The sequence below is a fragment of the Aggregatibacter segnis genome (assembly GCF_003130075.1).
Lineage (GTDB): Bacteria > Pseudomonadota > Gammaproteobacteria > Enterobacterales > Pasteurellaceae > Aggregatibacter > Aggregatibacter segnis_A.
Map to the genome: position 1 here is coordinate 1 of NZ_NRCW01000001.1, position 115,343 is coordinate 115,343.

Annotated in this window: 115 protein-coding genes, 2 tRNA genes, 2 pseudogenes and 1 riboswitch; of the genes and pseudogenes, 62 read left to right on the forward strand and 57 right to left on the reverse strand. The window is 42.4% G+C overall.

Annotation, left to right across the window (positions count from 1 at the left end; all coding sequences use genetic code 11):
- The 7 genes and pseudogenes from DK415_RS00005 to ilvC all read right to left on the reverse strand — a co-directional run.
- A pseudogene (locus DK415_RS00005) lies at window positions 1–78 on the reverse strand (GTP-binding protein); the annotation flags it as partial.
- Window positions 79–142: 64 nt separating this feature from the next.
- A complete protein-coding gene (gene fusA / locus DK415_RS00010) occupies window positions 143–2,245 on the reverse strand; it encodes an elongation factor G (RefSeq protein WP_109431898.1) in 2,103 nt (700 codons plus the stop codon).
- 115 nt (window positions 2,246–2,360) lie between these two features.
- Window positions 2,361–2,831 carry a 30S ribosomal protein S7 gene (gene rpsG, locus DK415_RS00015; protein WP_005555497.1) on the reverse strand — a complete coding sequence of 157 codons (471 nt, stop codon included), beginning with the start codon at window positions 2,829–2,831 and terminating at the stop codon, window positions 2,361–2,363.
- Window positions 2,832–2,984: 153 nt separating this feature from the next.
- Window positions 2,985–3,359 (reverse strand): 30S ribosomal protein S12, encoded by a 375-nt coding sequence (gene rpsL, locus DK415_RS00020; protein WP_005543325.1) that lies wholly within the window; start codon window positions 3,357–3,359, stop codon window positions 2,985–2,987.
- 446 nt (window positions 3,360–3,805) lie between these two features.
- The gene (locus tag DK415_RS09520) at window positions 3,806–5,275 is read right to left on the reverse strand and encodes an autotransporter outer membrane beta-barrel domain-containing protein (protein WP_239305449.1); all 1,470 of its coding nucleotides are present in this window, start codon (window positions 5,273–5,275) and stop codon (window positions 3,806–3,808) included.
- Window positions 5,276–5,384: 109 nt separating this feature from the next.
- Complete coding sequence (locus DK415_RS09525; protein ID WP_239305457.1) at window positions 5,385–6,317, reverse strand: hypothetical protein; 933 nt, start codon at window positions 6,315–6,317, stop codon at window positions 5,385–5,387.
- A gap of 67 nt (window positions 6,318–6,384) precedes the next feature.
- A complete protein-coding gene (gene ilvC / locus DK415_RS00035; RefSeq protein WP_109431899.1) occupies window positions 6,385–7,863 on the reverse strand; it encodes a ketol-acid reductoisomerase in 1,479 nt (492 codons plus the stop codon).
- Between the two features lie 168 nt (window positions 7,864–8,031).
- Here ilvC and ilvY point away from each other — a divergent pair, with 168 nt between their 5' ends.
- Both ilvY and rarD read left to right on the forward strand, forming a co-directional pair.
- Window positions 8,032–8,910, forward strand: coding sequence for an HTH-type transcriptional activator IlvY (ilvY, locus tag DK415_RS00040; protein WP_109431900.1), 879 nt, complete (start codon window positions 8,032–8,034; stop codon window positions 8,908–8,910).
- 27 nt (window positions 8,911–8,937) lie between these two features.
- Window positions 8,938–9,810, forward strand: a complete 873-nt coding sequence (rarD, locus tag DK415_RS00045) for an EamA family transporter RarD (protein ID WP_109431901.1) — start codon at window positions 8,938–8,940, stop codon at window positions 9,808–9,810.
- A gap of 2 nt (window positions 9,811–9,812) precedes the next feature.
- Here the strand turns inward: rarD and aroE are convergent, their stop codons facing one another.
- Genes aroE through DK415_RS00060 form a run of 3 tightly spaced genes read right to left on the reverse strand, consistent with a single transcriptional unit; the run spans window position 9,813 to window position 11,721 of the window.
- Window positions 9,813–10,613 (reverse strand): shikimate dehydrogenase, encoded by an 801-nt coding sequence (gene aroE, locus DK415_RS00050; RefSeq protein ID WP_109431902.1) that lies wholly within the window; start codon window positions 10,611–10,613, stop codon window positions 9,813–9,815.
- A 3-nt stretch (window positions 10,614–10,616) separates the two neighbouring features.
- Window positions 10,617–11,168 carry an L-threonylcarbamoyladenylate synthase type 1 TsaC gene (tsaC, locus tag DK415_RS00055; protein WP_109431903.1) on the reverse strand — a complete coding sequence of 184 codons (552 nt, stop codon included), beginning with the start codon at window positions 11,166–11,168 and terminating at the stop codon, window positions 10,617–10,619.
- Between the two features lie 4 nt (window positions 11,169–11,172).
- Window positions 11,173–11,721, reverse strand: a complete 549-nt coding sequence (locus DK415_RS00060; protein ID WP_109432212.1) for a DNA topoisomerase family protein — start codon at window positions 11,719–11,721, stop codon at window positions 11,173–11,175.
- 165 nt (window positions 11,722–11,886) lie between these two features.
- Between DK415_RS00060 and DK415_RS00065 the strand changes: the two genes are divergently transcribed.
- Complete coding sequence (locus DK415_RS00065; RefSeq protein ID WP_109431904.1) at window positions 11,887–13,494, forward strand: DNA recombination protein RmuC; 1,608 nt, start codon at window positions 11,887–11,889, stop codon at window positions 13,492–13,494.
- A gap of 73 nt (window positions 13,495–13,567) precedes the next feature.
- Here DK415_RS00065 and DK415_RS00070 read toward each other — a convergent pair whose 3' ends face one another.
- The 5 genes from DK415_RS00070 to serB all read right to left on the reverse strand — a co-directional run bounded on the left by DK415_RS00070 (window position 13,568) and on the right by serB (window position 18,818).
- Window positions 13,568–15,433 (reverse strand): acyltransferase family protein, encoded by a 1,866-nt coding sequence (locus DK415_RS00070; protein ID WP_109431905.1) that lies wholly within the window; start codon window positions 15,431–15,433, stop codon window positions 13,568–13,570.
- A 73-nt stretch (window positions 15,434–15,506) separates the two neighbouring features.
- Window positions 15,507–16,598 (reverse strand): redox-regulated ATPase YchF, encoded by a 1,092-nt coding sequence (gene ychF / locus DK415_RS00075; protein ID WP_109431906.1) that lies wholly within the window; start codon window positions 16,596–16,598, stop codon window positions 15,507–15,509.
- Between the two features lie 68 nt (window positions 16,599–16,666).
- Window positions 16,667–17,251 (reverse strand): aminoacyl-tRNA hydrolase, encoded by a 585-nt coding sequence (gene pth, locus DK415_RS00080; protein WP_109431907.1) that lies wholly within the window; start codon window positions 17,249–17,251, stop codon window positions 16,667–16,669.
- A 120-nt stretch (window positions 17,252–17,371) separates the two neighbouring features.
- On the reverse strand, window positions 17,372–17,863 hold the full coding sequence (locus DK415_RS00085) for a YajQ family cyclic di-GMP-binding protein (protein WP_005701698.1): 492 nt from the start codon (window positions 17,861–17,863) through the stop codon (window positions 17,372–17,374).
- A 10-nt stretch (window positions 17,864–17,873) separates the two neighbouring features.
- A complete protein-coding gene (gene serB, locus DK415_RS00090; protein ID WP_109431908.1) occupies window positions 17,874–18,818 on the reverse strand; it encodes a phosphoserine phosphatase in 945 nt (314 codons plus the stop codon).
- Between the two features lie 75 nt (window positions 18,819–18,893).
- Between serB and DK415_RS00095 the strand changes: the two genes are divergently transcribed.
- Complete coding sequence (locus DK415_RS00095; protein WP_109431909.1) at window positions 18,894–19,574, forward strand: YtjB family periplasmic protein; 681 nt, start codon at window positions 18,894–18,896, stop codon at window positions 19,572–19,574.
- 108 nt (window positions 19,575–19,682) lie between these two features.
- Here DK415_RS00095 and rpsT read toward each other — a convergent pair whose 3' ends face one another.
- Window positions 19,683–19,946 carry a 30S ribosomal protein S20 gene (gene rpsT, locus DK415_RS00100; protein ID WP_005548279.1) on the reverse strand — a complete coding sequence of 88 codons (264 nt, stop codon included), beginning with the start codon at window positions 19,944–19,946 and terminating at the stop codon, window positions 19,683–19,685.
- A 269-nt stretch (window positions 19,947–20,215) separates the two neighbouring features.
- Between rpsT and murJ the strand changes: the two genes are divergently transcribed.
- From murJ to ileS, 3 genes are all read left to right on the forward strand, one after another.
- On the forward strand, window positions 20,216–21,793 hold the full coding sequence (gene murJ, locus DK415_RS00110; RefSeq protein WP_109431910.1) for a murein biosynthesis integral membrane protein MurJ: 1,578 nt from the start codon (window positions 20,216–20,218) through the stop codon (window positions 21,791–21,793).
- A gap of 81 nt (window positions 21,794–21,874) precedes the next feature.
- Window positions 21,875–22,813 carry a bifunctional riboflavin kinase/FAD synthetase gene (gene ribF, locus DK415_RS00115; protein ID WP_109431911.1) on the forward strand — a complete coding sequence of 313 codons (939 nt, stop codon included), beginning with the start codon at window positions 21,875–21,877 and terminating at the stop codon, window positions 22,811–22,813.
- A gap of 39 nt (window positions 22,814–22,852) precedes the next feature.
- Window positions 22,853–25,675, forward strand: coding sequence for an isoleucine--tRNA ligase (ileS, locus tag DK415_RS00120; protein ID WP_109431912.1), 2,823 nt, complete (start codon window positions 22,853–22,855; stop codon window positions 25,673–25,675).
- 68 nt (window positions 25,676–25,743) lie between these two features.
- Here the strand turns inward: ileS and DK415_RS00125 are convergent, their stop codons facing one another.
- From DK415_RS00125 to DK415_RS00140, 4 genes are read right to left on the reverse strand one after another with little or no spacing between them, the layout of a single operon-like run.
- Complete coding sequence (locus DK415_RS00125; RefSeq protein ID WP_109431913.1) at window positions 25,744–26,691, reverse strand: ABC transporter substrate-binding protein; 948 nt, start codon at window positions 26,689–26,691, stop codon at window positions 25,744–25,746.
- A gap of 18 nt (window positions 26,692–26,709) precedes the next feature.
- A complete protein-coding gene (gene tenA, locus DK415_RS00130; protein WP_109431914.1) occupies window positions 26,710–27,357 on the reverse strand; it encodes a thiaminase II in 648 nt (215 codons plus the stop codon).
- Between the two features lie 8 nt (window positions 27,358–27,365).
- The gene (locus tag DK415_RS00135; RefSeq protein ID WP_109431915.1) at window positions 27,366–28,112 is read right to left on the reverse strand and encodes an ABC transporter permease; all 747 of its coding nucleotides are present in this window, start codon (window positions 28,110–28,112) and stop codon (window positions 27,366–27,368) included.
- Entirely contained in the window at window positions 28,109–28,831 is a 723-nt protein-coding gene (locus tag DK415_RS00140) for an ABC transporter ATP-binding protein (RefSeq protein WP_109431916.1), read from the reverse strand. The genes DK415_RS00135 and DK415_RS00140 overlap by 4 nt, the downstream gene beginning before the upstream one ends.
- Before the next feature lie 71 nt (window positions 28,832–28,902).
- Window positions 28,903–28,990, reverse strand: a riboswitch (TPP riboswitch).
- Between the two features lie 177 nt (window positions 28,991–29,167).
- Here DK415_RS00140 and lspA point away from each other — a divergent pair.
- The 10 genes from lspA to DK415_RS00190 all read left to right on the forward strand — a co-directional run bounded on the left by lspA (window position 29,168) and on the right by DK415_RS00190 (window position 37,931).
- Window positions 29,168–29,668, forward strand: coding sequence for a signal peptidase II (gene lspA, locus DK415_RS00145; RefSeq protein ID WP_109431917.1), 501 nt, complete (start codon window positions 29,168–29,170; stop codon window positions 29,666–29,668).
- The gene (gene ispH, locus DK415_RS00150) at window positions 29,665–30,609 is read left to right on the forward strand and encodes a 4-hydroxy-3-methylbut-2-enyl diphosphate reductase (RefSeq protein ID WP_109431918.1); all 945 of its coding nucleotides are present in this window, start codon (window positions 29,665–29,667) and stop codon (window positions 30,607–30,609) included. The genes lspA and ispH overlap by 4 nt, the downstream gene beginning before the upstream one ends.
- Before the next feature lie 22 nt (window positions 30,610–30,631).
- Window positions 30,632–31,150, forward strand: a complete 519-nt coding sequence (locus DK415_RS00155; protein ID WP_109431919.1) for a SprT family zinc-dependent metalloprotease — start codon at window positions 30,632–30,634, stop codon at window positions 31,148–31,150.
- Between the two features lie 238 nt (window positions 31,151–31,388).
- Window positions 31,389–32,543 (forward strand): dual-specificity RNA methyltransferase RlmN, encoded by a 1,155-nt coding sequence (gene rlmN / locus DK415_RS00160; protein WP_006719285.1) that lies wholly within the window; start codon window positions 31,389–31,391, stop codon window positions 32,541–32,543.
- A 24-nt stretch (window positions 32,544–32,567) separates the two neighbouring features.
- Window positions 32,568–33,119, forward strand: coding sequence for a type IV pilus biogenesis/stability protein PilW (gene pilW, locus DK415_RS00165; protein WP_109431920.1), 552 nt, complete (start codon window positions 32,568–32,570; stop codon window positions 33,117–33,119).
- Window positions 33,120–33,334: 215 nt separating this feature from the next.
- Window positions 33,335–34,381: a RodZ domain-containing protein gene (locus DK415_RS00170; protein ID WP_109431921.1), complete on the forward strand. Its 1,047-nt coding sequence runs from the start codon at window positions 33,335–33,337 to the stop codon at window positions 34,379–34,381.
- 10 nt (window positions 34,382–34,391) lie between these two features.
- Window positions 34,392–35,495: a flavodoxin-dependent (E)-4-hydroxy-3-methylbut-2-enyl-diphosphate synthase gene (gene ispG, locus DK415_RS00175; protein WP_109431922.1), complete on the forward strand. Its 1,104-nt coding sequence runs from the start codon at window positions 34,392–34,394 to the stop codon at window positions 35,493–35,495.
- A 25-nt stretch (window positions 35,496–35,520) separates the two neighbouring features.
- Window positions 35,521–36,798 carry a histidine--tRNA ligase gene (gene hisS, locus DK415_RS00180; RefSeq protein WP_109431923.1) on the forward strand — a complete coding sequence of 426 codons (1,278 nt, stop codon included), beginning with the start codon at window positions 35,521–35,523 and terminating at the stop codon, window positions 36,796–36,798.
- Window positions 36,799–36,807: 9 nt separating this feature from the next.
- Complete coding sequence (locus DK415_RS00185) at window positions 36,808–37,422, forward strand: YfgM family protein (protein WP_109431924.1); 615 nt, start codon at window positions 36,808–36,810, stop codon at window positions 37,420–37,422.
- A gap of 56 nt (window positions 37,423–37,478) precedes the next feature.
- Window positions 37,479–37,931, forward strand: a complete 453-nt coding sequence (locus DK415_RS00190; protein ID WP_109431925.1) for a methyltransferase family protein — start codon at window positions 37,479–37,481, stop codon at window positions 37,929–37,931.
- A gap of 6 nt (window positions 37,932–37,937) precedes the next feature.
- Here the strand turns inward: DK415_RS00190 and hda are convergent, their stop codons facing one another.
- From hda to DK415_RS00225, 6 genes are all read right to left on the reverse strand, one after another.
- Window positions 37,938–38,642, reverse strand: a complete 705-nt coding sequence (hda, locus tag DK415_RS00195; protein ID WP_109431926.1) for a DnaA inactivator Hda — start codon at window positions 38,640–38,642, stop codon at window positions 37,938–37,940.
- A 114-nt stretch (window positions 38,643–38,756) separates the two neighbouring features.
- Complete coding sequence (locus DK415_RS00205) at window positions 38,757–40,001, reverse strand: nucleobase:cation symporter-2 family protein (protein ID WP_109431927.1); 1,245 nt, start codon at window positions 39,999–40,001, stop codon at window positions 38,757–38,759.
- Between the two features lie 132 nt (window positions 40,002–40,133).
- Window positions 40,134–40,760, reverse strand: a complete 627-nt coding sequence (upp, locus tag DK415_RS00210; RefSeq protein WP_006719274.1) for a uracil phosphoribosyltransferase — start codon at window positions 40,758–40,760, stop codon at window positions 40,134–40,136.
- A 126-nt stretch (window positions 40,761–40,886) separates the two neighbouring features.
- Window positions 40,887–42,734: a peptidylprolyl isomerase gene (gene ppiD / locus DK415_RS00215; protein WP_109431928.1), complete on the reverse strand. Its 1,848-nt coding sequence runs from the start codon at window positions 42,732–42,734 to the stop codon at window positions 40,887–40,889.
- Window positions 42,735–42,860: 126 nt separating this feature from the next.
- Entirely contained in the window at window positions 42,861–45,278 is a 2,418-nt protein-coding gene (gene lon / locus DK415_RS00220; protein ID WP_109431929.1) for an endopeptidase La, read from the reverse strand.
- 193 nt (window positions 45,279–45,471) lie between these two features.
- A tRNA-Ser gene (locus DK415_RS00225) sits at window positions 45,472–45,561 on the reverse strand.
- Window positions 45,562–45,717: 156 nt separating this feature from the next.
- Here DK415_RS00225 and dauA point away from each other — a divergent pair.
- Window positions 45,718–47,466, forward strand: coding sequence for a C4-dicarboxylic acid transporter DauA (gene dauA, locus DK415_RS00230; RefSeq protein WP_109431930.1), 1,749 nt, complete (start codon window positions 45,718–45,720; stop codon window positions 47,464–47,466).
- A gap of 31 nt (window positions 47,467–47,497) precedes the next feature.
- Window positions 47,498–48,139 (forward strand): bifunctional 4-hydroxy-2-oxoglutarate aldolase/2-dehydro-3-deoxy-phosphogluconate aldolase, encoded by a 642-nt coding sequence (locus DK415_RS00235; RefSeq protein WP_109431931.1) that lies wholly within the window; start codon window positions 47,498–47,500, stop codon window positions 48,137–48,139.
- A 72-nt stretch (window positions 48,140–48,211) separates the two neighbouring features.
- Here the strand turns inward: DK415_RS00235 and serA are convergent, their stop codons facing one another.
- The 6 genes from serA to DK415_RS00265 form a co-directional block, all read right to left on the reverse strand.
- Entirely contained in the window at window positions 48,212–49,444 is a 1,233-nt protein-coding gene (serA, locus tag DK415_RS00240; RefSeq protein WP_109431932.1) for a phosphoglycerate dehydrogenase, read from the reverse strand.
- A gap of 18 nt (window positions 49,445–49,462) precedes the next feature.
- Window positions 49,463–50,119 (reverse strand): ribose-5-phosphate isomerase RpiA, encoded by a 657-nt coding sequence (gene rpiA, locus DK415_RS00245; RefSeq protein WP_109431933.1) that lies wholly within the window; start codon window positions 50,117–50,119, stop codon window positions 49,463–49,465.
- A gap of 95 nt (window positions 50,120–50,214) precedes the next feature.
- Window positions 50,215–51,384 carry a radical SAM family heme chaperone HemW gene (gene hemW, locus DK415_RS00250; RefSeq protein WP_109431934.1) on the reverse strand — a complete coding sequence of 390 codons (1,170 nt, stop codon included), beginning with the start codon at window positions 51,382–51,384 and terminating at the stop codon, window positions 50,215–50,217.
- Complete coding sequence (locus DK415_RS00255) at window positions 51,384–51,707, reverse strand: YbjQ family protein (protein ID WP_109431935.1); 324 nt, start codon at window positions 51,705–51,707, stop codon at window positions 51,384–51,386. Before DK415_RS00255 ends, hemW begins: the two co-directional genes overlap by 1 nt.
- Window positions 51,708–51,747: 40 nt before the next feature.
- Window positions 51,748–52,347, reverse strand: coding sequence for an RdgB/HAM1 family non-canonical purine NTP pyrophosphatase (gene rdgB, locus DK415_RS00260; RefSeq protein ID WP_109431936.1), 600 nt, complete (start codon window positions 52,345–52,347; stop codon window positions 51,748–51,750).
- Window positions 52,348–52,468: 121 nt separating this feature from the next.
- Complete coding sequence (locus DK415_RS00265; RefSeq protein WP_109431937.1) at window positions 52,469–52,798, reverse strand: ComEA family DNA-binding protein; 330 nt, start codon at window positions 52,796–52,798, stop codon at window positions 52,469–52,471.
- A 391-nt stretch (window positions 52,799–53,189) separates the two neighbouring features.
- On the opposite strand from DK415_RS00265, the gene glpE reads away from it, so the two are divergent.
- Window positions 53,190–53,516 (forward strand): thiosulfate sulfurtransferase GlpE, encoded by a 327-nt coding sequence (gene glpE / locus DK415_RS00270; RefSeq protein ID WP_109431938.1) that lies wholly within the window; start codon window positions 53,190–53,192, stop codon window positions 53,514–53,516.
- Here the strand turns inward: glpE and DK415_RS00275 are convergent.
- Complete coding sequence (locus DK415_RS00275; protein WP_109128229.1) at window positions 53,513–53,827, reverse strand: DUF5389 domain-containing protein; 315 nt, start codon at window positions 53,825–53,827, stop codon at window positions 53,513–53,515. The genes glpE and DK415_RS00275 overlap by 4 nt on opposite strands.
- A 41-nt stretch (window positions 53,828–53,868) precedes the next feature.
- On the opposite strand from DK415_RS00275, the gene DK415_RS00280 reads away from it, so the two are divergent.
- From DK415_RS00280 to DK415_RS00395, 24 genes and pseudogenes are all read left to right on the forward strand, one after another.
- Window positions 53,869–54,744 carry a rhomboid family intramembrane serine protease gene (locus tag DK415_RS00280; RefSeq protein WP_109431939.1) on the forward strand — a complete coding sequence of 292 codons (876 nt, stop codon included), beginning with the start codon at window positions 53,869–53,871 and terminating at the stop codon, window positions 54,742–54,744.
- A gap of 64 nt (window positions 54,745–54,808) precedes the next feature.
- Window positions 54,809–55,564, forward strand: coding sequence for a DeoR/GlpR family transcriptional regulator (locus DK415_RS00285; protein ID WP_109431940.1), 756 nt, complete (start codon window positions 54,809–54,811; stop codon window positions 55,562–55,564).
- A gap of 319 nt (window positions 55,565–55,883) precedes the next feature.
- Window positions 55,884–58,658: a TonB-dependent receptor domain-containing protein gene (locus DK415_RS00290; protein ID WP_109431941.1), complete on the forward strand. Its 2,775-nt coding sequence runs from the start codon at window positions 55,884–55,886 to the stop codon at window positions 58,656–58,658.
- 474 nt (window positions 58,659–59,132) lie between these two features.
- The gene (locus DK415_RS00295; RefSeq protein ID WP_109431942.1) at window positions 59,133–60,320 is read left to right on the forward strand and encodes a phage major capsid protein; all 1,188 of its coding nucleotides are present in this window, start codon (window positions 59,133–59,135) and stop codon (window positions 60,318–60,320) included.
- A 53-nt stretch (window positions 60,321–60,373) separates the two neighbouring features.
- The gene (locus tag DK415_RS00300; protein ID WP_109431943.1) at window positions 60,374–60,940 is read left to right on the forward strand and encodes an HK97 family phage prohead protease; all 567 of its coding nucleotides are present in this window, start codon (window positions 60,374–60,376) and stop codon (window positions 60,938–60,940) included.
- A 43-nt stretch (window positions 60,941–60,983) separates the two neighbouring features.
- A complete protein-coding gene (locus tag DK415_RS00305) occupies window positions 60,984–62,174 on the forward strand; it encodes a phage portal protein (protein ID WP_109431944.1) in 1,191 nt (396 codons plus the stop codon).
- Window positions 62,158–62,514: a phage head closure protein gene (locus DK415_RS00310; protein WP_109431945.1), complete on the forward strand. Its 357-nt coding sequence runs from the start codon at window positions 62,158–62,160 to the stop codon at window positions 62,512–62,514. Before DK415_RS00305 ends, DK415_RS00310 begins: the two co-directional genes overlap by 17 nt.
- Complete coding sequence (locus DK415_RS00315) at window positions 62,501–62,815, forward strand: head-tail connector protein (protein WP_109431946.1); 315 nt, start codon at window positions 62,501–62,503, stop codon at window positions 62,813–62,815. Before DK415_RS00310 ends, DK415_RS00315 begins: the two co-directional genes overlap by 14 nt.
- A 10-nt stretch (window positions 62,816–62,825) precedes the next feature.
- Window positions 62,826–63,182 (forward strand): HNH endonuclease signature motif containing protein, encoded by a 357-nt coding sequence (locus DK415_RS00320; protein ID WP_109431947.1) that lies wholly within the window; start codon window positions 62,826–62,828, stop codon window positions 63,180–63,182.
- A 212-nt stretch (window positions 63,183–63,394) separates the two neighbouring features.
- A complete protein-coding gene (locus DK415_RS00325) occupies window positions 63,395–63,763 on the forward strand; it encodes a phage terminase small subunit P27 family (protein WP_109431948.1) in 369 nt (122 codons plus the stop codon).
- 6 nt (window positions 63,764–63,769) lie between these two features.
- Window positions 63,770–65,437 carry a terminase large subunit gene (locus tag DK415_RS00330; protein WP_109431949.1) on the forward strand — a complete coding sequence of 556 codons (1,668 nt, stop codon included), beginning with the start codon at window positions 63,770–63,772 and terminating at the stop codon, window positions 65,435–65,437.
- Window positions 65,434–65,721: a hypothetical protein gene (locus DK415_RS00335; protein WP_109431950.1), complete on the forward strand. Its 288-nt coding sequence runs from the start codon at window positions 65,434–65,436 to the stop codon at window positions 65,719–65,721. The genes DK415_RS00330 and DK415_RS00335 overlap by 4 nt, the downstream gene beginning before the upstream one ends.
- A 90-nt stretch (window positions 65,722–65,811) precedes the next feature.
- The gene (locus DK415_RS00340; RefSeq protein WP_109431951.1) at window positions 65,812–66,183 is read left to right on the forward strand and encodes a hypothetical protein; all 372 of its coding nucleotides are present in this window, start codon (window positions 65,812–65,814) and stop codon (window positions 66,181–66,183) included.
- 1 nt (window position 66,184) lies between these two features.
- Window positions 66,185–66,370 (forward strand): hypothetical protein, encoded by a 186-nt coding sequence (locus tag DK415_RS00345; protein WP_109431952.1) that lies wholly within the window; start codon window positions 66,185–66,187, stop codon window positions 66,368–66,370.
- 95 nt (window positions 66,371–66,465) lie between these two features.
- Complete coding sequence (locus DK415_RS00350; protein WP_109431953.1) at window positions 66,466–67,278, forward strand: hypothetical protein; 813 nt, start codon at window positions 66,466–66,468, stop codon at window positions 67,276–67,278.
- A gap of 186 nt (window positions 67,279–67,464) precedes the next feature.
- Window positions 67,465–67,668, forward strand: a complete 204-nt coding sequence (locus tag DK415_RS00355) for a helix-turn-helix transcriptional regulator (protein WP_109431954.1) — start codon at window positions 67,465–67,467, stop codon at window positions 67,666–67,668.
- A gap of 11 nt (window positions 67,669–67,679) precedes the next feature.
- A complete protein-coding gene (locus DK415_RS00360; protein WP_109431955.1) occupies window positions 67,680–67,991 on the forward strand; it encodes a hypothetical protein in 312 nt (103 codons plus the stop codon).
- Between the two features lie 198 nt (window positions 67,992–68,189).
- The gene (locus tag DK415_RS00365; protein ID WP_109431956.1) at window positions 68,190–68,762 is read left to right on the forward strand and encodes a host cell division inhibitor Icd-like protein; all 573 of its coding nucleotides are present in this window, start codon (window positions 68,190–68,192) and stop codon (window positions 68,760–68,762) included.
- A gap of 3 nt (window positions 68,763–68,765) precedes the next feature.
- Entirely contained in the window at window positions 68,766–68,987 is a 222-nt protein-coding gene (locus DK415_RS00370; protein WP_109431957.1) for a hypothetical protein, read from the forward strand.
- Window positions 68,980–69,162 carry a hypothetical protein gene (locus DK415_RS00375; protein ID WP_109431958.1) on the forward strand — a complete coding sequence of 61 codons (183 nt, stop codon included), beginning with the start codon at window positions 68,980–68,982 and terminating at the stop codon, window positions 69,160–69,162. Before DK415_RS00370 ends, DK415_RS00375 begins: the two co-directional genes overlap by 8 nt.
- Window positions 69,163–69,172: 10 nt before the next feature.
- Window positions 69,173–69,538, forward strand: a pseudogene (locus DK415_RS00380) (hypothetical protein); the annotation flags it as partial.
- A complete protein-coding gene (locus DK415_RS00385; RefSeq protein WP_109431959.1) occupies window positions 69,531–69,755 on the forward strand; it encodes a hypothetical protein in 225 nt (74 codons plus the stop codon). The pseudogene DK415_RS00380 and the gene DK415_RS00385, both read left to right, overlap by 8 nt.
- Window positions 69,755–70,198: a hypothetical protein gene (locus DK415_RS00390; protein ID WP_109431960.1), complete on the forward strand. Its 444-nt coding sequence runs from the start codon at window positions 69,755–69,757 to the stop codon at window positions 70,196–70,198. The genes DK415_RS00385 and DK415_RS00390 overlap by 1 nt, the downstream gene beginning before the upstream one ends.
- Window positions 70,182–71,972 carry a DNA primase family protein gene (locus tag DK415_RS00395; protein ID WP_109431961.1) on the forward strand — a complete coding sequence of 597 codons (1,791 nt, stop codon included), beginning with the start codon at window positions 70,182–70,184 and terminating at the stop codon, window positions 71,970–71,972. The genes DK415_RS00390 and DK415_RS00395 overlap by 17 nt, the downstream gene beginning before the upstream one ends.
- A gap of 164 nt (window positions 71,973–72,136) precedes the next feature.
- Here DK415_RS00395 and DK415_RS00400 read toward each other — a convergent pair whose 3' ends face one another.
- From DK415_RS00400 to rpsU, 5 genes are all read right to left on the reverse strand, one after another.
- On the reverse strand, window positions 72,137–73,333 hold the full coding sequence (locus DK415_RS00400; protein ID WP_109059173.1) for a tyrosine-type recombinase/integrase: 1,197 nt from the start codon (window positions 73,331–73,333) through the stop codon (window positions 72,137–72,139).
- A 198-nt stretch (window positions 73,334–73,531) separates the two neighbouring features.
- Window positions 73,532–73,608, reverse strand: a tRNA-Ile gene (locus tag DK415_RS00405).
- A gap of 126 nt (window positions 73,609–73,734) precedes the next feature.
- Window positions 73,735–75,600, reverse strand: coding sequence for an RNA polymerase sigma factor RpoD (rpoD, locus tag DK415_RS00410; RefSeq protein WP_109431962.1), 1,866 nt, complete (start codon window positions 75,598–75,600; stop codon window positions 73,735–73,737).
- 75 nt (window positions 75,601–75,675) lie between these two features.
- Window positions 75,676–77,436, reverse strand: a complete 1,761-nt coding sequence (gene dnaG / locus DK415_RS00415) for a DNA primase (protein WP_109431963.1) — start codon at window positions 77,434–77,436, stop codon at window positions 75,676–75,678.
- 121 nt (window positions 77,437–77,557) lie between these two features.
- Window positions 77,558–77,773 carry a 30S ribosomal protein S21 gene (gene rpsU, locus DK415_RS00420; protein ID WP_005701713.1) on the reverse strand — a complete coding sequence of 72 codons (216 nt, stop codon included), beginning with the start codon at window positions 77,771–77,773 and terminating at the stop codon, window positions 77,558–77,560.
- 224 nt (window positions 77,774–77,997) lie between these two features.
- Between rpsU and tsaD the strand changes: the two genes are divergently transcribed.
- The 3 genes from tsaD (at window position 77,998) to DK415_RS00435 (ending at window position 79,909) form a co-directional block, all read left to right on the forward strand.
- The gene (tsaD, locus tag DK415_RS00425; RefSeq protein WP_109431964.1) at window positions 77,998–79,026 is read left to right on the forward strand and encodes a tRNA (adenosine(37)-N6)-threonylcarbamoyltransferase complex transferase subunit TsaD; all 1,029 of its coding nucleotides are present in this window, start codon (window positions 77,998–78,000) and stop codon (window positions 79,024–79,026) included.
- A gap of 71 nt (window positions 79,027–79,097) precedes the next feature.
- On the forward strand, window positions 79,098–79,331 hold the full coding sequence (locus DK415_RS00430; protein ID WP_006719229.1) for a hypothetical protein: 234 nt from the start codon (window positions 79,098–79,100) through the stop codon (window positions 79,329–79,331).
- Window positions 79,331–79,909, forward strand: coding sequence for a thymidine kinase (locus tag DK415_RS00435; RefSeq protein WP_109431965.1), 579 nt, complete (start codon window positions 79,331–79,333; stop codon window positions 79,907–79,909). The genes DK415_RS00430 and DK415_RS00435 overlap by 1 nt, the downstream gene beginning before the upstream one ends.
- 83 nt (window positions 79,910–79,992) lie before the next feature.
- On the opposite strand, the gene ligA is transcribed toward DK415_RS00435, so the two are convergent.
- Window positions 79,993–82,134: an NAD-dependent DNA ligase LigA gene (gene ligA / locus DK415_RS00440; protein WP_239305459.1), complete on the reverse strand. Its 2,142-nt coding sequence runs from the start codon at window positions 82,132–82,134 to the stop codon at window positions 79,993–79,995.
- Between the two features lie 104 nt (window positions 82,135–82,238).
- The gene (gene zipA / locus DK415_RS00445) at window positions 82,239–83,267 is read right to left on the reverse strand and encodes a cell division protein ZipA (protein WP_109431966.1); all 1,029 of its coding nucleotides are present in this window, start codon (window positions 83,265–83,267) and stop codon (window positions 82,239–82,241) included.
- 140 nt (window positions 83,268–83,407) lie between these two features.
- Here zipA and cysZ point away from each other — a divergent pair, with 140 nt between their 5' ends.
- The gene (gene cysZ / locus DK415_RS00450; RefSeq protein ID WP_109431967.1) at window positions 83,408–84,232 is read left to right on the forward strand and encodes a sulfate transporter CysZ; all 825 of its coding nucleotides are present in this window, start codon (window positions 83,408–83,410) and stop codon (window positions 84,230–84,232) included.
- 98 nt (window positions 84,233–84,330) lie between these two features.
- Window positions 84,331–85,278, forward strand: coding sequence for a cysteine synthase A (gene cysK, locus DK415_RS00455; protein WP_109431968.1), 948 nt, complete (start codon window positions 84,331–84,333; stop codon window positions 85,276–85,278).
- Between the two features lie 74 nt (window positions 85,279–85,352).
- Here cysK and DK415_RS00460 read toward each other — a convergent pair whose 3' ends face one another.
- The 4 genes from DK415_RS00460 to epmB form a co-directional block, all read right to left on the reverse strand.
- Complete coding sequence (locus DK415_RS00460; protein ID WP_162540445.1) at window positions 85,353–85,934, reverse strand: uracil-DNA glycosylase family protein; 582 nt, start codon at window positions 85,932–85,934, stop codon at window positions 85,353–85,355.
- Window positions 85,935–86,041: 107 nt separating this feature from the next.
- Window positions 86,042–86,419 (reverse strand): MliC family protein, encoded by a 378-nt coding sequence (locus tag DK415_RS00465; protein WP_109431970.1) that lies wholly within the window; start codon window positions 86,417–86,419, stop codon window positions 86,042–86,044.
- A gap of 61 nt (window positions 86,420–86,480) precedes the next feature.
- Window positions 86,481–87,695 carry an opacity-associated protein OapA gene (oapA, locus tag DK415_RS00470; protein ID WP_109431971.1) on the reverse strand — a complete coding sequence of 405 codons (1,215 nt, stop codon included), beginning with the start codon at window positions 87,693–87,695 and terminating at the stop codon, window positions 86,481–86,483.
- A 167-nt stretch (window positions 87,696–87,862) separates the two neighbouring features.
- Window positions 87,863–88,882: an EF-P beta-lysylation protein EpmB gene (gene epmB, locus DK415_RS00475; RefSeq protein ID WP_109431972.1), complete on the reverse strand. Its 1,020-nt coding sequence runs from the start codon at window positions 88,880–88,882 to the stop codon at window positions 87,863–87,865.
- Between the two features lie 34 nt (window positions 88,883–88,916).
- Here epmB and efp point away from each other — a divergent pair, with 34 nt between their 5' ends.
- Window positions 88,917–89,483 (forward strand): elongation factor P, encoded by a 567-nt coding sequence (gene efp, locus DK415_RS00480; RefSeq protein ID WP_005544066.1) that lies wholly within the window; start codon window positions 88,917–88,919, stop codon window positions 89,481–89,483.
- Window positions 89,484–89,541: 58 nt separating this feature from the next.
- On the opposite strand, the gene DK415_RS00485 is transcribed toward efp, so the two are convergent.
- Window positions 89,542–90,048, reverse strand: a complete 507-nt coding sequence (locus DK415_RS00485; protein WP_109431973.1) for a DUF2301 domain-containing membrane protein — start codon at window positions 90,046–90,048, stop codon at window positions 89,542–89,544.
- Complete coding sequence (lpxH, locus tag DK415_RS00490) at window positions 90,041–90,772, reverse strand: UDP-2,3-diacylglucosamine diphosphatase (protein WP_109431974.1); 732 nt, start codon at window positions 90,770–90,772, stop codon at window positions 90,041–90,043. Before lpxH ends, DK415_RS00485 begins: the two co-directional genes overlap by 8 nt.
- 108 nt (window positions 90,773–90,880) lie before the next feature.
- Between lpxH and DK415_RS00495 the strand changes: the two genes are divergently transcribed.
- Both DK415_RS00495 and DK415_RS00500 read left to right on the forward strand, forming a co-directional pair.
- Window positions 90,881–91,633: a 1-acylglycerol-3-phosphate O-acyltransferase gene (locus DK415_RS00495; RefSeq protein ID WP_109431975.1), complete on the forward strand. Its 753-nt coding sequence runs from the start codon at window positions 90,881–90,883 to the stop codon at window positions 91,631–91,633.
- Complete coding sequence (locus DK415_RS00500) at window positions 91,634–93,046, forward strand: multicopper oxidase domain-containing protein (protein ID WP_109431976.1); 1,413 nt, start codon at window positions 91,634–91,636, stop codon at window positions 93,044–93,046.
- Window positions 93,047–93,125: 79 nt separating this feature from the next.
- Here the strand turns inward: DK415_RS00500 and DK415_RS00505 are convergent, their stop codons facing one another.
- From DK415_RS00505 to focA, 4 genes are all read right to left on the reverse strand, one after another.
- Entirely contained in the window at window positions 93,126–93,989 is an 864-nt protein-coding gene (locus tag DK415_RS00505) for a DMT family transporter (protein ID WP_109431977.1), read from the reverse strand.
- A gap of 141 nt (window positions 93,990–94,130) precedes the next feature.
- Window positions 94,131–94,871 carry a pyruvate formate lyase 1-activating protein gene (gene pflA / locus DK415_RS00510; RefSeq protein ID WP_048749345.1) on the reverse strand — a complete coding sequence of 247 codons (741 nt, stop codon included), beginning with the start codon at window positions 94,869–94,871 and terminating at the stop codon, window positions 94,131–94,133.
- A 164-nt stretch (window positions 94,872–95,035) separates the two neighbouring features.
- Entirely contained in the window at window positions 95,036–97,348 is a 2,313-nt protein-coding gene (gene pflB / locus DK415_RS00515; protein ID WP_109431978.1) for a formate C-acetyltransferase, read from the reverse strand.
- Window positions 97,349–97,435: 87 nt separating this feature from the next.
- Entirely contained in the window at window positions 97,436–98,287 is an 852-nt protein-coding gene (gene focA, locus DK415_RS00520; protein WP_109431979.1) for a formate transporter FocA, read from the reverse strand.
- A gap of 307 nt (window positions 98,288–98,594) precedes the next feature.
- On the opposite strand from focA, the gene hinT reads away from it, so the two are divergent.
- From hinT to DK415_RS00545, 5 genes are all read left to right on the forward strand, one after another.
- Window positions 98,595–98,945 carry a purine nucleoside phosphoramidase gene (gene hinT / locus DK415_RS00525; protein WP_033002506.1) on the forward strand — a complete coding sequence of 117 codons (351 nt, stop codon included), beginning with the start codon at window positions 98,595–98,597 and terminating at the stop codon, window positions 98,943–98,945.
- Window positions 98,945–99,298 (forward strand): YcfL family putative periplasmic lipoprotein, encoded by a 354-nt coding sequence (locus DK415_RS00530; protein ID WP_109431980.1) that lies wholly within the window; start codon window positions 98,945–98,947, stop codon window positions 99,296–99,298. Before hinT ends, DK415_RS00530 begins: the two co-directional genes overlap by 1 nt.
- Before the next feature lies 1 nt (window position 99,299).
- Complete coding sequence (gene nagZ / locus DK415_RS00535) at window positions 99,300–100,346, forward strand: beta-N-acetylhexosaminidase (RefSeq protein ID WP_109431981.1); 1,047 nt, start codon at window positions 99,300–99,302, stop codon at window positions 100,344–100,346.
- 1 nt (window position 100,347) lies between these two features.
- Window positions 100,348–101,523 carry a 23S rRNA (uracil(747)-C(5))-methyltransferase RlmC gene (gene rlmC, locus DK415_RS00540; protein ID WP_109431982.1) on the forward strand — a complete coding sequence of 392 codons (1,176 nt, stop codon included), beginning with the start codon at window positions 100,348–100,350 and terminating at the stop codon, window positions 101,521–101,523.
- A 230-nt stretch (window positions 101,524–101,753) separates the two neighbouring features.
- Window positions 101,754–104,768: a TonB-dependent siderophore receptor gene (locus DK415_RS00545; protein WP_109431983.1), complete on the forward strand. Its 3,015-nt coding sequence runs from the start codon at window positions 101,754–101,756 to the stop codon at window positions 104,766–104,768.
- Between the two features lie 76 nt (window positions 104,769–104,844).
- Here the strand turns inward: DK415_RS00545 and pfkA are convergent, their stop codons facing one another.
- The 5 genes from pfkA to ung all read right to left on the reverse strand — a co-directional run bounded on the left by pfkA (window position 104,845) and on the right by ung (window position 108,835).
- Window positions 104,845–105,810, reverse strand: a complete 966-nt coding sequence (gene pfkA, locus DK415_RS00550) for a 6-phosphofructokinase (RefSeq protein ID WP_048749355.1) — start codon at window positions 105,808–105,810, stop codon at window positions 104,845–104,847.
- Between the two features lie 62 nt (window positions 105,811–105,872).
- Window positions 105,873–106,793: a cation diffusion facilitator family transporter gene (locus tag DK415_RS00555; RefSeq protein ID WP_109431984.1), complete on the reverse strand. Its 921-nt coding sequence runs from the start codon at window positions 106,791–106,793 to the stop codon at window positions 105,873–105,875.
- Complete coding sequence (locus tag DK415_RS00560) at window positions 106,793–107,353, reverse strand: hypothetical protein (protein ID WP_109432215.1); 561 nt, start codon at window positions 107,351–107,353, stop codon at window positions 106,793–106,795. Before DK415_RS00560 ends, DK415_RS00555 begins: the two co-directional genes overlap by 1 nt.
- A 5-nt stretch (window positions 107,354–107,358) precedes the next feature.
- Window positions 107,359–108,135 (reverse strand): peroxide stress protein YaaA, encoded by a 777-nt coding sequence (yaaA, locus tag DK415_RS00565; RefSeq protein ID WP_109431985.1) that lies wholly within the window; start codon window positions 108,133–108,135, stop codon window positions 107,359–107,361.
- A gap of 31 nt (window positions 108,136–108,166) precedes the next feature.
- Window positions 108,167–108,835 (reverse strand): uracil-DNA glycosylase, encoded by a 669-nt coding sequence (ung, locus tag DK415_RS00570; protein ID WP_109431986.1) that lies wholly within the window; start codon window positions 108,833–108,835, stop codon window positions 108,167–108,169.
- A 297-nt stretch (window positions 108,836–109,132) separates the two neighbouring features.
- Between ung and grcA the strand changes: the two genes are divergently transcribed.
- From grcA to era, 5 genes are all read left to right on the forward strand, one after another.
- On the forward strand, window positions 109,133–109,516 hold the full coding sequence (gene grcA, locus DK415_RS00575) for an autonomous glycyl radical cofactor GrcA (protein ID WP_048749362.1): 384 nt from the start codon (window positions 109,133–109,135) through the stop codon (window positions 109,514–109,516).
- Between the two features lie 171 nt (window positions 109,517–109,687).
- A complete protein-coding gene (lepA, locus tag DK415_RS00580) occupies window positions 109,688–111,484 on the forward strand; it encodes a translation elongation factor 4 (RefSeq protein ID WP_109431987.1) in 1,797 nt (598 codons plus the stop codon).
- A 10-nt stretch (window positions 111,485–111,494) separates the two neighbouring features.
- Window positions 111,495–112,517: a signal peptidase I gene (lepB, locus tag DK415_RS00585; protein ID WP_109431988.1), complete on the forward strand. Its 1,023-nt coding sequence runs from the start codon at window positions 111,495–111,497 to the stop codon at window positions 112,515–112,517.
- A gap of 1 nt (window position 112,518) precedes the next feature.
- Window positions 112,519–113,199 (forward strand): ribonuclease III, encoded by a 681-nt coding sequence (gene rnc / locus DK415_RS00590; protein WP_109432216.1) that lies wholly within the window; start codon window positions 112,519–112,521, stop codon window positions 113,197–113,199.
- On the forward strand, window positions 113,196–114,101 hold the full coding sequence (gene era / locus DK415_RS00595) for a GTPase Era (RefSeq protein WP_109431989.1): 906 nt from the start codon (window positions 113,196–113,198) through the stop codon (window positions 114,099–114,101). The genes rnc and era overlap by 4 nt, the downstream gene beginning before the upstream one ends.
- 84 nt (window positions 114,102–114,185) lie before the next feature.
- Here the strand turns inward: era and psiE are convergent, their stop codons facing one another.
- A complete protein-coding gene (gene psiE / locus DK415_RS00600) occupies window positions 114,186–114,605 on the reverse strand; it encodes a phosphate-starvation-inducible protein PsiE (protein ID WP_048749371.1) in 420 nt (139 codons plus the stop codon).
- Window positions 114,606–114,770: 165 nt separating this feature from the next.
- A complete protein-coding gene (sodC, locus tag DK415_RS00605) occupies window positions 114,771–115,340 on the reverse strand; it encodes a superoxide dismutase family protein (protein WP_048749375.1) in 570 nt (189 codons plus the stop codon).
- Window positions 115,341–115,343 lie beyond the last annotated feature (3 nt).

Here is a 115,343-nt window from a genome sequence, read left to right on the forward strand (position 1 = left end):
GGTTTTACCATGGTCAACGTGGCCGATTGTACCCACGTTAACGTGCGGTTTTGTACGTTCAAATTTTTCTTTAGACACGATTAAGTTTCCTCAATGTATAAGTCCACAAGCCGGAATGGCTTGTGGATTTAGTTAAACAAAATTATTTTTTACGAGCTTCAATAACTGCTTCAGCCACGTTTTTCGGAGCTTCAGCATATTTCAATGGTTCCATTGAGTAGGAAGCACGACCTTGAGTTTGGGAACGTAAGTCAGTTGCATAACCGAACATTTCAGAAAGCGGAACTTCAGCGTCGATTTTAACAACGAATTCATTTGCTTCTTGACCGTTTACCATCGCACGACGACGGCTCAAGTCACCGATTACGTCACCTACATACTCAGGTGGAGTTTCTACTTCAACTTTCATGATTGGTTCAAGTAAAACTGGGTTTGCTTTTGCGAATGCTGCTTTAAATGCTAAAGAGGCTGCAAGTTTAAACGCCAATTCGGAGGAGTCCACATCATGGTATGAACCGAAGTGTAAACGAACACCGATATCAACTACCGGATAACCTGCTAATGGACCGGATTTAAGTTGCTCTTGAATACCTTTGTCAACTGCAGGGATGTATTCACCAGGGATAACACCACCTTTGATTTCGTTAACAAATTCATAGCCTGGGCCTTCTGGCTCTAGTGGGTATAAGTCGATAACCACGTGACCATATTGACCACGACCACCAGATTGTTTTGCGTGTTTACCTTCCACATCGTTAACACGAGAGCGGATTGTTTCACGGTAAGATACTTGTGGTTTACCAATGTTAGCTTCCACTTTGAATTCACGTTTCATACGGTCAACGATGATATCCAGGTGTAACTCACCCATACCGGAAATAATGGTTTCGCCAGATTCTTCATCAGTATGAACACGGAATGAAGGGTCCTCTTGTGCAAGACGACCTAATGCAAGACCCATTTTTTCTTGGTCTGCTTTCGTTTTTGGTTCTACTGCAACAGAGATTACCGGCTCTGGGAATTCCATACGCTCAAGGATAATTGGCGCTTCAATAGCACATAATGTATCACCTGTCGTCACATCTTTTAAGCCGATCGCAGCAGCGATATCGCCTGCGCGAACTTCTTTGATTTCTTCACGTTTATTTGCGTGCATTTGAACGATACGACCGAAACGCTCACGTTTTTGACGTACAGAGTTCAACACGGTATCACCAGAGTTAATTACACCGGAATATACACGGAAGAAAGTCAAGTTACCTACGAATGGGTCAGTTGCAATTTTGAATGCTAATGAAGAGAATGGTTCTTCATCACTTGCATGACGTTCACCTTCTGTTTCATCTGGATTGATACCTTTAATTGCAGGAATATCAGTTGGAGCAGGTAAGTATTCAACAACAGCATCAAGCATTGCTTGAACACCTTTATTTTTGAATGCGGAACCACAAGTAACTAAGATGATTTCATTCGCTAATACGCGTTGACGAAGACCTGCTTTGATTTCTTCTTCAGTTAATTCTTCACCACCAAGGTATTTTTCCATTAGCTCTTCAGAAGCTTCTGCAGCTGCTTCAACAAGGTTTTGACGCCATTCTTCACAAGCTGCTTGCATATCTGCAGGAATGTCTTCATAAGTGAAGGTCATACCTTGGTCAGCTTCATTCCAGTTAATTGCTTTCATTTTGATTAAGTCAACAACACCGGTAAAGTTTTCTTCAGAACCAACAGGTAGTTGAAGAGGAACTGCGTTTGCACCTAAGCGGGTTTTTAATTGATCAACTACGCGTAGGAAGTTTGCACCGGTACGGTCCATTTTGTTAACAAATGCGATACGTGGAACTTCATATTTGTTCGCTTGACGCCATACAGTTTCAGATTGTGGTTGAACACCACCAACTGCACAGTAAACCATTACTGCACCATCAAGAACACGCATAGAACGTTCTACTTCAACAGTAAAGTCAACGTGTCCCGGGGTGTCGATAACGTTAATACGGTGTTGTGGGAATTGTTGTGACATACCGGACCAGAATGCGGTTGTTGCCGCAGAGGTAATGGTAATACCACGTTCTTGTTCCTGTTCCATCCAGTCCATGGTTGCTGCACCATCGTGTACTTCACCAATTTTGTGACTTACACCAGTGTAGAATAAGATACGTTCAGTGGTAGTAGTTTTACCAGCATCAATGTGCGCACTAATACCGATATTACGATATCTTTCAATAGGGGTTGTACGAGCCATTATTATTTCCTTGACGATTTCTTATTTAAAATTAAATACGAAATTTTATAAATGAATGAGGCTTCATCGCATAAAAAATGAGATGAAGCCTAAAAACGTAACTGCTAACCGAATATTACCAACGGTAGTGAGCAAACGCTTTGTTAGCTTCAGCCATACGGTGAACGTCTTCACGTTTCTTAACTGCTGCACCTTTGTTTTCAGATGCATCAGATAATTCGTTAGCTAAACGTAAAGCCATGGATTTATCACCGCGTTTACGAGCGGCTTCAACGATCCAACGCATACCTAATGCGTTACGACGCACAGGGCGAACTTCAACCGGCACTTGGTAAGTAGAACCACCAACACGACGGGATTTTACTTCCACAGTTGGACGTACGTTTTCTAATGCCGCTTCAAAAGCTTCTAAAGCTTCTTTACCGGTACGTTGAGCTAAAGTGTCTAACGCGTTATAAACGATAGATTCTGCGATAGATTTTTTACCATCTACCATGATGACATTAATAAATTTAGCAAGCAATTCTGAACCGAACTTCGGATCCGGTAAAATCTTGCGTTGTTCAATACTACGACGACGTGGCATTGCGAATTTCTCCGTTTTTATAATCTTCAGGGTATCCCAAAACTCGATAAAAATTAACCGCACTTTTGATATAAGGGGCTAATTAGATACTGGAGTTTGTGATTTAAATAAGTTTTACTAATTTAGCGTTTGGCCTTACTTAACGGAGAACCATTAAGCTTTAGGACGTTTAACGCCGTATTTAGAACGACCTTGTTTACGATCTTTTACGCCAGCGCAGTCTAATGCGCCGCGTACGGTGTGATAACGCACACCCGGTAAGTCTTTAACACGACCGCCACGGATAAGCACAACACTGTGCTCTTGAAGGTTGTGACCTTCACCGCCGATGTATGAGGTTACTTCGAAACCATTGGTTAAACGAATACGGCATACTTTACGTAATGCAGAGTTCGGTTTTTTAGGTGTAGTTGTATATACACGGGTGCATACACCACGTTTCTGCGGGCAAGCCTCTAATGCAGGAACGTTACTTTTTACAACCTTTTTCACACGCGGTTTGCGTACTAGCTGGTTGATTGTTGCCATTAAAAAACTCCAGTTTAATAAAAATTCATTAAAGAATGTTGTTTTACAAAATCTGTCCATACAAGAACAGACCAGAGATTTTAATCTTCAAAGCGTAGGCTGTCAACTGATTCTAGCTTTCCTATTTTGTTTTGATTGCGTAAAAATTATTTAAAAAATGGCCTTGTTAACTTAGATTTTATTGTTGTTCTGTTTAGGTATTTAAAGTAGCACGATAATCATCAATATTAATTTATTCAGAAATAAAAACTATTGAACAATAAAGAATCTGTGCCTCTCTGAAATTATCTGGGTAGCTTATTAAAATGTAAGGGAAACAGTGGATTTGTGAAGGTATGGATATGATGCTTTATCAGTGCAGTGGGTAAGATTAGTACATAAGTAATGAGTTAATCTAAAAAAGAAAAATGCGCTTAAAATTAAGCGCATTTTTTATTTATTTTAAACTACCATTGGAAACGATAGACGGCTTGTACGCCAAATGGTTGCTTGATGTGTTTACCGTCGGAGCGATTCACTTCTAAACCAATGCGGTGATTGCCCAAACCTGCATTAAAACCGACCGCACTTGTGAAACGACCGCGATAACTTTCTACATTGAGCTGAGTACCACGGTAGTTAATGTCGCTGTGGCTGTGGCGTGTCGTGATCGCATTCGCTTCGGCATAAGGTTGAAGTTTCCATCCTTGGCTCAACTCGAAGGTTTTGGCAAGGCGTAAACCGATTCGAGAAGAAATGGCAGATAAGCTATCTTCTTTTTCTTTACCGTTGATATGCGTCCAAGCTAATTGCGCTTGTGGGGTCACGGTCCATGCACCGGCTAATTGGAATTGTTTGCCGATTTCACTGCTTAACGTGTAAGCGTTGTAATGGTGTTTTTCCGTATGATTCGAGTCGGCGGTTAAGCGACTATATTGCGCGATGTTATCTAAATAGATACCATTGTCAGCCATGTAAGTCCCGTAAACCCCAATGGCTTGTCCTTTCACTTTTCCGTTGCCGTAATGATCGTTGAAGTCAATATTGGCTTGGCTGTGTCCGACAAATCCGCCTAAACGCACCTTATCCGTTACCGCTGCATCCGCACCGATTTGTAAGCTATGTACGTTTTGCTTAAAGCCGGAAGTTTGACTTTCACCCGTCGAAAGTGCGGTGAGTTTTTGGTGTGAATTGACGTTTCTCACCCAAATATTGCCTTTCTCACCGATTCTTATTTCACCTAAACGTTGGTGAATGCCGTTTAATTCATTTTCGACCATCAGTAATTCCGCTTGGCGAAGAGACACTTGTGCGTTTGCGCTCTCAAGTAGTTGTGCGGTCGCCGGTAACGATGGTGTAATACGTGGCTGTGGCTGTGGCTGTGGGTGTGGCTGTGGCTGTGGCTGTGGCTGTGGCTGTGGCTGTGGCTGTGGCTGAGGTTGTGGTGTGACTGTGCTTTGTGAGTGCGCTAACACCCAATTTTTTCCTTCAGGGGTTAAGAAGTATTTATAAGCACCGAGTGCCACATAACCATTGGCATTCGCTAAGTAAAATTTTGCATTTCCGGTGTTGGTTTCAACTAAGGTTACTTTACCGTTTGCCACATGAGCGCCGTGATCCGTCACATTAAGGTGATGATCACCTTCCGCTTTTCCTTTCACAACGATTTTATCGGCTTTATTTTCAGCGATATTGGTATTGAGATCAAATGTGGTGGAGCCGGAAAGATCACCTTTAATCGTTAACGTTTTATATTCCGATGTCGGTTCAAATTTGACCGTTGAATTTTGCGTATTCAAGTGATGAAGAATACTCGATTGATTAAAATTCCACTGGCTGTTGGCTAATGTGACGTTTACTTCGGTTTTTGCCGGTCTTTGTGGATTTTCAATAATTGCGCCGGTCAGTTTTGAGTTGTTATCAGCACTAAGGTGCAAATGGAATGTGCTTGCTGCATTTGCATCAATTTCTTCCTCGTCTTCCTCGTCAAGTGGGAAATTCGGATCATTGATGGAAATGAGTGCTCGAGTGGTATTTAATTCGCTATTATGTAAGATGTAAGTTCAGAGTAACGGTATGTTCGTCCCCAAACGGTACAGCATGCAATCCATAACCGGCTTTAATCTTAGAATCGCTTAAGGTAACCGTCTGTGTGCCGCTGTCATGGAGGTTCATGAAGATACTTTTATCGTTTAACGTAGCGTTTAACTTTTTAGCATTGACGATTTGTGTTTCAGAGAGATCATTTCCAATATCAAAAACAGATTGTAAATCTTTATTTCCAGTAATAGTGACGTTTTTAATATTTACAATGTCTTTTCCGAAAAGCGTGTATGCCCCGTTGTTTTCACCATTCATGGTGATTTGATGGTTAGAAGAGTTAATGGTAGATGTTTCTTGCGATTCAATTGCATTTGAACCGTCATTATTGAGCTCAATATCTGCTTCAGTATTGATTGTTGAATTACGGGATTCAATGGCAGCATTGCCATCAAAATGACCATTAGCATCAGGAATGTTGTGAATTTGAGAATAGTTTTTGTCAACGATGAGTTTTACACCCTGTTCTAAATTTGCTGTTGCACCATTGACATGAACTAATTGGCTGGACGTATAATCTTCTTTAAGCGTTGCTTTAACGCCTGATTTTAGTGTAATGACATTATCTTGTTTTGTTAGATCGAAAATATGAAATAAAGCATCAGATGATTGACTTGGTCGGCCTAGGTTATAACTAGCACCCGTTTCTGTTTTTGCTTTGTTTTGGTAATTTCCTGCTTCAACGGTGACATTTACAGCATCGGCGAGTTGAGTCGCTGTATCGTTGATATACCACGTATTGCCTGGTCCTTGAATATATTTACAACCTGTTGTTGTATTACAAGTGAGATCCGTTGCCCATCCCAAATTTGCTAAACTTAATGTTGTTGCAACCAAACTTAACTGAAAAGTGTGGTTAAATTTTTTATTGTTTTTCATACTGATTCCTTAATTTTTCATATAAAAAAGCCGATTTAAAAAATCGGCTTAATATAATGGTATTTGATTAACCTTGCAATGACACGCGTTTCATATCTTTCATGTAACCACGCAATTCTTGACCGATTAATTCTACTGGATGATTGCGGATTGCATCGTTCACATCGCGTAAAGTGATGTTGTCGATTTCCACAGTTGGTGTTGGTTCGCCGATATCGCCTTTGCGTAAAGTCGGCACCAATGCTTTTTGCATAATCGGGCCGGCAACGTTAGCGAATAAGTAGTTACCGTATTCTGCGGTGTCGGAAATCACCACATTCATTTCATATAAACGTTTACGCGCAATCGTGTTGGCGATTAACGGCAATTCGTGTAAGGACTCGTAGTAAGCGGATTCTTCGTAAATGCCGCTGGCCACCATGGTATCGAATGCCAATTCAACACCGGCTTTCACCATCGCAATCATTAACACGCCATGGTCGAAATATTCTTGCTCGCTGATTTTGCCATCGTATTTCGGTGCGTTTTCAAAAGCGGTTTTGCCGGTTTCTTCACGCCATTTTAAGAGGTTGGCATCGCCGTTTGCCCAGTCTTCCATCATCACACGAGAGAATTCGCCGCTGATGATATCGTCCATGTGTTTGGCAAATAAAAACGCCAATTCTTCTTTGATTTGTTCCGCTAACTCGAACGCACGCAATTTCGCGCTGTTGGACAAGCGATCCATCATCAACGTGATGCCGCCTTGTTTTAAGGCTTCGGTGATGGTTTCCCAACCGTATTGTACTAATTTGCCTGCATAAGCCGGATCTTTGCCGTCAGCTACTAATTTGTCGTAGCAAATGAGAGAACCTGCTTGCAACATACCGCAAAGGATGGTTTGTTCGCCCATTAAGTCGGATTTGACTTCCGCCACGAAAGAGGATTCCAACACGCCTGCACGATGACCACCGGTTGCCGCCGCCCAAGCTTTGGCAATTTCTAAACCTTCGCCTTGTGGGTCATTTTCAGGGTGCACAGCAATCAAGGTCGGCACGCCAAAACCACGTTTGTACTCTTCACGTACTTCTGTACCCGGGCATTTTGGTGCCACCATCACGACGGTGATGTCAGAACGGATTTGCTCGCCTACTTCAACAATGTTTAAACCATGGGAATAGCCCAATGCAGCGCCTTTTTTCATTAATGGCATGACATCTGCAACCACTTTGGAGTGTTGTTTGTCGGGGGTGAGGTTAATCACTAAATCGGCGGTTGGAATAAGTTCTTCATAAGTGCCCACTTTAAAGCCGTTTTCACTGGAACGTTGGAATGACGCACGTTTTTCTGCGATGGCTTCCGGACGTAATGCGTAGCTGATGTCCAACCCGGAATCACGCATATTTAACCCTTGGTTTAACCCTTGTGCACCGCAACCGACGATAACGATTTTCTTGCCTTTCAAGAAATCTGCTTCCGTTGCGAACTCACTGCGATCCATAAAACGGCAACGACCTAATTGATCTAATTGTTGGCGTAAGTTTAAGGTATTGAAATAATTAGCCATGATGTTTTCCTTTTGTGTGGGAGTGTTTGTAGAAGTTCAAACGATTATAGGGTGTTGGTATGTTGCGTAAAGTGATATTATTGAAATGTTGTATTGCGTTTTTTGCAATTTAAATCCCTTTGCTTATGAATGGGTAAATTTAAACTCACCTTTATAAAATAAACCGCTATGACGTTTAACGATCTCAAAATCTTCATCACCCTCACCCAAACCCAAAACTTTGCCAAAACGGCGGCGTTGCACCATATGTCGCCGTCAACCTTGTCCCGCCAAATTCAAAAAATCGAAGAGGAATTGGGGCAGCAGCTTTTATGGCGGGATAACCGTCAGGTGTCGTTAACGCCGAATGGTGAGGTGTTTTTGGCGTTTGCACAGCAGCAGTGGCAGAATTGGATGTTGTTTCAACAGCAGTTGCATACCCAAGAGGAAGAGCTTAGCGGGGAGCTCAAGTTGTATTGCTCGGTGACGGCGGCATATAGTCATTTGCCGGGGATTTTGGAGAAATTTCGAGCACATTATCCGAAAGTGGAAATTCAACTGACCACAGGCGATCCGGCGCAGGCGGTACATTTGGTGCAGGCGCAGCAGGTGGATTTGGCGTTGGCAGGGAAACCGCCGGTATTACCGAGTGCGGTGACGTTTCATTATATCGATGATATTGCGTTGTCGATGATTGCGCCCCGTGTGGCATGTTCGGCAACACAATTACTGCAACAAGAACCGATTAATTGGCAACAGGTTCCTTTTATCTTGCCATTAGACGGCATGGCACGGCAACGGATTGAAGAATGGTTTAAACAAAAAGGCATCAAACACCCGAAAATCTATGGCACCGTGGCGGGGCATGAAGGCATTGTGTCCATGGTGGCACTGGGCTGTGGTTTGGCGTTATTGCCTGATGTGGTGATTAAGAACAGCCCGTTGAATAGCCAAATTTCTACCTTGCAGTTAGAGGAGCCGGTTACCCCTTTTGAACTCGGTGTTTGCGCCTTGAAGCCTGCCTTAGAGCGCTCTTTAGTGCGTGCATTTTGGCAGTTATTAGCGTAAAGTGCGGTCATGATTTAAGGAGTTTTTATGCTAAAAGGCGTTGCGTTTTCATTATTTGCCTCTTTGCTGTTTGGCTACATGTATTATTTTTCTACGCTATTGCTGCCTTTGAGTGGCACAGATATTTTCGGTTATCGCATTGTATTTACCTTGCCTTTTGTGGCGGCGGCTGTGTTTTTGTTTAAACAAAAAATGGCATTGATTGCCCATTTAAAACGCATTCAAAGACAACCGCACTTTGCGTTGGCTTTTCTCTTTACCGGCGCGTTGATGGGTTTTCAAATGTGGCTATTTTTGTGGGCACCTAATAACGGCAGCTCGCTCAGCGTTTCTTTCGGTTATTTATTATTGCCTTTGGTGATGGTGGCGGCGGCGCGAATTATTTTTAAAGAACGGATTTCTCGCATTAAGTTTTTAGCCGTATTGATTGCTGCCGTGGGGGTAATTTCCAACATCGCCTTAAAAGGGAAAATTTCTTGGGAAGCGTTGGTAATTTGCGTGGGATATACCACTTACTTTGTGGTACGTCGAATGTGGAAAATGACCGATCTTGCGGCATTCTTCTTAGAAATGTTGACCCTTTTGCCATTTTGTATTTATTTCGCTTGGCAAGTGGATATTGCCCAAGTACAACAAAGTAATCCAAATATTTTGGTTTTGTTGCTACTGCTCGGCTTAATTAGCGGGACGGCGCTCAATTCTTATATTCTTGCCAGTAACCATTTGCCGATGAATCTGTTGGGCTTACTTGGTTATATAGAGCCTTGCCTGATGGTGGGAGTTTCTTTGTTAATCGGTGAAGAAATTGATGCGCAAAGTTATCCGCTGTTTATTTGTTTGGTTCTTGCCATGCTTTTGATTATCACGGATGGCATTCTACAAGCGAAAACGCGACAATAGCCTTATAACTGCTCAAATAACGGTGTAATGTTCGGCATTACGCCTCGCCATAAATAAAATGAATGCGCCGCCTGCGCCAATAACATCCCGAAACCATCACATCGATTTTGTACACCTAACGCACCACAGCGTGCTAAAAACGGCGTGTCTTTTTGTCGGTCATATTGCATGTCATAAACCGCTTTTGCTGCTCGCAGAATATCATCGTTAATTTGTATCGTACCGCCGTGCAGACCTGAGGAGGTCGCATTGATAATCACATCAAAGGATTGCACGGGAAGTTGACTCAGTTCTACAGCGCAAATGTTGCCATAAGGCGAAAATTTCTCTGCCAGCTGTTGCGCTTTGGCTAAAGTGCGGTTGGCAATCACAATGTTTTGCTGAGCTTGTAAAAGCGGTAACAACACGCCTTTTGTGGCACCGCCTGCCCCTAAAATGAGTAGGGTTTGATTCGGCTTAAGCCAATTCAATCGTTGCAAATCCGTCACCAATCCTGCGCCATCGGTGTTGTCCGCATACAGTGTGCCATCGTCTAATTTCTTCAATGTGTTGCAGGCTTCCGCCATCAGACAACGCTCACTGTGTGCATTTGCTAGCTTGAACGCGCGTTCTTTGAAAGGCGAGGTGATATTACATCCCGCCGCACCCTGCGCAAAAAACGCCAATAGTTGCCGTTCAAAATCCTGTTCATCGCCTAACATGGCATCGTATTGCACGTCTTGGGCGGTTTGTTTGGCAAAAATGCGATGAATTTGCGGCGATTTGCTTTGAATAATCGGGTTGCCCCAAACGGCATATAACATGATTTATCCTTGACGAAAAACTTGGTTGGTGAAAATGTCGCGAATTTCGGATGGATTTACCGCACCGCCCACAGGCATATCCAGCACCGGAAAATCCGTGCCGAATTGCTGTGTCACTTCTTGTGCTGTGCGGCAAGGCGGCTGTCCGGTTAAGTTGGCGCTGGTGGAGGTGAGAGCAAAGCCCGCCTGTTCGCATAACAGCTTAACCGCTGGATGTTGGCTGATGCGCACCGCAATACTGTCAAAATCGCCGGTAAGAAATTTGGGTGTCGTTGTTTTTGCCGGGACGACCCATGTCGTTGGCCGATCATATTGCGTGGTTAAGCGTTGCCAATGTGCTTCCATCAAATGGCGTTCATCCATAAAAGGCAACAAAAAATCCAAGCTCGGCGCAATTAAAATTAGCCCTTTTGACATGGGGCGCTGTTTTAAAACAAGTAAATTTTTCACCGCACTTTGGCTGTTTGGATTACAACCTAAGCCGAAAACCGCTTCGGTAGGGTAGGCAACGACTTGCTGATTTTTTAAATGGTTAACAATCTCTTGTAAATTCATGAGGTTACTCGGTTGTAAAAATGTGGCGGCAGGTTTTATTCACACATTGCCAAGTGCGTTGTTCGCCCTGTTGTTTTTTTAATAAGGCTACATTGCCGTAGCATTGCGGGCAATCCACTAAATAAGGTTTAGTTGGCACGGAAAACTTACAATGCGGAAAACGGTTGCAGGCGTAAAATAGCTTGCCGGCACGTCCACGCCGCGCCACTAACTGACCTTCTTTACATTTCGGGCAAGGTACGTGTTCTTCCGTTTCCTCTTCTGCTTCCTCATGCACCACAAAATGACATTCCGGATAATTGCTACAACCGATAAACATGCCGAAATGCCCTTGTTTTAACGCCAATAAATGGCTGCATTGAGGGCAGGTTTGTTCCAATATTTTAAGGATTTTTACTTCGTTGGAAGCCTGTAACGGTTTCAAATAATCACATTGCGGATAGGCAGAACAGCCGAGAAACAGCCCTTTTTTGCCTTGTTTTATTTGCAACAACGCACCGCACTGCGGGCAGTGTTCCTCGTGTTTGGTAGGCTGAAATAAAGGTTGATTCATGGCATGCCCTAAAAGTGCGGTGATTTTTCTCGACAAATATGAAAATGCTTCAAGCGCCATTCTACCGTAAGTTTTGCGCCTTTTTCCACCCATGAAATGAAAAAGCAAAAGGTCGGCAAAGGCCACGGATTTCCTTTATACTAACGCCCAATATCAGGAGGGAACATGTTTGCATTGGATATTGATTTAAATGTGTTATTGGGCGTTTGCGTCGTATTGGGCGTGCTTTGCCTTATTTTGCTTTTTGTCAGCGCGCGCCGGAAACGGGATAGCGTTGAATTACAACAAGATTTAAATAAAAACATTGAAGATTTTAATCGCTTATTAGAAAAATTTGATGCCGTTACTGCCCGTAAAAATCAATTAGAACAAGAGGTAGTGAAAGCCCAAACCACGGTGGATGGGCTACAAATTCGCTTAAACGAACGGGATGAAAAAGTACAGTATTTGCAAACGGAACTGAACGAAGAACAGGCTCGCCATTCCGCCATCGCAGAACAAATAACGACGCTGAAAGAACGTTTTGGTGTGGCATCGGCACAGGCGGACAGCTTGCGCGGACAACTTGCGCAAAGCCAAGCGCAGATTGTCCGCAAAGAAGAATCGCTGGCAAATTTAACGGAAAAACACACCGCACTTTCGCAGGAACTGGCGGAATTGAAAACCACGTTAACGGAAAAAGAAAAGCATTTTGTCGAGCAGCAACAACATGTTGAACAAACCAAACAGCAGCTCAATACGGAATTTCAAAACCTCGCCAATCGTATTTTAGAAGAGAAAAGCCAGCGTTTTCAGCAAACGAACCAAGCGTCGATGGACAGCTTGTTAAAGCCTTTCCGTGAGCAAATTGAGAGTTTCCAAAAACGAGTGAATGAAATTCACTCGGAATCCCTTAAGGGCAACGCAGGCTTGGAGGCGGAAATTAAGAAAGTGCTGGAAATTGGTTTGAGTATGTCGCAACAAGCGAACAATTTGACTTCCGCTCTGAAAGGGGAAAAGAAAACCCTTGGTAACTGGGGTGAAATGCAGTTGGAGCGGGCGTTGCAATCTGCCGGCTTGGTGGAAGATGAACATTACACGGCACAGGCGCATTTCAAAAACGAAGAAGGCAAACGCAATTATCCCGACTTTATTCTTAACCTACCGGATGAGAAACATTTGATTATCGACAGCAAAATGTCGCTTAACGCCTATGAAAGTGCGGTCAGTGCTGAAGATGAAATAGAGCGTCAGGCGTTTCTGCGTGAGCATATTAAAGCACTGCGGAATCACATCGACGACTTATCCCGCAAAGATTACAGCAACCTTATCGGCATACGTAGCCCGAATTTCGTGTTGATGTTTATTGCCGTGGAACCGGCTTACATTGAAGCCTTAAAAATGGATCCGAGTTTGTTCGGTTATGGCTATGACAAAAATGTCATTATGGTGTCACACACCACGCTGATGCCGATTTTGCGCACGGTAGCGAACCTGTGGAGGGTGGAGCGCGGTAATGCGGAAGCGCGTGAAATCAGCGAAAAAGCCGGTGAGATTTACAACCAAATCTGCTTACTCGCAGAGCGTTTAGCGAAAGTGGGAAACAGCCTTTCCACCGTCAGTTCGCACTACAACAGTGCTGTTACTGCGTTAGTGGGGCAACAGGGCTTGATGGGCAAAGTGGAACGCTTTAAAGCACTCTCTGCCAAAGCCAACAAAACAATGCCCGATATCGAACCGCTACATCATGATTTTGAAACGGAACGGTTGTTGCTTAATAAAGAACAACAGTAATAAAAAGTGCGGTAGAAAAACCGCACTTTTGTTAACAGGGTAGATTCGACAAATACTTACAAGATCGAACTATTTATATAATTTTTTCGACCTGTTCAGGCGAGAGCAATCTTTGGTGTTTGGTGAATTCTTTCCCTAAATAGTAAGCACCAAAGTTTGTTAAATGGTCTTGATCTCCATAGAGATATTTTCCTTCTGCCATCACACTGTCTTTAGGTAGATATTGTTGTGCATCAACCCAATATGCATTCGGGATATCTTTAATTAAATCATGAATGATTTGGTTGCTCGCATCAATATCGCCCATTCTACGAATTGGCTCGAGATATTTATCTAACCCATATTTAGCGAGGAGATGTCCTCGAATAGGGGAACGGTTAATCGAACTGTTATTGGCAAAAACATAAACAGGTTTTACTGTGGCGAGTTTTTCCACCATTTTTTTGAATCTGATTTCAAAGTCAGGGACTAAATAGGATTCTGCTTCAAATCGTGGAACCGGTTGCCCTTCCATTCGAAGATCATAAAACTCAGAAATAAAAATAACATCGTATTTGGCTATTTCATCCCAATATGATTGGCATTCTGGTGTAATTTCCCCATCTTTATTCACCAATGCTAGGCAATCGATACCTATATTCAAAATATCGGCTTTCCAGCCTTCTTGTGCACCAACATAATTTAAGAAATAGGCTAAATGATCAGCATGAGAATCGCCAATCGTTAAGATTTTTGCTGGAAGAGCTGTATTTACATCTGTTAATAGTATTTCTTGATTGATTTGTGTTTTCTCATTTTTGATCTGTTTTCTTTCATAGGTGTTATATCCAATCACTAAAACAGAAGGGATCACATAGAGATATAAAAATGCCTGTTTGAAACTTAATTTTGATTTTCTAATTGGCTGCTCAATTAGGTAATAACTCAAGATAGAGAAAAGTACGGTTAACGCCGTGACTAACAATACAATTTGATTATCTATTTGTTTGGTGCCCGTAATATAGTAGGCAAAAGAGATAAATATCCAATGGTATAAATAGAGTGAATAAGATATTTTTCCAATAAATACCATTGGTTTGGTGGAAAGCAGTTTTTTGACAATACTATCTTGCGTTGTGGTGTAAATGACAAGGGCGGCAAGTAAACAAGGTAAAACTAAACTTACTCCGGGAATAAAGATTAACTTGTTATGATAAAAATATAGGCAAGCCAGTAATAATAAAAAACTGAAATTCCCAATAAGCTTTTTGTTAAAAGTATGATTTGCTCGTGGATTAATATTGTAAATGGCTAATAAAGATCCAATAAGTAACTCTGGAAAGCGTAAATTAGAAAGATAATAAGTATTCGGTTGATGTAATACATCTTTATAAAAAGTGTTAGGAATAAATGAGGTTAATAACAGCAGGATAAAGAGTATTAGTGTAAATCTAAAAATAGATTTTAAATCCCCTGCTTTTTTATATACAAATAATAAAAATAAAGGGAAAATTAAGTAGTATTGTTCCTCAACGGCTAATGACCAAATATGTAAAACAGGGTTTTCTGTCGCATTAAGGTCAAAATAACCTTGTTTAAACCCTAAATAAAAGTTGGAGGAAAATACAGCGGCAAGCTCAATGGTCTTTCTGAGTTGGTTAAAATCATTATAGATAAATAATGCAGAAGCAACCAAAGACACAAGGGCCATTACCACAATAAATGCCGGGTAAATTCGCTTTATACGGCGGGTATAGAAGTCTTTAAAAGAGAAACGATTTTCTTGTATCTCATTAATGATGATGCCGGTAATGAGAAAGCCGGAAATAACAAAGAAAATATCTACGCCAAGAAAACCACCCGGCAGCCAATTTGCATTGAGGTGGTAGATGATCACTGAAATCACCGCAATGGCACGAAGTCCATCTATTTCAGCACGATATTTAATTGAAGAAGACATGTAAATTCCTTAAAAAAGAGATAAAAAAAATCGCACTTTAGTTGCTTAAAGTGCGGTTCATTTTTAGACTGTTTTACACGTTGAAGCGGAAGTGCATCACATCGCCGTCTTGTACGATGTAATCTTTCCCTTCTAAACGCCATTTACCGGCATCTTTAGCACCGTTTTCGCCTTTGAATTGGATAAAATCTTCGTAGGCAATCACTTCTGCACGGATAAAGCCTTTTTCAAAGTCGGTATGGATGACAGCCGCGGCTTTCGGTGCGGTGGCGCCAACAGAAACCGTCCATGCGCGCACTTCTTTCACGCCGGCAGTGAAGTAGGTTTGCAGATTGAGAAGAGCATAACCGGCACGAATGACACGGTTTAAGCCCGGCTCTTCAATGCCGAGATCTTGTAAAAATTCGAGCTTTTCATCATCATCCAATTCAGCGATTTCCGCTTCGATTGCGGCACACACCGGCACCACGACAGAACCTTCTTTTTCGGCAAATTCGCGGACTTTGTCGAGGTATGGGTTATTTTCAAAACCGTCTTCATTCACGTTGGCAATGTACATGGTCGGTTTTAAGGTTAAGAAATTATAGCTTTTGATTGCTAGTAATTCGTCTTTGTCCAACGGCACGGAACGAATCATGCCTGCTTCAGAAAGTACCGGTAAGATTTTTTCCATCACGGAAAGTTCGAATTTTGCGTCTTTATCACCGCCTTTTGCACGTTTTTGCAAACGTTGAATGGCGCGTTCACAGCTGTCTAAGTCGGCTAACGCCAGTTCGGTGTTGATGGTTTCAATATCGTTTAACGGATCAATTTTGCCCGCAACGTGTACGATATCATCGTTTTCAAAACAACGTACGACATGGCCAATGGCGTCAGTTTCACGGATATTGGCGAGGAATTTGTTACCCAAACCTTCGCCTTTACTTGCACCTGCAACCAAACCTGCGATATCCACAAATTCCATGGTAGTTGGCAATACGCGTTCAGGTTTGACGATTTCCGCTAAGGCATCTAAACGCGGATCCGGCATTGGCACCACGCCGGTATTTGGCTCGATGGTGCAAAACGGATAGTTTGCCGCTTCAATGCCGGCTTTGGTTAAGGCGTTGAAAAGTGTGGATTTGCCCACATTCGGCAGGCCCACGATACCACATTTGAATCCCATAATTTTTCCTTATTGGTGAAGAAAAAGCGCGGTTGAAATTTACCCTGTTTTTTGACCGCACTTTTCGGTTAAATTTTAAAACTATTCAGTCGATTAGTGGCTTTGACGATGCCATCTTTGAAAAGCAGTTCCACGCAATTTGCCGCTTCATCCAAGGCTTTTTCAAGTGCTTCGCGCTCACTGGGTGAGGGTTTGTTTAACACATAACCTGCCACTAAATCACGATGTCCCGGGTGACCGATCCCAATGCGCAGACGATAAAAATTGTTGTTATTGCCCAATGCGGCGACAATATCTTTTAAGCCGTTGTGCCCGCCATGTCCGCCACCTAATTTCAGTTTAACGCTGCCAGGTGGTAAATCTAACTCATCATGCAGGACTAAAATTTCTTCGGGTTTGATACGATAAAAATTCGCCAATGCGCCTACCGCTTTGCCGCTTAAATTCATAAAGGTTGTCGGCACCAAAAAACGGATTTCTTTGCCGTTCATCAGCGTTTTTCCCACCTTCCCGAAAAATTTATTTTCCGCATTTAATGTGACATTAAACCGCCGTGCTAAACGCTCAATTAACCATTCTCCGGCATTGTGGCGGGTGTCTGCGTATTTATCGCCGGGATTGCCAAGCCCAACAATTAACTTAATTTCTGACATAGTCTGTTTACGTGAATAAAAATAGTGGCGTATTGTAGCGGAAAGTCGGTTTTTTCTCAATGAAGGGAAAAGGAAACCGCACTTTAATTATCTAAAGTGCGGTCATTTTTGAACGCGTTTTTAATCGCGGAAATTATTGAATTGGAATGGTTGTCCCAGTTCGGCTGTTTTGACGAGTTGAATCACGGCTTGTAAATCATCGCGGGATTTACCGGTAACGCGCACTTGCTCGCCTTGGATTTGGCTTTGGACTTTGATTTTGGAATCTTTGATCAGCTTGGTGATTTTTTTTGCCATGTCGGTTTCAATGCCTTGTTTCAGCTTGATTTCTTTGCTGTACGTTTTGCCGCTGTGTTCATAGTCAGCAGGGATATCTAACGAAGTGGATTCGATGTTACGTTTAATGCACGCGTTACGTAAAATGTCGATGAGTTGCTCCACTTGGAAATCCGATTCGCTGCTGACTTTAATGCTTTCGTTTTTTTCGTTAAATTCGATTGCGGCTTGTACGTTGCGGAAATCCCAACGATTAGTCAGTTCGCGGTTGGCGTTTTCTACGGCGTTGCGGATTTCATGTCCGCTGATTTCGGAAACAATGTCGAATGATGGCATGGTTTTCTCCTTATTTCATTTTGTCGTTTGCACTTAAAATACATAAAAGTGCGGTTAAATCGGTGAAATTGACGATAACTTGCGCCAATTGTTGTACTTTCGGTTTAGCGTGATAAGCCACGCCGACATCGGCAACTTGCATCATAGCGAGATCGTTGGCGCCGTCGCCGATGGCAACGGTGTTTTCAGTGGCAATGTTAAATTGTTGTGCCAACTGTTGTAAGGTTTGCGCTTTGTATTGCGCATCCACAATGGTGCCTTGTACGTTGCCGGTGAGTTTGCCGTTAATAATTTCAAATTGATTGGCAGCAATGAAATCTAAGCCGAGTTTTTGTTGTAATACTTCGGCAAAATAGGTAAATCCACCGGAAGCAATAGCCACTTTCCAACCGTGATTTTTGAGTTCTTTGACTGTTTCGACTAATCCCGGCATCAACGGTAAATGCTGTTTAACCTCTTGTAAAATGCCTTCCGGTGCATCTTTTAAGGTGGCAACCCGTTGGCGCAGACTTTGGCTAAAATCGAGCTCGCCACGCATGGCGCGTTCCGTAATGGCGGAAACCATGTCACCGGTGCCGGCAAGTTTGGCGATTTCATCGATACATTCAATTTGGATGGCGGTGGAATCCATGTCCATCACCAATAATCCCGCTTGCTTCAAACTGGCGTGAAAGTTTAGCGGCGCAATATCCAGTGCTAATTCATGGGCAATGCCTATCCATTCTGCTTTCCACTCACCTTTGAGCAATACCACGGTATTATGCAACACATTCCACGCGGAAAAACACAAAAAATTTTCACCGCACTTTTGCTGAAAAGCCTGTAACTTTGTGAGGTTTAGGTTGTCGGAATAGAGAATAAACGCCTGATCCGAATGATAGGGCTTGTCAGCAATAAATGGTGCAGGAAGTTCAGAAAAATGCGCCATAATGGCGTTAAGATTTTGTGTTTGCATAAAAATCCTGTAAATTGTGGCGGTTTTTAAAAGCACAGTATTCTAGCTTACTTATTAAACTTTGGGGAAAATAACTTGCATTTAACAAAAGAAAAAATGATTAAGGTGATGATGTTTCTCGGCATCATTTTGTTGTGTGTGGGTATCATGGCAATCATTTTATTTGGCGTACAACAATTTAAAATAGGCTCACAGCTAGCCAGTGTAAATCAGGTCGCTAATATTTCTCATTTATTGGCACGCCAGCAAGCCAATTTATTTTCGATGTTGTTGGTGAATAATGCGAAAACAGAACGGTTAGTGGAAAATTTGGATAATTTCACCAAAGAAGAATTTGTACTGGATGCGGCAGTGTATGCGCGTAATGGTGAATTATTAGCACAAAGCACCAACTCGTCGGATATACGCAGTTTGTTGGGCTTGGATAAAGAAGAAAAGGAAGCCGATTCTCAGCAAATTGTGGAACCTATTTATTCCCCAAACGGCCTGGAAGGCTTTTTACGAGTGACTTTTGATGCCAAATATGGGCAGACCACCCAAAGTAAAATTAATCAAATTTTTTATCGATTATATGGTGAAATTGTCATTGTTTTTCTCGTTGGAATTCTGTTTGCCAGCAGTTTTCATTATTTCCTCAGCCACTATCGCCGTAGCCGTAAGCATGTTCATGTTGTGGAAAAAACACCTACGCCAAGTAACAAAACAATGCCATCCACGAGCAAAGCGTTTCATCAGCGTCGGAGACGAATGCGATAGGGAAGTGTGGTGGCTTTTATGATCGTTTTTTCTTTAGGAAAAATTAAAATACACAAAAACAAAAAACCGCTCGTTTGAGCGGTTTCTTTTTTAATGGTAAGGCAAAAATTAGGCTAATTTTTTGATTTGAGCAGCTAATTTAGATTTGTGGTTTGCTGCTTTGTTAGCGTGGATTAAGCCTTTAGAAGCCATGCGGTCAACAACTTTTTGCATTTCAACGAATGCTGCTTCAGCTGCTGCTTTCTCACCCGCTGCTACTTGAGCATAAACTTTTTTGATGTAAGTACGCATCATAGAGCGTTGGCTTGCGTTGTGTTGACGGCGTTTTTCAGATTGAACCGCACGTTTTTTTGCTGACTTGATATTAGCCAAGGTCAAACTCCTAAAAATTTCTGTTAGTTAATAGTGACAAAATAGGGGCGTAAATATGCCGATTTCTTATACATTTGTCAACGGGAATTTTGTGTTGATTTCGGTGAGACACAACCGAAAGTAAGCATCGTTATTCTTAACAAGTGCTTCCTAAATGGGCTCACACAAACGATGTGAGCGGGATTTTAACAGTTTTTTCCCTTAGAATATAGCGTAAAAACGAAATTTCTATACAATTAGGCAAATTTTATCATTCAGAGTAATTCGTTTTGAGTAAAAGATTATTAAAATCCGGCATGATCGTGAGTGGGATGACGCTTGTTTCGCGTGTATTAGGCTTGGTGCGCGATGTAGTGATCGCCAATTTAATTGGTGCGGGCGCAGCGGCAGACGTGTTTTTATTTGCTAACCGCATTCCTAATTTCCTCCGCCGATTATTCGCCGAAGGGGCGTTTTCACAAGCGTTTGTGCCTGTGTTGGCGGAGTATCAAAAATCCGGTGATTTATCCAAAACCCGTGAATTTATCGGCAAAGTGTCCGGCACCTTGGGGGGCTTGGTTACCGTCGTTACGTTATTGGCGATGATCGGCTCGCCGGTGGTCGCGGCCATTTTCGGGACAGGTTGGTTTGTGGATTGGTTGAATGACGGGCCAAATGCGGAAAAATTCACGCAAGCCTCGTTGCTGCTCAAAATTACCTTTCCTTATTTATGGTTTGTGACCTTCGTTGCGCTGTCCGGTGCAATTCTGAATACCATCGGCAAATTCGGTGTGATGTCGTTCTCGCCGGTGTTGCTCAATATTGCCATGATTGCCACGGCACTTTGGTTGGCTCCGCAGTTGGAAAATCCGGATTTAGGCTTGGCTATCGGGATCTTTCTCGGCGGGTTATTACAATTTCTGTTTCAACTGCCTTTCTTATATCAAGCCAAATTATTAGTAAAACCCAAATGGGCGTGGCATGACGAAGGCGTGAAGAAAATCCGCACACTGATGATTCCTGCCTTATTCGGTGTTTCTGTGAGCCAGATCAACTTGCTGCTTGATACCTTTATCGCTAGTTTCTTAATGACGGGCTCCATCAGTTGGCTGTATTATTCCGACCGCTTGTTAGAGTTTCCTCTTGGTTTGTTCGGTATTGCCATTTCTACAGTGATTTTGCCGACCCTTGCCCGTCATCATGTGAACCGTGACGATAATGCCAAAAGTGCGGTGGATTTTCGCAACACAATGGACTGGGGCGTACGCATGATTTTATTGCTTGGCGTACCTGCCATGATTGGTATCGCTGTGTTGGCTCAGCCTATGTTGCTCGTGCTGTTTATGCGCGGCAGCTTTACCTTTAGCAATGTGCAATCAGCCTCTTATTCCCTGTGGGGCTTTAACGCAGGGCTTCTGAGTTTCATGTTAATCAAGATTTTGGCGAACGGTTATTATGCCCGTCAAGATACCAAAACGCCGGTGAAAATCGGCATCATTGCCATGGTGAGCAACATGGCGTTCAATTTATTAGCGATTCCTTTCAGTTACGTAGGTTTGGCGATGGCGTCTGCCATGTCGGCAACCTTAAACGCCTATCTGCTTTATCGCGGTTTGGCGAAAGCGGACGTTTATCATTTCAGCCGTCAAAGTGCGGTGTTTTTTCTGAAAGTTTTTTGTGCCGCCGCCATGATGGGGCTGTTGGTTTGGTATAACAGCCCAACACTCATTGAATGGAATGCCATGAGTTTTCTTACCCGTGTGCATTGGCTCGCATGGCTGATCGTTTTAGCGGCAATCATTTATGGTGGAATATTAGTGTTGTTAGGTATTCGTAAACGGGATTTGATGGGCGTGCACACCGCATGAAATTCGCTTTTGTGACGCCTTAATTTATGCGTATAATACCGAAATCTTTTTTCACTGAAATTAAATGGAACAAATTTAACAATGCAGCTGATTCGTGGCTTGGGAAATTTACCGCAAAATTTGCACGCTTGCGCGTTGACTATCGGCAATTTTGACGGCGTGCATTTGGGACATCAAGCCATTTTGCGTCATTTGCGGACAAAAGCCGATGAGTTGCATTTACCCATGGTGGTGATGTTGTTTGAACCGCAGCCACGCGAGTATTTCTGTGCGGAAAATGTCCCTGCGCGCTTAATGCGTTTACGCGATAAATTGCGTTATCTCAAACAGGCAGGCGTGGACATGGTGATTGTGGCAAAATTCGACCGCACTTTTGCCAATTTACCGGCGCAGCAATTTATTGAAGATTGGCTGGTACGCAAATTAAATGTGAAATTTTTAAGCATTGGTGATGATTTTAAATTTGGTGCCAAACGCCAAGGTAATTTTGCACTGTTGCAACAAGCTGGGGAAAAGTTTGGTTTTACTGTAGAAGATAGCCGTAGCTTTTGCTTAGATGAATTGAGAATCAGTAGTACAGCGATCCGCGAGGCGTTGGCGAATGATGATTTAACGTTGGCGGAAAAATTACTTGGACGTCCTTATCGCATTTTAGGTCGCGTGATTCATGGCAATGAGCTTGGTCGCACCATCGGCTTTCCGACCGCGAATATTCGCTTGCATCGTCAGGTGAATCCGGTCAAAGGCGTGTATGCCGTCAAAGTGCGGTTAAAATCCGGCGCGTTTTTTAATGGGGTCACGAACATCGGCACCCGCCCGACCATTAACGGTGTGAATCAATTATTAGAAGCGCATTTATTCGATTTTCAAGGCGATCTTTATGGTCAATGGTTGGATGTAGAACTCTGTCATAAAATCCGCAATGAAATGAAATTTCCCTCTTTTGACGATTTAAAAGCACAAATTGCGAAGGACGTGGAAACGGCGAAAAACGTTTTCAAAACTGACCGCACTTTATAGAACACAAATTTTAATTTTTACATAACACTGGAATATAAAATGACTGATTATAAAAATACCCTTAACCTCCCTGAAACGGGCTTTCCAATGCGTGGTGATTTAGCCAAGCGCGAGCCTGTGATGTTAAAAAACTGGTATGAAAAAAACCTTTATCAAAAAATTCGTGAAACCTCAAAAGGCAAAAAATCCTTTATTTTGCACGATGGCCCTCCGTATGCGAACGGCAACATTCATATCGGCCATGCCGTAAATAAAATTCTGAAAGATATTATCGTGAAATCCAAAACCGCATTAGGTTTTGACTCGCCTTATATTCCGGGTTGGGACTGTCACGGTTTGCCGATTGAATTAAAAGTAGAAGGCTTAGTGGGCAAACCAAATGAGAAAATTTCTGCGGCCGAATTCCGGGCGAAATGCCGTGAATATGCCGCGGAACAGGTAGAAGGGCAGAAAAAAGACTTTATCCGTTTAGGCGTGTTGGGCGATTGGGATAACCCTTATTTGACCATGAACTTTGATACCGAAGCACACATTATTCGTACGCTTGGCAAAGTGATTGCTAACGGCCACTTATACAAAGGATCCAAACCGGTGCACTGGTGTTTGGATTGCGGCTCTTCTTTAGCGGAAGCGGAAGTGGAATATGAAGACAAAGTTTCTCCGTCCATTTATGTTCGTTTCCCGGCGGTAAGTGCGGTAGAAATTGAAGAGAAATTTAACGCTGTAGGCAAAGGCCATGGCAAATTATCTGCAGTCATTTGGACAACAACGCCTTGGACAATGCCATCTAACCGTGCGATTGCGGTAAATGCAGAATTAGACTACAACCTAGTCCAACTTGGTGATGAGCGTGTGATCTTAGCCGCTGAATTAGTGGAATCTGTGGCGAAAGCCGTGGGTGTAGAACACGTTGAAATTTTAGGGGCCGTAAAAGGTCAAGCGCTTGAGTTAGTACGCTTTAACCATCCGTTCTATGATTTCACTGTGCCGGTGATTTTAGGCGATCACGTGACTACCGATGGCGGTACAGGTTTAGTACACACTGCACCGGATCATGGTTTGGACGACTTTATTGTAGGACAAAAATATAATTTACCAATGGCGGGTCTTGTATCTAATGACGGTAAGTTTATTTCGACCACTGAATTCTTTGCAGGTAAAGGCGTATTTGAAGCCAATCCATTGGTTGTTGAAAAATTGCAAGAAGTGGGCAACTTATTAAAAGTGGAGAAAATCAAACACAGCTACCCACACTGCTGGCGCCATAAAACCCCGATTATTTTCCGTGCGACTCCGCAATGGTTTATCGGCATGGAAACACAAGGTTTACGCCAACAAGCCTTAGGTGAAATCAAACAAGTTCGCTGGATTCCGGATTGGGGTCAAGCACGTATAGAAAAAATGGTGGAAAACCGCCCGGACTGGTGTATCTCCCGTCAGCGTACTTGGGGCGTGCCAATGACCTTATTCGTGCACAAAGAAACCGAAGAATTACACCCACGTACTTTAGAGTTGCTTGAGGAAGTGGCTAAACGCGTGGAGAAAGCCGGTATTCAAGCATGGTGGGATTTAGACAAAAAAGAATTATTAGGTGCGGACGCAGAAACCTATCGCAAAGTGCCTGATACTCTTGACGTATGGTTTGACTCAGGATCCACTTATTCTTCTGTGGTAGCGAATCGTCTGGAATTTAATGGTCAAGATATCGATATGTATTTGGAAGGTTCCGACCAACATCGTGGTTGGTTTATGTCTTCTTTAATGCTTTCTACCGCGACAGACAACAAAGCACCATACAAACAAGTATTAACCCACGGCTTCACCGTGGATGGTCAAGGCCGTAAGATGTCAAAATCTATCGGTAACATCGTGACGCCACAAGAAGTGATGGATAAATTCGGTGGCGACATTTTACGTTTATGGGTGGCTTCTACCGACTATACCGGTGAAATGACCGTTTCTGATGAAATCTTAAAACGTGCGGCGGACAGCTATCGTCGTATTCGTAACACGGCACGTTTCTTATTAGCGAACTTAAACGGTTTTGATCCACAACGTGATGCAGTGAAACCGGAAGAAATGATGAGCTTGGATCGTTGGGCGGTGGCTTGTGCATTAGACGCTCAAAACGAAATCAAAGACGCGTACGATAACTATCAATTCCACGCCGTGGTACAACGTTTAATGCGTTTTTGTTCGGTGGAAATGGGCTCGTTCTACCTTGATATTATCAAAGACCGTCAATACACCACCAAAGCGGACAGCCTTGCGCGCCGTAGCTGCCAAACCGCCTTATGGCACATTGCAGAGGCATTGGTACGTTGGATGGCACCAATTCTTTCCTTTACGGCGGATGAAGTGTGGGGCTACTTGCCACAAACGGCAACTGCACGTGCAGAATTCGTCTTCACTGAAGAATTCTACGAAGGCTTATTCGGCTTAGGCGCGAACGAAAAATTAGATGATGCTTATTGGCAACAATTGATTAAAGTACGTTCCGAAGTGAACCGCGTATTAGAAATTGCTCGTAACGACAAAGTCATCGGTGGTGGCTTAGAAGCGGAAGTGACTGTTTATGCTGACGATGCATATCGTGCGTTGTTAGAGCAATTAGGCGATGAATTACGTTTCGTGTTGATTACTTCAAAAGCGGAAGTGAAAGCATTAGCAGACAAACCGGCAGATGTGGCTAACGGTGAGTTAGATGGCATCGCAGTAAGTGTTGCCCGTTCTCAAGGCGAAAAATGCCCACGTTGTTGGCATTATTCCGACAAAATCGGCGTGAATCCGGAACATCCGACACTTTGCCCGCGTTGCGTAGAAAACGTTGCAGGTAACGGCGAAGTGAGACGTTTCGCTTAATCATGTAGTAGAGCCTAAATAAAAGTGCGGTCAAAATTGACCGCACTTTTTGATCGTAAAGCATTTACTTATTTTTTCAGCTCCGTAGCGTAATGTTCTATCGCCATTTTGGACTTCAATAATCCTTGTTGCAACATGAAGTCCGCCATTTTTTCATAGTTCGCTTTATTAAAGCTGCCCGGTTGTTTACTCAAATAAGGCAGCGTGTCTTTCCAAGCTCGACGGTTGAGTTCGTTATCCAATTCTGCTGGTTTATAGCTGACAAAAAGCTGCCAACTTTCTTCCGGGTGTGCGTTGAGGTAATCCGTGGCTTGTTGTAGCGCGCTGACAAAATCTTTGTATTTCGCTTCATGAATCTTGTCTTTATTGGCGACGATAATTAATTCATCATAGGTTGGCACGCCATACTGTTCAGGGAAAAATGCCTTGCCTTGATAACCTTCAATGGCTAATTGATTCAATTCAAAATTGCGGAACGAGCCGATAACCGCATCCACTTGTTTGCTAATTAAAGAAGGGGAGAGAGACCAATTCACGTTAATCAGTTGGACATCTTTATTACTTAAATTAGCTGACTTCAACATGGCATCCAACAGCGCCGTTTCAAAACCGCTAACGGAATAGCCGATTTTCTTTCCTTTCAAATCCGCTAAGGTTTTGATGCCGCTGTTTTCCAACGTGACCAAGCTGTTTAGCGGAGAATCTGCCAATGTCGCAATACGCACTAAAGGTAGTTTTTCATCCACTTGAATATGCAGTTGTGGTTGATAATCTACGGCTAAATCTGTTTTGCCGGCGGCGACCAATTTAGGCGGTAGCGATGGATCGGCAGGCTCAATAATATCCACTTCCAGATTATGTTCGGCAAAAAAACCTTTTTGCTGTGCGACGATCAACGCCGCGTGATCCGGGTTGACAAACCAATCCAGCATTAAAGATAGTTTTTGTTTTTCAGCGGCTTGAACGCTAAGCGAAAGCGCGCCGATAATCAATGTTGAAAGAATGTGTTTTTTCATAGTAGCTCCTTTTTGTGGTTAAGCGAGATCCAAGCCCATTTGCCAAAAGGCAATTTCCATGCGGGTGGCCGTCGTAAAGATGTGTTGAATATGATTTTGTTGAGTCGGGGTAAAGTCGGCACAAAGTGCGGTCAAAAAGGCGGATGTTTCTTCCGCTTCTTGCTGAAAAGCCTCCGAAGCATAGGTATCGATCCAGGTTTGATACGGATTATTGGCTAAGCGTGGGTAGTTTTCTGTGATATAGCGTGCGATTTGTGCGTAGCCTACGGCACAAGGCGTAATGGCCGCATAAATTTCCGCTAAACCGCCGGTAGCACCGCAATCCAATAAATAGCGGGTATAGGCAACACAAGCAGCGCTTTCTTGGGTCGCAAATATTTCCGCTTCACTGATGCCCCATTTTCGGCAATAGGCCAAATGCAATTGAATTTCCTGACAAATACTGTCCAGGCTTTTTCGAGGTATTTCCATTTGGCTAAAGTTTTTGGCTTTAAAGATAGCCAAGGCAAACGCACGGCTGTAATGAAACAGGTAAAGGTAATCCTGTTTTAAATAATGGCGAAAGCATTCGGGCGGCAACGAGCCATTTGCCAATTGTTTGACAAAGTCATGTTCTATATATTGTTGCCAATAAGGCTGGGCGTTTTTAATCAGTTGGTTGAGCATTTTTCCTCCTAATGCACATAACTTACCCACGGCAGGGCTTTGCGCAGTAATTTATCCACGACGAAATACAGGCAAAGCGCCATGAGTAAAAGTAAAAATAGCGCCGCAAACATCAAGTCGATTTGCATGCGGGCATTGGCTTGTAGCATTAAATAGCCCAAGCCTTCCGAAGAACCGACCCATTCCCCCACAATGGCGCCAATGGGCGCAATGGAGACGGCAATGCGTAATCCCGACGCCAATGCGGGCAATGCCGCCGGTAAACGCACTTTAAATAGCATTGCCGCAGGTGAAATACGCAAGGTTTGGGCAAGTTGAAGCCAGGGTTTCGGTGTGTTGCGTAGGCCGTCATAGCAGGCTGCCGTGACGGGAAAATAGATAATCAAAATCGCCATAGTGATTTTAGAGGTCATGCCATAACCGAGCCATAATACGAGCAATGGTGCGATGGCAAACACTGGAATGGCTTGTGAAATCACTAATAATGGCATTAAGAAAGCCGAGATTTTACGGGAAAGAGTAAGCAGTAGCGCAGAAGATAGCCCGAATAGAAAACCGAAAACTAAGCCTAACAAAATTTCCAGCAAGGTAATTTGGGCATGCATGAAGAGCAAGTCCGCTTGCGTCATTAATCGTTGCCATACAGCAAGTGGGGTTGGCAATAAATAGGGCGGCACATCAAACAGACTGATAATGCCTTGCCAGAACGCAATGAACAGGGCGCTTAATAAGATAAGACGGGCGATTTTCTTCATGTTGGCTCCGCCATTAATTCTTCGATAAGTCTATTTTGCAGCGCCCACAGCGCCTCTTGGTTTAGCTGATGGGGTTTTATGGCATCCAATTGGGCAACCTGTTTTATTTGTACCGGTTGACCTTGCAACACATAAATTTTTTCCCCTAAACGAATGGCTTCTTGCGGATCATGGGTCACCAAAATCACAGTTTTCTCTTTCAGTAGTTCACAGGCAAGATTTTGTAACTGTAAACGGGTGACCGCATCCAAGGCGGAAAAGGGTTCATCCATTAAAATTAAATCGGCATCTTGCATTAAAGTGCGCGCCAATGCCACCCGTTGGCGTTGTCCACCGGAAAGTTGATAACAAGGTTTATGCCAATGATCCGCCATGCCGACGGCATGTAATAGTTCTTTGGCTTTCTCTTGGGTTTTGGCATTTTTCTGACTGCTAAGGTGCTGCGCCAACTGCACGTTATCCAACACAGAAAGCCATGGGAATAAACTGTCTTGCTGTGCCAACCAAGCCGCTTTGGTGTGAGGGGAAAATTGGATATGCCCTTGGGTAATTGCGGTTTTTTCCAAGCCTGCAATGGCGCGAAGTAAGGTGGATTTCCCTACACCGGAGCGCCCAAGTAGCACAACCCATTCCCCTTGTTCTACACGAAAATGAAGATCGACAAACAATGGCTTGTGATCGAATTGCAAGCATAGATGTTGGATATCAAGGCAATACATCGCAGGCTAACTTAGCGCGAGAGGCCGAAAAGTGCGGTGGATTTTAAGAATGTTTTTAAAAAGAATGGCAATATAGACATGATTTAGTTTCCTACGTCAGTGTTAACTGTTTCAGGTTCACGGGTATTATCTCAGCCAATGGCACCCCGACTAATAATGGCGCAAAGTCTATCGAAAAAGAGCAGGAAAAACAAATTGCGCTGTTCAATTTTGTGATCCCCGTCATAGAGAAATTCTGTTCTTTCATGATGTTTCAAATCAGTTTTTCTGTATAAAACCTTGCCTTGTGCTAGAATGGCGACCTAATTTTGATAATGATTTTATTTAGGAAAAACTATGTCCCAACAAAAATCCGGACTCTCTTTTCTCTGGCTAAGTGCGGTCGCTTTTTTGCTTGATTTGCTGACGAAATATATCGTGGTACAAAAATTTGATTTGTATGAAAGCGTGAATGTTTTGCCGGTGTTTAATCTCACTTATGTGCGCAATTATGGCGCGGCATTCAGCTTTTTGGCAGATCATGATGGTTGGCAAAAATATTTCTTTATTCTGTTGGCGATTGGTATTTCTCTGATGCTGGCGTATTTCATGAAGAAAAATCGTGCTGATCAAACATTACAAAATGCCGCCTACGCGCTCATTATTGGTGGTGCACTTGCTAATATGGTGGATCGTGCCTACAACGGTTTTGTGGTGGATTTCTTTGATTTTTATTGGGATATTTATCATTATCCGGTGTTTAATGTGGCGGACATTGCCATTTGTATCGGCGCCGGTTTACTCGCATTAGATGCCTTTAAAGGCGATAAAAACAAACAAAAGAGCGGTCAAAAATGAAGATAATTTTAGCCAATCCACGCGGTTTTTGTGCTGGTGTCGATCGTGCCATCAGTATTGTTGAATTGGCGTTGGAAATTCATGGTGCGCCGATTTATGTCCGTCATGAAGTGGTGCATAATCGTTTTGTGGTGAATGGGTTACGCGAACGCGGTGCCATTTTTGTCGAAGAACTGAGTGAAGTGCCGGACGGCGCGATAGTCATTTTCTCCGCCCATGGCGTATCTCAAGCAGTACGCCAAGAAGCCAAAGATCGTCGCTTGAAAGTCTTTGATGCAACTTGTCCGTTGGTGACCAAAGTACATATGCAAGTGGCGCGTGCCAGTAAAAAAGGGACGAAAGCGATTTTAATCGGCCACAAAGGCCATCCGGAAGTGGAAGGCACCATGGGGCAATACGGCAACCAAGAGGGCGGCATTTATCTCATTGAAAGCATCGAAGATATTGCTAATTTGCCGGTGGCTCAAAACGATGATTTAACCTTTATGACGCAAACCACGCTGTCTTTAGATGACACGGCAGAAACCATCAGCGCGTTAAAAGAAAAATATCCTGCGATTCAAGGCCCGCATAAAAACGACATTTGTTATGCCACAACCAACCGTCAACAGGCAGTGCGTGAACTAGCAAAACAATCGGATCTGGTGGTCGTGGTAGGCTCCAAAAACTCCTCGAACTCTAACCGTTTGGCTGAGTTGGCTTCTCGAATGGGGGTGGCGTCTAAGTTAATTGATGATCCGAATGATATTCAGCCGGATTGGTTTAACGGCGTGCAAACCATTGGTGTCACCGCAGGTGCTTCCGCGCCGGAAGAATTAGTGCAATCAGTGATTGTTCGTATGAAAGAATTTGGCGTCACGGATGTAGAAGAATTACAGGGGCTCGAAGAAAATATGTTCTTTGAAGTGCCAAAAGAATTGCGGGTAAAAGAGGTGAGTTAGTTTTTAATTGCACCTTGTCGATATGCAAACTGAACATCATTTTCGCATTGTAAAAATGCAAATTCTCCGCCGTATTCAATATGGTTTACAGGTGGCGGAAGAATATTTCAAACAAGTTTTTATACCTCCTCAAATTCATTATGAATTAAAAGGTGTCAAGGCTGGTGTTGCCTATTTGCAACGAAATACCATCAATTTTAACCGCACTTTATTGTTGGAAAATTCGGAAGAATTTATTCAGCAAGTGGTATTGCATGAGTTGGCCCATATTGTGGTTTATCAGCATTACGGCCATGTGCAACCTCACGGCAAAGAATGGCAATTTGTGATGCAAGAGATATTCCATTTGCCTGCGGAAACTTACCACCAATTTGATTTATCCTCCGTGCAGGGAAAAACCTTTACATACCGTTGTGCTTGTCAAACACATAAGCTCAGTATCCGTCGTCATAATAAAATTCAGCGTGAAAGTGCGGTGTATTTCTGTCGAAAATGTAAAACCCAATTAAATTGGATTGGGCTGGAAAATGAAGAAAATTGACAGTTCCGTTTATTACGTCGTTGTGACTCATTCCCTTTAAAAAACACCTTCTTTTTTCTCGTTTCTCGATCGACTTCACAAAAAAGTGCGGTCATTTTTCTGAACGTTTGTATGGCGCATACAAAATCGCTAGATTAATGAAACCGAAATCAGTACAATCGCACCCTTATTTTTTCTATTGTTTAAAATATAACCAAGAAATTTCGGTATCCGCCGTAATGTGTAATAACGAGGCTCCATGTCAGAACAAACAGTATCAGCACAAGCTGTTGCCGAACCGGCAAAAAAAGTCAATTTAATGAATTTAACCCGTGCGCAGATGCGTGAATTTTTTGCCGAATTAGGTGAAAAACCGTTCCGCGCCGATCAGTTGGTGAAATGGATTTACCATTTTGGTGAAGATAATTTCGACAATATGACCAATTTAAATAAAAAGTTACGGGAAAAATTAAAGTCCGTGGCAGAAATTAAAGCGCCGGAAGTGGCGGTGGAACAGCGTTCTGCCGATGGCACGATTAAATGGGCGATGCAGGTCGGCGATCAGCAAGTGGAAACCGTGTACATTCCGGAAGCGGATCGCGCAACGTTATGCGTTTCTTCACAGGTTGGTTGCGCATTGGCTTGTACTTTTTGTTCTACCGCACAACAAGGCTTCAACCGTAATTTAACGGTGTCGGAAATTATTGGGCAAGTATGGCGCGCATCGAAAATTATCGGTAATTTCGGTGTGACCGGCGTGCGCCCGATTACCAATGTGGTGATGATGGGCATGGGCGAACCGCTATTGAATGTGGCGAATGTGGTGCCGGCGATGGAAATTATGTTGGATGATTTCGCTTACGGTTTATCTAAACGTCGCGTGACATTATCCACTTCAGGTGTGGTGCCGGCGCTTGATAATTTAAGCAAAATGATTGATGTGGCATTAGCGATTTCCTTGCACGCACCAAACGATGAATTGCGTGATGAAATCGTGCCACTAAACAAAAAATACAATATTAAAACCTTGATTGATTCGGTGAATCGCTATTTAAGTGTTTCCAACGCCAACCACGGCAAAGTGACGATCGAATATGTCATGTTGGATCATGTGAATGACCATGTGGAACATGCGCATCAATTAGCGGAAGTGTTAAAAAATACGCCATGTAAAATCAATTTGATTCCATGGAACCCGTTCCCGGAAGCGCCTTATGCGAAAAGTTCTAATACGCGTATTGACCGATTCCAAAAAACCTTGATGGAATACGGTTTAACGGTGATTGTACGCAAAACCCGTGGCGATGACATTGATGCTGCCTGCGGGCAATTAGCCGGTGATGTGATTGACCGAACCAAACGTACTGCGCAGAAAAAACGTTTTGGTGAGGCGATTGCCGTTCAAGTTCAGTAACCATTCAAACTCGGAGGAAAATAAATGGTTCATTTCTCGTTCTTTACTCGAATCATACCGTTTATTTTCCCCTTTCTTTTTTCTGCCTGTGTTTCCCAACAAGTTTCATCTGATTTTGATAAACAACAAGCAGCAAAAGCCCGTGTTGAATTGGCATTAGGCTATTTGCAGCAAGGGGATCACAACCAAGCAAAGGCAAATTTAGACAGGGCGATTTCTTATGCGCCAGGTTATTATTTAGTACATGCGGCGCGCGCTTATTTTTATCAGCAGCTGGGCGATGTGATTCAGGCAGAACAAGCCTATTTGACTGCCATTAAGTTAGATAAAAAACAAGGTGATGTTTTCAACAATTTCGGTACCTTTCTTTGTTTGCAAGGTAAATATTCTGCCGCCTATGAGCAATTCCATAAAGCATTAAAGGCGCCTAATTATTATCGGCAGACTGATACTTACGAAAATCTTGCACTCTGTGCTTTATCAGCAAAGGATTTAACGGCTTATCAGGAAAATCTGTTAATACTTGAAAAAATGGAACCGGAACGGGCAAAGAAATTAGCGTTACGCGCTAAATAGCCGATCAAAGTGCGGTCATTTTTGTCGGTGTTTTTAGCCCATTATTTTGAGATTGCTTTTGTTCTCCTAAAATAGGTGAAAATGCCATTTAAAATTGATTTTGTACAGTGTGACAATTTCCATGTCAGATAACAATAACGCCATATAACTGTTGCAAAACCAGCCTTACCACCTTAAACTTTAGCACTTAATTTTTAGCTAAAAATACCATTCCTATGAATACACCTAAAACAATTCAAGAAGCGCAAAATAATGCACAAGAAATCACTGTCGGTGATAAGTTTCGTTTGGCAAGAGAAGCTCTAAATCTTTCATTGGAATCTGTCGCTCAAGCTATTGCATTACGTCCTTCAATTCTTCAAGATATTGAAAATAACAGATTTATTCATCGCTCAACGCCCGCGACCTTTGTTCGTGGTTATGTGCGTAGCTATGCAAAATTTCTTAAAATTGCAGACCATGAATGGCTGAATGTGATTGATTTTGGTGATGAACAGAAGAATGACTTGGGTAAAAATGCACGAGCAACGAACTCCGTTAATCGATATTCTTCTCATAATCGTTGGGTTGGTTATTTTAGTGCTTTAGTTGTATTGGTTGTTCTTGGTATGACGGTCATGTGGTGGTGGGAAAACTATAAGCAATCTAATGCAGAGCGCGATAACTTAGTGAATTCTTACACCCAATTGTCAGCAGAAGCGCCAGCTGCAGTAACCAATGTTGAGAATGTGTCTGTGGTCACGCAGCCAATCAGTCAGGCAGAAAATCATCTTGTTGAACCAGTATCGACTGAGGCTACTGTTGAAGTTAAACCGCAAGAGAATTTGGTTGTGGCACCAGTAGTTGTTGAAACAGAAGTCGCACCGGCAAATGTGTTGCAATCGGAAATGACCAAAATCAACGGTGCAGAGCAAACGGCAGCCATGCCTGAAAGTTCACCAATGGAAATTGCAGCTGCAACTACACCTACAACATCTTCCGCAACTGAAAGTGCGGTGGAAAATCCAAATGTTTCTGCGGTCGCGACAAATGATAATTTATACATTGAAGTGATCGGTAATTGCTGGATCAGTGTGAAAGACAAAAATCGTAAGGTGTTAGCACAAAAAGAATATAAGCAAGGCGATGTGTTAAGTTTCAACGAAGAAGAGCCTTATTCTTTAATTATCGGTGCTCCGGGGAATGTCAAAATTATTTATAGAGGCGAAGCTTTCCCATTAACACTTGACGGGCGTGTCGCAAAATTTAAATTACCTCAATAATGGGCGAATAATGTTAGAAAAGCCAAAAATTCATCGTAGAGAATCCACGAAAATTTATGTAGGGAATGTACCCATCGGTGGTGATGCACCGATTGCAGTACAGTCTATGACCAACACACGAACTACCGATGTTGAAGCCACTGTCGCGCAAATCAAATCGTTAGAGCGCGTGGGTGCCGATATTGTGCGTGTGTCCGTGCCGACGATGGAAGCCGCGGAAGCCTTCAAATTAATCAAGCAGCAAGTAAGCGTGCCATTAGTCGCTGATATTCATTTTGATTATCGCATTGCGTTGAAAGTCGCTGAATATGGTGTGGACTGCTTGCGTATCAATCCGGGCAATATCGGACGTGAAGATCGTATTCGCGCCGTAGTAGATTGCGCGAAAGATAAAAATATCCCAATTCGTATTGGGGTGAATGCCGGTTCACTGGAAAAAGACATTCAGGAAAAATACGGTGAACCGACGCCACAAGCGTTGTTGGAATCGGCATTGCGTCACGTAGAGATTTTAGATCGTTTGAACTTCGATCAATTTAAAGTGAGCGTTAAAGCCTCCGATGTGTATTTGGCGGTGGAATCCTATCGTTTACTTGCGAAAGCCATTAAACAGCCCTTGCATTTAGGTATTACCGAGGCCGGCGGTGCGCGTGCCGGTGCAGTGAAATCTGCCATCGGGTTAGGTATGTTATTGGCTGAAGGTATTGGTGATACGTTACGGGTGTCTTTAGCTGCGGATCCTGTAGAAGAAATCAAAGTCGGTTTTGACATTTTAAAATCACTCCGTATCCGTTCTCGTGGCATTAACTTTATTGCTTGCCCAACTTGTTCCCGTCAGGAATTTGATGTGATTGGCACAGTCAATGCGCTGGAACAACGTTTGGAAGATATTATTACGCCGATGGATGTGTCAATTATCGGCTGTGTCGTCAATGGCCCTGGAGAAGCGTTGGTGTCTGATTTAGGTGTCACCGGTGGTAATAAGAAAAGCGGCTATTATCTTGACGGTGAGCGCCAGAAAGAGCGTTTTGATAACGATGATTTGATTAATCAATTAGAAGCAAAAATCCGCGCTCGTGTTGCGCAGCAAGATCCTAAAAATCGTATTCTTTAATTTTTAATAAACACAGGAAGTTATTGTGGCAAAAACTATTCAGGCAATTCGTGGAATGAACGATTGCTTACCAACAGAAACCCCACTATGGCAATGGGTTGAGAATAAAGTGCGGTCGGTTTTAAGTGCGTATGGTTACGCGGAAATCCGTATGCCAATTGTGGAAAGCACACCGTTATTCGCCCGCGCTATCGGTGAAGTCACCGATGTGGTGGAAAAAGAAATGTTTACGTTCGATGACCGTGATGAAGAAAGTTTGACTTTGCGTCCGGAAGGCACGGCAGGTTGTGTTCGCGCCGGTATTGAGCACGGTTTGTTGTACAACCAAGAACAACGCTTATGGTATATGGGGCCGATGTTCCGTTATGAACGTCCGCAAAAAGGCCGTTATCGTCAGTTCCATCAAGTGGGTGTAGAGATTTTTGGAATTCCTAACCCGGAAATTGATGCGGAGCTTATCGCCTTAACCGCCCGTTTATGGAAGGATTTAGGCATTTTTGATCATGTGACGCTTCAACTAAACTCCATTGGTTCATTAGAGGCGCGCAAAAATTATCGTCAAGCCTTAGTCGATTTTTTACAAAATCACATTGATATTTTAGATGAGGACAGCAAGCGTCGTTTAACCACCAATCCGTTACGGATTTTGGACAGTAAAGATCAACGTGTTCAAGAGGTGTTAAATGATGCACCGAAATTACATGATTATCTTGACGATGATTCCCGTGAGCATTTTGCGCAATTATGCGCCTTGCTTGATAGTTTAGGGATTCAATATGAAATCAATCAAAAATTGGTGCGTGGCTTAGATTATTACAATAAAACGGTGTTTGAGTGGGTGACATCTGCTTTAGGCGCACAAGGTACCGTCTGTGGCGGTGGTCGTTACGATGGGTTGGTTGAACAGCTAGGCGGTCATGCCACAAGTGGTGTTGGCTTTGCTATGGGCTTGGAGCGTTTGGTCCTGTTAGTACAGGAAGTGAATACACAGATTACCTTGCCAAGTGCGGTGGATATTTACATCGTTTATCAAGGCGAAGGCACTACCGTAGCAGCCTTTAATTTGGCGGAAAAACTTCGTTCAGAATTACCGCACTTACGTACGCTTTTACACTGCAGTGGTGGGAATTTCAAAAAACAATTTAAACGAGCCGATAAAAGTGGTGCGAAGTTAGCCTTAGTCATCGGCGAGGATGAAGTTAAAAACCAACAAGTGGTGGTCAAAAACTTGTTGCAACATAGTGAACAAGCGGTTGTGGCATTAAGCGATATCATCAATCATATTCAAAACACATTCAAATAAGGAAAAAACATGGCGTATACCATTGAAGAAGAACAAGAACTCAGTGCGATTAAAGCGTGGTGGCAAGAAAACTATAAGTTTATTATTGTCTGTTTTGTGATTGCTTTCGGCGGTGTGTTCGGCTGGAACTATTGGCAATCTTATCAGTTACAGAAAATCCACAATGCCTCTGCCGAGTATGAGCAAGTGTTGTTTAACTATGCAAAAGATCCGAAAGCACAAGAAGAGCAGTTCTCTCAATTTATTAAAAATAATGAGAAAACCGGCTATGCGGTGTTAGCGTTGTTAGATAAAGCAAAGATTGCGGTAGAGAATCAAGATTTTGTACAGGCTGAAGACGCGTTAAAACAGGCAGTAGCACAATCAACGGATGATGTTTTATCTTCTGTCAGTGCATTACGTTTGGCTGCGGTGCAATTCCAACTTGAGCAATTTGATCCTGCGTTGGAAAGTTTGAAGTTAGTGAAAGATCAGGCTTGGAATGGCGCTAAGAATATGTTGGTCGGCGATATTCAGTTGGCGAAAGGCGATAAGGATGCCGCGAAAAGCGCTTATCAACAAGCCCAACAGAATGCTACGCCGTTAGAGCAACAACTCATTCAAGTGCGGTTAAATAATTTATAGTTTTTTTGAGGCTTGGTTTTCCCAAGCCTTTCTTTTGCCCTGAATAAGGAATTCCCATGACATCGAATAAACGCCACATCCCTGTTCCACCGCCATTAATTTTTGTTTTTTGTGCATTGTTGATGAAATTCCTTCCGCCTGTTTTGCAATTTCCCTCTTCTTTGTGGTTGGTGATTGTATTCGGCGGAATGGGTTGCCTCATTGGGGCAGCCAGTGTTTTGCAGTTTTTATTGGCGAAAACAACCTTGAATCCCTTTCAACTTGAAACGGCTTCTCAATTAGTCACCGGTGGCATTTATCGCTTGAGTAGAAATCCGATGTATCTCAGCCTTGTTTTTATTTTATTGGCTTGGATGGTTTATCTCGGCTCACTGTCGGCGTTGTTTGGCGTGGGGTTATTTATTTGGTATGTCACCAAGTTTCAAATTAAACCGGAGGAAGAGGGACTCAAGCGTTTATTTGGGGCTACGTTTACAGACTATTGCCAGCGTACGCGTAGATGGTTGTGACAGCAATTATAAAGATAAAATTTCTTTAACGAAGGGAATCGTTAGTTTACGTTGCGCCTGTAATGAGGCCTGATCGAGTTTTTCTAACGCATTAAATAAGGTTTTCATATCCCGTTCTAAACGTTTGAAGAGAAAATTGGCGGTTTCGTCAGGTAATTCAATACCGCGCTGATGTGCGGCCAGTTGTAAGACAGCTATTTTTTGTTGATCATTTAACGGCATTAATTGATACACTTCGCCCCATGTAAGGCGGGAAGCTAAATCCGGTAAATGTACTGATAAATTGGTCGGCGATTGATCCGCGCTGATCACTAAAAGCGTTTTTCCAGTTTCTCGGATTCGATTAATTAAATCGAAAATAGCCACTTCCCAATCCGGATTGCCAATCACTTCTTGTAAATCATCCAAACACACTAATTCTTGTTGCTCTAGATTTTCCAGTACTGCCGGAGAGAAATATTGTGCTTTATTCAAAGGCACGTATAGCGCAGGTCGTTGATGCGTTAAGTAATGATGGCAAATGGCTTTTAACAGATGGCTTTTTCCACAGCCGCGCTGACCCCAAAGATAGAAAAAAGGTTGGCTGAGCTGGGAAAAGTTTTTTTGTAGCGAGCTGAGCAGAAGCTGATTGTTTTCCGCGTAGAAATTTTCCAGGGTGTCATTATCAAATTGATGAATGGGGAGAGGAAGTTGGAAATATGGCTCGCTCAAATCAAATACCGAAAATGCTGAAATAAAGTGCGGTAAGAATAAACGAAATTTTTAAAATTAGAAAGTCATTAGCGGATATTTTTCCTTTCCGCTAATGACTGTTACATATGCGTTTTATGCGGCTTCGTTTTTCGCTTTAGGTAATACCAAGTTCAAAATGATGGCAACCACGGCACAAAGGCTGATCCCTTTTAAGGACACGCCGCCGACATCAACGAACATGTTACCGATACCAAATGTCATGACCACCGCAATGATGCAAAGGTTACGTGCCTCGGTGACATCGACTTTGGCGCGGATTAAGGTGCTCATACCCACAACAGCAATGGAGCCAAATACCAACATCATGATACCGCCCATCACGATGGTTGGGATGGTAGATAAAAAGGCACCGACTTTTCCACAGAAAGAAATAGCAATTGCCCAGACTGCCGCCCAAGTCATGATATTTGGATTGAAATTACGGGTTAGCATGACCGCACCGGTGACTTCTGCATAAGTGGTATTTGGTGGACCACCTAATAATGATGCTGCGCTCGTTGCGATACCATCACCCAACAAAGTGCGATGTAAGCCCGGTTTTTTGATGAAGTCTTTGCCGGTGACGGAACTAATCGCCATAATGCCGCCTACGTGTTCCACGGCGGGCGCAATGGCAATTGGCAGTAAATATAAAATGGCTTCCAATTTAAATTCAGGTGTGGTGATGTTTGGCAAACTAAACCAAGGTGCATCTAAAACCGGTTGGAAATTAATGAGCCCCATGAAAAGGCATAGAACATAACCGACGGTGATACCGAACATAATTGGGATAAGTTTCATTAAACCTTTGGAGAAGACGGCCACGCATAAGGTTGTGATGAGGGTTACCATAGACACTAAAACAGCATCATTGTATTGGTAAGCGCTATTTTTACCGAGTGCCATATCGACGGCGACCGGCGCTAAGCCCATACCGATGATAATAATAACAGGGCCTACGACCACAGGAGGAAAAATGCGTTCTAATGCCGCAGCACCACGTAATTTGACTAATGTACTCAGCGCTAAATAAACCAAGCCTGCACAGGCTAAACCGCCCATTGTGGCAGGAATACCCCAAGTGGCGACACCATATTGAATCGGGGCAATAAAGGCAAAAGAAGATGCCAAGAAAATCGGCACTTGTTTGCCGGTGCAAAGTTGGAATAATAAAGTACCGATACCGGCGGTGAGCAAGGCGGTATTGGTATCTAATCCGGTAATTAACGGTACTAAAACCAATGCACCAAAGGCAACGAATAGCATTTGTAAACCCACAAATGCTTGTTTAACGGAACTCTGTTGCTCCGTAATTGGAGCTTGTGTTGTATGTGTCATGTAAGTTTCAACTCTCTGTCTGAATTAACTTAAAAAGTGCGGTCATTTTTCGAAACATTTTCATTTCTTTTGACCGCAAAAGAGGCGGATAAAAATCCGCCTAACGTGTTAATAAAATTTCCGGTTTCAGGATTATTTCGTACCGAAAATTTTATCTCCTGCATCACCTAAACCCGGAATGATATAACCGTTTTCGTTTAAGTGATCATCAATTGCCGCGGTGTATAATTCAATGTCCGGATGCGCTTTTTCTAATGCAGCAAGACCTTCCGGTGCGGCAACTAATACTAAGACTTTAATGTGTTTACACCCTTTTTGTTTGAGCAAATCGATGGTTGCAATCATGGAACCACCGGTTGCTAGCATTGGGTCAACAACGATAGCTAAACGTTCATCTAAATCGCTGGCTAATTTTTGGAAATAAGGTACCGGCTCAAGGGTTTCTTCATTACGGTACATACCGACAACGCTGATACGCGCACTTGGAACGTGCTCTAACACACCGTCCATCATGCCAAGGCCTGCACGTAGAATCGGTACAACAGTGACTTTTTTACCTTTGATTTGGTCAATCTCAACCGGACCGCACCAACCGTCAATAATGACTTTTTCCGTTTCTAAATCGGATGTCGCTTCATAAGTTAATAGACTTCCGACTTCTGTTGCCAATTCACGGAATTTTTTCGTGTTAATTTCTGCTGCGCGCATTAAACCCAATTTGTGTTTCACTAAAGGGTGTTTGACTTCAACTAATTTCATTTTTATCTCCTTAATATTAGACGGTTCGCCGCGAAAAAATAAATCGCGGAATAATATATCAAAGCCTGTTGCTTCTCAAATTTAGCTCAAAAATAATGCCTATGACATCATAGGCATTACGCTTGATTATTGCTCTTGGTTAATAAATGAGTCGTTTATCTCAATTTTCGCTTTAGTGCGTAGTGCATTTAATAAACTGTTTTGTAAGCTCACTTGAGAGAGTTGCTCAATTTGCACGGCAAATTGCTTTTGCTCTTGTTCGGTTAATTTGCCATCAACCACTTTATCTAATGCAATGATAACGACATCACCATTTGCATTGCTAGCGGCTTTATAGGTAGTTTTACCTTCTTCCGGCTTCGCCATAGAAAATACCGTATTGTTTAACACAGGATCTTTATTTTCGGCAAAGACCCAAGTTTGTTCTGCACCAAATTTTACGCCTTCAACAGACTTGCCTTCAGATAAATTTTGGACAATTTGTTCTGCTTGAGCTAATACGACTGCTTCTGCTTTTTGATGTTTTAAATGTGCGGTAATGTCAGCTTTGGCTTCATCTAATGTTTTGATGCTTTGAGGTTTATGATCAAGCACACGAACGACGACAGAATGTTGTTCACCCACGTTCATCGGTTCAGAGTTGCTACCGCCTTGGGAAAGATCAGAATCGAAAACCGCAGAAACGACATTAGGATAATTCAGTTCAGCAGGAATATCATCACGAGAAAAATATGCCGTTTCTTGTACTTTAACACCGCCTACTTCTGCAGCCGCATTCAATGAAGAAGGATCTTCAAATGCTTTTTCTGCAACACGTTTTTCAACGGAATAAAATTGTGTATTGACTAAGTTTTGACGGATTTGTGCCGCGATCTGCGCTTTTACGCTTTCTAATGGTTGTAACTGTGGCTCTTTGCGTTCTTCCACCAAAATAATATGGTAGTGATTGTCAAGATTTACCGGTTGGCTATATTGACCAACAGCTAAGGCATTTGCAGCATCTTCAAAAACTTTTGGAAATTCACCCGCACTTACCCAGCTTAAATCCCCACCGCGCTCTGCACTGGTTGGATCAATCGAGTGATTTTTTGCCAAATCTGCAAAATTAGCGCCATTTTGTAGCTGTTGATATAAATCTTGTGCTTGCTGTTCTGTTTTTACTTGAATATGGGCTAAGCGTTGTTGTCCTTGGGTCGTGAATTGAGGTTTATTATCTTGATAATATTGTGCAATTTCTACATCAGTAATGTTGATATTGTTCTCCATCGCCGCGCCGGATAAGTCGAGGTATTGTACTTTTACGGTTTCCGGAATCGTAAACTCAGCTTTGTGTGCATCATAGTAAGCTTGAATTTCTTCATCGCTAACTTCTTGTTTGGCAATTTCATTAGCTAAAGATAAATTTGCTAAACGAATTTGACGGCTTTGGAAGAAAAGTTTTGCTAATTTTTCTTGTTGAGCAGGGACGATAAAGGTAGTAGTGCCTAAACCGCTTTGTAATTGTTCTAGGCGTAATGCTTCGCGAACATAACCGGCATAAGTTTCAGCAGAAATGCCATTATTTTGTAGTGTTTGTTGATATAGCGTATTGTCAAATTTGCCATTATTTTGGAAAGTCTGCGTGGTGACGATTTCTTGTTTAATACGTGCATCGCTAACACCTAATTTAAGTTCGTTAGCGTATTGGCGTAGTAGTTCTTGATCAATTAAAGAAGCAAGTACTTGACGTTTAAGATTGGCCACTTGTGCAGGTGAATCGATTTCTTGAGGCGTTAAATTACGTGATGCAATATTGTATTGATTTTGAAACGCTTGTTGTGAAATTTCTTCTCCGTTCACTTTTGCTGCTGAGTTATCCACTCGGGTATAAAGATAACCCGCCATCGAGCTGATAACAAATGTGACAGTAATAAAACCAAAAAGAAACTTGGAAGCCCAGTTAGTTGAGGCCCCGTGTAGTTTTTCCATTACCATGAAACGTATCCTATAAAAATAAAGCAAAAATTTGCACGATTATAATCTAAAGCGCCTTTACACGCACTAGCAAAATAAAAAAAGCCAAATTATTCGACGATAATTTGGCTTTTAAAAAATGTTTAATTAATTGACCGCACTTGGAGAAATACTTTTCTTACGACGACTGCTTTTCACCGCAGAAATCGGTTCAAGTTTGACAAACTCAACACCGCTTGGCGGATTTTCCAATGCAATAGTTAACACTTCATCGATGGTTTCTACCGCGTGAATGTTCAAATCACGTTTGGCGTTTTCCGGAATCTCTTCCAAATCTTTCACATTATCTTTTGGAATAATCACCGTTTTAATGCCACCACGGTGGGCTGCCAGTAATTTTTCTTTTAAACCGCCAATTGGCAATACTTTGCCGCGCAGGCTGATTTCACCCGTCATCGCGACTTCCGATTTCACCGGATTACCGGTTAAGCAGGATACCAATGCGGTGCACATGGCAATCCCTGCGCTCGGGCCGTCTTTTGGTGTCGCACCGTCCGGAACGTGAATATGAATATCGCGTTTTTCGTGGAATTCCGGATTAATACCTAATTTATCTGCACGAGCGCGTACGACAGTCATTGCCGCTTGAATGGATTCTTTCATCACATCCCCCAAGGAGCCTGTGTAACTGAGTTTACCTTTCCCTAGTACTGAGGCGGTTTCAATCGTCAGTAAATCGCCGCCGACTTCCGTCCATGCCAAACCAGTGACTTCGCCAACACGATTTTGCGTACCTGCACGACCAAATTCAAAGCGTTTCACGCCAAGATAATCGTGTAGATTTTTCGCCGTCACTTTGATGGATTTTAATTTCTTATCTAACAGTAACGTTTTTACGGCTTTACGGCAGATTTTTGAAATTTCACGTTCTAAATTACGCACACCGGCTTCACGAGTGTAATAGCGGATAATATCCACAATCGCGCTGTCATCAATGGTTAATTCTCCGGTTTTTAGCCCGTTGCGCTCCATTTGTTTGTTGATCAAATGGCGCGTGGCGATATTCAGTTTTTCATCTTCCGTATAACCGGATAAACGAATCACTTCCATACGATCTAATAATGGCGTTGGAATGTGCATGGAGTTTGAGGTTGCCACAAACATGACATCGGATAAATCGTAGTCCACTTCCAAATAATGATCGTTGAAATGGGCGTTTTGTTCCGGATCCAATACCTCTAATAAAGCAGAAGCCGGATCGCCACGCATATCAGAAGACATTTTGTCGATTTCATCTAACAAAAAGAGCGGGTTTTTTACACCAACTTTGGCCATTTTTTGAATCAATTTGCCCGGCAAGGAACCAATATAGGTTTTACGGTGACCACGAATTTCTGCTTCATCACGCACGCCGCCTAATGCCATACGCACATATTTACGCCCTGTTGCATTGGCAATAGATTGTCCTAAAGAGGTTTTACCGACACCAGGAGGGCCTACCAAGCAAAGAATTGGCCCTTTTAATTGATTTAAACGGGTTTGCACGGCAAGGTATTCCAAAATACGCTCTTTCACGCGCTCCAAACCATAGTGATCGGCATCTAAAATGTCTTGTGCTTTAGCGAGATCTTTTTTCACTTTGGTGCGTTTATGCCAAGGCACTTGAATCATCCAGTCAATATAACTGCGCACAACAGTGGCTTCAGCCGACATTGGCGACATCATTTTCAGTTTTTGCAATTCAGCTTCGGCTTTTTCACGTGCTTCCAAAGGCATTCTTGCCTCTTCAATTTTTTGACGAAGCTGTTCAATTTCACTTATCGCATTTTCTTCTTCGCCAAGTTCTTTTTGAATGGCTTTAATTTGTTCGTTTAAGTAATAATCGCGCTGACTTTTTTCCATTTGTTTTTTCACGCGACTACGAATGCGTTTTTCCACCTGTAATAGATCCGCTTCGGACTGCATTAAACCCAGCAAATACTCAAAACGTTCCACTACATTGGTCATTTCTAATACGGTTTGTTTTTGGGCAACGGAAACCGGTAAATGGGAGGCTAAGGTGTCACTTAATTGTTCCAAATTTTCAATTTGTTGAAGTGCGGAAAGAATATCCGGCTGTACTTTCTTGTTCAAATTCACATAGTTTTGGAATTCATCTAAGGCGGCTTTGTGAACAACTTGTAATTCTTTTTTATTACCAAGCGTGCTATTAAGCGGCTCTACCTGTGCTTGAAAATGTTCACCGGAATCTTCAATTTGATGAATTTTGGCACGCTGTTGTCCTTCCACTAACACTTTCACGGTGCCATCAGGAAGTTTGAGCAATTGGATAATATTGGCAATGGTACCGACATCATATAAATCGTCAATGGACGGTTCTTCTAATTCTGCCTGTTTTTGCGAAACCAATAACAACTGTTTGCCATTATTCATGGCATCATCAAGGCTGCTAATGGATCTTGGTCTGCCTACAAATAACGGCATGACCATAAAAGGAAACACGACGACATCGCGCAATGGCAATACCGGTATGGTTTGTAATTCTGATTTTTTTGCTCTCATCATGTACTCTCTTATCTAAATTCCGCTGATTTCGCCTAATATTGGGGTGGATTCCGTAAATTCAAGCATCAAAAGGAGATGCCAACACATAAAAGTGCGGTGATTTTTTAACGTGTTTTTATTGTTGAAAATGTTGCTCAGTATAACTGAAATAGATTGGAACAAATAAAGATTAAAAAAGAAAATTCATTAAGAATGGCGGTGAGAGAGGGATTCGAACCCTCGATGCAGTTTCCCACATACACGCTTTCCAGGCGTGCTCCTTCAACCACTCGGACATCTCACCGTGATTAGGACGTGCGAACTATAAGGATTTCATTGAGCCTCGTCAAGTATTTTTGTGATTTGCCCCATCAGACGATAAAAATTTCGCCAATAATCAGGTAAAATAAGCATCCACTCATGGTTATTCCATTCAATTTCTCATCTACGATTATGAATTATGTTAAAAAAATGGTTTCTTTCTAAAAATGTGTTTCTTGCGGTGAAACCTTTCAGTGCGTTGAAAGACAGCTTTCGCTCGGGTTATACCTCGCGTCATTTGGTTAAAGACATTATTGCCGGTTTGACTGTGGGGATTATTGCTATTCCGCTTTCCATGGCATTGGCGATTGCCAGTGGTGTGCCGCCGCAACACGGTCTATACACAGCGATTATTGCCGGGATGATTATTGCATTAACCGGCGGATCGCGTTTTAATATTTCTGGGCCTACCGCGGCGTTTGTGGTGATTTTATATCCTGTGACGCAACAATTCGGGCTAAGCGGCTTGTTGATGGCGACATTATTGTCGGGCATTATTTTAGTATTAATGGCGCTGTTCCGTTTAGGGCGACTAATTGAATATATCCCGTTGCCGGTGACACTCGGTTTTACATCGGGAATCGGTATTGTAATTGCCACGTTGCAAATTAAGGATTTTCTCGGTTTAAGCATTGAAAAAATACCTTCTCATTACCTTGAAAAAGTACAAGTTATTTTGACCGCATTTCCAAGTATCAGCTGGGCAGATACTGCGGTTGGCATTATCACACTCATCGTATTAACCCAATGGCATAAACTTCGTTTACCGATTCCGGGTCATTTACCGGCAGTCATTATTGCCACGTTGTTATCTTTAGGCTTAACTCATTTCGGTTTTTCTGTGGCGACGATCGGAACCGAATTCCAATACACGCTTTCTGATGGTAGCACCGGTTTTGGTATTCCAAATGTTTTGCCTGAATTTGTACTGCCGTGGAATATTCCCGATCTTCATGGCAACGTCATTGACTGGAATTTCGATACTATCCAACGCCTACTTCCAGCCGCTTTTTCCATGGCGGTTTTAGGTGCCATTGAATCTCTCTTATGTGCTGTTGTGTTAGATAACATGACGGATACTAAGCACCATTCCAATAACGAATTATTGGCGCAAGGTTTAGGCAACATCGCCTCCCCGTTCTTCGGTGGTATAACGGCCACTGCGGCAATTGCTCGTTCAGCCGTTAACGTTAAATCCGGTGCGGTGTCACCACTTTCCGGTGTGATGCATGCGCTATTAGTGTTGTTTGCCCTGTTATTTTTTGCGCCGGCGCTTTCTTATTTGCCGTTGTCGTCTATGGCAGCGTTATTGCTGGTGGTGGCCTGGCACATGGCGGACTTGCCACAAATTATTCAGTTAATTCGTCGCTCCGGACGTAATGAAATCACCGTGTTATTGGTTTGCTTGGTGTTGACCGTGTTATTCGATATGGTGATCGCCATTTCTGTGGGCGTATTGTTGGCAAGCTTGCTGTTTATTCGCACCATCGCTGAAATGACTAAATCCATCAGTATTGCTGTGCCGGAGGATTTGAACGATGTCTTAATTTATCGTATTAGTGGACCGCTCTTTTTCGCTGCAGCGGATAATTTGTTTGCTGATTTACATGATAAGACCGTACACACCGACCACGAAATTAAACACATTGTTTTACAATGTGATGCGGTGACGGTATTGGATACCGGAGGGATTCACGCACTTACGCGTTTTGTGCAACATATGCTTCCACATCAACAGCTTTATATGTGCAATATGCAGTTCCAACCGTTACGTACTATCGTGAAATCCGGTAGCTTGCCGGAAATTAAAAAAATTAATTTCACGGCGGATTTGGCGGAGGCGCTGAATAAAATTCGGGAGTTCGAAGGCATTGAAATTAAACACTAGCCGGATAATAAAAGATAAAAAAGGAGAGAGTATGTCTTTGACGTTAGCCCAAATTACCGAGCAACTTCGCGAACTTAAAGTCGTGCCGGTGATTGCCTTGGATCGAGCAGAAGATATTTTGCCACTGGCAGATACGTTAGCAAACAATGGTTTACCGGTAGCGGAAATTACATTTCGTTCGCCAGCCGCTGCGGAAGCCATCCGTTTACTGCGCCAACAACGACCTGATTTTTTGATTGCCGCAGGGACGGTATTAACCCCCGAGCAGGTCGTCGCCGCGAAAAACAGTGGTGCTGATTTTGTGGTCACACCGGGGTTTAATCCGAAAATTGTGCAATTATGCCAAGATTTAGACTTCCCGATCACGCCGGGAGTGAATAATCCGATGGCTATTGAAGCGGCATTAGACATGGGGATCGAAACCGTGAAATTCTTTCCGGCGGAGGCTTCGGGTGGAGTAAAAATGATCAAAGCCTTGTTGGGGCCTTATTCTCAGTTAGACATCATGCCTACAGGAGGTATTGGGTTCCAGAATATTAAGGAGTATTTGGCGATTCCAAATGTATTGGCATGTGGTGGTTCTTGGTTTGTTGAGAAGAATCTGATTAATGCGAAAAATTGGCAGGAAATTGGGCGATTAACGAAAGATGTTGTGGAATGGGTTAATTCCTAGTTAAAGGTAACAAAAAAGTGCGGTGGGTTTAAAAACAGGTTCAAAATCCACCGCACTTTTTTTATTTTATTTTTAGAACAACACGCGTGTGCGAATTGTGCCCTCAATATGACGCAATTTATCGATCAATAGTGCGGAATCGTCGGTTTCCACATCAATTACAACATAGCCGATTTTCGGATCGGTCTGTAAATATTGCGCAGCGATATTAACATTTGCCTCAACGAAAATTTGGTTGATTTTGGTCAAGATACCCGGGCGGTTTTCGTGAATGTGCAACAAGCGTTTGGAGCCTTCGTGTTCCGGTAGAGACACTTCCGGGAAGTTAACGGAAGATAAGGTTGAGCCGTTGTCGGAATATTTCACAAATTTACCGGCGACTTCAAATCCAATATTTTCTTGTGCTTCAGCGGTAGAACCACCGATGTGCGGCGTTAAGATCACATTATCGAATTTGCGTAACGGTGAAATAAATTCTTCGTTAATGGATGCCGGTTCTTCCGGGAATACGTCGATTGCCGCACCGCGTATTTTGCCTTCTTCTAATGCTTTGGCTAACGCGTCAATGTCCACAACGGTTCCGCGTGCCGCGTTAATCAGAATGGCGTCTTGTTTTAATTGGGCAATACGTTCTGCGCTGATTAAGTTGCGGGTAGATGGCAATTCAGGTACGTGCAGGGAAATGACATCGCAAGAACCGAGCAATTCTTCCAAGCTACGAACTTGTTTGGCGTTGCCAAGAGGCAGTTTGTTTTCAATGTCATAGAAGTGAACATCCATACCCATGGATTCAGCAATAATACTGAGTTGTGAACCGATATGGCCGTAACCCACGATCCCTAATTTTTTGCCTCGTACTTCGTGTGAACCCACCGCCGATTTATTCCATAAACCACGGTGCACATCGGCATTGGCTTGCGGAATGTTGCGCATTAATAATAGGATTTCACCTAACACTAATTCCGCCACAGAACGCGTATTGGAGAACGGTGCATTAAAGACTGGAATACCGCGTATTTTCGCTGCGTTCAAATCTACTTGGTTGGTGCCGATACAGAAACAGCCGATGGCGATCAATTTCGGTGCGGCTGCGATCATTTCTTCAGTTAAATGGGTGCGCGAACGTAAGCCGATAAAGTGGGCATCTTTGATGGCTTCTTTGAGTTCATCGCCGTCTAACGCTTTTTTGTAGTAATCAATGTTGGTGTAACCTGCGGCGTGCAAGGTGTCTAGAGTGCTTTGGTGAACTCCTTCCAACAACACAAATTTGATTTTATTTTTATCTAATGAAACTTTTGATGTCATATTTGTCTCCGATTATTTTTAAATGATTTTTGCACCTTCCGGTGTGCCGACAATCACGGTGTTTGCCGGGCGTAAAGCGAATACGCCGTTAGTAACGACGCCTGCAATGTTATTTAATTCTTTTTCCATTTCCACCGGATTCATAATAGCAAAATTATGTACGTCTAGAATGATGTTGCCGTTATCGGTCACGACGCCTTCGCGGTATTCCGGTGCGCCGCCAAGTGTGACTAATTTACGTGCCACCTGTGAACGCGCCATTGGGATGACTTCAATCGGTAATGGGAAGGTTGAGCCTAACACATCCACTTGTTTGCTGCTATCCACGATGCAGATGAAATTTTTTGCAAGTGCAGCCACAATTTTTTCACGGGTCAATGCCGCGCCGCCGCCTTTGATCATCATTTTTTGTGGATTGATTTCATCCGCGCCATCCACATAAATATCTAAACTGGAAACGTCATTCGTGCTGAAAACTTCAATACCTTGCTGGCGGAGGAGTTCTTCTGAATTTTTCGACGCTGCTACAGCGCCTTTAATTTGATCTTTTAGCGTTCCCAAGGCTTCGATAAAACAATTCACGGTCGAACCGCTACCCACGCCCACGATCATATCCGGCTTCACAAATTGCAAAGCCGCTTGCGCGGCGATTTTTTTCATTTCAAGTTGATTCATTTTTTCTCCTTACATCACAAAATTACGCGGTTAAATCGCGTAAACGATTGCGTTTACTTTAATCAGTTTCCTTGGCATAAACAAGTAGAGATACGTTATTCCGGCAAAAAGGCTTCTAATAGCTCGTTTAAAAACAGTTTTCCATGCTCGGTGACTTGCCAAGTGAGGTCGGTTTCCGTGATGAATTTTTGATCCAGCGCCCAAGCCATCGTCTTATCTACCGCACTTAATGACAAGCCGGTGAATTGTTCAAATTCACCTTTCGGCACGGCTTCCAACAAGCGAAAACGATTCATAAAGAATTCAAAAGGGCGATCTTCAGCGCTGACGTCCCGTTCTTCATATAAATATTCGCCACGCATGTAGCCTTTTGGGTGGTTGGTTTTGCTGTAACGCAAAATTTTCCCGTTTGGAAAACTGAGTTTGCCGTGTGCACCGCAACCAATGGCAAGATAATCGCCGAAGCGCCAATAATTTAAATTGTGTTGGCACTGAAAGCCCGGTTTGGCGTAGGCTGAAGTTTCATATTGTTGATAGCCCGCAGCCGTTAATAACTGATGGCCTTGCTCAAAAATATCCCACAACTCGTCGTCATCAGGCAATTTCGGTGGACGGTAGGCAAACATCGTATTCGGCTCGATGGTGAGCTGATACCAAGACAAATGCGGCGGTGCCAGTTCAATGGCTTGATGTAAATCATCTAAGGCTTCGTTTAATGTTTGGTTGGGTAAACCGTGCATTAAATCCAAATTAAAACTACGCAGAGAAGAAACACGGGCAAAACCTACCGCACTTTTCGCCTCGGCAGCATTATGAATGCGCCCGAGTTTTTGCAATTTTTCATCGGAAAAACTTTGAATGCCCATAGAAATACGATTGACGCCGGCTTGTACATAACCTAAAAAACGTTCGGCTTCAGCCGTACCAGGATTGGCTTCGAGGGTAATTTCAATATGAGGTGCAAAAGCAATGCGTTGCTCGATTTGATGTAATAAAAATGCGATATTTTCTGCGCTAAACAGGCTCGGTGTACCGCCACCGATAAAAATAGAATGTAATGGGCGCTGTTGCACGCTTTCCTGATAACGTGATAAATCCGCCGTTAAATCGGCAAGTAAATGACGCACATATTCCTGCTCGGGAATGGCGCCTTTTTGCGCATGCGAGTTGAAATCGCAATACGGGCATTTTTGCACACACCAGGGAATATGAATGTATAAACTCAGCGGTGGTAACCGCAACGGATTTAACGGCGGTGTTATCATTAGCGAACGACCACCGCGGTACCGCTTGCCACAATCATAAACATGCTTTTGGCATCGGAGGTGATGGTGGTGTAATTGACTTCTACGCCCACAACGGCATTAGCGCCTAATGCGTGGGCGTTTTTTTGCATTTCATCTAATGCTTCTTTGCGCGATTTGGTAATGCGCGATTCATACATGCCGGAGCGTCCACCGATAATGTCGGTAATGCCGGCAAAAAAGTCGCGGATAAAATTCGAACCGGCAACCACTTCGCCGAACACCAGTTGTTTATATTCGACAATTTGTTTGCCTTCGATGTGAGGCGTGGTGGTAATAATCATCTTTTACTTTTTAAAATTCATTGTGAAAACTGACCGCACTTTAGGCGCCCAATTTGGCTTTAAGTACGGCTAATGCACGGGCTCGGTGGGAAATTTTCTTTTTCTCGGCAGTTTCCAGTTCGGCAAAGGTACAACCTGTCTCCGGGCTGAAAAAGAGTGAGTCATAACCAAAGCCATTGTCGCCTTTTTCTTCAAAAGTAATGACACCGTGACATGCGCCTTGCGCAATAATCGGAGACGGATCGGTTGGGTGTTGTAATAAGACGATGGTGCTAACAAATTGCGCACTGCGGTGCTCGGTTGGCACATTCGCCAATTCCGCTAACAATTTTTCACGATTTTTCGCATCAGCCTGTTCACCATCTACGCCGGCATAACGTGCGGAATATAAGCCCGGCGCGCCGTTTAACGCGTCAACCACTAAGCCGGAATCGTCTGCAATCGCCGGTAAACCGGATTTTTCCGCTGCATAGCGGGCTTTTAAAATGGCGTTTTCTACGAAGGTCAGACCGGTTTCTTCCGGGCTGTCGATGCCTAAGTCGGTTTGGGCGATAACCTCAAAACCGAAATTGGCTAACACATCTGCCATTTCTCTGACTTTTCCCTGATTGCCGGTGGCTAAAATAATTTTTTGTTTCATGCTTGCTCTCTTACTTGTTTTGTGAAGTACGGTTGAAAAATGCCTCGTATTATAACGCACCCAATAAAAAAGACGAGGCGCATTGCCTCGTCTTACATAAAAACAAAGTAGAGGAGAGAGATTACAGTGCGATGCGATCGCGATTTTTTTCGAGCGTAGCTTTGCCGATGCCTTGCACTTCTAATAATTGCTCGATAGCACTAAACGCGCCGTGTTTTTCACGGTATTGCACAACGGCTTCCGCTTTTTTCGCCCCGATACCCACAAGCGCTTTTTGAATTTCAGCGGCGGAGGCGGTGTTGATGTTGACTTTCTGGCTAACGGTGGTCGTTGCGGCTGGTTGCTCTGTTTGCGCTGCTGGTTCTGCCGCCTTTTCTGCTGCCATGGCAGTGCCGGTAAACACCGTTCCTAACACGAACAGAGAAGCCAAAAGATGTTTCATTACTTTCATAGTGATTCCTTTTCAGACTAAAGTTAAATACACGTTGAATTAATCAACGGGCGTACTTTGCCGAAAATCGAAAAAATGCACGAGAAAACGACCGCACTTTTGGGAGCTTGATCGCAAAACAAAAAAAGTGAGGTAGAAATAGGGGCGGTTTTGTCTGAGGTGAGGATTTTGAACGCTATTTTATTTGTTAAAAAAACGTTGAGTTTTTGGCTGAAAAAGGTTAATTTTGCCCACCTTTTATACTGATATTTGGAAGAAAATCGTTTATTCGTAAGTCAATCGTTACTATTTTTACTTTATGGTGAAAGGTAGTGCTTAAACATCGTTGTTGATATATACGGCTAAATACCTTACGACATAAGCTTCAATACGTATTAATGAATAAAATGTTATGACAGATTTTATTGAAATCACGCCACAACAAGCGTGGGAAATGTTACAAAAGGATGAAAATGCCGTGTTGGCGGATGTGCGGGATTCTGCGCGCTTCAGTTATTCTCATGCTCAAGGTGCAGTGAATTTAACAGAACACACTTGGCCGGATTTTGAAGCGGAATATGACTACGATCAGCCGATTTTGGTGAGTTGCTATCATGGCGTGAGCAGTCGCAGTGTTGCCACGTTTTTACTGCAACGTGGCTATGAAAAGGTTTATAGTGTGCAGGGCGGATTCGCCGCTTGGGTGGACGCTAACTTACCGCTGGAAACGGCATATTAATTAAATCCAACGGCGATGATATAACCTAAAACGCCGTAAAATATGACCGCACTTAAGGCTAAACCTCGACGTGCAAAAGCCGGTTTACGTTGATGTAGTCGATAAAAAATCCGCGCTAGGATGACTAATGCCAATGGATAACACCAGAGAAAAATTGACATGACGCGGACTTGAATGTCGCTGAGGTGCGGATTATTCAATAAATGCGGTGAAACCAATTGTGCCAAAGGCCAAAGTAAAATAGGCAAACAAAAGAGAGCAATTGCCCAACTGAACGGGCTAAATCCCTGAGGCAAATTTGAATTTCTCATTTTTTCTCCGTCGATTAAATTTTGGAAAAGGAATATAGCAAATGCAGCATTTGTTTGGTAGTGAAATCCCTGACTTAGTGCGTGATTTTCAGGCGCATATTCGTACGAAATATCACGCGGACGTGCTTGTTGAAGAAAACCGGAATGCGCAGGGCAAGGCGGTCTATGATGTTTTTCTGTCGGAAAACACACCGCACTTTTTTTCGATTGAACAGGAAACAGAGGTTTTTCTAACAGAATGGCTGGAACGAAAAAATGCACAAGCGTGGCAAAACGGTGTCAGTCCGATCAATGTTCCTCATGAAGTGCCTTCCGCTAACTCTCAGGCAAATAGCCGCTTTTCTTTTTTATCTTATTTCCAACAGCAAAAAATAACCGTATTTCTGACCGCACTTTGTGCCTTGATTTACCTTTTGATGTTTTTAGGCTTTGCCGAACCGCTTTTATTACTCTCCCATTTCCCGGCTGAACCGGAGCAAGAAGACGAGATTTGGCGTTATCTCAGCCATACGTTGGTGCATTTATCCAATATGCATATTCTGTTTAATCTCACCTGGTGGTGGATTTTTGGTGGAGCGATTGAACGGCAGTTAGGGAGCATTAAATTACTTCAGATTTATTTACTTGCCGGTGTAATTACCGGCGTGGCGCAAAACGTCGCAAGCGGACCGGCATTTTTCGGTTTATCAGGTGTGGTATATGCCGTGTTGGGCTATGTGTTTGTATTGGATAAATTGAATAAGCAAACCGATTTTGAAGTGCCGGATGGCTTTTTTTATATGTTAGTGGTGGGGATTTTGCTCGGTTTTGCCGGCCCGTTAGTGGATATCAATATTGGCAACACAGCGCATATTTCCGGTTTATTGGTGGGAATGTTAGTGGCGTTTTTGGATCGAAATATTCGCGTAAAGTCGTGATCTTCGAGTAAAAATAAGATAAATTAACAGCCCGAAGTGTTATTTTAACAACTAAGGAATACACATGAGACAATCTCTTCGTCATCAAAAAATTGTCGAATTGGTTAAACAAAAAGGATATTTAAGTACAGATGAGTTGGTGGCGTTATTTGATGTGAGCCCCCAAACAATTCGACGTGATTTAAATGAACTGGCAGAAGCGAACGTGATTCGCCGTCATCATGGTGGCGCAGCATCACCTTCTACTGCGGAAAATAGCGATTATCACGATCGCAAACACTTTTTCTCTCAAGAAAAAAATCGCATTGCTAATCAAGTGGTGCAGCTTATTCCTAACGGCGCTTCACTGTTTATTGATATCGGTACGACCTCTGAAGCGGTTGCCTTTGCCTTATTAGCCCATCAAAAACTGCGTATTGTGACCAATAACCTCAACGCGGCACATATTCTCATGCAAAATGACTCTTTTGATATCACCATCGCCAGTGGGTCTTTGCGTCAAGACGGCGGCATTATTGGTGAGTCAACGGTGGAGTTTTTATCACAGTTCCGTTTGGATTTTGGGATCTTAGGTATCAGCGCCATTGATTTGGACGGTACGTTGTTGGATTACGATTATCATGAAGTGCAAGTAAAACGTGCGATCATTGAAAATTCGCGTAATACCTTGTTAGTAACAGACCATTCTAAGTTTAGTCGACGCGCGATGGTCAAACTGGGTTCTATTACGGATGTGGAATATGTCTTCACCGACTCGGATGTTCCGCCAAGCATTGATGAATTATTAAAAAATAAGAATGTGAACCTTGTGGTTTGCTAGATCTTAAACACCTTTTTCCTTCATTTTCGGCATAAAAGTGCGGTGAAAAATCACCGCACTTTTTTTGTCTTTTCTCTTCTTTATTTTTTATTTGCGCGACACTTATTTTTCAGAATAAAATAAGGTGTCTTGTTAAATAGATAAATATGTGTATTTATTAATCATCTATGCATTCAAAGATTTTTATCTTTTTGATTTTGTTGCAAATACGTTTTAGCAAAAATCTTAATATGATGATGTTGTATTTGTCCATAAATTGATTAATAATGATAATGCTTATCATTTGATAAAATTATAATGAAGAACCTGAGGAGAAAAAATGAAGAAATCTATCAAGTTGAACTTGATAACATTTTGTCTTTTAAATGTTATCAATATTACCTATGCCGAAGAACAATTAGACCAAATCGATGTGGTTGAAAAAATCATTACCAATGAGAAAAAACCGTTTACCGAAGCGAAAGCAAAAAGCACGCGGGAGCATGTTTTTAAAGAAACGCAAAGCATTGATAACGTGGTACGGAGTATGCCGGGGGCGTTTACCCAACAGGATAAAGGCTCCGGTGTGTTGTCGTTAAATATTCGTGGAGAAACGGGATTCGGCAGGGCAAACACCATGGTGGATGGCATTACACAAACATTTTATTCCACATCGATGGACTCCGGGCAAGCCGGCGGGAATTCGCAATTTGGGGCATCATTAGATCCGAATTTTATTGCCGGCATTGATTTAACGAAGGGGAATTTTAGCGGGGCAAGCGGTGTGAACTCCTTGTACGGTTCGGCGAATTTCAGAACGTTGGGTGTCAACGATGTGATTTCAGGGGATAAGAGCCTAGGCTTTATTATCAAAGGAATGACCGGAACTAATGCAACAAAATCCAACTATATGGCGATGGCAGCCACCCGAAAATGGTTGGATAACGGCGGTTATGTAGGCATGTTATATGGATATAGCCGTCGAGAAGTGTCGCAAGATTATAAAATCGGCGGAGGTGGTCAGAAAATCGCTGATGTCGGTGATGACTTTTTGCAACAACAAAAAAATAAACAATTTACCGAAGCCGGGTTTGTGTTTGATCAAGCTAAAGGCCGTTGGATGCCGGATATGAATAAAAATATGTGGGCTTGTAACGCACCCACACCATCACAACCGGAGGCCTATCCTTGCAGTTATTATCGTAATGCGGAGCGAAGACGAATTTTACAGGATCCGGAACACTCTCCTGAATTACAAAAACAAATTGATGAAACTAACGCTGCTTTTGAGCGCAATAACGACCAATATCGTTTGGCGCCATTGGATCCAAGCAGTATTCGTCAAAGCGCTCATAGTCATTTAGTCAAGTTTGAGTATGCTGATGATCGCCATACGTTAAATCTACAATTACGTGCTTTGGATAATGCTATTGGTACTCGCAAAATTGAAAATCGTAACTATCAACTGAACTATAATTTCAATAATAATGGTTATATTGATATGAATGTATTGCTGGCGCATAACGTGGGTAAATCAAAATATCCTAAAGGTTCACGTTTTACCGGCTGGGAAGTATTGAAACATTTAGAAACGAAGAATGCCGCCGATATTTTTGATATAAGCAATAGTTATACTTTTACTCTGCCGAAAGAAGTGGACTTAAAAACCACGTTGGGCTTTAACTTCTTCAAAAATGAATATAGCAAAAATCGATTCCCTGAAGAGCTTAGTTTATTTTACGACGGTTCTTCACAGCAGGGCGGTTTATACGATTTCCTAGGACGTTATAAAGGTTCAAAAGGGCTATTGCCACAAAAATCGAGTATTTTGCACCCTTCCGGCGAACAAAAATTTCATACGTTTTATTTAGATACGTCACTGACTCGCGATATCTATCGATTGGATTACAGCGTGAATTTGATCAAGTATAAATTTAACGGGGAATACGCGGGTTACTATAATTCTCCTGAAGATTTTGAAAAAGCCTTTGGCAAGGATTCTCAAATTTATAAAAAATATTGTGATCCTAACGGCGGTTGTCAAATTTATGAACCTTTAGAGAGAAGAGCAGGCCACAAAACAGCAATGAACCATTCCGCGATTTTCAGCGCTCATCTTCATGACTACTTTGCGCCTTTCGTGGGCTATGCCAGAACGCACCGCATGCCAAATATTCAAGAGATGTATTTTTCTCAAGTCTCTGATGCAGGCGTCAATACCGATTTGAAACCGGAGCGCGCTTCGACTTATCAATTGGGTTTTAATACCTTTAAGGAAGGTATTTGGAAAAATGATGATGTGTTGGGAATAAAAGTTGTCGGGTATCGTAGTTACATTAAAAATTATATTCATAATGTTTGGGGCGACTGGTGGCAAGGCGGTGTGCCTACTTGGGCAGAAAGCAACGGTTTTCAATTTACCATTGCACACCGTAATTATGCTAAAACGGTGAAAAAGAGCGGTGTAGAATTAGAGTTAAATTATGATATGGGCAGATTCTTTACGAATCTATCTTACGCTTATCAACGAACCAATCAGCCGACGAATTATAGCGATGCCAGCCCTCGTCCAAATAATGCTTCAAAAGAAGATATTTTAAAACAAGGTTACGGTTTGACTCGAATTTCAGCTCTACCAAGAGATTATGGTCGCCTTGAACTTGGTAGCCGTTGGTTTGATCGAAAATTAACGGTTGGCGGAGCGGTTCGTTATTATGGTGAAAGCAAACGGGCCTCCATTGAGGAAAAATATATTGATGGTACAACGTTTGAGAAGAATGCATTAAGACGTCATCATCATGCAATTAAAGAAACGGAAACCATTGAAAAACAACCGTTGATTTTTGATTTATATGTCAGTTATGAGCCGATTGAAAATCTGGTTTTAAAAACAGAAATTCAGAATCTGTTTGATAAGAAGTATATTGATCCGCTGGATGCCGGTAATGATGCGGCAACACAACGTTATTACAGTAGCGTAAGTAGCGCACCATCACAGCCTTGCTCACCGGGAGAATTATGCCATACGGATGGCCATGGTGGAAAAACGCAATCTATTTTAAATAACTATGCTAGAGGACGAACCATCGTGTTCAGCTTGAGTTATCAATTTTAGAGGAAATTTAGGATGGTGCCCCAACAGGACTTGAAATTATTAAATAATTCTTTAATTATCAAAGTGTTGGATTTTACTTGAAATGCTGTGGTTACTATCGTGGTTACATTAAAGAACAACCAATGAGAAAAAAGATTTAATTTCTATCAACATTCAAAATTATATAAAAAGGTGTTCACCTGTTCACTATATATTATATTTCTTTATTTATCATATAGTTATATAGTGAATAAGGTGTTCACTAGGTATTCACCAGTGTTCACTCTTTAAAATAGATAAAAAATCCTATCTAAATTATATTTTCCTATCTATGTTTGTATAAAAAACAAGCAATCAAATTTCACCCACTCAACGTATCCTAACGTAGCTAAACTATTAATTTTTAAGCAATTTACTTCCTGTTTTTTGTGTATATATTGTTCTATGGGCTTTTTATAAGCCGTCTTAATTAAGATGATTTTAAAAGGATTAACTATGTTTAAAAAACTGTTAGAACTACGCCAACAAAAAGCGGAAAAAGTCGCAGCAATGCGCGCTATGTTAGACAAAGCGGAACAAGAAAACCGCTCATTGACCGAAACCGAAAACGTTGATTTTGAAAAGTTGAAAGATTTGGTTAAGCAATTGAGCGATGAAATCGCCCGTTATGAAACAGTGGCCGATGAAGAACGTAACATTGCCGACAAAGGCAAGCCGGTAGAAACACGCGGTAAAACCTTCAGCAATGACGAACTACGCCACTACATTAAAACGGGTGAATTACGAAATCTTTCCACCACCGGTCAAGAAGATGGCGGTTATACCGTGATCCCACAATTGGATAAAGACGTAATGAAACGCTTAACCGATGATAGCGTGATGCGTCAAATTTGTAACGTGGTCCGCTTGCCGGTTGGTGCGAAAGAATACAAAAAACTTGTTTCCGCCGGTGGTGCAGTAGTGGCCCATGGTGAGGAAGGTCAAGCACGCAATGGCACCGCCACACCGAAACTCCATGAAGTCACCATTGCGTTAAACCCTATCTATGCTTATCCGAAAACCACTCAAGAAATCTTGGACTTCTCCAGTATTGATGTTTTAGGTTGGTTGACCGATGAAATTTCCGAAAGCTTCACCGAAACCGAAGAAACCGATTTAACCGGCGGTGACGGCACGAAGAAATCAAAAGGCTTCTTATCCTATGAACGTTCTACCGAAGCGGACAAAGTACGCGCCTTTGGTAAGTTACAAAAATTAGACGTTGCCGGTGCCGACAAAATCACCGCCGATACGCTCATTGATTTGTTCTACACCTTACACAGCAAATACCGTAAAAATGCCGTTTGGGTGATGTCTTCCACAATTGCGGCGGCATTACAAAAACTCAAAAACAAAAACGGCGATTTTATTTGGCGTGATGGTTTAACCGTAGATGCGCCTTCTACCCTTTTAGGTCGTCCGGTTTACTTCCTTGAAACCATGCCGGCAAGTGGTGCCAATAAACCGGTAGTTGCCTTTGGTGACTTCAAACGCGGTTACTTCATTGTAGATCACGAAACCGGCGTAAGAACCCGCCCTGATAACATTACCGAACCGGGCTTCTATAAAGTCCATACCGATAAATATCTTGGTGGTGGCGTGGTAGATAGTAACGCAATCAAGTTCATTGAAGTTACGGCTTAATCGTCAAATTCCAACGGGGGCAATTAAGCCCCCTTTTTGTTAAAAGGGAAAGTATGAATAAAGAATTTGAAATCCGTTCATCCGAAATCACCGCAGACAGCGAGAATAAAAAACTGGTTGGCTATGTGGTGAAGTGGGACAGCCCTTCTGAAGTGCTTTATTGCGATTTTGTAGAACAATTCAGTGCGAATGCGTTTAGTGAAAGTTTAAGCAGCGGTGCCGATGTACGGGCATTATTTGAACACGATCATTCCAAACTATTAGGGCGAACCCGCGCGGGAACCTTAAAACTGGAAGAAGATACAATAGGCTTACGTTTTGAATTAATGCCACCTGATACCACCTTAGGGCGTGATTTATTGGTAAGTGTTGAACGCGGCGATATTAGCGGGATGTCTTTCGGCTTTTGGGCTAAAGAAGAAACATGGAATTTTGATGTAGAGCCTTGTCAACGCACAGTAGCCAAAGCGGAATTATTTGAAATCACCGTTACAAGTATTCCCGCCTATCCTGAAAGTAGCGTTGAGATTGCCAAACGCTCAATGGCAACCGCGAAGGGAAAAACGCAAGGAAAATCCACCGCACTTTTGAAACAGTGGCTTGATGTGGCGGAGGCGTAATATGTAGAACCCGTTCAGACGAAAAGAACAACGCAGCGCACCGATGGCAATTAATGAGTTGCTTTCTTATCTTGGCGTATCAAATACCGGCGCAGGGGAATTTGTCAGCCCGAACACGGCAGAAAGTTTACCGGCGGTGATGAGTGCCGTTACTGTTATTTCTGAAGCGGTAGTCAGTATGCCTTGTTATTTGTATCAGCTTAAAGACGATGGCCGCGAGCGCGTTTATCGTCACCCGGTGGACTATCTCTTAAATGAAATGCCAAACCGTAGCCAAACACCGTATCAATTTAAATACACCATGATGCGTCACTGCCTATTAAACGGTAACGCTTATGCGGTGATTGAATGGAACAGCAAAGGCGAACCAATCAGCCTTATCCCGTACGAACCAAGTGCGGTCAATATCTATCGCAAAGTTGGCGGCGAGTATATCTATCAAATTACCGATTTAGACGGCAACAGCAAAAACTATCTTCAAGATGAAATCCTACATTTACGCCATTCATCCCTTGATGGCTTTATGGGTCGTTCGCCAATTACGATTTGCCGTGAAACCGTGGGCTTGGGCATTGCTCAACAGAAACACGGATCTGCAGTGATGAAAAACGGTTTAATGGCGAGTGGATTAATTACTACCGCCGAATGGTTGGATGATGCCAAAGCACAAAAAGCCGTAAAAGCCCTTGAACGTTACAAAGGCGCAAAGAACGCAGGGAAAACACCCATCCTTGAAGGCTCAATGGAATATAAACAGTTAGGCATGACAAACCAAGACGCGGAATGGCTAGCAAGCCGTACGTTCACAATTTCCGATATTGCCAGAATCTACAACATTAGCCCTATTTTCTTACAAGACTATTCCAATAGCAGTTATTCAAACTTTAGTGAAGCCAGTCGAGCCTTTTTATCGCAAACCTTGCGCCCTTGGCTAACCAATTTTGAACAACAGCTAAAAGATGCCTTGATGATTGATTTAGGCAGCAACAGCAAGAAACGTTACTTAATTGAATTTGATACAAGCGACTTATTGCGCACAAGTCAAAGCGAGCGCTTCAAGAGTTACGATGTGGCAATTAAAGCCGGTGTAATGTGCCCGAATGAAGTTCGCCGCCGTGAAGGTTTACCGCCTTATGAGGGGGGAGAAGAATTTAGCCAAGCATGGAAACAAACCGTAGAAGTAAAACGCGGTGATGAGCAAGAACCGGGGGCAAGCGATGGCAATCATGATTAAGGCCGGAAAGTATAACAAGGTGATTACCTTACAAAAACGGGATTATGACAAAGAGCGAAACAGCACCCCATACGGAAACTCAAGACCAATTTGGAAGAATGTCGCCACCGTGCGCGCCAGTGTAGAACCGTTACAAGGGAGAGAATATTTTAGCGGCCCTTTTCAAATGGGTGAAAACATTATCCGCGTTCGCATTCGTTACCTTGAAGGCATTACAAACAAAATGCGGATTAAATACGGTAAACGCCTATTTGATATTTATTCGGTTATTGACAGTATGGAATCTCACAGAGAGTTGCAGCTAATGTGTAAAGAGGGTGAAGCGTATGGCGAATATTGACTTAACCATTGATGAAATCAAAGCGCACTTAAATCTTGATCATGATTTAGATGATGAGTTACTGGAAGCCTATAAGGCAGCCACATTGGAAGTATGCCAAAAACATATTGGCAAAACCTTTGGGGAAGAAGAAACGGAAAAGACCATCCCTTTTACCCCGGCGATTAAGATTGGTTGCTTAATGTATATCGCCTATCTCTACACGAACCGAGAAGCCGTCACAGACTTAGCCAACCTTAAACCGGCACCAATGACGATTTCCGCATTGTGGGAAGTGTATAGAGAACCGTGCGCTTACTAAGGGTATAGCTATGCCTTATCAACCCTTAAGACGTTGTAGCTATCCCGGATGTAGAAACAAAGTAAAGTCCGGTAGATGCGAGGCGCATAAGCCCAAGGACACCCGCCCAAGCAGTAGCGCCCGCGGTTACGACCACAAGTGGAGCAAATACCGCGAGCAATACTTAAAGCATCATCCCCTTTGTGTGATGTGCTTAGAGCAAGGCAAATATACTCCAGCAACAGTGATAGACCATATCAAGCCGGTAGAGAATGGGCAAGCCGATCCATTGTTTTGGGTAGCAAGCAATCATCAGCCTTTATGTCGTGATTGTCACAGCTATAAAACACGAGTGATAGACCAACGCGGATTTGGTGCGAAGAAGTGAACCGTTTCGATATCGCAACAACTGAAGGATGTACATATGTACACAGTTGAGTTGTGGTGATATGACCATAACTGAGCTAACAAATTAAACGATTACAAAAAGACAATTTGAACAGGTGGGGGCAGTTTCAAAAAGAAAAGCAAAATCCTACGGAACCGCCCGCCCAATCAAATTTTTACGCAAAGTGATTTTTTAGAAAATAAGGAAAGTGAATGGGCAAACGAAAAAGTTATAAGACACCTGATTTCTTGGATGATATTGCTAAAAGCCAATGGAAAGCTCGCATTAAACAACTTTCAGAACGTGGTGATATTAAGTCGGAAGATTTAACAAACCTTGAAATTTATTGCGAAAACTACGCAATTTGGCGTCATTCTGTGGCGGATTTAGCCAAAAATGGCTTCATTATCGTAAATAGCCAAGGTACACAGTCACGCAATCCGGCACTTTCAGCGAAAGCCGATGCGGAAAAAGTGATGATCAAGATGTCCGCACTTTTGGGCTTTGACCCGGTGAGCCGCCGTAAAAATCCGGTAGAAACCGAAGATACGGATGCGCTTGATGGCATTTTGGCGATGTAGGCAAATATGGCAATCTGGAACGAGTACGCGGAGAAAGTTCAATCAGGTGAAATCATGGCTTGTCGTAAGATAAAACAAGCCGTAGCACGTTATTTTGACGATTTAGCGAACCCCGCTTATTTCTTTGATGAAAGTGCGGTAAATAAATTCTTGGCTTTTTCCCGCCTATGCCCGCACGTTAAGGGGCATTTACGCGGGCAACCAATCGAGCTTTCAGACTGGCAGACGTTTCTATTCGCTAATCTGTTAGGCTTTAAGCGCACTGATACCGGCTTGAGGAAATATCGTTCCGCTTATATCCAAGTGGCGCGGAAAAATGCCAAGTCCACCGTGGCCGCCGTGTTGGCTAATTGGTTCCTACTGATGGAATCGGGCCAACAAGATATTTACACAGCAGCCGTAAGCCGAGACCAAGCCCGCATTGTGTTTGATGATGCGCGTCAAATGTGCCTACTCTCCCCGCCTTTGCGCAAACGGCTCAATATTCAGCAGCATAAACTGATTAATCCGAAATCAAATAGCTTAATGCGCCCGTTAGCGGCTAAATCCTCAACCATTGAGGGAACTAACCCAAGTCTGGCCATTGTGGACGAATATCACCTACACACCGATAACAGCGTTTACAGCGCATTAGAACTAGGGCAAGGCGCACGCCCTGAAGGTTTACTGTTTGCCATTACCACCGCGGGAAGTAACGTTATTTCCGCTTGTAAACAGCACTATGACTATTGCGCACAAATACTGGAAGGCAACGAACAAAACGACAGCCTATTTGTACTGATTTTTGAATTAGACGAAGAAAGCGAAATTGATAATCCGAAAAACTGGATAAAAGCCAATCCGAATATCGGTAAATCCATTCCTTACCTTGATTTTGAAAACACGATCAAGAAAGCCCGAGGGATTCCTTCCGAGTGGGTGGAAATGCTCACCAAGCGTTTTAATGTTTGGTGCCAAGGAACGACACCATGGCTAGGCGAAGGCAATTGGGCGCAGTGCGCACGAGATTACACCGAAAAAGACCTACTTCACCAAGATTGCTATTTAGGCTTGGATTTATCTAGCACCAACGACTTAACAAGCCTTTGTTACACCTTCCCACAAGGGAAAAAAGTGCGGTTGATTACCCGGCATTATATTCCTGAATTTCAGCTTAACAACGTGGCCAACAAGAATCGAGCAATCTATCGAAACTGGGTGCGCCAAGGGTGGCTTATTGCCACAGAGGGCGACTGTATCGACTATGACAAAATCCGCGATGATATTTTAAAAGACGCAGAAAACTTCAATATCAAAGTGATTGGCTTTGATGTTTGGAACGCCACGCATTTACGCACGCAATTACAGGCAGCAGGTTTGGAAGTAGAACCATTCCCGCAAACCTACCAAAGATTTAGCCCGGTGGCCAAAAGTGCGGAAGTATTGATAAATCGCCAAGTGATAGAACACCACGGCGATCCGGTGCTTTCGTGGGCATTATCCAACGTTGTGATGGAAACCGATGCGAACGCCAACATAAAACCAAACAAGAAAAAGGCCGCAAACAAAATCGATCCGGCAGTGGCTTTCTTGATGTCATTCGGCACTTATCAACTTGAATATGGCGATCTGATTTTTGAGTTATCGGAAGAACACAAACAGGCATTGGAACAATTTAACGGGATTGATTTATGAGATGTAAACAAGCAAAGCAAAATTTACTTCTTTCAGCGGTGAATCACTATAAAAAATCGACCGCACTTTTTACCTTTGTCAGCCTTTATGATGATGAAGAACCCTATCCAATCAGTGAAGTTATTCACGCATTAAAATGTAAATGTAATGCAGCCAAGCGAGAAATAGACAGCCGACCAAATAGCCCGAATATAGACGCGCTAGAAACGATTTACTTTATTGCCAAGAAACAGCTTGATGCCATGCTAAAACAGCAAAAAAGAATCAATGCCGGTAAGCGATGAAGAATAAAATATTTCCCTTACACTATTGAATCTTTTCTCCTTTGTTACTATGTTATTTATTATAATAATCAGTAAAAATAAGGGGGAACTATGGGTCTGATACTAGTTGCAATAAAGTGTATGGTTGCTGCTTTTTTTGTCGTATTAGCAATAGTTACCTTTCAAGACTGGTGGTTTATTGTGGCCTTTGGTTTAGCCGGCGGGCTTTCATTTACTATCGGTTGGCTTATTTACGATGAATATAAGCGCCGGAAAGAAAATAAACGGTTGGTGGACGAGCGAGAAAAAAGAAAGAATAGTTGGGTAGAACATGAAATTAATCGTCCGATTATTCAAAAGACTTTACAGAAGCAGAAAGAAAATAAGCCATTTATCACCGGCACGATAAACTGGATAGACGGCAACACCGGTAAAGAAACTACACTTTCTAATATTTCTGTGACCATAAAAGCTAAGGACTAACATGGAAAATAAAGAATATCTACTAAGTTTTTTTGTAATAGACAATAATGGGAATGAAATTGATAGCGGCATTATATCCATAGATGCATTAGATGAAAGAGACGCTAGAACTAAATCTATGATATTTCTACAAAAAAGATATAAAGGAAATCGATGGGAAATAGAATCTATTACATTAGCTAAATAACCAAATAAAGCGCATCTAGGCTGATCCCCGAAAGCAAGAAACCTTATCTTGTTGATGCGCTCTTACCAATAAGGATGAATGCGAAAGGGGCGTTTATGTTAGATCTATCTTCTATTCAAGACGACTATTTGAAAGAATATTTATCACTCGAACATTTAAGAGCTTTCATTTATAAATCAAAATTAGATAAAGGCAAAACGAAAGGAATTAATGAAGAGAATTTCTATGGAGTAACTTGCGCCCAAGATGTTTTAGCTTTATTTAAAAGAGAAGAAGGCAGAAATAATATTCCAAGATGCTATTTATTGCATCCGATAACTAAATCATTAGATAAAGTCGAATACTCTCATTTAATATCTTATTTGGAATATTTAGTTTATACGCAGATTGACACTACTTCTTTCAGATATAACCCTGATGCTATGACTGCATACGAGATTTCCTGTGAAAATGAAAGTATAAAATTTGACAATAAAGAGTTCTACTTTCGCAGAGATGAGATAGAAAATATGATAGGAGCAAAAATCCCTCACATAGAAAATCTATCTGATGTGGAAAATGTTGATTTAATCCCACTTCAAAAGGAAAAAGCTGAATCAGTGCCAGAATTAAACCAAGAAATAGAAAGATTAAAATCCGAGTTAGAGGAAAAGCAAAAGATAATAGACTCTCTTAGTTTAACAAACCAAAGCGGCCGAATAAGTTCTCCACAAAAGCAACTGTTCGCTTTATTGGTTAAAAAATGTTATCCAAAACTTGATAGCAGAAATAAGTTATTTGATGTTATTAACGCAGATCTAAAAGATTCAGAAATTAGAAATACCGATATTTCTGCTGATACTTTTTACAAGTTAATTGATGAATCAAACGACATTATAAAAGCAATTTTCCCACCTAAAAAATCATAGTTTCCTATAAAAGCCTCTTAGTCTTTCGATTTAAGGGGCTTTTTCTTTCGATTTAAGCAATCATTTCTTATTAGGAAGTTAAGTCTTTGAATTAAAAGTGTTTTATTCATAACATCCCTATCGTTCGAACAACTCAACGGAATAGGACGCTATTCCACATAGTTAAACTAACGAGAGGTATTTTTTATGAGCCAATCTCAAACCCAATCTAAAAAGCTTATCACCGGTGCCGAAGTCACTGTAATGATCGGCTTTGGCCGCACCAAACTCAATGAGCTTGTAAGAGCTAAACAATTCCCACAACCAATCCGCTTTTCACAAAACTTTGTCCGTTGGGACTTAGAAGAAGTGAATGCGTGGATTGAAGAACAAAAAGCCGCACGCGTTTAAGGTGATGGAAGATGAACGAAGCAAGAAAACCAACGCAATTCTTAAAAGTGTTACACCGCTTAATTCTTTCTAGTATTAGCGGCATTGATGGTTATTCAATGGGCATGACGTCAGCGCGTAACTATATCAGTGAACTTGAACGCAATCATTTAACCGGCAAAGTGAAACGTACAACGGAAAAGACTGCAGATGGAATGGGGCAATATTACCGCTATGAAATCTCAGATGCCGAACAGTTAAAACAGGTGATTGCCATTTACAAGGCTAAGGGAGGTGAGCTTACTACGCATGAAGAACAGCAAGCCTACTTTCGATTCCGTTAAAAGAAAAACGCCGCAAGGCTCAACCCAAGCGGCGCATTTCCCTACCTTAAGAATCGCTCAGAAGGTAGATAACCTAAATTACATGAGAGCGGAAACTGCGGAACACACTTTGAACGCTAATGAATGATTTTAGCGACCATGAGCCAAACACAAAGCACACGCCACGTTTCCCGATCTAAATCCATAAAAGGAATTAATATGAATTTAAATCACGTTAATTATAAACAATATGAAAATAATTACAATGCATTTCACTTTACAAAGTGCGGTCAAATTTGCGACTATGTTCGCGCCTTAGCAAAATCTAAGGCCAGCCGTGAGAAGCTGAACTATTTACAATTGGCGAACGATAGCACGCCTTTTAACCGTGCTTTTTTTGTTCGTAACATTCGCACACCTAAAGAATATGCGGATTTTGTTTTTAATCTAAATCCGATCATTCTCTCAATGGTAGAGCGTAATGGGCCGTCTTTGACGGGCTGCTTTCCAATTGTAGCAGTTTCTCACCCTGTTACGTTCTACCGCCCGACCGTGAGAAGTCTAGCGGTAGATTCTGAAAACTTACAATTGGAATCTACGCAAATGTATCAATTCATTTTTGCGGCTATTCGCCGTACCGATCTAACCAATCACATTCAAAAAATCCGCATCACCGCTGACACAGAACAAGCCGCGCGCGCCCAATTCGCCCGTGATTTTGTTCTTGTACTTACCGGCAAAATCAATCTTCAAAACGCTGTGAAAAACGACCGCACTTTTATCAAGGGGTGAGCTATGCGCAATCTTAATAAAGAAAAAATCACTCTTGAAAAATGGCAATTAGAAGGGCTTTTAGAGAAAGTCCATCAGCTTTCATCATTGCTATTGGCTTTATCTGAAACCGACTATTCAAAATTAAATGAATGTGAAATTCAGGCGGCAATAGTCGCTGCATTTAGAGTAAGTGAAAGCAATTATTCGGCTTTGAATAAATTATTGGAGGGCGAAGATGACTAATTCACCTTACAAATTAGTGATATTGGACAAACAGGGCAAAATTGATTTTGTGGGGCATTATCCTACATACGAACAAGCCTATAAAGCTGCTGAATTTTTAAAAAATAAAGATGTTCATTCAGAAATCAGAATTAGCAACCCCGACGGATTAGGCGAGGATGATGAAAATGATTAAACCGATGGCACAACAGCAAACACAAGGCACGGTTAAGCCTAAGATTCATGGGAAACTCTCATTCAATCCTTTACACGCGGAATATGCGCAAATCAGCCGCCAATTTAAGCTAATTCATGATAGCAACCGCAAATGCCTTGAAGTTTATCCGGACGATTTCCATCACAAACTAAAAATGCGTGGCGAATGTGCGGATTTAGTAGAACGGTTGAAAGGCGGCGGAAAGTTATTTAACGAATTGGCGAAAGCTGCCGATTTAACAGAAGAACAGACTACCCTTTTAAAAGACTTTAACCAGGCAAACGGCTATTTAATTTCTAAATTCTCCGAAGTAGTAACACAAATTGAACGATTACAGGTGGTGGCAAATGCGTAAGTTAAAAACCAAAGTAAGCAAGAATCGCCCGAGCCTATTTGAGGAAGAACGCTTGCCGGATTGGGAACAGTTGGTAAAAGCCATTAAACAGACTGAATTTTATCTTAGCTTTGCCAAAGACTACATTCACAACGGACATTTAAAAGGAGCAACAGACGCGCTGAAATCAATTAAACGAGCAACTACAGCAGGATTGAAAATCACGGGGGTGAAATAATGGATCTCAATCAAAAAATGGATTATTCCAAACTAAATGCCGTTGAATTGAATGCTATTTCAATCAGTCATCAGAACATGGGAAAACCTAAAGATGAAGCCTTTAATTCGTCTTTCCCTTATACCACCGAATCAATTTTGGCATTAGCCGAACAGTTTATTGATTATCCCGCTGAATATCTCGGTGGGCTAAAAATTATTCATGATGAACTACTGGCTATCAATAAGCATTTATTAGCAATGGCACCAAAACCGCCTTCTTTAGCGCCGGAGGAAACCGCAGCAATGCTATCCAATGATGAACTGATAGATGGTTTATTAAAACATTGTGTAGTGAATTCTTTGGTAAGCGCGTTTTCCTATTTTCAAAAAACAGTTGCCATGCGCATTCATATAATTGAGAAAGGCGCAGTTGAGGGGGTAAATCATGGCGCACTTAATTAATGCACCACATTTAGCGGATCAACCGAAAGAACCTTATTCAGCGTTAATCATTCTTGCCGGGCGTAAGGCTTGGCAAGCATGGAACAAAGGAAAAGGCGAAGAATGGTTATTGTTGTGTTCATTGGTGGAAGGTATGGACGCTAGACAAAAGCCAGTGATTCTTGCCGAACAGCAGCTTGAAGATATTTCAGGAATCAGACTAGCCGACCCGGAACAACGCTCAATCATGATTTTCCAATGTGGTGAATTAGAACCGACCGAAATCACTGGTATTTGCCATAATTTAGCAAAGCATACAAAAGCCGATCATGTCGTTTTATATGATGGTGCCGCGCAGATGAAGGAAAATCTAAGTGGTTACATTCAACGCCTACGCACGGATAAAAGTGCGGTAGAAATTGCGGATAAAATTGCTCCGCCACCGAAATTGAAAGAAAAGGACGGCACCAACGTAAAAGCCCGGGCATTCGTAAAATGGTTGGATCTAGATATTGCTCAACACAGTTTAGATAAGGAGCTTTATCATTACACCGGCGCAAATTGGGAGATTCTACCGAGATCGGAATTAGAGGTTAAAGCCGTTCAGTTTTACGATGAACAGGAATTTACTTATAGCGCCCGTTCTATTGATTCAATGATTGATACAGCGAAGATTCAAGCGGCCAAAATGGGGGAACAATCCAAGGAGCTATTAGCCTTTAAAAACGGCGTATTAAATCGTTCGACCTTGGAATTTTCCCCGCATTGCAGGGAAAACTGGCTCACTTCCTTTATTCCGCACGATTACACGAATCAGGAAGAAAATACACCGCACTTTGATAATTGGTTGAATTTTGTTGCTGATAGTAAGGAAGATAAAAAGCAAGCCATCTTGGGCGCACTTTACGCAATTTTAACGAATCGCCATAACTGGCAGTTATTCTTTGAAGTAACCGGTGATGGTGGCAGCGGAAAATCGGTATTTGCGCAAATTGCCACAATGTTAGCCGGCGAACAAAACACGGAAAGTGGGCGATTAGTCGATTTAGACGAACCGCGCGGCCGTGAAAACTTTGTGAATAAAACGCTCATTCTATGCCCGGAACAATCCCGCTATGGTGGTGATGGTGGCGGACTAAAAAGCATTAGTGCGGGTGATTTAGTCAATATCGATCCGAAGCACAAAAGCAAGTTTAAAGCAGTCATTCCCGCGATTGTGCTAATCGTAAACAATGAGCCGACACGCTTCACAGAAAGAAACGGAGGTATTGAACGCCGCCGAGTGATTTTTCACTTTGATAAGGTGGTGCCGGAAAGTAAACGCGATCCGCGCTTAATGGATAAGATAGAAGCCGAAGCTGGCGGAATTATTTATAAACTGATTCAGGCTTTTAAAAATCCGTTGGACGCGAAAAAAGCGCTAACCAAACAACAGGAAAGCGCCGAAGCGTTAGAAATCAAAATGAACTCAGATCATTTAACGGTGTTTTGTAGTTATTTCCTAACCTCCCAAGAAAGTAACGGGCTAGGAATTGGCAACACGAAAACCGGACTTCCAAGAACGCATCTTTACCCTGCTTATTTGGTATTTACTGAAGTCAATAATATTCAAAATGCTTTAACACTGAATAACTTTACCGAATCATTAAGACAAGGATTGGCACAACATAAAAATAAATATCCATACACCCGCAGGCGAATTACTTCCGGTGCGGAAAAAGGAAGATATATCACTAACGTACACTTTAAAGACTTTGACGAGTTTTATAATGAGTACATAAAATCAAATAGATAGTGAAAGGCGCGGCATAAAAACCGCGCTTTTTTTATCTAAAAAGGTGAATGCCAAGGTGAACAACACCGACTTCCCCTTCACCTTGTAACCAATTGAAAAACAAGGGAAAAGCAATCGGTGAACGAGTGAAGGCAGTTTTTAAATATTTTCCACGCACATCACTTTTAACGTTCACATTGTTCTACATAATCGCCCCAAAGTTGCATCACCGGCTTACGTTGTTCAAGGAAATCAGCCCTATCGTAAATCTTGCCTGTTTGCGTACCCGTCTTATGAGAAATACACATTTCAGCCACTTCATAATCAATACGCTGATCAGCTAAATAAGTGCGTCCGATTGTTCTTAATCCATGAGCTGTTTGTTTATTCTTGTAGCCTAAATCAACTAGCATTTTATTGATTGTTTGACTGCTCATTGGTTGGTTAGACTTAATCCAACTTTGAAAAACATATTCGCTTTTCACAGATATACTTTTCATTTTGTTTAGAATTTCCATAGCTTGGGAAGAAAGAGGAATTACAAAAGGATGCCTTTTCTTCATTCTGTTAGCCGGGATAGTCCATAAAGATTTTTTAAAATCAATTTCAGACCATGTGGCGTTACTTGCTTCAGCAGGTCGTACCATGGTTAATAACTGAAATTTGAATAATAACTTTGTTTGAATGGCCGCACTGGAATACATCACGGCTTTTATTAATTCCGGTAGTTCTTTTGGTGTTATTGCCGGGTTGTTGGTGGATTTTCCAAAGTTAAATACTTCATTGATTCGTAAGCAAGGATTAAAGGCAATTAGGCCGTAGTTTACAGCGAAATTAAGTACTTCATTCAATAGCCGAATGGTGCGCTTTAATGTATCGCCCTTGCCTTGGTTATAGAGTGATTCTAATGCTTCAATAACAACCTTTGGCAAGATTTCATTTATCGGCATATCACCAATAAAAGGAAACAAATAGATTTCCATGCGGCGCCAATCTTTTTTTAATGTCTCAGCTTCTACTTTTTGAACCTTCTTGGCCTTCCAACGATTAGCAACAGATAGCAAGCTATTTTCTATATGCTCAATAGCAGCTTTCTGTTCTTGTTCTTTATGTTCTTGTGGATCTATGCCTTGAGCCAACAAAGAGCGATATTCTTCACGAATAGAACGGGCTTGAGCTAAAGATAAAGCGGGATAAGTTCCTAAAGAAACTTTAGTACGTTTTTTAGTAAGTGGGCGGATATAGTTAAAACGCCATGATTTAACGCCGGTAGGCAAGACTAATAGAAATAATCCGTAGCCATCAGTAAGGGTGTATTCTTTGGCTTTCGGCTTAGATCTTTCTACCTCGGTATTGGTTAGAGGTTTAGTAATTTTAGGCATATTTGGTAACCATTTAGCAATTTTATGTAACCACGGAAAAGGGATATTAGCACATGGTTACAATCGTGGTTACAAAAAAGAGCGGTTAAGGGCGATTATTTACGAGGGAGTACGATAGGATAAAATGCTATAACTTCTTATAAATACTGGATTTGATTAGTGTTTTTGATGGGTTGCGAGGGGGCGTGATAAGTTTTTTGGTGCCCCCAACAGGACTTGAACCTGTGACCAATCGATTATGAGTCGACTGCTCTAACCGACTGAGCTATGGGGGCGGTAAGAGTTGCGGTAGGATTATAGGGAAATATCGGGTTAAAGTCTAGCCGCGCCATCTTGTGTGTGTTTAATTTAAACAAAAAAGGATAAGCCTTTTGACTTATCCTTTTTTCTTGTATTAAAAATTACTCGTCCAAGAAACTGCGTAAGGTTTCGGAACGACTTGGATGACGCAATTTGCGTAGCGCTTTGGCTTCGATTTGACGAATACGTTCACGGGTCACATCAAATTGTTTGCCGACTTCTTCTAATGTGTGATCGGTGTTCATGTCGATACCGAAACGCATACGAAGCACTTTCGCTTCACGTGGCGTTAAGCCTTCCAACACCTCGTGTGTCGCCGCTTTTAAACTTTGTGCGGTGGCAGAATCGAGAGGAAGTTCTAAGGTAGAGTCCTCAATGAAATCACCTAAATGGGAATCATCGTCATCACCGATTGGGGTTTCCATGGAAATCGGCTCTTTAGCAATTTTCAGCACTTTACGGATTTTGTCTTCCGGCATGCCCATACGTTCCGCTAATTCTTCCGGTGTTGCTTCACGTCCCATCTCTTGCAACATTTGACGAGAAATACGATTGAGTTTGTTGATGGTCTCAATCATATGCACCGGAATACGGATGGTACGTGCCTGGTCTGCGATAGAACGGGTAATTGCCTGACGAATCCACCAGGTGGCATAAGTAGAGAATTTGTAACCGCGACGGTATTCAAATTTATCTACGGCTTTCATCAAACCGATGTTACCTTCTTGAATTAAATCAAGGAATTGTAAGCCACGGTTGGTATATTTTTTGGCAATGGAAATCACCAAACGAAGGTTCGCTTCCACCATTTCTTTTTTCGCACGGCGGGCTTTGAGTTCGCCTTGTGCGATACGTTCACCAATTTCTCGAATTTGCGGGATGGTTAAATTCGTGTCTTGTTCAATTTGAACTAAATGAGCAATTGCTTGGCGCAATTCATCTTCATACTGTACGAGTTTTTCAGACCAAGACTTACCGGCGGCAAGCGCTTTTACCAACCATACATCGCTGGTTTCATGACCAATAAAACTTTTTTGGAAACTGGATTTTGGCATTTTAGCGTTATCCACCACAAGACGTTGAATCAGACGCTCTTGATGACGAACACGTTTCATCATATCTCGCGTGGATAAAACAAGGGTATCAAATTGCTTTGGCACTAAACGGAACTGAGTGAAAATATCCGATAATGCCTGAATTTCATCTTTGGCTTTTTTACCGGTTCGACCGTGTTTTGCAATGATTTCTAGCGTTTTTTGATGTTGTTGTCTAAGTGCGGTGAATTTTTCACGTGCAACCTCAGGATCAATGCTGTTATCGCTATCGCTGTCATCACTGCTGCTTTCTTCGCTATCTTCTTCATCTTCACTTTCATCATCCATTTCAGCAGCAGCTACGTTTTCTTCGCTTTCTTCTGCATGGAATTCATCTAATTCGGCCGTTTCTGATTCGCTTAATACGTTTGGATCCACGAAACCGGTAATTAAGTCGGCTAAACGAACGCCGCCACTTTCCACCAAATCATATTGTTCAATGAGATTGGTAATGGCTTCTGGGTAAGCGGCAATAGCACTTTGAACTTCGTTGATGCCTTCTTCAATTCGTTTAGCGATATCAATTTCACCTTCACGGGTGAGCAATTCTACGCTACCCATTTCGCGCATATACATACGCACCGGGTCAGTCGTGCGACCGAGTTCTGCTTCCACGCTGGATAATACTTGGGTTGCTTCTTCAACGACATCTTCATCGGTGATATTTTCATTGAGCATCAGATCATCCGCATCCGGTGCGGTTTCCAACACTTGAATCCCCATGTCGTTGATCATCTGAATAATATCTTCAATTTGATCCGCATCGACTAATTCTTCAGGGAGGCTGTCATTCACTTCGGCATAGGTTAAATAACCTTGCTCTTTCCCTTGAGCGATGAGTAGTTTCAATTGAGATTGTGGATTTTGATCCATATTTGATATCCGCCTTGCTTACTTATTTGGAGAAGATAAAATGCTAGGAATTCTAACATTCTTACTCAGGTTTAACTATTTCTTTTCTTGTTTTTTTACCAACAAATGTGAAAGCTCTTTTTTCTCGTTGAGATCCAATCCTTCCGCACGATCTTTAGCGATGAGCCAATGGATGCGTTTATCAACCAGTTGCAGGTAAAAGTAACGTAATGTTTCGCGGAACGTGTCCTCGATCTTATCGTCTTCAATCAAGTGGTTCCACGCCAGTAGTTTTTCAAGTATTTTTTGTTGTTTTGTATCACGCCAGTGTTCCAGTAACAGCCCTGCACTGATGCCTACTTTTTCGCGGCAAAGTGCGGTCAATTCTACGAGTAAATCGTAGCCTGGTTCATCCAAATTTTTGAGAGGTTCCAAATCCGGCACGAATTTCACCAGCTCCGGGTTTTGTAACAATAACGCAATTAAAATCCGCATGGGGGTTCGTTTGAATTGAATTTTTTGTGTAATCGGAGTGTTATCCGTTTGTAATTTCTCCGGAAGTAAACTTTCTAATTGTGCTGGATCTACAATAGCTAGTTTTTTAGCAAATAGATGGCGTAGCTCCATCCTTAATGCCTTGCTAGGGATTTTTTCAATTAAAGGTATTCCAAGGGCAGCAAGTTTAGTTTTGCTTTCTTTTGAAGAAAAATCCACTTTGGGGGTTAAGTGAGCGAACAAAAATTCACTTAAAGATTGCGCCTTCTCAATATATTCCTCGAAGCCTTGCTTACCATATTGACGAATGAAACTATCCGGGTCTTCGTCATCAGGTAAAAAGATAAATTTCAGTTGGCGACCATCTTCCATATAAGGCAACGCATTTTCCAGTGCACGCCATGCTGCATCACGCCCGGCGCGATCGCCGTCATAACAGCAAATGACTTGTTCCGTGGAGCGAAAAAGTAATTGAATTTGTTCCGAGGTAGTGGACGTACCGAGAGACGCCACGGCATAATTGACCCCGAATTGGGCGAGTGCCACCACATCCATATAGCCCTCTACAACCAGTAATTTTTGTGGTGAATCATCCGCCTGTAAGGCTTCAAATAAACCGTAAAGTTCACTGCCTTTGTGATAGGTGACGGTTTCCGGCGAGTTTAAGTATTTTGGTTTTTCATCGGTTAACACGCGTCCGCCGAAAGCTACGGTGCGCCCGCGACGATCGCGAATAGGGAACATAATCCGATTACGGAATTTGTCGTACACATTGCCACGATCATTGCGCGACAGCATGCCTAAATCGAACAGTTTTTGTTGCTCTTCACGTGTTTTACCAAATTGACGATAAACGGTATCCATGGCGTTTGGCACATAACCGATTTGAAAACGTTCAATGATTTCCGCTGATAAACCACGCTGTTGCAGATAACTTTGTGCAGGAATATTTAACGGTAATTGTTGCTGATAAAACTTAGCAATTTCCTGCATAAGTTCATACAGGTTACGTTTGGTTTGATAGCCAACTCGCTTGCCGTTATCGTTAAAGTGCGGTCGTTTTTCGTAGGGAATTTCTAAACCGAGAAAACCTGCCAGTTCTTCCACCGCTTCCACAAATTCCAGCTTGTCGTATTCCATCAAAAAGGAAATAGCATTGCCATGCGCACCACAACCGAAACAATGATAAAACTGCTTTTTATCGCTGACGGTAAAAGAAGGCGTTTTTTCATGGTGAAACGGGCAGCAGGCTTGATAATCACGGCCGGCTTTTTTCAGTTTTACGCGGGAATTAATTAAATCGACGATGTTAATTTTGGTTAAAATATCGTCTATAAATGTGCGGGGAATGGAACCTTTCATCGAGTATTTTGCCTCTTATTGTGAACGAAATATGAGCCTAACTGATGAGATTGAGAGAAAATAAAACCGTGAGCCTTGGAAGATTCACGGTTTTTATAACTCGAGTTAAAAATACTGCTAATTAGTATAAACGTGTATTGCGAGCGTTTTCACGAGCAACGCGTTTTGCGTGACGTTTTGCGCGAGTTGCATTTTCACGTTTACGAATTGTCGTTGGTTTTTCGTAGAATTCACGAGCACGAACTTCTGCTAAGATACCAGCTTTTTCGCAAGAGCGTTTGAAACGACGTAATGCTACGTCAAAGGATTCATTTTCACGAACTTTAATTACAGGCATAAGCCAATCACCTCAATGAGTTTAATTAATTTAATTGCAATTTAAATTTTACTTGTTGCCACAAGTCGTGGCAGATTCAATAAAGGTCGCAATTTTAATCCAACTTCACAGGAAAAGTAAAGGGAAGATTCACCTTTTCCTGAAATCCGTTTTGAGAAACTGGTTAAACCCTTGTAAAAAAGGTAAAATTCGCCCCAATTAAATCCCATATAAAGAGAACAAAAATGCGAATTTTAGGCATTGAAACGTCCTGTGATGAAACGGGCGTTGCCATTTATGACGAAGAAAAAGGCTTGATTGCTAACCAACTCCATACGCAAATTGCGCTACATGCCGATTACGGCGGCGTTGTGCCGGAACTGGCTTCGCGCGATCATATTCGGAAATTAGCGCCATTATTACAAGCCGCCTTACAAGAAGCCAATCTTACTGCGAAAGACATTGACGGCGTAGCCTATACAAGCGGTCCCGGCTTGGTCGGCGCATTGTTAGTAGGTTCTACCGTAGCACGTTCTTTAGCGTATGCGTGGAATATCCCTGCCATCGGTGTACATCACATGGAAGGGCATTTACTGGCGCCAATGTTGGAAGAAAATCCACCGCACTTTCCTTTTGTGGCGTTGTTGGTGTCCGGCGGACATACCCAATTAGTGCGTGTGGACGGCGTCGGACGCTACGAATTATTAGGCGAATCTATTGATGATGCCGCAGGGGAGGCGTTTGACAAAACGGCAAAATTACTCGGCTTGGATTATCCCGGCGGAGCGGCATTAGCCCGCTTAGCGTTAAATGGTACGCCGAATCGTTTTGCGTTCCCTCGCCCAATGACCGATCGTCCTGGTTTGGATTTCAGCTTTTCCGGTTTAAAAACCTTTGCTGCCAATACGCTTCATCAAGTGATGCAAGAAGAAGGGGAATTAACCGAGCAAAGCAAAGCGGATATTGCTTATGCGTTCCAAGAGGCTGTGGTGGACACGCTCGCCATCAAATGTAAGCGTGCGTTAAAGCAAACAGGCTTGAAGCGTTTGGTAATTGCTGGTGGCGTGAGCGCCAATAAACAGTTGCGCCAAACCTTGGCGGAGCTGATGCAACAATTGGGCGGTGAAGTGTTTTACCCGCAACCGCAATTTTGTACCGATAACGGCGCTATGATTGCTTACGCCGGCTTCTTACGTTTAAAACAAGGACAGCAGCAAGATCTTGCCATCGAAGTGCGTCCCCGCTGGGCAATGACCGAATTAACTGCTGTTTAATTCGATATCAAATCAAAGTGCGGTCAAAAATTTAAACGTTTTTTTGACCGCACTTCAGTTAAGGATACATTATGGACAACATTAAATTTAGAGCAATGCGTGCTGCCGGTATCGGCTGTTTCGTTATGTTAGCGATTATCGGTTTCTTTGTATTTACCACACCGACAAATGAGCTGATTGATTTCTTAACAGAGATTGGCCAAATGGCAGGTGGGCGAACCACCATCGGTGTTTTCATTCTTGCTTCGTTACCGCCGCTGACCGGTTTTATTTGCTATTACTTTTGGAAATGGGTACTCAAATAATGGCTAAGTTGTATTTTTATTATTCCACTATGAATGCAGGAAAATCGACAACTTTGCTGCAATCTTCCTATAACTACCGTGAACGCAATATGAACACGCTGGTTTATACGGCGGCGATTGATGATCGTTTCGGCGCCGGGCGCGTGACTTCACGTATTGGGATCAGTGAACAGGCGAACACCTTCGCACGTGACACGGATTTATTTGCAGAAATTCAACAACACGTAACGAAAGAGCCGTTGCATTGTATTTTGGTGGATGAAGCACAGTTTTTAACCAAAGAACAGGTTTATCAACTGAGCGATGTAGTGGATAAACTGAATATTCCTGTTTTATGTTATGGCTTGCGCACTGACTTTCAAGCAGAACTTTTTGAAGGGAGTCGCTATTTGTTGGCATGGGCGGATCAGTTGGAAGAACTTAAGACTATTTGTTATTGCGGACGTAAAGCCAATTTCGTATTGCGTTTAAATGAACAAGGCGAGGTCGTCAAACAAGGGGATCAAATTCAAATTGGCGGCAATGACAGCTATTTATCGGTCTGCCGATTGCATTATAAAGAACGCATGGCTGAATAGATGGTTTCAAAGTGCGGTTGTTTTTTTAGGTTTTTTTGTAGGGACAGGCTTTATGCCTGTCCTTATTTTTTTGTTTTTATACTTTATCCATTAACCCATGCCAAAAACGCCTCCTCACTCAACACCTGCACGCCCAATTCTGCCGCTTTGCTGAGTTTGGAACCTGCCGCTTCACCGGCGATAACATAGTCGGTTTTGGCTGAAACACTGCCACTGACTTTGGCGCCGAGTTGTTGTAGCAGTGCTTTGGCGTCGTTGCGTCCCATTTGGGAAAGGGTGCCGGTGAGTACCACGGTTTTGTCTTTGAACGGGTTTTCTTTCACGTCCTGCACTTCAACGGTTTCCCAATGCACGCCTTGAGCGATGAGATCATTCACCACCGCAACATTGTGTTCTTCGCGCCAGAACACAAAAATGCGATTCGCGACCACTTCGCCCACATCAGGCACTTTTTGCAGCTGTTCTAAATCGGCATTTTGCAACGCTTCTAAGGTTTTGAAATGGTTCGCCAGATTTAATGCGGTGGCTTCACCCACATCACGAATACCCAACGCAAAGATAAAACGGGCGAGGGTCGTGTGTTTGGCTTTTTCTAAGCTGGCTAACGCATTTTCAGCCGATTTCGGCCCCATACGTTCCAAGCGGGTGAGTGTGGTTAAATCCAACTTGAACAAATCTGCCAGGGTATGAACCAATTCGCGATCCACCAGTTGCTCAATCAGTTTGGCGCCTACGCCGTCAATGTCCATGGCTTTGCGTGATACGAAATGTTTTAGCGCTTCTTTACGTTGTGCTGCACAGAATAACCCGCCGGTGCAACGTGCCACCGCTTCGCCTTCAATGCGAACAATTAAGGAATCGCATACCGGACAGCGCGTTGGAAAGACAATTTGGCGCGCGTTGGCCGGGCGGCGATCGTGTACGACGCCAATAATTTTTGGAATCACATCGCCGGCGCGATGAATAATCACCGTGTCGCCGATAGCAATGTTGAGGCGCTCGATCTCGTCGCCGTTATGTAAGGTTGCGTTACTTACCGTTACCCCGGCAACGAATACCGGTTGTAGTTTAGCCACAGGCGTGATGGCACCGGTGCGACCGACTTGGAATTCCACGTCATTTAATACCGTCAGTTCTTCTTGAGCAGGAAATTTGTAAGCAATTGCCCAACGCGGTGCTTTGGAAATAAAGCCCAGTTTTTGTTGCAACGCAATGTCATTGACTTTTAATACCGTGCCATCAATGTCATAGCCCAAGGAACTGCGTTTTTCCATCATAGTGCGGTAGAAATTTAAAACGTTTTCAACACCATCACATAAACGAATTTCGCTATTTACCGGCACGCCGACGGATTTCAACCACTGCAGGCGTTCATAGTGCGTTGGCGGCAAATCGACGCCTTCAGCAATACCAATGCTGTACGCGTTAAGCATTAATGGACGTTGGCTAGTAATTTTTGGATCTAATTGGCGTAAGGAACCTGCCGCCGCATTACGCGGGTTAGCAAAGGTTTTTTCTCCCTGTTCCAAGGCGCGTTCATTTAGGCGCTCGAACCCCTCGTGCGGCATAAACACCTCACCGCGCACTTCCAAGCGTGCTGGCGGATTGTCCGTCAATAGCTGCAAGGGGATGTTGCGAATGGTACGAATGTTTTGTGTAATGTCTTCGCCTATTGTGCCATCACCGCGCGTTGCCGCTTGGGTCAGCACGCCATTCACATACAAAATACTGACCGCCAATCCGTCCAATTTAGGTTCGCAACAAAATGTTAATGGCTCGGGCACAAGCCCTAAACGATCTTGAATACGTTTCACGAACGCCAAAAACTCCTCATCAGAAAAGGCGTTATCCAGCGAAAGCATTGGGATTTCATGGTGAATTTGGGCAAATTCCGACAACGGGCGCGCGCCCACCCGTTGGGTCGGCGAGTCGGCGGTGACGAGTTCCGGATGTTGTTGTTCCAAAGCTTTGAGCTGATGAAACAGGCGATCGTATTCGCTGTCGGGAATTTGCGGATCGTCTAAAACGTGATACTGATATTCGTGGTGGCGTAAGGTTTTTCTGAGGTCATCGACTTTCTTATTAGCATGATCATGTAGTAACTGAATTAGTTTCTTGATTATGAGAGTGTGTAGAATAATTATTAACTTACAAATTGGTTTGTTGGTATAGCAACGTAGGATTTTTAAGAGATTTTCAATTTCTTGTTGAGTTGAACTTGTCATTATTATTCCATAAAAAATACTGAAAAAAACGACCGCACTTTTGAGGTGCTCAATGAGCGAAAAGTGCGGTCGTTTTTGCAAACGTTTTTAAGCCGCGTGATGAATTAAGCTACTTTGGACAAATATTCCTGTTCGGCGTGGTCATTGAAAATTTCTTGTTTATCCGTGAGGACGAAACCGCCAAGTTCATCCGCCAAACTACGGGCGGCGCGAATCATGGTTTTCAGATTGACGATGTCATTGCCCGGTGAAGGTAATTGCATGAAAATGGCAATACCAACGGTGACCAGATTGTCCATGTCGTAAGGATTAAAGGTGCCGGGCTGTTGTAAATTTGCCACGCTGAACAATACTGGGCTGGCAGCGGTTAAATCCAAATGGCGATGATAAATATGCTGATCGCCAAAAATAAAACCTAGGCCATCGAGTGCTTGAGCTAAGCGTCCACCGTTAAATTCACGATTTTCCGGCGCAACTACATATAACATAATGAAGTCAGGCGTACGTTGATTTTCTGAGACCATTTCCCCCGCAGAGGTTGTTGATTGGTTAGTCGCCGAGTGTTGTTCATTTGCCTGGTTTAATGAAACGGTTGGCGTCACATATTCGTTTTCTGTGTGACGTGAGTTGCTTTCAGCCAGAGAAGCCGTGTTTGGTTCAGCGTAAGAAGACTGTTCATCATAAGATTGGAACGGTGTATTAGCTTGTACCATCACGGGTTGAATAGGTTGAGTCGGTTGGTCATGAAAGGAATAGGACGCCGTTGATTCAACGTTATTCAATGTTGTGTTGGAGGTTCCATTCGGTAAGGTAATTTTAATTTCATCGACGGCACGCTCAATGGAATGAGGCTCGTTTATGCTTGGTGTGGCAGTAGCTTCAAAATCCAATGCTTGCTGTTGTGGAGGCGTTTCTTCGACAAATGAATGCTCCGGTTTGTCGGCAATCAGTGCTTCTGTTATCGGCTGTGCCGATTGTGGCGCATTAAAACGATTGGGTTGATGATTTTGTGAAAAAGTATTGGCGTTTTTGAAATATTGGGATTTCTCGCGACGGTTTGACCAAATGCCGTGCGCAATCAATGCCAATAGGGCGATAACCCCCAAGATAATCAAAATAGTATTTAAATCCATTGCCGACTCTCCCATCATGTAAAACTCATGTATAAGTGGGCGTAAGCTTATCATATTTTTACAAAATTGATGAGAGACAACGTTTGATTTTTTTCGCCGCACTTTGTATTCTGGGCCTCTTTTCCTTGGGGGAGAACGTGATGTTGAAAGAGCAAGAAATAAAAGCCGGTTTTGAATATTTTGTGATGGGCTGGCACTTAATTTTACAAAAGGGGTTACGCCGTTTTGTGATCCTGCCGATTTTATTAAACGTACTGTTGTTAGGCGGCTTATTTTGGATGTTTGTGAGTCAAATAGGTGGTTATATTGACGGCATTATGTCCTATGTTCCTGATTGGCTTGCGTGGCTGAGCGGCATTTTATTGCTGGCTTCCATTTTGATGATTTTAATCCTGTTTTACTTTATTTTTACGACCTTGTCGGGTTTTATCGCAGCGCCGTTTAATGGTTTATTGGCAGAAAAAGTCGAAAAAATGCTGACAGGGGAAGATTTGCAGGAAATGTCTTTATGGGATTTTCTGAAAGATGTGCCTCGTATGTTAGGGCGTGAATGGCAAAAGTTGGTTTATAGTTTGCCTAAAATTATCGCCTTGTTTTTATTAGAGTTTGTGCCGTTACTCGGGCAAACTGTGGTTCCGATTGCCACTTTTGTATTTACCGCGTGGATGTTTGCAATTCAATATTGTGACTATCCTTTTGATAATCACAAGATTCCTTTTGACGTAATGAAAAATGAGTTGGCCATTAAGCGTAATGTAACCGTTACTTTCGGTGGTTTGGTTTCATTATGCACGTTTGTACCGGTCGTGAATTTAGTGATTATTCCTGTCGCGGTGTGTGGCGCAACGGCAATGTGGGTGAATGAATATCGCCGTTTATTTAAGCGCTCTTCGCAAGACAAAACCGGCACGGAAGTGAGCTTGCATCATGCTCATGATGTTGGCGGACAAATCGTGACTAAATAGCTTTTAGTTATTATTTATAAAAAATAGCTATTTTTTTATTGCGAGCTCTCGTGTTAAAACTAGCGCCATAAAATATTCCTTATGGTTTGGAGAACAGTATGACTATTTATAACGACAATTCTTATTCTATTGGCAATACGCCGTTGGTGCGTTTAAAACATTTTGGCAGCGGTAATATCGTGGTGAAAATTGAGGGGCGTAACCCAAGCTTCAGCGTGAAATGCCGTATCGGCGCGAACATGGTTTGGCAGGCAGAAAAAGATGGTTCTTTGACGAAAGATAAAGAAATCGTGGATGCGACCAGCGGGAATACCGGCATTGCTTTGGCCTATGTAGCAGCGGCACGCGGTTATAAAATTACGCTCACCATGCCGGAAACTATGAGCAATGAGCGTAAGCGTTTATTGCGCGGTTTGGGCGTGAATTTAGTGCTTACCGAAGGTGCTAAAGGCATGAAAGGCGCGATTGCCAAAGCAGAAGAAATTGTGGCATCTGATCCAAGTCGTTATGTGATGTTAAAACAGTTTGAAAATCCGGCAAACCCAGAAATTCACCGTAAAACCACCGGTCCAGAAATCTGGAAAGACACTGAAGGCAAAATTGATGTATTGGTTGCCGGCGTGGGTACTGGTGGTACCATCACCGGGATTTCCCGTGCCATTAAATTAGATCATGGTAAACAAATTATCTCCGTTGCCGTAGAACCGGCTGAATCACCGGTGATTACTCAAACTCTTGCCAGTGAAGAAATTAAACCGGGTCCACACAAGATTCAAGGGATCGGCGCAGGCTTTATTCCAAAAAATCTCGATCTTTCCTTAATTGATCGAGTGGAAACGATTGATAGTGAAACGGCGATCGTGACTGCCCGTCGTTTGATGGCAGAAGAAGGGATTCTTGCCGGTATTTCTTCCGGTGCGGCTGTCGCTGCGGCTGATCGCTTGGCGAAACTGCCTGAATTTAAAGATAAACTGATTGTGGTGATTTTACCGTCTGCGGCAGAGCGTTATTTAAGTACCGCACTTTTTGACGGCATTGAAGTGTAATAAAGGAAAGCAAAATAATGTTTGGTAAAAAGCCTGTCATTTGACAGGCTTTTTGTATGCCTTATTTACATCACTTAAGGGGCGAGGATTTGTTTAACCCGTTGTTGCAATGCCGGGATGACTTCTTGCACAAACCAAGGATTTTTAGCCAACCACAACTGATTGCGAGGGGAAGGATGCACGAGCGGCAAAAAGTGCGGTAGAAATATTCGGTAATTTTTTACGGTTTCTGTCACATTAAGTTTGTTCTGCGGCAGATAATATTTTTGTGCATACTGCCCGATTAAAATGGTTAATTCGATATTCGGTAGGCCTGCTAGAATTTGTGGATGCCATTTTTCTGCAAAGCCTTTACGCGGCGGCAGATCGCCTGATTTGCCTTTTCCCGGATAGTAAAAGTCCATTGGAATCACTGCAAACAAGCCGGAGTGATAAAACACTTCACGATCGACACCCAACCATTCACGTAGGCGATCACCGCTTTGGTCATTCCAATACAAACGCGTTTGTTCTGCTTTGGTGCCCGGTGCTTGTCCGACAATGTTAATGCGTGCTGTCGTTGGTGCTGCAAAGAGTGGTTCTATGCCACGTTCAGTGAAGGGTTGATTTTGCGGATCGCACATAATGGCGTTTTTTATTTGGGGCAGCGTTGACATAATGGCGTTTTTAATAAAGTTCTTGTGTGAGATAAAAACTCAATAAGCCGGAGTATCCGGTTTATTGAACAAAAAGTGCGGTGGTTTTTTGCGGTGTTTTCACGCTATTAACGTGGCACACATTGTTCTGCGAGAACTTCCCCAACACTGGTTTTTAAAGTGGAAACATCTTTGCGTTCTAACCACACCCAATGAATGTTGGCATAATTTCGCCCATTTTCCGCAATTGTCGGGCTTAGTTTATGGGTCACATTGTTAAACGTTAAACTGATGGAACGCGTTTTGTTTTTTTTGTGCTTGGTAGTGTGAAACACAATACGAACGATTTTGTCGTCCTTACAAAGGTATTCCTTCATTTCCCCTTTTTGAGTAGCTTTTTGTAAAACCGGTTGTGGCGGTTTTTCGGAGACTTTAGGTTCCATCGGCTTGGCGGTGCAAGCAGCAATACCCAGTAACGTCAGTAATATAAAGCTCGCTCTTAACATAATGTGTACCCTTCTAAATGGAATAAGCGTAGTGTTGACTACGCTTATTGAATTTTACGGATTATTTTTTAAATTGGTAGCTACCGTCAGCTTGGCGAACAAAGCGTGCGCCATTGGAGAGGCGAAGTTCGTTAACACGACCTTGTGCGTTTACTGTCACCTGAACTTTATCGCCCGGTTTGAAACTGCTTAGAGCGTTGCCGGCGCCATTGGCTTTTGTCATGGCATTCACATCGGCAATTGGTAGGTTGTTATTACGAAATACCTGCATTAACGAGACGCCTTGTGGAACGACTAAGGTTTTGCTTCCTGCACTCGTATTAACTGTTTTAGTTGTTGCCGGTTTCGCTTCTAAAATCTCAACCACTTGTTTTTCGGTTTTCGCACTTTGGGCTTTTGCCGGTTGATTTTTAGTTTCAGCTTTTTGCACTTTTTCGGCTGTTTTTGTTTTCACCGGTTCCGATTTTTTCACTGTTTCATGTGGTGTGCTTTGCGGCTTAACCATTTCTTGTGGTTTAGCCGGTTCCACGGCTTTTGGTTGTTCCGCCGGTTTGTTTTCGGAAACCGAATTCATTGTTTGAGGTTCTGCTGCCGGGGTATTTGCCATCGGTTCATTGCTTTGTGCAGGAACAATATTTTCAGCAGTATTTGGCTGTGTACCGGTGCTGGTCGGGTTATCCAACACAGTTGGCTCGTTCACTTGTGATTGATCCAGTTGTTGGAATTGAATTGGTACGTCATTGTTGCTTTGTTGTTCATAAGATTGCACCGTATCTGAACTTGGTTTCATCCATAAAATGAACATAAGTAGTAGCACCAGGGCCAAAATGGTGACAAAAAGACGACGATGTTTTTGCGGTAGCATCGCTAACATTGGCCAGGTTTCAGGGTTTTTAAGGCTGACGACCGGTTTTTCTACGCTTTCTGCTTGTGGTTTTGTTTCGGTTGTTGCGGTATCAAGTACAGGCTCGACAACCACATTCGTGGTTTCGATGGATTCTTCTGCAATAATGGTTTCTTCTGCTACATTTGAACTTGCTGCGGCTACATCAGTAGGTGCTGAATCACCGAATACCGGTTCTTTGCGGGTAGCAAATTGATTTTCTGTATTTTTTTGTTCTTTTTTAGCGAACATGCCTTTCGCTTTCTCAAAGAAGGACGGTTCCGGTTTTGTCGGTTTTTTCGGGGTGATTGGTTCCATTTGATTAAAACCTAAATCCAATTCATTTTGCGCCGGATTATTTTCATTTTCCGGGGTTATTTTTTCAGAATCCACAATATACCTCTGATTAATGAATGATGCTCTGCCATAAAGTGCGGTTGTTTTTCTCAACGTTTTTAGGTGATGAACGAAGTGAGAAATCGAATTTATTACAATAGAAATTGATAAGTAAAAAATCGCGCCTATTTTAAAACATCTTTTTCTTTTTTGATACCGTCTTCTCAAGACGAATATAAGGTTTTATTCGGCTCTCCGCCGATTTCACGGGCAAGTTTCGGCACTAAATAGCCGGAGCTAATGCGTTGTAGTTCTTTATAAATTTTCAGGGCTTGGGTGTCATCCAGATAAAAATGCGTTGCGCCTTCGACTTTATCTAGCAAATGCAAATAATAAGGCAAAATACCCACTGAAAATAAGCGGTCGCTCAATGTTTTCAGAATTAGTGCGTCATCATTCACATTTTTGAGTAAAACCGATTGGTTTAATAAAACGACACCGCAATTCTTTAATTTCGCCATAGCATGGGCAAAAGTTTCATCAATTTCATTGGCGTGATTGACATGGGTGACCAAAATTTTTTGCAACCGGGTTTGCGCTAAAAGGCGACAAAACGCATCGGTTATCCGTTGCGGAATAACGACCGGTAAGCGGGAATGAATACGAAGGCGTTTTAAGTGCGGTATGTTTTCTAAGTGTTTTATCAGCCACTCGAGCTCATGATCTTTTGCCATCAGCGGATCGCCACCGGAAAAAATCACTTCTTCAATTTCAGGGCGTTCCGCAATATATTGCAACGCTTTTTGCCAATTTTGCTTGGTGCCTTTGTTGTCTTCATAAGGAAAATGACGGCGGAAACAATAGCGACAATTTACTGCGCAACCGCCTTTTACCATAAATAACAAGCGATTATGGTATTTGTGCAAGATATTGGGTACGACATTTTTCTCTTCTTGTTCTTCCAGCGGATCTTTGCTGAATCCTTCTGATTGTAAAAATTCATCCGCAGAAGACATGACTTGCAAAAATAAGGGATCGTGTGGATTGCCTTTTTCTATCTTTTCTACAAAAGGCAGCGGTACCCGCATGGCAAATAATTTGCGCGCTTCAATGTCTTGTTTGAATGATTCAAGAGGGAGTTCGAGGTGTTGCAATAAAATTTTCGGGTCTGAAATTCCGTTTGCGAGATGTTCTAACCAACTTTGTTCTTCTCTAATCGGGATGTTTTGATGTAGAATAGCCACTTTTAAAAAAACAATCTTTTTTCTTGAGGATAATATGGCTACATATACTACCAGTGATTTCAAACCAGGTCTAAAATTTATGCAAGACGGCGAGCCTTGCGTGATCGTTGAAAATGAGTTCGTTAAACCCGGCAAAGGTCAAGCGTTCACCCGCACCCGTATTCGTAAATTAATTTCCGGCAAAGTATTGGACGTAAACTTCAAATCCGGTACTTCTGTTGAAGCTGCTGATGTAATGGATTTAAACTTAACTTATTCTTATAAAGACGATGCGTTCTGGTATTTCATGCACCCGGAAACATTTGAACAATATTCTGCGGATGCGAAAGCCGTAGGCGATGCGGAAAAATGGTTGTTAGACCAAGCAGATTGTATCGTTACCTTATGGAATGGCGCACCAATCACAGTAACTCCGCCAAACTTCGTTGAATTAGAAATCGTTGACACCGACCCAGGTCTTAAAGGTGATACTGCAGGTACTGGCGGTAAACCGGCAACATTAAGCACCGGTGCTGTGGTGAAAGTGCCATTATTCGTACAAATCGGTGAAGTGATTCGCGTTGATACCCGTTCCGGCGAATACGTTTCTCGTGTGAAATAATTTTTGCTTGCATAAAAATAGCCTACATGATGTAGGCTATTTTTTTATCTGAAATTTATCAAACCTGATATTTGCTTTTATCGCCAATATCAAAATGCAACGGCATGCGCCATTTTTGAATGCTTAATAACAAAATTAAAAGCCCGGTGATAAAGCATAATAGGCTGCTTAACCAAGTAATATTGAATAATAAGGCAAACCATAACACCGCAAAAAATATCGGTTGTAGATTTAAGGCAAAGACACGGAAACAAAAATATTCTTTATAACTTAATCCGCCGAGGACTAAAAATGCCGCTCCCAGTGCCAGTTGTGGAAAACCTAACACTTGGCATAACAAGCCCACCCACATGGCAAATTGAAAAATATAACGGAAGTTTTTCATATATAAATGCACGCAAGCGGCACATAACGTCGCTGCGATAAGCAAACCAAAGTGTGCTGTTGTGGGATACCAAGGCAGCATAAACAACATTGGAACGGCAAGGACAAAGCCCAAGCGATAAATGATTACTGTTGTGTAATCCCAACGATCCATAGGCGATTTAATATGCGGATCAGCCATTTTTTCTCCTTAACATATCATTAATAAATTCGATTGAATGGGGCGTGACTTCTAAAAGGGAAGAGGTTTCTCCCCAATCACCCAGCACGATGCGATGAAAGTGCGGTGGAATTTCATGGTGTTTTTGACGGTGCGTATGCCCATGAATCATTTGCGTCACATGAAATTGTGTAAAAATTTGCTGCACAAAAGCGGCATTCACATCCATGATTTCCGTCGATTTTAATTGTTTATCTTGGCGGCTTTTCGCGCGAATTTTCTCTGCGATTTTTAACCGCACTTTTAACGGCAAATGTAAGAACAGCCACTGGCGCCATTTTTGATGAACTTTTTTGCGATATTGTTGATATTTCACATCGTCCACGCAAAGGGTGTCGCCGTGACATAAAAGGGTGGGCGTGCCGTATAAATCAATGACTTGATACGTTGGCAGTAACGTCAGCCCGCACGCATTAGCAAATTTTTTGCCAATCAAAAAATCCCGGTTACCGTGCTGAAAATAGCATGGCACGCCTTTTTCTGTCAGATGTCTGATGAGCTGTTGCACTTCGCTGATGAGATCGGATTGTTCATCATCGCCAATCCAAAAATCAAATAAATCGCCCAAAATATAGAGTTTTTCTGCTTCTGGCGCTTGTTCTTGCATAAATTGACGAAACAGGGCTAATAAGTGCGGTCGATTTTCGGAGAGATGTAAATCCGCAATAAAATAGGTTTTTTGCATAGAAATTCAATTAAAAAATTTTTGATTAGATTAGCACATTTCATCGTTATGAATACACTTAACGGGCTAATTTCGTTATACTTACGCAAATTTTTAAGGGGCTTTATCATGCTAAAAATCGCCAGAATTTTCATCATTGTTATTTGTTGTATTCTTATTTGTATCCTCGGTACGCTTTATTCTTTCATTCGTTTCCGTAATCCGAGTAATGTGGGCATTTTTGCCCGTTGGTTTGGACGGTTACATCCTCTCTTTGGGTTGAAAGTGGAACATCGTTTCCCGGCGAATGCCGATAAAGTGGGTCGTTGTATTTATATCGGCAACCATCAAAATAACTACGATATGGTGACCATTTCTTACATGGTCATGTCTCGTACAGTGAGCGTTGGTAAGAAGAGTCTGATTTGGGTGCCGTTTTTCGGTATTTTATATTGGGCAACGGGCAATATTTTTCTCGATCGTGATAATCGTTCTAAAGCGCATAACACCATGTCGGAACTGGCTCGTCGTATTAATGAAGATAATCTGTCCATTTGGATGTTCCCGGAAGGAACGCGTAGTCGCGGGCGCGGGTTATTGCCGTTCAAAACCGGAGCATTCCACGCCGCCATTGCCGCCGGTGTACCCATTGTGCCTGTCGTTTGCTCTACAACACACAATAAAATCGATTTAAACCGTTGGGATAATGGCACGGTGATTTGTGAAATGCTGGAACCTATTAATGTATCCGGCTACAGCCGTGAAAATGTGCGCGAATTAGCGGAATATTGCCATGATGTGATGCAAAATCACATCGCTGAATTGGACCGTGAAGTGGCACAAAAAGCAATTGAACAGAAAAACGAGAATAAGCAGGCTTAAATGAAACATTGCTCCCGTCGTCAGCTACTCAAAACAACGTTATTTTCTACCGCACTTTTCAGTGTGCCGACGCCTTTGTTGGCGGCAACACGCCCAGCTTTGAAAATTCCGCCACTCTTTGAAGTTCGACGGGGTAAGCCGATTTTTCTGAATATGCAAAATACCCAAACTTCTCTCGTGTCTGGAAAACGTACCGAAGTGTGGGGGTTTAACGGCAGTTATTTAGGGCCAACCATTAAAATTAAGAAAGATGACTTTGCTAAACTGAACTGGAAAAACAATTTACCGCAATTTGTTGCGATGAATATCCAAGGCTTACAGGCATCGGGCGAGCTTATTGGTGGTGTGGGTAAAAATTTACAAAAAGGTGAAACTTGGGCACCGATTATTCCGATCAATCAAGCCCCTGCAACCTGCTGGTATCATGCTTGCACCCTTGCCAATTCAGCGTATCAAACTTATCGTGGCTTGGTCGGCTTGTGGCTGATTGAGGATAAGGAGAGTGTCAAATTGGGATTGCCGCAGAAATATGGCGTGGATGACATCCCGTTAATCTTGCAAGATATGCAACTCAATAGTGATGGCGCACAACTTTTTCAGCAGAATCAAGGGGCTTTTCTTGGTGAACGATTGTTAGTCAATGGGCAGGAAGCTCCTTATTTCAATGTACCGCGTGGGTTAGTGCGTTTACGTATTTTAAATGCGTCTCTTTCCCGCACTTATGAGCTTCGTTTTGAGGATGAGCGAGCGTTTACATTGATTGCACAAGATCTTGGTTTTTTACCACAAGGCAAAACCTTAAATGTGATTAAAGTCGCACCGAGTGAGCGTGTTGAGCTTTTAGTTGATTTGAATGACGGCGACAACGTTTCTCTCATCGTGGGGAAAAAGCGTGATTTTATTGATAACATTCGTTATTTCTTCGGCTCCGAAGGGGAGTTAATTGACAATACGGTTTTGGAACTACGTCCGGACGGCTTAGCCGGTGCATTCGCACAAAAAGAACAAACATGGCAATTTGTCACCGATGCGCCAAGTCTGTTGTCTGCTAAGGTGCAACAGGAACGAGCATTTCATGTGGATGTCACTAATGCCACCATTAACCGGAACCGTTTTGACCCGCGTCGTTTAGATGTGTCAGCAAAACTAGGCAGTGTTGAACGTTGGACGTTAACCGCTTCCGCAGCAGTAGGATTTGCGTTACGAGGCGCAAAATTTATTGTGGAATCCATTAACGGTAAAGCGTTGGAAGAAAGCGAAATCAGCTGGAAAGACAGCGTGTTGATTAATGGCACAGTGGCTATTTTGGTGAAATTCGATAACACCTCCTCTAATAACTATCCTTTTACTTTTGGCGCGTCTGATTTAATGTTGGCGGATAAAGGCTGCATGGGATTAATGTTGGTGCAGTAAATAACATAAAAATATAAAAAAAAGAACCGCACTTTATATTTAGAAATAAAGTGCGGCTCTTTTTTTGGTTGTTTTTAGATTAACTTGCACGGCGTAGCAAACGCGGATAAATGCTGGAAATTAGGGTAGTACTGACGACGGCTAAAATGCCTAACCAAGAAAGTGGGCTGATGTTTTCACCGAGTAATAACACCGCCAATATAATCGCAAATACCGGCTCTAAGGAAACTAAAATACCGGCGAGATTAGAGTCAACACTATTAATGCCTTTATTCCATAGATAATAAGCAAGCCAGCTACAACCGATTCCAATATACAGCAGACCTGCGAGCCCCAGCCAGTTCCAATGAATTTCCCAGCTTTGAGTGAGCCATAGGGTGAATGGGAGACAAGTAATGGTGCCGAGCACGATGCTGCTGGTGGTGTAAACTTGTGCGGTCAGTTGCACAATAATTCTTTGTGTCCAGCGCAGACAAGCTGCAAATACGATGCCGGCGAGTAACACTAAACTGCAACCGAAAAGGCTAATATTGCCGGTTTCTTCTCCCCCATAAATTAATAATACAACACCTAAAAATGCAACAAGTCCAAAGATCCAATGATGTGTTTTGGCTTTGTCGCCGAAGAAAAAGTGTCCGATAAGTACCACGAGGAAAGGTTCTAAACCGAGCATTGTAGAGGCGCTAGACGCCGATGTATGGCTTAATCCGATGAATTGTAAAAGGAAAATAGCCGGATAATTGAGAAACCCAAGCCACCACACTTGTGGGCGAACTGTTTTGGGAACGCGTTTCCAAACTCGTACAAACATAGGGAAAACAATAAAGCTAGCGATGATCAGACGCATTTGTACCATTAACACCGGATCTAGCATGGAATAGGCGTATTTTCCGGCAACAAAAGAGCTGCTCCATAAAAACAGCGCAATGAGAATGTAGCGCATAAGAAATCCTTGAGGAAATAGATTAGAGATTATTGTAGTGCGCTTTTAGCGTAGCGTAAATGTGAAAGGCATTTTATTTGTGGTTAAAAGTGCGGTCATAAAAAGGAATGTTTTTTGAAGATCGGGTTGCCCCGATCCAACTTAATATTTGACGATATGGCCGTAGCCTTCGAGGATGTTTTTGATATGTTCCAAGGATTCTTTCGTTGGCGGGTTTACTTCTTCCAATTCATATTTTTCCCCCATGGCCGCCCATTTATGTGCGCCAAGACGGTGATAAGGAAGAAGTTCTACTTTTTCAATATTCGTCATGCCTTCGATAAATTGACCGAGCTGATGTATGTCATGGTCAGAGTCCGTGTAACCCGGTACGACAACATAACGAATCCAAACCGGTTGGTTACGTTTTTGTAAATATTTGGCAAATTCGAGCGTACGCTTATTGGAAACGCCAATAAGGTTTTGATGTACTTGATCGTTGAGCTCTTTTAAATCAAGTAAAACGAGATCTGTTGCATCAATGAGTTCATCAATCACATGATCGTAATGACGCACAAAACCGTTAGTGTCTAAGCAGGTGCTGATGCCTTCTTTTTTACAGGCTTGGAACCAATCACGCACGAATTCCGCCTGTAAAATTGCTTCACCACCGGAAGCAGTCACCCCACCGCCTGACGCATTCATAAAATGACGATAACTGACCACTTCTTTCATCAGTTCTTCCACCGTAACTTCTTTGCCACCATGCAAATCCCAAGTATCGCGGTTATGGCAATACTTACAGCGCATTAAGCAGCCTTGCAAAAACAGAATAAAACGAATGCCCGGGCCGTCAACGGTGCCACAGGATTCATAAGAGTGGATTCTTCCTACAACTGACATGTATTCCTCAATAATTCGTCACGTTATTCGTTAAAAGTGCGGTCGTTTTTGTAAATGTTTTTAATGACCTAGCCATGCTTACAAAATTGGGATATCCCCAAAAAAAATCAGACCGCTTACCTTGCGGTAAGCGGCTGAAATATTAACACAGTTTTATCACCAAATTACATTGATTGTGTAAATGTACGGGTGATAACGTCTTGTTGTTGCTCTTTGGTTAACGAGTTGAAACGTACGGCATAACCGGAAACACGAATGGTTAATTGAGGATATTTCTCCGGATTTTCCATTGCGTCTAATAACATTTCACGGTTCATCACGTTAACGTTCAAGTGTTGACCACCTTCCACTTCTGCTTCGTGGTGGAAGTAACCGTCCATTAAGCCGGCAAGATTGCGTTTTTGTGCTTCGTATTCTTTACCTAACGCATTTGGGACGATAGAGAAGGTATAAGAAATACCATCTTTCGCGTAAGCAAATGGTAGTTTAGCTACGGAAGTTAAAGACGCAACCGCACCTTTTTGGTCACGACCGTGCATTGGGTTTGCACCTGGTCCAAATGGCGCTCCTGCACGACGACCGTCCGGTGTATTACCTGTTTTCTTACCATATACCACGTTAGAAGTAATAGTAAGCACAGATTGTGTCGGAGTCGCGTTGCGATATGTTTTGTGGGTTTGAATTTTCTTCATGAAACGTTCAACTAAGTCGCATGCGATATCATCTACACGGGAATCATTGTTACCGAATTGCGGATATTCGCCTTCGATTTCGAAGTCTGTTGCCACGTTAGAAGCCACAACATTGCCGTTTTTGTCTTTAATGTCACCACGAATTGGTTTTACTTTCGCATATTTAATTGCGGCTAAAGAGTCAGCAGCAACGGAAAGTCCAGCGATACCACAAGCCATAGTGCGGTAAACATCACGATCATGGAATGCCATTAATGCGGCTTCATAAGCATATTTGTCATGCATGAAGTGGATGATGTTTAATGCAGTCACATATTGTGTTGCCAACCAATCCATGAAGCTGTCCATGCGGGTCATTACGGTGTCGAAATCAAGCACTTCGTCTTTGATTGGGTCGGTTTTCGGACCGACTTGCATACCGTTTTTCTCATCGATACCACCGTTGATTGCGTATAACAAGGTTTTTGCTAAGTTCGCGCGGGCACCGAAGAATTGCATTTGTTTACCCACCACCATTGGGGATACACAGCAAGCAATTGCATAGTCATCGCTGTTGAAATCCGGACGCATTAAGTCATCGTTTTCGTATTGTACTGAAGAGGTATCAATAGACACTTTGGCACAGTAACGTTTAAATGCTTCAGGTAATTTTTCAGACCAAAGGATAGTTAAGTTTGGTTCCGGAGATGGGCCCATGGTGTAAAGGGTGTGTAAAATACGGAAGCTGTTTTTGGTCACTAATGTACGACCGTCTAAGCCCATACCACCAAGGGTTTCGGTTGCCCACATTGGGTCACCGGAGAACAATTGATCGTATTCAGGTGTACGTAAGAAACGCACCATACGAAGTTTCATGACTAAGTGGTCGATTAATTCTTGTGCTTCTTGTTCGGTGATTTTGCCGTTTTTCAAATCACGTTCGATATAAATATCTAAGAAGGAAGAAATACGACCGAAAGACATTGCCGCACCGTTTTGTGATTTCACCGCTGCTAAGTAAGCAAAGTAAGTCCATTGAACAGCTTCTTGTGCGTTAGTCGCCGGGTTAGAAATATCGAAACCATAAGAGGCGGCCATTTCTTTCATTTTGCCTAATGCACGATGTTGTTCAGCAATTTCTTCACGCAACTGAATAGTCGCTTGAATGTCTTCACCACGCTCTAGTCTTGCTTGGAGTGAATCGAATTGTTTTTTCTTATCGGCCATTAAATAGTCGATACCGTAAACGGCTAAACGACGATAGTCACCGATAATACGTCCACGACCGTAAGCATCCGGTAAACCGGTTAACACGCCTGATTTACGGCAACGAAGGATATCCGGTGTATAAACATCGAACACACCTTGGTTATGGGTTTTACGATATTCAGTGAAAATATGTTCTACTTCTGGATCTAATTGGCGGCCATAAACTTCACAAGAGCCTTTAACCATTTTGATACCACCGTATGGCATAATGGCACGTTTTAACGGGGCATCAGTTTGAAGACCAACGATTTTTTCTAATTCTTTGTTGATATAGCCAGGTTTGTGAGAAGTGATGGTTGATGGGTTGTCTGTGTCAAAATCTAACGGCTCGTGCGTTTTGTTTTCGATTTTGATGCCTTCCATGACTTTATCCCACAACGCAGTTGTTGCAGGGGTTGCATCAGCTAAGAAAGATTCGTCACCTTCATACGGTGTATAGTTTTTTTGGATAAAGTCACGCACGTTGACTTCATTTTGCCAATCACCACCGACAAAACCTTCCCAAGCCTTTTGTTGAGCTTCTGTTAATTGAGTCATAACATTCCTCTTTTAGATTATTGATAAAGATAAACCTGTTTAGGAAGGAAACAAACAACTTACGTTTCCTTCCTTTTTGTGAACCGATTAATGAGGTCGGTTAATTGACCACAGGGTCAATGCAATACAACAACCACCGCCAACAATATTCCCCAACGTCACCGGAATTAAATTCTTCACCAAAAAATGATAAAGATCTAAATCCGCGAACTGTTGAGGATCGATATTAATTGCTTGCCAAAATTCCGGACCGCTAAAGTGCGCGGCCATAATTCCCATTGGGATCATAAACATATTCGCCACACTGTGCTCGAATCCTGACGCAACAAACAAAGCAATAGGTAAAATCATAATGAATGCTTTATCTGTCAATGTTTTTCCTGCATAACTCATCCAAATGGCGATGCACACCATCACGTTACACAAAATTCCCAAACAAAAAGCTTCAAACCATGTATGGTGAATCTTATGTTGGGCGGTCGCTAAAATGGTGAGTCCCCACTGCCCATTGGCAGCCATTGTTTGACCTGCAAACCAAATAAGAAAAACAATAAAAAGTGCGCCAACGAAATTGCCGAAATAAACCACTATCCAATTTCGCAGCATTTGAAAAGTACTGATTCGTCCACTTGCACGGGCGACAGTTGTCATGGTTGATGAGGTGAATAATTCAGAGCCGCAAACCACGACCATAATCACGCCAAGAGAGAATACAATTCCGCCAACCAACTTGGTTAATCCCCACGAAGCACCCACATTTCCTATTTGTGTTGTGGTGTAGAAAACAAATGCTAAAGCGATAAATGCGCCTGCCGGAATAGCAGAGAAAAAGGATAAAATTTGTTTCTTAGTGGCCTTATAAACGCCGACATCTTCGCCAATTTGGCTCATTTCCGCCGGAGAGACCATACACGTTGTTTTGGACGTTTCGGTATTCATTTCAGAATTCCTTTTCATTATTTGACCCCTAAATACCGCCGTTCACAACGTTGCATTACAAGGAAAGACCTAAAAACTTAAAAAAATTTGAAAGTTTATAAATTTTGTTAATTATATTTTCTTTCCCCTGCAAAGTAAAAATATTTCTCCTTTTTAATGCGAGAATTTTGTTCTTTGTCAATAATTAGATCGGTGTAATAAACAGCCTTTCTCGACGACATCAAAGATAGCTTGATAAATTGCTATTTTAGTGGTTTTCTGTTAAAAAGTGCGGTCATAAAACGCAATATTTTTTAAGGAGAAAATCATGGCAGCAGAAACTATTTTCAGCAAAATTATCCGCAAAGAAATTCCTGCGAATATCGTTTATCAAGATGAACTTGTCACCGCATTTCGCGATATTGCACCGCAAGCCAAAACCCATATTTTGATCATCCCGAATAAGCTCATTCCTACCGTAAACGATGTGACCGAACAAGATGAAGTGACATTAGGTCGTTTGTTCACGGTTGCCGCCAAACTCGCCACACAAGAAGGCATTGCGCAAGACGGTTATCGTTTGATTGTCAACTGCAACAAACACGGCGGACAAGAAGTGTTCCATTTACATATGCATCTCGTTGGCGGTGAGCCTTTAGGTAAAATGTTGGATAAATAATGAAAAAGTCTATCTCCCTTTTTTTTGCGACCGCACTTTTAGCGGGATGTAGCGCAAAGGTGCCAACCTTATTAAATACGCAAAGCCCGATTTTAAATATTGAAGCTCCAGCAGCAGAAAGACTGGAAGCGAGTGTTGATCGTGACAGTGCTTGGGTCAAAAATAAAACCGAACAGCCGGTTAACCTGGCTTATCGCCTGTTTTGGTATGACAAACATGGCGTGACAGTGACGACTGAAGAGCCTGTTATTTGGCATAGGTTGGCGTTGCAACCACTGCAAAAACAACCGCTCACATTCGCTCGACCAACTGCTAATAGCGACAATTATCGCTTATATCTTCGCTTAAACTAAAATGTCTACACTACTCATTGACTTAGCCGGTTACGAGCTGGAACAAGAAGAAATTGAATTGTTGGAACATCCGCTCGTGGCGGGATTAATTCTCTTTACGCGTAATTTTCACGATCGTGCGCAATTACAAGCATTGATTCAATCTGTGCGACAAAAGGTGAAAAAGCCCTTGTTGATTACGGTGGATCAAGAAGGCGGTCGGGTACAGCGTTTCCGTGATGGTTTCACTCAACTTCCCGCAATGCAGGCGTTTTCGGCGTTGATTAATGATCCTATTGAACAACAAAAGATGGCGTTTGAAGCTGGTTGGCAAATGGCAGCAGAAATGACCGCACTTGATATCGATTTGAGCTTTGCACCGGTGTTGGATCTTGGACATCAATGTAAAGCCATCGGTGATCGCAGTTTTGGTTGCGAGATAAAAAGTGCGGTGGATTTGGCCAGCAATTTTATTCGCGGTATGCACCAAGCCGGCATGGCTGCAACGGGAAAACATTTTCCAGGGCATGGTCATGTGATTGCCGATTCTCATTTAGAAACGCCTTATGACGAACGGAGCCAAGAAGATATTTTCAATCAGGACATTCAGCCGTTCCAACAACTTATCGAACAAAATCTGCTGCAAGCCATTATGCCGGCACATGTAATTTATTCGCAATGTGACAACCAACCGGCGAGTGGCTCTAAATATTGGTTACAAGACATTTTGCGTTCCCAACTGAATTTTAATGGAGCTATTTTCTCTGATGATCTTGGCATGAAAGGTGCGGGATTCATGGGCGATTTTGTGGTGCGTAGCGAACAGGCGCTTAACGCAGGTTGCGATTTGTTGCTGCTTTGTAATGAGCGGGACGGTGTGATCCAAGTTTTAGACAATTTAAAACTCTCAGAAAAGCAATCGTGCTTCTTGTTGCGCCAACAGCGTCTGCAAAGCCTATTTAAATGCAAAAAACTGACTTGGTCGGAACTGGAACGTACGCCCCGTTGGTTGGAAAATCGTCAAAAACTGACCGCACTTCAACAGCAATGGCTGGCAACGAAAAACTAATATGATTCAGTGCGAACATTATCAACAAGGCGATTGTCGTTCTTGTCAATGGTTGAAACTGCCGTATGCTGTTCAACTGGAACAGAAAAACGCACATCTGCAACAGCAGCTGCACGGTTTAGATACATCTCATTTGAGTTGGGGTGCGCCTTTTCAATCTTCCCTTGATGGGTTTCGTAATAAAGCCAAAATGGTAGTGAGTGGTGCCGTCGAACGCCCTATTTTGGGGATTCTAGCGGATCCGCGAGATCCGCAAAGTGCGGTGGATTTATGCGATTGCCCACTTTACCCACAACGTTTTCAAGCTATCTTTCCTCTTCTTAAAGATTTCATCGCACGCGCAGGCCTTGTGCCGTATAACGTGGCAAAGCAAAAAGGCGAATTGAAACATCTTTTATTGACAGAAAGCCAACACAGCCACCAACTCATGTTGCGCTTTGTGTTACGTTCGGAAGCAAAATTGCCGTTGATTCAACGGGAATTGGCGGGATTACGTCAAAAATTGCCGCAACTTGCCGTCATTAGCGTGAATATTCAGCCACAAAATGCCGCGATTTTAGAAGGTGAAAAAGAGATTTTCCTGACGGAGCAACACACGTTGTCTGAGACCTTTAACGGCATTCCACTTTTTATTCGCCCGCAGGGATTTTTTCAAACCAACCCGCAGGTTGCTGAAGGATTATACGGTACGGCACAACAATGGGTAAAAGATCTGCCAGTTCGTCAACTTTGGGATTTGTTCTGTGGTGTGGGCGGTTTCGGGCTGCATTGCTTGAAAGCGTTGCAAATGCAGAACTCGGAACAACAAATTCACCTCACGGGCATTGAAATTTCCGCCTCAGCTATCGCTGCCGCGAAACTATCAGCACAACAACTCGGATTGGACAAACAAGTTCATTTTCAGTCGTTAGATGCGGCAAATTTTGCCTTGGCTCAAGCAGACAAACCTGATTTGGTTATCGTCAACCCACCTCGTCGAGGCATTGGTCAATCGCTTGCTGAATTTCTCAATAAAATGCAACCGCACTTTATTTTGTATTCCAGTTGCAACGCGGAAACTATGGGGAAAGACTTGCGCTCGCTCACCCATTATCAACTGGAAAAAATCCAACTGTTCGATATGTTCCCACATACCGCACATTATGAGGTGTTGGTGTTGTTGAGATTGACGTCTTAACGTAATGTTTTGTTGATTTGGCTATTAGTATTACTGAAAAAATAAACCGTTTTTAGGCTCACAAGTGAAGCTTACAGGTACTTTTAGCTATATTTTGGCTCTATAGGCCATACTGTCCTTTTGTATAAAAAAGATATTTTATAAATAGTCATTTGGTTATCTTTTTTCTTTCGCATAAGAATAATAATTGTTATCATTTAATAAAAATAATTCTTATTTAGGAGCCAAAAATGCATCAATCTCATCTTTCACTTCCATCTTATTTTCACCTTAGTCTACTTTCTATTTCTTTATTTTGTACTTGCCAAACCGCATATACGGAGGACAGTTTAGAGCAGATTAATGTTATTGAAGAAACTGATACTAATACCACTGAGGGTAGCCGTGGCTATACAATTAAGTCGATGAAAACAGCTACTGGACTAAAAGTTTCCGGTAAGGATACGCCACAATCTGTTAGTGTGATTACAAAAAAGCAATTAGATGACAAAGCTATTCATACTCTTGAAGAAGCAATGAAGAATACCACAGGTGTTAATGTTGTACGTGATTCAGGGTTACAAACTCGTTTTCTTTCCCGTGGTTTTTATGTAGATCAAATTGGTGAAGATGGTATTACGACTAATGTAGGTGGGCGTTCAGGTTATACCGCCAAAATAGACGTTTCTCCTAGCACTGATCTAGCTATTTATGATCATATTGAAGTTGTGCGTGGTGCGACAGGATTGACCCAGTCTAACTCTGAGCCAGGCGGCACAATTAATTTGATTCGAAAACGACCTACAGACAAATTCCAACACCTAGGAGAAATAACGGTCGATCACCGAGGTAGTACTCGTTCGGTACTAGACGTTTCCGGAGGCGTAAATCAAGATAATAGTATTCGTGCCCGTTTAGTTGGTGTAGGGGAAAAAGCAAAGTCTTTTAAAGATAATGTGCATGGTAAAAAAGGGCTAATTTATGGTGTCGCTGACGTGGATTTAGGAAATGTTGGCGTGTTAACTTTAGGCGGTATGTATCAGAAAATTAATGAAGTGCCGGATTTTTCAGGCGTGATATTACCTTGTGAAAATCCCCAAGTTGCTCCTTTTGCCTCCCGTCCGGCATGTAATAATCCAGTAAAACTACCTCGAAATACCTATTTAGGACAGAGTTGGTCTCGTTTGAAGGGAGATAAATATAACTTATTTGCTAATACCAAATTTGTTTTTGATAACGATTGGGAGTTTAGTATTGAAGCGTCCTATACAAAAAATAATTCAGATGCAAAAGTTGGGCAATTTTTTATCAAAGATGAACATGCTGCCGGTTTGTCCGGTTCTGACGCGCAAGGATTTCTAACCGAGAAAGGTGAAATTATTCCTTTTGAGCCAAAAGACCAAGCACTTAAAAAACTAAAAGAATATCGTGATCAAGCAACGAAAGAATACGAGCAACGTAAGGCAGATTATGCTCAAAATCAATTTAACCAAGGCGACTTTAATCAATATAGAAATGATCGGCTTGCTGCCCGTAAAAAAGGGTTTGATCAATGCATGAATGATATTGGTCTTGATTTTTTATGTAATGACTGGGCAGATCCTGGTGTTGATAAAGATAAACAAGAATATATTGACAAAAAACTACAAGAAGCAGGTATTGCTAACGACGCAGAAAACCGTTTTTCAAACTATCTCTATAATAGGGCTTATAACAATAAAGGTACAACTAATCGAAAATTTACATTCGCACCAATTCGACATATTAAAAAGGACGAACAATACGGGATTAAATTGAATTTAACTGGGCACTATAATCTTTTTGAACGAGACCATGATTTTTATGTAGGTTATGCTTATAACCATGAAAATATTCAATCAGATTTTGTTGAAATTTTTCAGAAACGTTATCGTATAAGTACTATTGATGAGGTTGGTCAAGTGCATCAGCATTTAGCCGGTCGTTGTGTTCCTAATGAGCAAGGAAATTATTATTCTCCAACTGATAAGAATCTTCCTGAACCGGATTGGGACAAGCATGATGAAAAAGGTGACCATATGCTTTATACACCAGATTGCCAACATGCTTATAAAATTAAAGTCGATAAAGACGGTAATATTTTGTATGAATTAGATAAAAATGGGCAAAAAATTCCGGAACGTGACAGCAACGGTGACATTAAGTATAAAAATGGTGCTTATGGAAATCCAAATGAAATTGTTTATAAGATGTTGAAGGAGCCGGATGACCATGTTTTAGCTCGTTATAACTATGCTAAATATTTCAATAAAAATGAAACGCACGCAGTTATTTTGAGCACTCGTTTTAATGCAACGGAACGCCTCCATTTATTAGGTGGTGCGCAGTTTACCCATTTTGAGACCTCACAACGCAAAGAAACGCCTGTTTATAATGGTGAGCCAGCGACGCGCTATCAATCGCAATCAAATATTGATAAGGATAATGAGCACTATACTGCCAAAATGAAGGGGCATCATTTTACACCGTATGTCGGTATTACTTATGATTTGACGAATGAGCAGAGCCTTTATGCAAGTTATACTAAGATTTTTAAACAGCAAGACAACGTAGATATTACCAGTAAAACGGTATTACCTCCGTTAATTGGTACAAACTATGAAATCGGTTGGAAAGGCTCTTTCTTTGATAATCAATTAAATAGCTCTTTGGCTTTATTTTCTGTTGAGCAAAAAAATCGTACTGTTGTCGATTTTGGATATATACCGGGCAAAAATGGTGCTGTTGGATCATTCCAGACCATCGCAAAACCAATCGGACGCGTTGTTAGCAAGGGGTTTGAATTGGAGTTGGCTGGAAATATAACAGAAAATTGGCAACTTTTTGCAGGCTATACTTACAATAAAAGTAAATATAAAAATGCAGAAGAAATTAATAATGAACGGGCAAAAGGCGCTAAAGATCCTTACAACTTTAGTAATTTTACACCTGTTCAGATGTTTCGACTTGCCACCAGTTACCGAATTCCAAGTAGCAAATGGACGATTGGTGCCGGTATTTCTGCACAGAGCCCGACAAGTAGCTTATATGGCATTAAACAAGCAGGCTATACTCTGTTTGATGCCAATATTCAGTACGAGTTTAATCGCCACGCCAAACTTAGTTTGATTGGAACGAATTTAGCGGATAAAACTTACTTTGAAAATAACTATAATCGTACTCGCGGGATGAATAATTTCTACGGACGTCCGCGTACTGTCATGATGAAATTTGATTGGCAGTTCTAACGAAATAAATAAAAAGTGCGGTCAAAAAACACAATGGATTTTGACCGCACTTTTGTTTTGAGTAAAACGACAGCGTTTAGTCTAAGCGTTTGAACATGGTTAACCAGTCCGCTTTAAATTCACGGCGCATGTTGTTGATGGCATCAATGATGTCGTGGTGAACCAAGTGTTCATTTTGGATACCCACACAGTAACCGCCTTTGCCTTGGAGCAATAAGTCGATAGCATAGACGCCCATGCGGGAACCGAGGATACGGTCAAATGCACATGGTGTACCGCCACGTTGGATGTGACCTAAAATAGTGGCGCGGGTTTCATGATGAACGCGATCTTCAATTTCTTTCGCTAATTCATTTACGTCGCAGATTAATTCAGTAATCGCAATAATCGCATGGCGTTTGCCTTTGATGATGCTGCGTTCAATTTGGCGAATCAGCTCTTCGCGGTTAAATTCTACCTCGGAGGCCACAATGTATTCACAGCCACCGGCAATCCCTGCAGAAATGGTGAGGTCACTACAGTGACGGCCCATGATTTCTACGATGGAAATACGTTGGTGGGAACTGGATGTGTCACGTAAACGGTCAATAGCTTCAACCGCGGTTTGTAATGCGGTTTGGTAGCCGATGGTATAGTCGGTCCCGGCAACGTCGTTATCGATTGTGCCCGGAATACCAACGCATGGGAAACCGTGTTCTTCGGTCAATAATTTCGCCCCCATGTAGGAACCGTCCCCACCGATAACAACGAGCGCATCAATGCCGTGAGAACGTAAGATATCGGCACATTTTGCACGCACTTCCGGATCTTTAAATTCCGGGAAACGTGCTGAGCCTAAACAGGTACCGCCACGGTTGATGATGTCGGATACACTATAACGGGTTAATTGCTTAATATTATTGTGGTATAAGCCATAATAGCCGTCATAGATACCATAAACTTCTAACCCTTCAGACAACCCTGCGCGAACCACTGCGCGAATTGCCGCGTTCATGCCCGGAGCATCGCCACCACTTGTTAATACTGCAATTTTTTTAATCATAAGTTATCCCTTACATAAAGTTTTAATTTAAAAATCGGTTGTTTAGGTTAAACGTGCGCGAATTATAGCATTTTTTTTATGTGCTGCATTTCTTGTTGTACAACAAATGTGGGTTCCGGATGGATCACAATATCGCTGTGCGGGAACGTTGTTTTTAACCGTGTTTCCAAATGTTCGGTGATATCGTGCGCTTCGATAAAAGACAGCTCATCCGCCAATTCGAGGTGAAATTGAATAAAACGAATTGCACCGGAACGACGGGTGCGTAACGCATGAAATCCGAGAATGCGTCGATCTTGGGAGATTTCTTGGTTAAGTACCGCATTAATTTGTTCAATTTCCTCAGGCGGTAACATTTGATCAAGCAATAACTGTGTTGAACTAAACAGCATTTTTGCGGCATTAAATAGAATATAAAGGGAGATTAAAATCGCAAAAACCGCATCTGCCCATAAAATACCGTGCACACTCAAGCCTAAGGAAATCAAAATGGCAAAGTTCATCAGCAAATCTGTTTGATAATGCAACCGATCCGCTTTAATTGCCGGGCTATCCGTTTCTTCAATCACACGACCTTGATACCACACTAATAATAGTGTCGCAAAAATGGAAAATACGGTGACTAACATACCAAGTATTGTATTGTTCAAGGCTTGCGGAGAATTAAAACGGTGTATGCCTTGCAGTAACAGAAAAATCGCCGAACCGGAAATAAAGGCACTTTGCACCAAAGAAGCCCGGGATTCCGCTTTGCCATGCCCAAAAGAGTGGTTGTGATCGGCAGGCATTAAAGCAAAACGCAAAATCAGCATGCTCATGAAAGAGGCCAATAGATCCAACATGGAATCAGTGATTGAGGCGAGCATACTCACTGAGCCGGTTTGCCACCAGGCAATGCCTTTTACGATAATTAACACTAAGGCGGTGATAATGGAAAAATGCGCCGCCTTTTTGACTTGAGCGGAATATTCAGAAGCCGGCATTACGCTTTACACCCCAACAGCCAATCCGCTTTGCTCAGTTGTTTCATTTCTTTTTCAACCAAATATTTTTTCAGATGGTTGACCACGCGTTTGCTATTCATATTGCCGAGTTTGTAATTTTTCGGAATTTTCAAGGAATACTGATATTGCACAAAGCCACAAAACGGCAATTCTTTACCTTTTGCCATATCGATTTGCCAATCTTTGTTTTGTTCGGATGGCTCATAAATCACATAGGCGTATAATGTTTCGTTTTGGCGATAAAGCTGAAAATTTTTCACGCCGGTGTTGGTATAAACCCGTTTACGCAAATCAATACGTTCCTGCAAAGTGCGGTTTTGAAAATTGCGATCGAGTAAAATTTCCACCGCACTTTGCCATTCTTTCGGCGTTTCGCCCGGCAGCAGATAAACATAACGAGCAACACTGCCCAAATCTTGTTGGGTCGCAAGTTGGTAGGTTTTATCGTTGTGTTGAATGCTTTGCGGCACGTCTAATTGTGAGTTGGAAACGCACGCGGTCAGGAAAAGTGTGGTCAAAATAACAAGTGTTTTTTTCATCATGTTTATTCCGCCAAATCCCGTTTAAAGACAAATTCTGTTTTGGTGGATGAGGCGCTGTCAAACCAGTAGCCGCCAAGGTCGAATTCCTTGAGCTGTTCTACGTCGCTAATGCGATGTTGAATAAGGTAACGACACATTAAGCCGCGTGCCTTTTTAGCATAGAAGCTAATCACTTTATACTTCCCATTTTTGTTATCTAAAAAGACCGGTTTAATAATGTTACCTTTGAGGTTGTGTTCTTGCACCGATTTGTAGTATTCGTCGGAGGCCAAGTTAATGAGTGTGCCGCCTTGTTGATCGATCGCTTGTTGCAATACCGGCGTAATGACATTATGCCAGAACGCATACAAATCCTTGCCTTTCGGGTTAGCGAGTTTTGTTCCCATTTCCAAGCGATATGGCTGGATTAAGTCTAATGGCGCCAATAAACCATATAAGCCGGATAAAATACGCAAGTGTTGTTGTGCATATAACACGTCTTCTTCATTTAGGGATTCAATGTCTAAGCCGGTGTAAACATCGCCTTTGAACGCATAAACCGCCGCTTTGGCATTGTGTTCATTGTGGTTTTGTTGCCATTCAGCAAAACGGGCGGCATTAAGCCCGGCGAGTTTATCGCTGATTGACATTAATGAACCGATGTCTGCCGGTGTCAGTTCACGGCAAATATCGATCAGTTGCTGGCTTTGCGCCAAAAAGTGCGGTTGAAAATGCGGGAGTTTTTTGGGCACTGCATTCTCAAAATCTAATGTTTTTGCGGGAGAAATAATCGCTAACATAAAAATTCCTGTAATGGTTCTGATAACAACGCTAAAGCGCGCTTAATTGCCAATCAATCGGGGCAATACCATGTTGTTGTAAATAGGTGTTGGCTTTCGAAAAATGGTGGCAACCGAAAAAGCCGCGATGGGCGGATAGCGGCGATGGATGCACGCTGGTTAAAACACAATGTTTTTGGCGATCAATAAATTGCCCTTTTTTCTGTGCCGGACTGCCCCATAATAGAAAGACCAGATTTTCACGATGTTGATTTAAGGCTTCAATGACTTTATCCGTAAAAATTTCCCAACCCCAATTCGCGTGGGAATGAGCTAAACCTTGTTCTACGGTTAATACCGAGTTAAGCAATAACACACCTTGCTGCGCCCATTCCACTAAATAGCCATGATTTGGCATCTGAAAGTCCTCGATGTCATTGGACAATTCTTTATACATATTTAACAAAGAGGGTGGCGGTTTGATACCGGGCTTAACGGAAAAGGATAAACCATGCGCTTGATTTGGTCCGTGGTAAGGATCTTGCCCTAAAATCACCACTTTGACCTGTTCGAATTCTGTTAATTTAAAAGCATTGAACACGTCTGGTGCGGGCGGGTAAATAATTTTCCCCAGTTCCCGTTCTGCATGTACACGTTGCAACACTTGTTGAAAATAAGGCTGTTGTTTTTCCTGCCCAATGACATCTGTCCAGGTTTTCATCATGGGGTTCCCATCTAATTTTGCGTAGCGGGAATTATAATGAAGCCATCGTGAAATTCATAGCAATAAGCGTGATTTGTTTGTTATCAAGATGTAATTAAATAGGGCTTATTTTGTTAAATCGCGCATACCTAGAATGGATTACTTTTGATATGTGTCAAATATTGAAAATGAATTAAAAAAAGACTTCGGTTCTATATCAAATTAAAGTCAAATTAATTTGAAAACTTCAAAATTTTTGATAAAATCCGCGCAGTTCAATTAATATACAGAAAAGCCAAATTTAGGAGGCATTTTATGATTAAAGGTATCCAAATCACCCAAGCGGCTAATGACAATCTTTTAAACTCTTTCTGGTTGTTAGATAGCGAAAAAGGTGAAGCACGTTGTTTATGTGCAAAAGGTGATTACGCAGAAGATCAAATCGTAGCAGTAAGCGAATTAGGTCAAATTGAATACCGCGAATTACCGGTAAACGTTGCACCAACTGTGAAAGTAGAAGGCGGTCAACACTTAAACGTGAACGTATTACGTCGTGAAACATTAGAAGACGCTGTATTACATCCGGAAAAATATCCACAATTAACCATTCGTGTTTCCGGTTACGCTGTGCGTTTCAACTCTTTAACACCTGAACAACAACGCGACGTGATTACTCGTACTTTCACTGAAAGCCTATAATTTCAGTTTGAATGAAAAAAGAAACCCCGAAGTAATTCGGGGTTTTATTTTTTTTAAACGTGGTAAAAACAGACCGCACTTTTCCTTTTCTTTTCTAGCGATTTCCGCGCTTTTCGGGTACAATCCGCCAGTTAAATTTTATGACTTTTGAATGAGAAAAATTACCAATTTATGAAGAATATTCGCAACTTTTCTATTATTGCCCATATTGACCACGGTAAATCTACCTTATCGGATCGTTTAATCCAAACTTGTGGCGGTTTGTCTGATCGTGAAATGGCGGAGCAAGTATTGGATTCTATGGATCTTGAGCGTGAGCGCGGGATTACCATTAAAGCGCAAAGCGTGACGCTGAACTATAAAGCCAAAGACGGTGAAACCTATCAACTGAATTTTATCGACACGCCGGGACACGTTGACTTTTCTTATGAAGTATCCCGCTCTCTTGCGGCCTGTGAAGGTGCTTTATTAGTGGTAGATGCCGGGCAAGGGGTAGAAGCGCAAACCTTGGCAAACTGTTATACAGCCATTGAAATGAATTTGGAAGTGGTGCCGATTTTAAACAAAATCGACTTGCCTGCCGCAGAACCTGAACGTGTTGCAGAAGAAATAGAAGACATCGTGGGTATTGATGCGATTGACGCGGTACGTTGTTCTGCGAAAACCGGCGTGGGCATTGAAGATGTATTAGAAGAAATTGTGGCGAAAATTCCGTCACCGGAAGGTGATCCGAATGCACCGTTACAAGCCTTAATCATCGATTCCTGGTTCGATAATTATTTAGGCGTGGTGTCTTTGGTTCGTATTAAAAACGGCATGTTACGCAAAGGCGATAAAATCAAAGTGATGTCCACCGGTCAATCTTATAACGTAGATCGTTTGGGGATTTTTACTCCAAAACAAGTGGATACCACCGTCTTAAATTGTGGCGAAGTAGGTTGGGTGGTCTGTGCCATTAAAGATATTTTAGGCGCTCCGGTGGGGGATACCTTAACTCACTACAACACGCCGGCGAGTTCCGTATTACCGGGATTTAAGAAAGTTAAACCACAGGTTTACGCAGGCTTGTTCCCGATTAGCTCCGATGACTATGAAGCCTTCCGTGATGCGCTTGGTAAGTTAAGTTTAAATGACGCCTCCCTGTTCTATGAACCGGAAAATTCCACCGCACTTGGCTTCGGTTTCCGTTGTGGTTTCCTTGGCTTGTTGCACATGGAAATTATTCAGGAACGTTTGGAGCGGGAATATGATTTGGATTTAATCACGACCGCACCAACTGTAGTCTATGAAGTGGAATTGACTAATGGCGAGGTGGTTTATGTTGATAGCCCGTCAAAACTGCCTCCGCTGAACAATATCGCAGAAATTCGCGAACCGATTGCGGAATGTAACATGTTGTTGCCACAGGCCTATTTGGGTAACGTGATTACATTGTGTGTGGAAAAACGTGGGGTGCAAACGCACATGGTGTACCACGGTAATCAAGTGGCGTTGACTTACGAAATTCCGATGGGCGAAGTGGTGTTAGATTTCTTTGACCGTCTCAAATCCACTTCTCGTGGTTATGCTTCTTTAGATTACGGTTTCAAACGCTTCCAAGCAGCGGATATGGTTCGCGTGGATATTATGATTAATGGTGAGCGTGTGGATGCCCTTGCGTTAATCGTACACAAAGATAACGCCCCGTATCGTGGTCGTGAGTTGGTGGAAAAAATGCGTGAATTAATTCCGCGCCAACAATTTGACATTGCGATTCAAGCTGCGATTGGTAACCACATTATTGCCCGTTCCACCGTGAAACAATTGCGTAAAAATGTGTTGGCAAAATGCTATGGTGGTGATGTGAGCCGTAAGAAAAAATTATTGCAAAAACAAAAAGAAGGTAAGAAACGGATGAAACAGCTCGGTAACGTAGAAGTGCCGCAGGAAGCGTTCTTAGCTATCTTACATGTAGGAAAAGATAAATAAGGAAGTAGCAATGTCGAACTTATTTACAATTATTTTAATCGCGATTGGATACGGTTTATGGAAAGTGTTGGATCATTTTCAGTTGCCTAATACGTTTTCTATTTTACTGATTATTTTCACCGCACTTTCAGGTGCCGTCTGGTGTTATTTACGTTTTGGGGTATTGCCGAAGCGCGCCAGACAAATCTCGCGCTTAGAGCAACGCAGTGGCAAAAGCCTCAGTGATGAAGAAAAAAACAACATTGAACCGATTTCCGAAAGTTCTGAATTTGTTGCGTCTTTGTTTCCGGTGCTTGCGTTCGTGTTAATTGTGCGTTCGTTTATTTTTGAGCCGTTTCAAATTCCCTCTTCCTCTATGGAGCCAACGCTACGCATTGGCGACTTCATTGTGGTGAACAAATTTGATTACGGCATTAAAGATCCGGTTTTCCAAAATACTCTTGTGAAAATGGGCGAGCCGCAACGTGGTGATGTGATTGTGTTTAAAGCGCCGGAATCACCAAGCACAGATTATATAAAACGTATTGTCGGCAAACCGGGCGATCGCGTGATTTATAATGAAGCCAATCGTCATTTAACCCTGGTTTACGCTAAAGACGGTAAAGAATGTTTGGCAGATTGCGATATCAAAGAATTCAGCTATACCCAACCTGAACCTAATGAGAATTTCCGTTTCATTTTAGGGCGAGATCACAGTGGAAAAGTGCAATATGGCCCGGCACCGTTAGAAACCGTTGAAACGGGCGATGTGGCGCACGCCATTCACTGGTATCCACAGCCGATTAACGAAGGGTATCGTTATAAAGCCTTTAGTAAACAAGAAAATTATGTGACGGAATGGGTTGTTCCGGAAGATCACTATTTTGTTATGGGGGATAACCGTAACAACAGCGAAGACAGCCGTTTTTGGGGCTTTGTACCATCACAAAATATTGTGGGCAAAGCGACCTATATTTGGCTGAGTTTGAAGAAAGAACAGGATGAATGGCCAACCGGCGTTCGCACAGAGCGTTTGTTCCAAAAAATTCAATAATATGCGAGAAGATAACTTAGATCGTTTACAACGAAAAATTGGCTATCATTTCCAAGATGTCGCCTTGCTTAAGCAAGCACTGACTCATCGTAGTGCGGGACATAATCACAATGAACGCCTAGAGTTCTTAGGCGATGCCATTTTGAATTTAACCATTGCAGAAGCGTTGTTTCACCAGTTTCCAAAATGTAATGAGGGTGAGTTGAGCCGTATGCGTGCGACCTTGGTGCGTGAGCCGACCTTAGCCATTCTTGCCCGAGATTTCCAATTGGGTGATTATTTATCCCTTGGGCAAGGCGAATTAAAAAGTGGCGGTTTTCGTCGTGAGTCTATTTTGGCGGATTGTGTTGAAGCGATTATCGGTGCCATTTCCCTGGACAGCAGCTTAACTCATGCGACACAGATCGTGAATCATTGGTATCAAACGCTCCTCAAAAATATTAAACCGGGCGACAATCAAAAAGACGCCAAAACCCGTTTACAGGAATATTTACAGGGTAATCGCCAGCCGTTACCGACTTACAATGTGGTGAGTATTCAAGGGGAAGCTCATAACCAATTATTTATCGTGGAATGTTCCATTTCAGATAACGACCGCACTTTTATCGGTAAAGGTTCCAGCCGTCGTAAAGCGGAACAAGCTGCGGCAGAACAAATTCTTCAAGAGTTAAACATCAAATGACAGAACAACTTGAAACATATTGTGGCTTTATTGCCATTGTAGGCCGTCCGAACGTAGGGAAATCTACCTTACTGAATAAAATTCTTGGACAAAAAATTTCTATCACGTCGCGCAAAGCGCAAACGACCCGTCATCGTATTGTGGGCATTAAAACTGAAGGTCCATATCAAGAAATTTATGTGGATACACCGGGGCTACACATTGAGGAAAAACGCGCTATTAACCGTTTAATGAACCGTGCTGCCAGCAGTGCGATTACCGATGTGGATTTGGTGATTTTTGTGGTGGATGGCACTCATTGGAACGATGACGATGAAATGGTGCTTAACAAACTGCGCAAAACAAATGTGCCGGTTGTGCTTGCCATTAATAAAATCGATAACATTAAAAATAAAGATGATTTATTGCCGTTTATTACGGAAATCAGTAGTAAATTTACGTTTACCGATATCGTGCCGATTTCCGCTGAAAAAGGGAATAATTTAGAGGTGATTGAGAACATCGTGCGTAAGTCTTTACGCCCGGGTGTGCACCATTTCCCGGAAGATTATGTGACCGATCGTTCTCAACGTTTCATGGCATCGGAAATTATTCGTGAAAAATTAATGCGTTTTATGGGTGAAGAATTACCTTATTCTGTGACCGTAGAAATTGAGCAATTTAAGGTGAACGAGCGCGGAACTTATGAAATCAATGCCTTAATTTTGGTTGAACGAGACGGACAGAAAAAAATCGTTATCGGTCACAAAGGCGAAAAATTGAAAAAAATCGGTACAGAAGCCCGTTTAGACATGGAGCGTTTATTTGATAATAAAGTCCATTTGGAACTTTGGGTGAAAGTGAAATCCGGCTGGGCGGATGATGAACGCGCCTTGCGAAGTTTGGGTTATATGGAAGAATAATGAAAAAAGGTGAGCAATAAGCTCACCTTTTTATCTTTAAAGTGCGGTAGAAAATTAAATTGTTTTCTGACCGCACTTTTATTTTTAGATATTTCTTAATTTATTGGAATAGAGCACTAAGCATAATGCGATCACCATAATTAAAATGGCGCAGGCGAAGAGAAGGGTATCTACCGAACTTTCGTGATTTACGATGATCAGACGCAACATGGCGGTGATACCGGCGTAAATAAAATAACGCAGAGGGAAATGGTAACCACTTTTGAAATATTGCACGATAAGACCGATAAAACCGAAATAGAGGAAAAACATGACGGCTTGTTCGGCAACATCATAAGGCACAATGGATGAGGTATTGAAGACCATCATTGCCAAAGAATATGTAATTTTGACGAGGGCGATAATGAGTACCAGTGCCAATGCGATTAGCGCAGAGCTTAAAACGATTTTTAATATTCCGGTGACCACTTGGGGGAGTTTTTCTAATTGTTGAGATTCTTCCATAGTTTACTTTCCTTCATTTTATAACGAGATTCAAAGGGTGCGTATTCTAAAACAAGAGAGGATAAGGGTAAATAGATTTGATTAGCGAGAAATATCGGATTTTTTAACCGCACTTTTATAAAAAGAAAGGCTGACATTTGTCAGCCTTTTTGTTTTCATTATTAATTATTTGATTACACCGCAGGCCATACGTGCACCGCCACCACCAAGTGGAGCCGGGTGGTCAGAGTGGTTGTCGCCACCCACGTGGATCATGATGGAATGACCACGAACGTCATCAAGGTGTTTGATACGTGGTGCAAGAACAGGGTTAGTTGCTGTGCCATCATGTAATACGGTTAATGCCGGTAAATCGCCTAAGTGCGCATCATCTTGCCATGGGAAACCATGCTGTTTCGCTTCTTTCGGATCCCAGTGACCGCCTGCAGCAAGCCCTGCAGTTAATTTACCGTCTTTTTCTTTCGGATCACAGCTTGGGTTTTGGTGAATATGGAAGCCATGTAAGCCTGCTTCTAATCCATTTAAGTTTGGTGTAAAGACCAAACCGTAGTTGGATTCGGTAATGGTGACAGTACCCACATCTTTATTACCGTTAACTGGGTCAAGTTGTTGTACTTTTACTTCAATAGAAGCACCGGCAGGCGCCATGTGATCGTGTTTGTGTTCATGAGCGTTCGCCATGCTTGCAGCACAGATTGCGCTGATGCTTACAGCTAAGAGAGTTTTAAATTTCATTTG

Coding starts and splice junctions, on each gene's coding strand:
- fusA (WP_109431898.1), bottom strand. CDS start 2,245: ATGGCTCGTACAACCCCTATTGAAAGATATCGTAATATCGGTATTAGT.
- rpsG (WP_005555497.1), bottom strand. CDS start 2,831: ATGCCACGTCGTCGTAGTATTGAACAACGCAAGATTTTACCGGATCCG.
- rpsL (WP_005543325.1), bottom strand. CDS start 3,359: ATGGCAACAATCAACCAGCTAGTACGCAAACCGCGTGTGAAAAAGGTT.
- DK415_RS09525 (WP_239305457.1), bottom strand. CDS start 6,317: ATGAAAAACAATAAAAAATTTAACCACACTTTTCAGTTAAGTTTGGTT.
- ilvC (WP_109431899.1), bottom strand. CDS start 7,863: ATGGCTAATTATTTCAATACCTTAAACTTACGCCAACAATTAGATCAA.
- ilvY (WP_109431900.1), top strand. CDS start 8,032: ATGACGTTTAACGATCTCAAAATCTTCATCACCCTCACCCAAACCCAA.
- rarD (WP_109431901.1), top strand. CDS start 8,938: ATGCTAAAAGGCGTTGCGTTTTCATTATTTGCCTCTTTGCTGTTTGGC.
- aroE (WP_109431902.1), bottom strand. CDS start 10,613: ATGTTATATGCCGTTTGGGGCAACCCGATTATTCAAAGCAAATCGCCG.
- tsaC (WP_109431903.1), bottom strand. CDS start 11,168: ATGAATTTACAAGAGATTGTTAACCATTTAAAAAATCAGCAAGTCGTT.
- DK415_RS00060 (WP_109432212.1), bottom strand. CDS start 11,721: ATGAATCAACCTTTATTTCAGCCTACCAAACACGAGGAACACTGCCCG.
- DK415_RS00065 (WP_109431904.1), top strand. CDS start 11,887: ATGTTTGCATTGGATATTGATTTAAATGTGTTATTGGGCGTTTGCGTC.
- DK415_RS00070 (WP_109431905.1), bottom strand. CDS start 15,433: ATGTCTTCTTCAATTAAATATCGTGCTGAAATAGATGGACTTCGTGCC.
- ychF (WP_109431906.1), bottom strand. CDS start 16,598: ATGGGATTCAAATGTGGTATCGTGGGCCTGCCGAATGTGGGCAAATCC.
- pth (WP_109431907.1), bottom strand. CDS start 17,251: ATGTCAGAAATTAAGTTAATTGTTGGGCTTGGCAATCCCGGCGATAAA.
- DK415_RS00085 (WP_005701698.1), bottom strand. CDS start 17,863: ATGCCATCATTCGACATTGTTTCCGAAATCAGCGGACATGAAATCCGC.
- serB (WP_109431908.1), bottom strand. CDS start 18,818: ATGCAAACACAAAATCTTAACGCCATTATGGCGCATTTTTCTGAACTT.
- ribF (WP_109431911.1), top strand. CDS start 21,875: ATGCAGCTGATTCGTGGCTTGGGAAATTTACCGCAAAATTTGCACGCT.
- ileS (WP_109431912.1), top strand. CDS start 22,853: ATGACTGATTATAAAAATACCCTTAACCTCCCTGAAACGGGCTTTCCA.
- DK415_RS00125 (WP_109431913.1), bottom strand. CDS start 26,691: ATGAAAAAACACATTCTTTCAACATTGATTATCGGCGCGCTTTCGCTT.
- tenA (WP_109431914.1), bottom strand. CDS start 27,357: ATGCTCAACCAACTGATTAAAAACGCCCAGCCTTATTGGCAACAATAT.
- DK415_RS00135 (WP_109431915.1), bottom strand. CDS start 28,112: ATGAAGAAAATCGCCCGTCTTATCTTATTAAGCGCCCTGTTCATTGCG.
- DK415_RS00140 (WP_109431916.1), bottom strand. CDS start 28,831: ATGTATTGCCTTGATATCCAACATCTATGCTTGCAATTCGATCACAAG.
- lspA (WP_109431917.1), top strand. CDS start 29,168: ATGTCCCAACAAAAATCCGGACTCTCTTTTCTCTGGCTAAGTGCGGTC.
- ispH (WP_109431918.1), top strand. CDS start 29,665: ATGAAGATAATTTTAGCCAATCCACGCGGTTTTTGTGCTGGTGTCGAT.
- DK415_RS00155 (WP_109431919.1), top strand. CDS start 30,632: ATGCAAACTGAACATCATTTTCGCATTGTAAAAATGCAAATTCTCCGC.
- rlmN (WP_006719285.1), top strand. CDS start 31,389: ATGTCAGAACAAACAGTATCAGCACAAGCTGTTGCCGAACCGGCAAAA.
- pilW (WP_109431920.1), top strand. CDS start 32,568: ATGGTTCATTTCTCGTTCTTTACTCGAATCATACCGTTTATTTTCCCC.
- DK415_RS00170 (WP_109431921.1), top strand. CDS start 33,335: ATGAATACACCTAAAACAATTCAAGAAGCGCAAAATAATGCACAAGAA.
- ispG (WP_109431922.1), top strand. CDS start 34,392: ATGTTAGAAAAGCCAAAAATTCATCGTAGAGAATCCACGAAAATTTAT.
- DK415_RS00185 (WP_109431924.1), top strand. CDS start 36,808: ATGGCGTATACCATTGAAGAAGAACAAGAACTCAGTGCGATTAAAGCG.
- DK415_RS00190 (WP_109431925.1), top strand. CDS start 37,479: ATGACATCGAATAAACGCCACATCCCTGTTCCACCGCCATTAATTTTT.
- DK415_RS00205 (WP_109431927.1), bottom strand. CDS start 40,001: ATGACACATACAACACAAGCTCCAATTACGGAGCAACAGAGTTCCGTT.
- upp (WP_006719274.1), bottom strand. CDS start 40,760: ATGAAATTAGTTGAAGTCAAACACCCTTTAGTGAAACACAAATTGGGT.
- ppiD (WP_109431928.1), bottom strand. CDS start 42,734: ATGGTAATGGAAAAACTACACGGGGCCTCAACTAACTGGGCTTCCAAG.
- lon (WP_109431929.1), bottom strand. CDS start 45,278: ATGATGAGAGCAAAAAAATCAGAATTACAAACCATACCGGTATTGCCA.
- dauA (WP_109431930.1), top strand. CDS start 45,718: ATGTTAAAAAAATGGTTTCTTTCTAAAAATGTGTTTCTTGCGGTGAAA.
- DK415_RS00235 (WP_109431931.1), top strand. CDS start 47,498: ATGTCTTTGACGTTAGCCCAAATTACCGAGCAACTTCGCGAACTTAAA.
- serA (WP_109431932.1), bottom strand. CDS start 49,444: ATGACATCAAAAGTTTCATTAGATAAAAATAAAATCAAATTTGTGTTG.
- rpiA (WP_109431933.1), bottom strand. CDS start 50,119: ATGAATCAACTTGAAATGAAAAAAATCGCCGCGCAAGCGGCTTTGCAA.
- hemW (WP_109431934.1), bottom strand. CDS start 51,384: ATGATAACACCGCCGTTAAATCCGTTGCGGTTACCACCGCTGAGTTTA.
- DK415_RS00255 (WP_109431935.1), bottom strand. CDS start 51,707: ATGATTATTACCACCACGCCTCACATCGAAGGCAAACAAATTGTCGAA.
- rdgB (WP_109431936.1), bottom strand. CDS start 52,347: ATGAAACAAAAAATTATTTTAGCCACCGGCAATCAGGGAAAAGTCAGA.
- DK415_RS00265 (WP_109431937.1), bottom strand. CDS start 52,798: ATGAAAGTAATGAAACATCTTTTGGCTTCTCTGTTCGTGTTAGGAACG.
- glpE (WP_109431938.1), top strand. CDS start 53,190: ATGACAGATTTTATTGAAATCACGCCACAACAAGCGTGGGAAATGTTA.
- DK415_RS00275 (WP_109128229.1), bottom strand. CDS start 53,827: ATGAGAAATTCAAATTTGCCTCAGGGATTTAGCCCGTTCAGTTGGGCA.
- DK415_RS00280 (WP_109431939.1), top strand. CDS start 53,869: ATGCAGCATTTGTTTGGTAGTGAAATCCCTGACTTAGTGCGTGATTTT.
- DK415_RS00285 (WP_109431940.1), top strand. CDS start 54,809: ATGAGACAATCTCTTCGTCATCAAAAAATTGTCGAATTGGTTAAACAA.
- DK415_RS00290 (WP_109431941.1), top strand. CDS start 55,884: ATGAAGAAATCTATCAAGTTGAACTTGATAACATTTTGTCTTTTAAAT.
- DK415_RS00295 (WP_109431942.1), top strand. CDS start 59,133: ATGTTTAAAAAACTGTTAGAACTACGCCAACAAAAAGCGGAAAAAGTC.
- DK415_RS00300 (WP_109431943.1), top strand. CDS start 60,374: ATGAATAAAGAATTTGAAATCCGTTCATCCGAAATCACCGCAGACAGC.
- DK415_RS00305 (WP_109431944.1), top strand. CDS start 60,984: ATGGCAATTAATGAGTTGCTTTCTTATCTTGGCGTATCAAATACCGGC.
- DK415_RS00310 (WP_109431945.1), top strand. CDS start 62,158: ATGGCAATCATGATTAAGGCCGGAAAGTATAACAAGGTGATTACCTTA.
- DK415_RS00315 (WP_109431946.1), top strand. CDS start 62,501: ATGGCGAATATTGACTTAACCATTGATGAAATCAAAGCGCACTTAAAT.
- DK415_RS00320 (WP_109431947.1), top strand. CDS start 62,826: ATGCCTTATCAACCCTTAAGACGTTGTAGCTATCCCGGATGTAGAAAC.
- DK415_RS00325 (WP_109431948.1), top strand. CDS start 63,395: ATGGGCAAACGAAAAAGTTATAAGACACCTGATTTCTTGGATGATATT.
- DK415_RS00330 (WP_109431949.1), top strand. CDS start 63,770: ATGGCAATCTGGAACGAGTACGCGGAGAAAGTTCAATCAGGTGAAATC.
- DK415_RS00335 (WP_109431950.1), top strand. CDS start 65,434: ATGAGATGTAAACAAGCAAAGCAAAATTTACTTCTTTCAGCGGTGAAT.
- DK415_RS00340 (WP_109431951.1), top strand. CDS start 65,812: ATGGGTCTGATACTAGTTGCAATAAAGTGTATGGTTGCTGCTTTTTTT.
- DK415_RS00345 (WP_109431952.1), top strand. CDS start 66,185: ATGGAAAATAAAGAATATCTACTAAGTTTTTTTGTAATAGACAATAAT.
- DK415_RS00350 (WP_109431953.1), top strand. CDS start 66,466: ATGTTAGATCTATCTTCTATTCAAGACGACTATTTGAAAGAATATTTA.
- DK415_RS00355 (WP_109431954.1), top strand. CDS start 67,465: ATGAGCCAATCTCAAACCCAATCTAAAAAGCTTATCACCGGTGCCGAA.
- DK415_RS00360 (WP_109431955.1), top strand. CDS start 67,680: ATGAACGAAGCAAGAAAACCAACGCAATTCTTAAAAGTGTTACACCGC.
- DK415_RS00365 (WP_109431956.1), top strand. CDS start 68,190: ATGAATTTAAATCACGTTAATTATAAACAATATGAAAATAATTACAAT.
- DK415_RS00370 (WP_109431957.1), top strand. CDS start 68,766: ATGCGCAATCTTAATAAAGAAAAAATCACTCTTGAAAAATGGCAATTA.
- DK415_RS00375 (WP_109431958.1), top strand. CDS start 68,980: ATGACTAATTCACCTTACAAATTAGTGATATTGGACAAACAGGGCAAA.
- DK415_RS00385 (WP_109431959.1), top strand. CDS start 69,531: ATGCGTAAGTTAAAAACCAAAGTAAGCAAGAATCGCCCGAGCCTATTT.
- DK415_RS00390 (WP_109431960.1), top strand. CDS start 69,755: ATGGATCTCAATCAAAAAATGGATTATTCCAAACTAAATGCCGTTGAA.
- DK415_RS00395 (WP_109431961.1), top strand. CDS start 70,182: ATGGCGCACTTAATTAATGCACCACATTTAGCGGATCAACCGAAAGAA.
- DK415_RS00400 (WP_109059173.1), bottom strand. CDS start 73,333: ATGCCTAAAATTACTAAACCTCTAACCAATACCGAGGTAGAAAGATCT.
- rpoD (WP_109431962.1), bottom strand. CDS start 75,600: ATGGATCAAAATCCACAATCTCAATTGAAACTACTCATCGCTCAAGGG.
- dnaG (WP_109431963.1), bottom strand. CDS start 77,436: ATGAAAGGTTCCATTCCCCGCACATTTATAGACGATATTTTAACCAAA.
- rpsU (WP_005701713.1), bottom strand. CDS start 77,773: ATGCCTGTAATTAAAGTTCGTGAAAATGAATCCTTTGACGTAGCATTA.
- tsaD (WP_109431964.1), top strand. CDS start 77,998: ATGCGAATTTTAGGCATTGAAACGTCCTGTGATGAAACGGGCGTTGCC.
- DK415_RS00430 (WP_006719229.1), top strand. CDS start 79,098: ATGGACAACATTAAATTTAGAGCAATGCGTGCTGCCGGTATCGGCTGT.
- DK415_RS00435 (WP_109431965.1), top strand. CDS start 79,331: ATGGCTAAGTTGTATTTTTATTATTCCACTATGAATGCAGGAAAATCG.
- ligA (WP_239305459.1), bottom strand. CDS start 82,134: ATGACAAGTTCAACTCAACAAGAAATTGAAAATCTCTTAAAAATCCTA.
- zipA (WP_109431966.1), bottom strand. CDS start 83,267: ATGGATTTAAATACTATTTTGATTATCTTGGGGGTTATCGCCCTATTG.
- cysZ (WP_109431967.1), top strand. CDS start 83,408: ATGTTGAAAGAGCAAGAAATAAAAGCCGGTTTTGAATATTTTGTGATG.
- cysK (WP_109431968.1), top strand. CDS start 84,331: ATGACTATTTATAACGACAATTCTTATTCTATTGGCAATACGCCGTTG.
- DK415_RS00460 (WP_162540445.1), bottom strand. CDS start 85,934: ATGTCAACGCTGCCCCAAATAAAAAACGCCATTATGTGCGATCCGCAA.
- DK415_RS00465 (WP_109431970.1), bottom strand. CDS start 86,419: ATGTTAAGAGCGAGCTTTATATTACTGACGTTACTGGGTATTGCTGCT.
- efp (WP_005544066.1), top strand. CDS start 88,917: ATGGCTACATATACTACCAGTGATTTCAAACCAGGTCTAAAATTTATG.
- DK415_RS00485 (WP_109431973.1), bottom strand. CDS start 90,048: ATGGCTGATCCGCATATTAAATCGCCTATGGATCGTTGGGATTACACA.
- lpxH (WP_109431974.1), bottom strand. CDS start 90,772: ATGCAAAAAACCTATTTTATTGCGGATTTACATCTCTCCGAAAATCGA.
- DK415_RS00495 (WP_109431975.1), top strand. CDS start 90,881: ATGCTAAAAATCGCCAGAATTTTCATCATTGTTATTTGTTGTATTCTT.
- DK415_RS00500 (WP_109431976.1), top strand. CDS start 91,634: ATGAAACATTGCTCCCGTCGTCAGCTACTCAAAACAACGTTATTTTCT.
- DK415_RS00505 (WP_109431977.1), bottom strand. CDS start 93,989: ATGCGCTACATTCTCATTGCGCTGTTTTTATGGAGCAGCTCTTTTGTT.
- pflA (WP_048749345.1), bottom strand. CDS start 94,871: ATGTCAGTTGTAGGAAGAATCCACTCTTATGAATCCTGTGGCACCGTT.
- pflB (WP_109431978.1), bottom strand. CDS start 97,348: ATGACTCAATTAACAGAAGCTCAACAAAAGGCTTGGGAAGGTTTTGTC.
- focA (WP_109431979.1), bottom strand. CDS start 98,287: ATGAATACCGAAACGTCCAAAACAACGTGTATGGTCTCTCCGGCGGAA.
- hinT (WP_033002506.1), top strand. CDS start 98,595: ATGGCAGCAGAAACTATTTTCAGCAAAATTATCCGCAAAGAAATTCCT.
- DK415_RS00530 (WP_109431980.1), top strand. CDS start 98,945: ATGAAAAAGTCTATCTCCCTTTTTTTTGCGACCGCACTTTTAGCGGGA.
- nagZ (WP_109431981.1), top strand. CDS start 99,300: ATGTCTACACTACTCATTGACTTAGCCGGTTACGAGCTGGAACAAGAA.
- rlmC (WP_109431982.1), top strand. CDS start 100,348: ATGATTCAGTGCGAACATTATCAACAAGGCGATTGTCGTTCTTGTCAA.
- DK415_RS00545 (WP_109431983.1), top strand. CDS start 101,754: ATGCATCAATCTCATCTTTCACTTCCATCTTATTTTCACCTTAGTCTA.
- pfkA (WP_048749355.1), bottom strand. CDS start 105,810: ATGATTAAAAAAATTGCAGTATTAACAAGTGGTGGCGATGCTCCGGGC.
- DK415_RS00555 (WP_109431984.1), bottom strand. CDS start 106,793: ATGCCGGCTTCTGAATATTCCGCTCAAGTCAAAAAGGCGGCGCATTTT.
- DK415_RS00560 (WP_109432215.1), bottom strand. CDS start 107,353: ATGAAAAAAACACTTGTTATTTTGACCACACTTTTCCTGACCGCGTGC.
- yaaA (WP_109431985.1), bottom strand. CDS start 108,135: ATGTTAGCGATTATTTCTCCCGCAAAAACATTAGATTTTGAGAATGCA.
- ung (WP_109431986.1), bottom strand. CDS start 108,835: ATGAAAACCTGGACAGATGTCATTGGGCAGGAAAAACAACAGCCTTAT.
- grcA (WP_048749362.1), top strand. CDS start 109,133: ATGATTAAAGGTATCCAAATCACCCAAGCGGCTAATGACAATCTTTTA.
- lepA (WP_109431987.1), top strand. CDS start 109,688: ATGAAGAATATTCGCAACTTTTCTATTATTGCCCATATTGACCACGGT.
- lepB (WP_109431988.1), top strand. CDS start 111,495: ATGTCGAACTTATTTACAATTATTTTAATCGCGATTGGATACGGTTTA.
- rnc (WP_109432216.1), top strand. CDS start 112,519: ATGCGAGAAGATAACTTAGATCGTTTACAACGAAAAATTGGCTATCAT.
- era (WP_109431989.1), top strand. CDS start 113,196: ATGACAGAACAACTTGAAACATATTGTGGCTTTATTGCCATTGTAGGC.
- psiE (WP_048749371.1), bottom strand. CDS start 114,605: ATGGAAGAATCTCAACAATTAGAAAAACTCCCCCAAGTGGTCACCGGA.
- sodC (WP_048749375.1), bottom strand. CDS start 115,340: ATGAAATTTAAAACTCTCTTAGCTGTAAGCATCAGCGCAATCTGTGCT.